Origin of the sequence: Streptococcus sp. 2022WUSS037, from assembly GCF_044427225.1 — a bacterium.
In the GTDB taxonomy this organism is placed as follows: domain Bacteria; phylum Bacillota; class Bacilli; order Lactobacillales; family Streptococcaceae; genus Streptococcus.
Genome location: NZ_JAOTGJ010000002.1, coordinates 57,672 through 170,653, shown reverse-complemented (window position 1 = coordinate 170,653; position 112,982 = coordinate 57,672). Strand labels below are relative to the sequence as shown.

General features: G+C 38.9%; 116 protein-coding genes, 5 pseudogenes and 1 other annotated feature (1 of these 122 only partly in view). Of the genes and pseudogenes, 35 read left to right on the top strand and 86 right to left on the bottom strand.

The window, feature by feature from the left end:
- The 13 genes and pseudogenes from ODU55_RS02255 to ODU55_RS02195 form a co-directional block, all read left to right on the top strand.
- Nucleotides 1–182: pseudogene (locus ODU55_RS02255) on the top strand (DDE transposase); the annotation flags it as partial.
- Nucleotides 183–435: 253 nt separating this feature from the next.
- Nucleotides 436–1,011 (top strand): thymidine kinase, encoded by a 576-nt coding sequence (locus ODU55_RS02250; RefSeq protein WP_099832767.1) that lies wholly within the window; start codon nucleotides 436–438, stop codon nucleotides 1,009–1,011.
- Nucleotides 1,012–1,401: 390 nt separating this feature from the next.
- Complete coding sequence (prfA, locus tag ODU55_RS02245) at nucleotides 1,402–2,481, top strand: peptide chain release factor 1 (RefSeq protein WP_002943195.1); 1,080 nt, start codon at nucleotides 1,402–1,404, stop codon at nucleotides 2,479–2,481.
- A complete protein-coding gene (prmC, locus tag ODU55_RS02240) occupies nucleotides 2,481–3,314 on the top strand; it encodes a peptide chain release factor N(5)-glutamine methyltransferase (protein ID WP_398581709.1) in 834 nt (277 codons plus the stop codon). The genes prfA and prmC overlap by 1 nt, the downstream gene beginning before the upstream one ends.
- Nucleotides 3,307–3,900, top strand: a complete 594-nt coding sequence (locus tag ODU55_RS02235) for an L-threonylcarbamoyladenylate synthase (protein ID WP_398581715.1) — start codon at nucleotides 3,307–3,309, stop codon at nucleotides 3,898–3,900. Before prmC ends, ODU55_RS02235 begins: the two co-directional genes overlap by 8 nt.
- A gap of 22 nt (nucleotides 3,901–3,922) precedes the next feature.
- Nucleotides 3,923–4,405 (top strand): hypothetical protein, encoded by a 483-nt coding sequence (locus ODU55_RS02230; protein WP_398581708.1) that lies wholly within the window; start codon nucleotides 3,923–3,925, stop codon nucleotides 4,403–4,405.
- Nucleotides 4,406–4,491: 86 nt separating this feature from the next.
- Nucleotides 4,492–4,923 carry a GNAT family N-acetyltransferase gene (locus ODU55_RS02225; protein ID WP_398581707.1) on the top strand — a complete coding sequence of 144 codons (432 nt, stop codon included), beginning with the start codon at nucleotides 4,492–4,494 and terminating at the stop codon, nucleotides 4,921–4,923.
- 13 nt (nucleotides 4,924–4,936) lie between these two features.
- On the top strand, nucleotides 4,937–6,196 hold the full coding sequence (gene glyA / locus ODU55_RS02220; RefSeq protein ID WP_398581706.1) for a serine hydroxymethyltransferase: 1,260 nt from the start codon (nucleotides 4,937–4,939) through the stop codon (nucleotides 6,194–6,196).
- Nucleotides 6,196–7,170: a nucleoid-associated protein gene (locus ODU55_RS02215; RefSeq protein ID WP_398581705.1), complete on the top strand. Its 975-nt coding sequence runs from the start codon at nucleotides 6,196–6,198 to the stop codon at nucleotides 7,168–7,170. Before glyA ends, ODU55_RS02215 begins: the two co-directional genes overlap by 1 nt.
- Nucleotides 7,171–7,770: a lysozyme family protein gene (locus ODU55_RS02210; RefSeq protein WP_002934990.1), complete on the top strand. Its 600-nt coding sequence runs from the start codon at nucleotides 7,171–7,173 to the stop codon at nucleotides 7,768–7,770.
- A gap of 101 nt (nucleotides 7,771–7,871) precedes the next feature.
- A complete protein-coding gene (locus tag ODU55_RS02205) occupies nucleotides 7,872–8,630 on the top strand; it encodes an SDR family NAD(P)-dependent oxidoreductase (protein WP_398581704.1) in 759 nt (252 codons plus the stop codon).
- Nucleotides 8,631–8,646: 16 nt separating this feature from the next.
- A complete protein-coding gene (locus ODU55_RS02200) occupies nucleotides 8,647–9,396 on the top strand; it encodes a DUF6287 domain-containing protein (RefSeq protein ID WP_398581703.1) in 750 nt (249 codons plus the stop codon).
- Nucleotides 9,397–9,417: 21 nt separating this feature from the next.
- Complete coding sequence (locus tag ODU55_RS02195; RefSeq protein WP_398581702.1) at nucleotides 9,418–9,771, top strand: HIRAN domain-containing protein; 354 nt, start codon at nucleotides 9,418–9,420, stop codon at nucleotides 9,769–9,771.
- 20 nt (nucleotides 9,772–9,791) lie between these two features.
- On the opposite strand, the gene ODU55_RS02190 is transcribed toward ODU55_RS02195, so the two are convergent.
- On the bottom strand, nucleotides 9,792–10,649 hold the full coding sequence (locus tag ODU55_RS02190) for a hypothetical protein (protein WP_277839945.1): 858 nt from the start codon (nucleotides 10,647–10,649) through the stop codon (nucleotides 9,792–9,794).
- A gap of 116 nt (nucleotides 10,650–10,765) precedes the next feature.
- On the bottom strand, nucleotides 10,766–11,554 hold the full coding sequence (locus ODU55_RS02185; protein WP_398581701.1) for a hypothetical protein: 789 nt from the start codon (nucleotides 11,552–11,554) through the stop codon (nucleotides 10,766–10,768).
- A gap of 195 nt (nucleotides 11,555–11,749) precedes the next feature.
- Here ODU55_RS02185 and ODU55_RS02180 point away from each other — a divergent pair, with 195 nt between their 5' ends.
- Together ODU55_RS02180 and mcrC are read left to right on the top strand one after the other, a co-directional pair.
- The gene (locus tag ODU55_RS02180) at nucleotides 11,750–13,435 is read left to right on the top strand and encodes an AAA family ATPase (RefSeq protein ID WP_398581700.1); all 1,686 of its coding nucleotides are present in this window, start codon (nucleotides 11,750–11,752) and stop codon (nucleotides 13,433–13,435) included.
- Nucleotides 13,432–14,481, top strand: a complete 1,050-nt coding sequence (gene mcrC, locus ODU55_RS02175; protein WP_044769200.1) for a 5-methylcytosine-specific restriction endonuclease system specificity protein McrC — start codon at nucleotides 13,432–13,434, stop codon at nucleotides 14,479–14,481. The genes ODU55_RS02180 and mcrC overlap by 4 nt, the downstream gene beginning before the upstream one ends.
- Nucleotides 14,482–14,681: 200 nt before the next feature.
- Here the strand turns inward: mcrC and guaA are convergent, their stop codons facing one another.
- Entirely contained in the window at nucleotides 14,682–16,232 is a 1,551-nt protein-coding gene (gene guaA / locus ODU55_RS02170; RefSeq protein WP_014637936.1) for a glutamine-hydrolyzing GMP synthase, read from the bottom strand.
- Between the two features lie 275 nt (nucleotides 16,233–16,507).
- Here guaA and ODU55_RS02165 point away from each other — a divergent pair, with 275 nt between their 5' ends.
- The 4 genes from ODU55_RS02165 to ODU55_RS02150 all read left to right on the top strand — a co-directional run bounded on the left by ODU55_RS02165 (nucleotide 16,508) and on the right by ODU55_RS02150 (nucleotide 20,086).
- Nucleotides 16,508–17,206: a GntR family transcriptional regulator gene (locus tag ODU55_RS02165; protein ID WP_398581699.1), complete on the top strand. Its 699-nt coding sequence runs from the start codon at nucleotides 16,508–16,510 to the stop codon at nucleotides 17,204–17,206.
- 101 nt (nucleotides 17,207–17,307) lie between these two features.
- Entirely contained in the window at nucleotides 17,308–17,640 is a 333-nt protein-coding gene (locus ODU55_RS02160) for a putative DNA-binding protein (RefSeq protein ID WP_002935001.1), read from the top strand.
- Nucleotides 17,641–17,652: 12 nt separating this feature from the next.
- Nucleotides 17,653–19,227: a signal recognition particle protein gene (gene ffh, locus ODU55_RS02155; protein ID WP_398581698.1), complete on the top strand. Its 1,575-nt coding sequence runs from the start codon at nucleotides 17,653–17,655 to the stop codon at nucleotides 19,225–19,227.
- Nucleotides 19,228–19,420: 193 nt separating this feature from the next.
- Nucleotides 19,421–20,086 carry a SatD family protein gene (locus ODU55_RS02150; RefSeq protein WP_398581697.1) on the top strand — a complete coding sequence of 222 codons (666 nt, stop codon included), beginning with the start codon at nucleotides 19,421–19,423 and terminating at the stop codon, nucleotides 20,084–20,086.
- 31 nt (nucleotides 20,087–20,117) lie between these two features.
- Here ODU55_RS02150 and ODU55_RS02145 read toward each other — a convergent pair whose 3' ends face one another.
- The gene (locus tag ODU55_RS02145; RefSeq protein ID WP_398581696.1) at nucleotides 20,118–20,552 is read right to left on the bottom strand and encodes a GNAT family N-acetyltransferase; all 435 of its coding nucleotides are present in this window, start codon (nucleotides 20,550–20,552) and stop codon (nucleotides 20,118–20,120) included.
- Nucleotides 20,553–20,705: 153 nt separating this feature from the next.
- Here ODU55_RS02145 and xerS point away from each other — a divergent pair, with 153 nt between their 5' ends.
- On the top strand, nucleotides 20,706–21,776 hold the full coding sequence (gene xerS / locus ODU55_RS02140; RefSeq protein WP_398581695.1) for a tyrosine recombinase XerS: 1,071 nt from the start codon (nucleotides 20,706–20,708) through the stop codon (nucleotides 21,774–21,776).
- 389 nt (nucleotides 21,777–22,165) lie between these two features.
- On the opposite strand, the gene ODU55_RS02135 is transcribed toward xerS, so the two are convergent.
- The 29 genes from ODU55_RS02135 to ODU55_RS01995 form a co-directional block, all read right to left on the bottom strand.
- Nucleotides 22,166–23,674, bottom strand: a complete 1,509-nt coding sequence (locus ODU55_RS02135) for a phosphomannomutase/phosphoglucomutase (protein ID WP_398581694.1) — start codon at nucleotides 23,672–23,674, stop codon at nucleotides 22,166–22,168.
- A gap of 74 nt (nucleotides 23,675–23,748) precedes the next feature.
- Entirely contained in the window at nucleotides 23,749–24,690 is a 942-nt protein-coding gene (locus tag ODU55_RS02130; protein ID WP_398581693.1) for a sensor histidine kinase, read from the bottom strand.
- Entirely contained in the window at nucleotides 24,687–25,355 is a 669-nt protein-coding gene (locus ODU55_RS02125) for a response regulator transcription factor (protein ID WP_024385222.1), read from the bottom strand. Before ODU55_RS02125 ends, ODU55_RS02130 begins: the two co-directional genes overlap by 4 nt.
- A gap of 38 nt (nucleotides 25,356–25,393) precedes the next feature.
- Entirely contained in the window at nucleotides 25,394–25,660 is a 267-nt protein-coding gene (locus ODU55_RS02120; RefSeq protein WP_398581692.1) for a type II toxin-antitoxin system RelE/ParE family toxin, read from the bottom strand.
- Nucleotides 25,650–25,889: a type II toxin-antitoxin system RelB family antitoxin gene (relB, locus tag ODU55_RS02115; protein ID WP_024411326.1), complete on the bottom strand. Its 240-nt coding sequence runs from the start codon at nucleotides 25,887–25,889 to the stop codon at nucleotides 25,650–25,652. Before relB (ODU55_RS02115) ends, ODU55_RS02120 begins: the two co-directional genes overlap by 11 nt.
- Nucleotides 25,890–25,979: 90 nt before the next feature.
- On the bottom strand, nucleotides 25,980–27,950 hold the full coding sequence (locus tag ODU55_RS02110; RefSeq protein WP_398581691.1) for an FtsX-like permease family protein: 1,971 nt from the start codon (nucleotides 27,948–27,950) through the stop codon (nucleotides 25,980–25,982).
- Nucleotides 27,951–28,703: an ABC transporter ATP-binding protein gene (locus ODU55_RS02105; protein WP_024407069.1), complete on the bottom strand. Its 753-nt coding sequence runs from the start codon at nucleotides 28,701–28,703 to the stop codon at nucleotides 27,951–27,953.
- 19 nt (nucleotides 28,704–28,722) lie between these two features.
- Complete coding sequence (locus ODU55_RS02100; protein ID WP_398581690.1) at nucleotides 28,723–29,106, bottom strand: NisI/SpaI family lantibiotic immunity lipoprotein; 384 nt, start codon at nucleotides 29,104–29,106, stop codon at nucleotides 28,723–28,725.
- Nucleotides 29,107–29,118: 12 nt separating this feature from the next.
- Complete coding sequence (locus ODU55_RS02095) at nucleotides 29,119–29,259, bottom strand: hypothetical protein (protein ID WP_222289737.1); 141 nt, start codon at nucleotides 29,257–29,259, stop codon at nucleotides 29,119–29,121.
- 138 nt (nucleotides 29,260–29,397) lie between these two features.
- Nucleotides 29,398–30,564, bottom strand: coding sequence for an acetyl-CoA carboxylase biotin carboxylase subunit family protein (locus tag ODU55_RS02090; RefSeq protein ID WP_398581688.1), 1,167 nt, complete (start codon nucleotides 30,562–30,564; stop codon nucleotides 29,398–29,400).
- Between the two features lie 17 nt (nucleotides 30,565–30,581).
- Nucleotides 30,582–31,328: an esterase family protein gene (locus tag ODU55_RS02085; protein ID WP_029187266.1), complete on the bottom strand. Its 747-nt coding sequence runs from the start codon at nucleotides 31,326–31,328 to the stop codon at nucleotides 30,582–30,584.
- Between the two features lie 30 nt (nucleotides 31,329–31,358).
- Nucleotides 31,359–32,186 carry an alpha/beta hydrolase gene (locus ODU55_RS02080; RefSeq protein ID WP_398581687.1) on the bottom strand — a complete coding sequence of 276 codons (828 nt, stop codon included), beginning with the start codon at nucleotides 32,184–32,186 and terminating at the stop codon, nucleotides 31,359–31,361.
- A 170-nt stretch (nucleotides 32,187–32,356) separates the two neighbouring features.
- Nucleotides 32,357–32,635 (bottom strand): type II toxin-antitoxin system RelE/ParE family toxin, encoded by a 279-nt coding sequence (locus tag ODU55_RS02075; RefSeq protein WP_029187268.1) that lies wholly within the window; start codon nucleotides 32,633–32,635, stop codon nucleotides 32,357–32,359.
- Nucleotides 32,628–32,861 (bottom strand): type II toxin-antitoxin system RelB family antitoxin, encoded by a 234-nt coding sequence (gene relB / locus ODU55_RS02070; protein ID WP_029187269.1) that lies wholly within the window; start codon nucleotides 32,859–32,861, stop codon nucleotides 32,628–32,630. The genes ODU55_RS02075 and relB (ODU55_RS02070) overlap by 8 nt, the downstream gene beginning before the upstream one ends.
- A 119-nt stretch (nucleotides 32,862–32,980) precedes the next feature.
- On the bottom strand, nucleotides 32,981–34,315 hold the full coding sequence (trmFO, locus tag ODU55_RS02065; RefSeq protein ID WP_398581686.1) for a methylenetetrahydrofolate--tRNA-(uracil(54)-C(5))-methyltransferase (FADH(2)-oxidizing) TrmFO: 1,335 nt from the start codon (nucleotides 34,313–34,315) through the stop codon (nucleotides 32,981–32,983).
- Nucleotides 34,316–34,498: 183 nt separating this feature from the next.
- On the bottom strand, nucleotides 34,499–35,254 hold the full coding sequence (locus ODU55_RS02060; RefSeq protein WP_398581685.1) for an HAD family hydrolase: 756 nt from the start codon (nucleotides 35,252–35,254) through the stop codon (nucleotides 34,499–34,501).
- Between the two features lie 189 nt (nucleotides 35,255–35,443).
- Nucleotides 35,444–36,643 (bottom strand): site-specific integrase, encoded by a 1,200-nt coding sequence (locus ODU55_RS02055; protein ID WP_012775621.1) that lies wholly within the window; start codon nucleotides 36,641–36,643, stop codon nucleotides 35,444–35,446.
- Nucleotides 36,644–36,665: 22 nt separating this feature from the next.
- Entirely contained in the window at nucleotides 36,666–36,893 is a 228-nt protein-coding gene (locus ODU55_RS02050; protein ID WP_012775620.1) for a DUF3173 family protein, read from the bottom strand.
- A 278-nt stretch (nucleotides 36,894–37,171) separates the two neighbouring features.
- Complete coding sequence (locus ODU55_RS02045; protein ID WP_011922422.1) at nucleotides 37,172–37,393, bottom strand: helix-turn-helix domain-containing protein; 222 nt, start codon at nucleotides 37,391–37,393, stop codon at nucleotides 37,172–37,174.
- A gap of 329 nt (nucleotides 37,394–37,722) precedes the next feature.
- Complete coding sequence (locus ODU55_RS02040) at nucleotides 37,723–38,820, bottom strand: sensor histidine kinase KdpD (RefSeq protein ID WP_012775619.1); 1,098 nt, start codon at nucleotides 38,818–38,820, stop codon at nucleotides 37,723–37,725.
- Nucleotides 38,805–39,488, bottom strand: a complete 684-nt coding sequence (locus tag ODU55_RS02035) for a response regulator transcription factor (protein ID WP_012775618.1) — start codon at nucleotides 39,486–39,488, stop codon at nucleotides 38,805–38,807. The genes ODU55_RS02040 and ODU55_RS02035 overlap by 16 nt, the downstream gene beginning before the upstream one ends.
- Before the next feature lie 30 nt (nucleotides 39,489–39,518).
- Nucleotides 39,519–40,226, bottom strand: coding sequence for an ABC transporter permease (locus ODU55_RS02030; protein WP_012775617.1), 708 nt, complete (start codon nucleotides 40,224–40,226; stop codon nucleotides 39,519–39,521).
- Nucleotides 40,223–41,014, bottom strand: coding sequence for an ABC transporter permease (locus ODU55_RS02025; protein ID WP_043029019.1), 792 nt, complete (start codon nucleotides 41,012–41,014; stop codon nucleotides 40,223–40,225). The genes ODU55_RS02030 and ODU55_RS02025 overlap by 4 nt, the downstream gene beginning before the upstream one ends.
- On the bottom strand, nucleotides 41,004–41,720 hold the full coding sequence (locus ODU55_RS02020; protein WP_011922427.1) for an ABC transporter ATP-binding protein: 717 nt from the start codon (nucleotides 41,718–41,720) through the stop codon (nucleotides 41,004–41,006). Before ODU55_RS02020 ends, ODU55_RS02025 begins: the two co-directional genes overlap by 11 nt.
- A 12-nt stretch (nucleotides 41,721–41,732) precedes the next feature.
- Entirely contained in the window at nucleotides 41,733–43,913 is a 2,181-nt protein-coding gene (locus ODU55_RS02015) for a lasso peptide biosynthesis B2 protein (protein WP_398581713.1), read from the bottom strand.
- A gap of 16 nt (nucleotides 43,914–43,929) precedes the next feature.
- On the bottom strand, nucleotides 43,930–44,052 hold the full coding sequence (locus ODU55_RS02010) for a hypothetical protein (RefSeq protein WP_017370910.1): 123 nt from the start codon (nucleotides 44,050–44,052) through the stop codon (nucleotides 43,930–43,932).
- 321 nt (nucleotides 44,053–44,373) lie between these two features.
- Nucleotides 44,374–46,239: an SAG1250 family conjugative relaxase gene (locus tag ODU55_RS02005; protein WP_398581684.1), complete on the bottom strand. Its 1,866-nt coding sequence runs from the start codon at nucleotides 46,237–46,239 to the stop codon at nucleotides 44,374–44,376.
- Nucleotides 46,226–46,591 (bottom strand): MobC family plasmid mobilization relaxosome protein, encoded by a 366-nt coding sequence (locus tag ODU55_RS02000; RefSeq protein ID WP_011922431.1) that lies wholly within the window; start codon nucleotides 46,589–46,591, stop codon nucleotides 46,226–46,228. The genes ODU55_RS02005 and ODU55_RS02000 overlap by 14 nt, the downstream gene beginning before the upstream one ends.
- Nucleotides 46,591–46,956, bottom strand: coding sequence for an SAG1252 family conjugative relaxosome accessory protein (locus ODU55_RS01995; protein ID WP_012775113.1), 366 nt, complete (start codon nucleotides 46,954–46,956; stop codon nucleotides 46,591–46,593). The genes ODU55_RS02000 and ODU55_RS01995 overlap by 1 nt, the downstream gene beginning before the upstream one ends.
- A gap of 364 nt (nucleotides 46,957–47,320) precedes the next feature.
- Here ODU55_RS01995 and ODU55_RS01990 point away from each other — a divergent pair.
- A pseudogene (locus ODU55_RS01990) lies at nucleotides 47,321–48,193 on the top strand (ATP-binding protein); the annotation flags it as partial.
- Nucleotides 48,194–48,338: 145 nt separating this feature from the next.
- Here the strand turns inward: ODU55_RS01990 and ODU55_RS01985 are convergent.
- Together ODU55_RS01985 and ODU55_RS01980 are read right to left on the bottom strand one after the other, a co-directional pair.
- Nucleotides 48,339–49,556, bottom strand: a complete 1,218-nt coding sequence (locus tag ODU55_RS01985; RefSeq protein ID WP_001291561.1) for a tyrosine-type recombinase/integrase — start codon at nucleotides 49,554–49,556, stop codon at nucleotides 48,339–48,341.
- An 81-nt stretch (nucleotides 49,557–49,637) separates the two neighbouring features.
- Complete coding sequence (locus ODU55_RS01980) at nucleotides 49,638–49,841, bottom strand: excisionase (RefSeq protein ID WP_000814511.1); 204 nt, start codon at nucleotides 49,839–49,841, stop codon at nucleotides 49,638–49,640.
- On the opposite strand from ODU55_RS01980, the gene ODU55_RS01975 reads away from it, so the two are divergent.
- Entirely contained in the window at nucleotides 49,825–50,076 is a 252-nt protein-coding gene (locus ODU55_RS01975; protein WP_001845478.1) for a hypothetical protein, read from the top strand. The genes ODU55_RS01980 and ODU55_RS01975 overlap by 17 nt on opposite strands.
- Nucleotides 50,077–50,301: 225 nt before the next feature.
- On the opposite strand, the gene ODU55_RS01970 is transcribed toward ODU55_RS01975, so the two are convergent.
- Nucleotides 50,302–50,532 carry a helix-turn-helix domain-containing protein gene (locus ODU55_RS01970; RefSeq protein ID WP_000857133.1) on the bottom strand — a complete coding sequence of 77 codons (231 nt, stop codon included), beginning with the start codon at nucleotides 50,530–50,532 and terminating at the stop codon, nucleotides 50,302–50,304.
- On the bottom strand, nucleotides 50,529–50,951 hold the full coding sequence (locus tag ODU55_RS01965) for a sigma-70 family RNA polymerase sigma factor (protein WP_000804885.1): 423 nt from the start codon (nucleotides 50,949–50,951) through the stop codon (nucleotides 50,529–50,531). The genes ODU55_RS01970 and ODU55_RS01965 overlap by 4 nt, the downstream gene beginning before the upstream one ends.
- Nucleotides 50,952–51,455: 504 nt before the next feature.
- Here ODU55_RS01965 and ODU55_RS01960 point away from each other — a divergent pair.
- Entirely contained in the window at nucleotides 51,456–51,809 is a 354-nt protein-coding gene (locus ODU55_RS01960; protein WP_001227347.1) for a helix-turn-helix transcriptional regulator, read from the top strand.
- 59 nt (nucleotides 51,810–51,868) lie between these two features.
- Here ODU55_RS01960 and ODU55_RS01955 read toward each other — a convergent pair whose 3' ends face one another.
- The 22 genes and pseudogenes from ODU55_RS01955 to ODU55_RS01850 all read right to left on the bottom strand — a co-directional run bounded on the left by ODU55_RS01955 (nucleotide 51,869) and on the right by ODU55_RS01850 (nucleotide 71,200).
- A complete protein-coding gene (locus ODU55_RS01955) occupies nucleotides 51,869–52,036 on the bottom strand; it encodes a cysteine-rich KTR domain-containing protein (protein ID WP_000336323.1) in 168 nt (55 codons plus the stop codon).
- A gap of 118 nt (nucleotides 52,037–52,154) precedes the next feature.
- On the bottom strand, nucleotides 52,155–54,074 hold the full coding sequence (gene tet(M) / locus ODU55_RS01950; protein ID WP_002324549.1) for a tetracycline resistance ribosomal protection protein Tet(M): 1,920 nt from the start codon (nucleotides 54,072–54,074) through the stop codon (nucleotides 52,155–52,157).
- Nucleotides 54,075–54,089: 15 nt separating this feature from the next.
- A pseudogene (locus ODU55_RS01945) lies at nucleotides 54,090–54,137 on the bottom strand (hypothetical protein); the annotation flags it as partial.
- A 313-nt stretch (nucleotides 54,138–54,450) separates the two neighbouring features.
- Entirely contained in the window at nucleotides 54,451–55,383 is a 933-nt protein-coding gene (locus tag ODU55_RS01940; protein WP_001224318.1) for a conjugal transfer protein, read from the bottom strand.
- Nucleotides 55,380–56,381 (bottom strand): lysozyme family protein, encoded by a 1,002-nt coding sequence (locus tag ODU55_RS01935; RefSeq protein ID WP_000769868.1) that lies wholly within the window; start codon nucleotides 56,379–56,381, stop codon nucleotides 55,380–55,382. The genes ODU55_RS01940 and ODU55_RS01935 overlap by 4 nt, the downstream gene beginning before the upstream one ends.
- The gene (locus ODU55_RS01930; protein WP_000804748.1) at nucleotides 56,378–58,555 is read right to left on the bottom strand and encodes a CD3337/EF1877 family mobilome membrane protein; all 2,178 of its coding nucleotides are present in this window, start codon (nucleotides 58,553–58,555) and stop codon (nucleotides 56,378–56,380) included. The genes ODU55_RS01935 and ODU55_RS01930 overlap by 4 nt, the downstream gene beginning before the upstream one ends.
- Before the next feature lie 2 nt (nucleotides 58,556–58,557).
- Nucleotides 58,558–61,005, bottom strand: a complete 2,448-nt coding sequence (locus ODU55_RS01925) for an ATP-binding protein (protein WP_000331160.1) — start codon at nucleotides 61,003–61,005, stop codon at nucleotides 58,558–58,560.
- The gene (locus ODU55_RS01920) at nucleotides 60,989–61,381 is read right to left on the bottom strand and encodes a conjugal transfer protein (RefSeq protein WP_000723888.1); all 393 of its coding nucleotides are present in this window, start codon (nucleotides 61,379–61,381) and stop codon (nucleotides 60,989–60,991) included. The genes ODU55_RS01925 and ODU55_RS01920 overlap by 17 nt, the downstream gene beginning before the upstream one ends.
- 88 nt (nucleotides 61,382–61,469) lie before the next feature.
- Nucleotides 61,470–61,967 carry an antirestriction protein ArdA gene (locus ODU55_RS01915; RefSeq protein ID WP_000342539.1) on the bottom strand — a complete coding sequence of 166 codons (498 nt, stop codon included), beginning with the start codon at nucleotides 61,965–61,967 and terminating at the stop codon, nucleotides 61,470–61,472.
- 116 nt (nucleotides 61,968–62,083) lie between these two features.
- Nucleotides 62,084–62,305 (bottom strand): hypothetical protein, encoded by a 222-nt coding sequence (locus ODU55_RS01910; RefSeq protein WP_001009056.1) that lies wholly within the window; start codon nucleotides 62,303–62,305, stop codon nucleotides 62,084–62,086.
- Nucleotides 62,306–62,347: 42 nt separating this feature from the next.
- Nucleotides 62,348–63,553: a MobT family relaxase gene (mobT, locus tag ODU55_RS01905; protein ID WP_070030749.1), complete on the bottom strand. Its 1,206-nt coding sequence runs from the start codon at nucleotides 63,551–63,553 to the stop codon at nucleotides 62,348–62,350.
- 22 nt (nucleotides 63,554–63,575) lie between these two features.
- Entirely contained in the window at nucleotides 63,576–63,728 is a 153-nt protein-coding gene (locus ODU55_RS01900; RefSeq protein WP_000879507.1) for a hypothetical protein, read from the bottom strand.
- 2 nt (nucleotides 63,729–63,730) lie between these two features.
- Nucleotides 63,731–64,939: pseudogene (locus tag ODU55_RS01895) on the bottom strand (FtsK/SpoIIIE domain-containing protein); the annotation flags it as partial.
- A gap of 12 nt (nucleotides 64,940–64,951) precedes the next feature.
- The gene (pezT, locus tag ODU55_RS01890; protein ID WP_398581683.1) at nucleotides 64,952–65,728 is read right to left on the bottom strand and encodes a type II toxin-antitoxin system toxin PezT; all 777 of its coding nucleotides are present in this window, start codon (nucleotides 65,726–65,728) and stop codon (nucleotides 64,952–64,954) included.
- Nucleotides 65,728–66,204 (bottom strand): type II toxin-antitoxin system antitoxin PezA, encoded by a 477-nt coding sequence (pezA, locus tag ODU55_RS01885; protein WP_012775115.1) that lies wholly within the window; start codon nucleotides 66,202–66,204, stop codon nucleotides 65,728–65,730. Before pezA ends, pezT begins: the two co-directional genes overlap by 1 nt.
- Nucleotides 66,205–66,273: 69 nt before the next feature.
- The gene (locus ODU55_RS01880) at nucleotides 66,274–66,564 is read right to left on the bottom strand and encodes a hypothetical protein (RefSeq protein ID WP_398581682.1); all 291 of its coding nucleotides are present in this window, start codon (nucleotides 66,562–66,564) and stop codon (nucleotides 66,274–66,276) included.
- Between the two features lie 49 nt (nucleotides 66,565–66,613).
- Complete coding sequence (locus tag ODU55_RS01875; protein WP_398581681.1) at nucleotides 66,614–67,003, bottom strand: DUF5945 family protein; 390 nt, start codon at nucleotides 67,001–67,003, stop codon at nucleotides 66,614–66,616.
- The gene (locus tag ODU55_RS01870; RefSeq protein ID WP_002943342.1) at nucleotides 67,000–67,227 is read right to left on the bottom strand and encodes a DUF5965 family protein; all 228 of its coding nucleotides are present in this window, start codon (nucleotides 67,225–67,227) and stop codon (nucleotides 67,000–67,002) included. Before ODU55_RS01870 ends, ODU55_RS01875 begins: the two co-directional genes overlap by 4 nt.
- 53 nt (nucleotides 67,228–67,280) lie before the next feature.
- Nucleotides 67,281–68,357, bottom strand: coding sequence for a DNA primase (locus ODU55_RS01865; protein WP_398581680.1), 1,077 nt, complete (start codon nucleotides 68,355–68,357; stop codon nucleotides 67,281–67,283).
- A gap of 38 nt (nucleotides 68,358–68,395) precedes the next feature.
- The gene (locus ODU55_RS01860; protein WP_011922443.1) at nucleotides 68,396–69,034 is read right to left on the bottom strand and encodes a hypothetical protein; all 639 of its coding nucleotides are present in this window, start codon (nucleotides 69,032–69,034) and stop codon (nucleotides 68,396–68,398) included.
- 1,400 nt (nucleotides 69,035–70,434) lie between these two features.
- Nucleotides 70,435–71,034, bottom strand: coding sequence for a response regulator transcription factor (locus tag ODU55_RS01855; protein ID WP_011922444.1), 600 nt, complete (start codon nucleotides 71,032–71,034; stop codon nucleotides 70,435–70,437).
- Nucleotides 71,012–71,200: a hypothetical protein gene (locus ODU55_RS01850; RefSeq protein WP_044761352.1), complete on the bottom strand. Its 189-nt coding sequence runs from the start codon at nucleotides 71,198–71,200 to the stop codon at nucleotides 71,012–71,014. Before ODU55_RS01850 ends, ODU55_RS01855 begins: the two co-directional genes overlap by 23 nt.
- 71 nt (nucleotides 71,201–71,271) lie before the next feature.
- Between ODU55_RS01850 and ODU55_RS01845 the strand changes: the two are divergent.
- The 7 genes and pseudogenes from ODU55_RS01845 to ODU55_RS01815 all read left to right on the top strand — a co-directional run.
- Nucleotides 71,272–71,622, top strand: a pseudogene (locus ODU55_RS01845) (recombinase family protein); the annotation flags it as partial.
- 142 nt (nucleotides 71,623–71,764) lie between these two features.
- Nucleotides 71,765–71,989, top strand: coding sequence for a helix-turn-helix transcriptional regulator (locus tag ODU55_RS01840; RefSeq protein WP_000205227.1), 225 nt, complete (start codon nucleotides 71,765–71,767; stop codon nucleotides 71,987–71,989).
- 14 nt (nucleotides 71,990–72,003) lie between these two features.
- Complete coding sequence (locus ODU55_RS01835) at nucleotides 72,004–72,873, top strand: nucleotidyltransferase domain-containing protein (RefSeq protein ID WP_000233000.1); 870 nt, start codon at nucleotides 72,004–72,006, stop codon at nucleotides 72,871–72,873.
- Nucleotides 72,854–73,588, top strand: a complete 735-nt coding sequence (locus ODU55_RS01830; protein WP_000662263.1) for a bifunctional 2-polyprenyl-6-hydroxyphenol methylase/3-demethylubiquinol 3-O-methyltransferase UbiG — start codon at nucleotides 72,854–72,856, stop codon at nucleotides 73,586–73,588. Before ODU55_RS01835 ends, ODU55_RS01830 begins: the two co-directional genes overlap by 20 nt.
- A gap of 32 nt (nucleotides 73,589–73,620) precedes the next feature.
- Entirely contained in the window at nucleotides 73,621–74,484 is an 864-nt protein-coding gene (locus tag ODU55_RS01825) for an aminoglycoside nucleotidyltransferase ANT(6)-Ia (protein WP_002294505.1), read from the top strand.
- Between the two features lie 43 nt (nucleotides 74,485–74,527).
- Nucleotides 74,528–75,055 carry a phosphoribosyltransferase family protein gene (locus ODU55_RS01820; RefSeq protein WP_002294507.1) on the top strand — a complete coding sequence of 176 codons (528 nt, stop codon included), beginning with the start codon at nucleotides 74,528–74,530 and terminating at the stop codon, nucleotides 75,053–75,055.
- A 227-nt stretch (nucleotides 75,056–75,282) separates the two neighbouring features.
- On the top strand, nucleotides 75,283–76,602 hold the full coding sequence (locus ODU55_RS01815; RefSeq protein ID WP_002338419.1) for an IS1380-like element ISSsu5 family transposase: 1,320 nt from the start codon (nucleotides 75,283–75,285) through the stop codon (nucleotides 76,600–76,602).
- 188 nt (nucleotides 76,603–76,790) lie between these two features.
- Here ODU55_RS01815 and ODU55_RS01810 read toward each other — a convergent pair whose 3' ends face one another.
- The 8 genes from ODU55_RS01810 to ODU55_RS01775 form a co-directional block, all read right to left on the bottom strand.
- Nucleotides 76,791–78,188, bottom strand: coding sequence for a DUF4135 domain-containing protein (locus tag ODU55_RS01810; RefSeq protein ID WP_011922451.1), 1,398 nt, complete (start codon nucleotides 78,186–78,188; stop codon nucleotides 76,791–76,793).
- An 83-nt stretch (nucleotides 78,189–78,271) separates the two neighbouring features.
- Entirely contained in the window at nucleotides 78,272–78,445 is a 174-nt protein-coding gene (locus tag ODU55_RS01805) for a type A2 lanthipeptide (RefSeq protein WP_012775117.1), read from the bottom strand.
- Nucleotides 78,446–78,785: 340 nt separating this feature from the next.
- Complete coding sequence (locus ODU55_RS01800; RefSeq protein WP_012775118.1) at nucleotides 78,786–79,082, bottom strand: DUF5966 family protein; 297 nt, start codon at nucleotides 79,080–79,082, stop codon at nucleotides 78,786–78,788.
- Nucleotides 79,083–79,095: 13 nt separating this feature from the next.
- The gene (locus ODU55_RS01795) at nucleotides 79,096–79,395 is read right to left on the bottom strand and encodes a DUF5962 family protein (protein ID WP_011922452.1); all 300 of its coding nucleotides are present in this window, start codon (nucleotides 79,393–79,395) and stop codon (nucleotides 79,096–79,098) included.
- 70 nt (nucleotides 79,396–79,465) lie between these two features.
- Entirely contained in the window at nucleotides 79,466–86,290 is a 6,825-nt protein-coding gene (locus ODU55_RS01790) for an SNF2-related protein (protein ID WP_398581679.1), read from the bottom strand.
- Between the two features lie 49 nt (nucleotides 86,291–86,339).
- Nucleotides 86,340–86,891 carry a hypothetical protein gene (locus tag ODU55_RS01785; RefSeq protein WP_012775120.1) on the bottom strand — a complete coding sequence of 184 codons (552 nt, stop codon included), beginning with the start codon at nucleotides 86,889–86,891 and terminating at the stop codon, nucleotides 86,340–86,342.
- Nucleotides 86,875–87,066: a calcium-binding protein gene (locus ODU55_RS01780; protein ID WP_011922455.1), complete on the bottom strand. Its 192-nt coding sequence runs from the start codon at nucleotides 87,064–87,066 to the stop codon at nucleotides 86,875–86,877. Before ODU55_RS01780 ends, ODU55_RS01785 begins: the two co-directional genes overlap by 17 nt.
- Complete coding sequence (locus tag ODU55_RS01775; RefSeq protein WP_398581678.1) at nucleotides 87,067–91,962, bottom strand: SspB-related isopeptide-forming adhesin; 4,896 nt, start codon at nucleotides 91,960–91,962, stop codon at nucleotides 87,067–87,069.
- A gap of 171 nt (nucleotides 91,963–92,133) precedes the next feature.
- On the opposite strand from ODU55_RS01775, the gene ODU55_RS01770 reads away from it, so the two are divergent.
- Nucleotides 92,134–92,724, top strand: coding sequence for a type IV toxin-antitoxin system AbiEi family antitoxin domain-containing protein (locus ODU55_RS01770; protein WP_011922457.1), 591 nt, complete (start codon nucleotides 92,134–92,136; stop codon nucleotides 92,722–92,724).
- Complete coding sequence (locus tag ODU55_RS01765; protein WP_011922458.1) at nucleotides 92,721–93,566, top strand: nucleotidyl transferase AbiEii/AbiGii toxin family protein; 846 nt, start codon at nucleotides 92,721–92,723, stop codon at nucleotides 93,564–93,566. Before ODU55_RS01770 ends, ODU55_RS01765 begins: the two co-directional genes overlap by 4 nt.
- 62 nt (nucleotides 93,567–93,628) lie before the next feature.
- On the opposite strand, the gene ODU55_RS01760 is transcribed toward ODU55_RS01765, so the two are convergent.
- From ODU55_RS01760 to ODU55_RS01670, 19 genes are all read right to left on the bottom strand, one after another.
- Nucleotides 93,629–96,436, bottom strand: a complete 2,808-nt coding sequence (locus tag ODU55_RS01760; RefSeq protein WP_398581677.1) for a phage tail tip lysozyme — start codon at nucleotides 96,434–96,436, stop codon at nucleotides 93,629–93,631.
- A 1-nt stretch (nucleotide 96,437) separates the two neighbouring features.
- Nucleotides 96,438–98,789, bottom strand: a complete 2,352-nt coding sequence (locus tag ODU55_RS01755) for a VirB4-like conjugal transfer ATPase, CD1110 family (RefSeq protein ID WP_011922460.1) — start codon at nucleotides 98,787–98,789, stop codon at nucleotides 96,438–96,440.
- Complete coding sequence (locus tag ODU55_RS01750) at nucleotides 98,746–99,099, bottom strand: PrgI family protein (RefSeq protein ID WP_012775123.1); 354 nt, start codon at nucleotides 99,097–99,099, stop codon at nucleotides 98,746–98,748. Before ODU55_RS01750 ends, ODU55_RS01755 begins: the two co-directional genes overlap by 44 nt.
- Nucleotides 99,100–99,160: 61 nt before the next feature.
- The gene (locus tag ODU55_RS01745) at nucleotides 99,161–100,009 is read right to left on the bottom strand and encodes a conjugal transfer protein TrbL (protein WP_044691326.1); all 849 of its coding nucleotides are present in this window, start codon (nucleotides 100,007–100,009) and stop codon (nucleotides 99,161–99,163) included.
- Between the two features lie 21 nt (nucleotides 100,010–100,030).
- Entirely contained in the window at nucleotides 100,031–100,273 is a 243-nt protein-coding gene (locus tag ODU55_RS01740) for a hypothetical protein (RefSeq protein WP_001072171.1), read from the bottom strand.
- A gap of 17 nt (nucleotides 100,274–100,290) precedes the next feature.
- Nucleotides 100,291–102,108, bottom strand: coding sequence for a VirD4-like conjugal transfer protein, CD1115 family (locus ODU55_RS01735; RefSeq protein ID WP_398581676.1), 1,818 nt, complete (start codon nucleotides 102,106–102,108; stop codon nucleotides 100,291–100,293).
- Nucleotides 102,108–102,596: a hypothetical protein gene (locus ODU55_RS01730; protein WP_398581675.1), complete on the bottom strand. Its 489-nt coding sequence runs from the start codon at nucleotides 102,594–102,596 to the stop codon at nucleotides 102,108–102,110. The genes ODU55_RS01735 and ODU55_RS01730 overlap by 1 nt, the downstream gene beginning before the upstream one ends.
- Before the next feature lie 76 nt (nucleotides 102,597–102,672).
- On the bottom strand, nucleotides 102,673–103,257 hold the full coding sequence (locus ODU55_RS01725) for a CPBP family intramembrane glutamic endopeptidase (RefSeq protein WP_398581674.1): 585 nt from the start codon (nucleotides 103,255–103,257) through the stop codon (nucleotides 102,673–102,675).
- A 2-nt stretch (nucleotides 103,258–103,259) separates the two neighbouring features.
- Nucleotides 103,260–103,493, bottom strand: coding sequence for a hypothetical protein (locus ODU55_RS01720; protein ID WP_001005705.1), 234 nt, complete (start codon nucleotides 103,491–103,493; stop codon nucleotides 103,260–103,262).
- 8 nt (nucleotides 103,494–103,501) lie between these two features.
- The gene (locus ODU55_RS01715) at nucleotides 103,502–103,885 is read right to left on the bottom strand and encodes an arsenate reductase (protein WP_024380710.1); all 384 of its coding nucleotides are present in this window, start codon (nucleotides 103,883–103,885) and stop codon (nucleotides 103,502–103,504) included.
- A gap of 10 nt (nucleotides 103,886–103,895) precedes the next feature.
- Entirely contained in the window at nucleotides 103,896–104,324 is a 429-nt protein-coding gene (locus ODU55_RS01710; RefSeq protein ID WP_398581673.1) for a hypothetical protein, read from the bottom strand.
- Entirely contained in the window at nucleotides 104,308–105,663 is a 1,356-nt protein-coding gene (dcm, locus tag ODU55_RS01705) for a DNA (cytosine-5-)-methyltransferase (protein WP_398581672.1), read from the bottom strand. Before dcm ends, ODU55_RS01710 begins: the two co-directional genes overlap by 17 nt.
- Before the next feature lie 148 nt (nucleotides 105,664–105,811).
- Nucleotides 105,812–106,630, bottom strand: a complete 819-nt coding sequence (locus tag ODU55_RS01700) for a replication initiator protein A (RefSeq protein ID WP_398581671.1) — start codon at nucleotides 106,628–106,630, stop codon at nucleotides 105,812–105,814.
- On the bottom strand, nucleotides 106,627–106,800 hold the full coding sequence (locus ODU55_RS01695; protein WP_398581670.1) for a hypothetical protein: 174 nt from the start codon (nucleotides 106,798–106,800) through the stop codon (nucleotides 106,627–106,629). The genes ODU55_RS01700 and ODU55_RS01695 overlap by 4 nt, the downstream gene beginning before the upstream one ends.
- Before the next feature lie 199 nt (nucleotides 106,801–106,999).
- Nucleotides 107,000–107,365 carry a 50S ribosomal protein L7/L12 gene (gene rplL / locus ODU55_RS01690; protein ID WP_002936483.1) on the bottom strand — a complete coding sequence of 122 codons (366 nt, stop codon included), beginning with the start codon at nucleotides 107,363–107,365 and terminating at the stop codon, nucleotides 107,000–107,002.
- Nucleotides 107,366–107,430: 65 nt separating this feature from the next.
- Complete coding sequence (gene rplJ / locus ODU55_RS01685; protein ID WP_002936486.1) at nucleotides 107,431–107,925, bottom strand: 50S ribosomal protein L10; 495 nt, start codon at nucleotides 107,923–107,925, stop codon at nucleotides 107,431–107,433.
- Between the two features lie 26 nt (nucleotides 107,926–107,951).
- Nucleotides 107,952–108,086: a sequence feature (ribosomal protein L10 leader region), on the bottom strand.
- Between the two features lie 123 nt (nucleotides 108,087–108,209).
- Nucleotides 108,210–110,303 carry a type I DNA topoisomerase gene (gene topA / locus ODU55_RS01680; protein ID WP_398581669.1) on the bottom strand — a complete coding sequence of 698 codons (2,094 nt, stop codon included), beginning with the start codon at nucleotides 110,301–110,303 and terminating at the stop codon, nucleotides 108,210–108,212.
- Nucleotides 110,304–110,395: 92 nt separating this feature from the next.
- Complete coding sequence (gene dprA / locus ODU55_RS01675) at nucleotides 110,396–111,238, bottom strand: DNA-processing protein DprA (RefSeq protein ID WP_398581668.1); 843 nt, start codon at nucleotides 111,236–111,238, stop codon at nucleotides 110,396–110,398.
- Nucleotides 111,239–111,298: 60 nt separating this feature from the next.
- On the bottom strand, nucleotides 111,299–111,856 hold the full coding sequence (locus ODU55_RS01670; protein WP_398581667.1) for a sugar O-acetyltransferase: 558 nt from the start codon (nucleotides 111,854–111,856) through the stop codon (nucleotides 111,299–111,301).
- 129 nt (nucleotides 111,857–111,985) lie between these two features.
- Between ODU55_RS01670 and ODU55_RS01665 the strand changes: the two genes are divergently transcribed.
- The 3 genes from ODU55_RS01665 to ODU55_RS01655 all read left to right on the top strand — a co-directional run.
- Nucleotides 111,986–112,297 carry a rhodanese-like domain-containing protein gene (locus tag ODU55_RS01665; RefSeq protein WP_398581666.1) on the top strand — a complete coding sequence of 104 codons (312 nt, stop codon included), beginning with the start codon at nucleotides 111,986–111,988 and terminating at the stop codon, nucleotides 112,295–112,297.
- 96 nt (nucleotides 112,298–112,393) lie between these two features.
- Complete coding sequence (locus ODU55_RS01660) at nucleotides 112,394–112,840, top strand: DUF1836 domain-containing protein (protein ID WP_398581665.1); 447 nt, start codon at nucleotides 112,394–112,396, stop codon at nucleotides 112,838–112,840.
- Nucleotides 112,830–112,982, top strand: partial view of a hemolysin III family protein gene (locus tag ODU55_RS01655; protein WP_398581664.1) — the 5' end (the start) only. Its footprint extends 498 nt past the window's final position; only the first 153 of its 651 coding nucleotides appear in the window; the start codon lies at nucleotides 112,830–112,832; its stop codon lies beyond the right edge, outside the window. The genes ODU55_RS01660 and ODU55_RS01655 overlap by 11 nt, the downstream gene beginning before the upstream one ends.

Here is a 112,982-nt window from a genome sequence, read left to right as displayed (position 1 = left end):
GAACCGCTGTGGAGCGAGTGAATGGACGCTTAGACAGAGACTTTAGGTTTGAGACCCATACTATTCGAGGGTTAAAGAAGATGAGTTTAGCTGTTGCCATGAGCTTTTTAGTCATGATCGGCTTTGCCTTAAGGAAAGCTAAGTCTGGGACAAGGACTCAGCTTGCGAGCTGGGTAGTTTAACTGGTTCAAAAAAATCACCACACAAACAAGGGGTTATTGCGCCCTTTTTTTTGCATTTTATTGGAAAAAAGGGCACTAGCGAATATTGTAGACCAATTGTGAGATAAGGAAAGTCGTTAGAATCTTCTTTTGGACGGTAACAAATTGGATAAAATACGAACTACGGGAATGATTCGGCTTGTTTTTCTATTTCCTAAATGGTCAAATTATGATAAAATGGAAAGAGTGAAATTTTAAGATTGGAAAGAGAAAAGTGGCTCAATTATATTATAAATATGGGACGATGAATTCTGGCAAAACCATTGAAATTCTTAAAGTAGCCCATAACTATGAAGAGCAAGGCAAGCCCGTTGTCATCATGACCTCTGCCTTGGATACTCGTGATGCCTTTGGCGTTGTTTCAAGCCGTATTGGTATGCGACGTGAAGCGGTAGCGATTGACGATGATATGGATATCTTTGGTTTTATCGAAAAAATGGAACCGCGTCCTTACTGTGTTCTCATTGATGAAGCACAATTTCTTCGACGTCATCATGTCTACGCACTTGCTCGCGTAGTCGATGAATTAGATGTACCCGTTATGGCTTTCGGTCTTAAAAATGATTTCCGAAATGAACTATTTGAAGGTTCCCAACATTTGCTCTTATTGGCTGATAAATTAGATGAAATCAAAACAATCTGCCAATATTGTTCTAAAAAAGCCACCATGGTTTTGCGAACACAAGACGGTAAACCTACCTATGAAGGAGAACAAATCCAAATTGGTGGCAATGAAACCTATATTCCTGTCTGTCGCAAACATTATTTTTCACCGGAGATTGAATTGTAACCCAAGGTTCTAGATCGATGGCTGAAGGTATGATTTTTGAAAAAAAACGAAAATAGGCTACGAACTGTGCCTGTTTCATGACCTACATATTACAGAAAGGAACTGAACACGCCCTACAAGCTGTGTCAAAAAGATAATCTCTCCAAGTGTTTGTAACACTTGGTCAAAATTCCTATTTTGACTGTGCTTGCTTAACGGGCTTTGTATCTTAATAGAACTGAACACGCCCTACAAGCTAACTAGAAGTGTGTTCTTTCCAAATTTTTAGAAAGGAACTGAATTCGGGCTACGAACTGTGCAAAAAAGATAGTTTTTCCTAGGATGCTTTCGTCCTTCGTCAAAACTCCTATTTTTGCTTTGTTCGTTTAACGCCCTTAATATCTTAAAATTATGAACATCTACGATCAATTACAGGCGGTGGAAGATCGCTACGAGGAACTTGGTGAATTGTTGTCTGACCCTGATGTAGTCAGCGATACCAAGCGTTTTATGGAGTTGTCTAAGGAAGAAGCGGCAACTCGTGACACAGTAACAGCCTACCGCGAATATAAGACTGTACTTCAAAACATTATCGATGCAGAAGAGATGATTAAAGAATCTTCTGGTGATGCTGACTTGGAGGAAATGGCTAAGGAAGAACTCAAACAAGCTAAGGCTGATAAAGAAGCTTACGAAGAAAAGCTGAAAATCCTTCTCTTGCCAAAAGATCCTAACGATGACAAAAACATCATCTTGGAAATCCGTGGCGCCGCAGGTGGTGATGAAGCTGCCCTCTTCGCTGGTGACCTCTTGACCATGTATCAAAAATATGCAGAAGGTCAAGGCTGGCGTTTTGAAGTCATGGAGGCTTCTTATAATGGTGTCGGCGGTATCAAGGAAGTGGTTGCCATGGTCTCTGGTCAATCCGTTTATTCAAAACTCAAGTATGAATCAGGAGCTCACCGTGTCCAACGTGTCCCTGTGACAGAAAGCCAGGGACGTGTCCACACCTCAACAGCAACCGTTCTTATCATGCCAGAAGTTGAAGAAGTGGAATATGACATCGATCCAAAAGATCTTCGTGTCGATATTTACCACGCATCTGGTGCCGGTGGTCAGAACGTCAACAAGGTTGCGACTGCCGTGCGTATCGTTCACTTACCAACCAATATCAAGGTAGAAATGCAGGAAGAACGGACCCAGCAGAAAAACCGTGAAAAGGCCATGAAGATTATCCGTGCCCGTGTAGCTGACCACTTTGCCCAGATTGCCCAAGATGAGCAGGATGCAGAGCGTAAATCTACCATCGGTACTGGTGACCGTTCAGAGCGTATCCGTACTTACAACTTCCCACAAAACCGTGTGACAGACCACCGTATCGGCTTGACCTTGCAAAAGCTCGATACCATCTTGTCAGGTAAGATGGACGAAGTCGTTGATGCCCTTGTTCTCTACGATCAAACGCAAAAACTAGAAGAGCTTAACAAATAATGAATTACGCTCAATTATTTGCAGCATACGAAGAACAATTAGTCGCAATCGGTGAAGAGGCAGAATCCCTGTCCTTCACCTTTCGTGGCTTAAAGGGACTGAACTTTGCGGAATTTCTCCTCCTGCTCCGTCAGGAAGTTACACCGACTGACAAAGAAGAGATTGATGCGATTTTTCAGCAACTTTCCCAGCACCGACCTGCCCAGTACATTATCGGCAAGGCTGATTTTCATGGCTTGGAGTTCACGGTAGATGAGCGAGTCTTGATTCCAAGACCTGAAACGGAAGAATTAGTCGATTTGATTTTGCAGGAAAATAGCAGAGCAGGTTTGCGTATCTTAGACATCGGTACAGGAAGCGGTGCCATAGCTATTTCCCTTGCAAAAACTAGACCTGATTGGGAAGTGGTTGCGGTGGACATTTCAAAGGATGCCCTAGCAGTGGCTCAGGAAAATGCAAGAACTAATCAAGTCTCTGTACACTTTCTAGAATCGGATGTCTTGCAAGCAGTGACAGGGCATTTTGACATCATCGTTTCCAATCCGCCTTACATCTCACCAGATGACACAGATGAAGTTGGACTCAATGTATTGACTTCTGAGCCACATCTGGCCTTATTTGCGGAAGAAGATGGCATGGCTATTTATAGACAAATTGCGGAGCAAGCAGGCGCATTTTTGAAGGAAAATGGAAAACTCTACTTTGAAATTGGCTACAAGCAAGGGCAAGACCTAACTGACTTACTCGCTCTGCATTTCCCCAAAAAGCGAATTCGAGTCCTCAAAGACCAATTTGGACAGGATAGAAAGGTCGTCGCGGATGACAATGGATAAACTCCGAACAATCCTTGAAAATGGTGGAGCCGTGGTTTTGCCGACTGAGACAGTCTACGGGCTTTTTGCCCAAGCCTTGAATGAAGATGCAGTCAATCGCGTCTATCAGTTGAAACAGCGACCTAGGGACAAGGCAATGAACTTAAATGTCTCAAATCTGAACGATATTTATTTTTTCAGTCAAAATCCACCCCATTATCTGGAAAAACTGTATAATAGGTTTATGCCAGGACCGCTAACGATTATCCTGAAAGCGAACGATAACGTTCCTTTTTGGGTTAATTCTGGTCTGGATACTGTTGGATTTCGTCTTCCCAATCACGAACAAACCTTACGTTTGATTTCGGAGACTGGACCACTTATTGGACCATCCGCCAATATTTCAGGAAATGAAAGTGGCAAGAAGTTTTCGGACATCCAGGCACAATTTTCAGTTGATTTGCCTGGCATTGAGGATGACCAAGCTCTGACAGGTATTGATTCAACGATTTTGGACCTTTCTGGACAGAAAGCGCGAATTTTACGCCAAGGTGCTATCAGCTGCGAAGAAATCCAAGCTGCTGTCCCTGAAATAGAATTTGAGTAAAATTTTTTGGAGGATTGACTTTATGGAATATAATAAACAAGAAAAGGCACTACTTAAAAGATTTAATAAAGTTAACTTTAGAGAGTTTTCTAAAGAAGATATTCTTGAATTAAATTCAAAACTTGCTGAAGTTGATCCAGAAGTTGCTAAAGCAATAGTAGCACAATTTCCAGAGTTTATTAATGGAGCCAAGACCACTATTAAAGAATTTCAAATTGTTGTTGACAAGGCTATGGAGAGCAACGAAGTAACGCAAAAAACTATTTTCGAAGCCTGTAAACAAAAATTGAATATTTTGGAAAGAATGTTAGAAGATGAACATCTAACTTTTGAAGAAAAGAAATATTACTTGTCCGAAATGCAAGATATTATTGAAAAACTTGACTCACTAGATTCTAAAAATAAAGAGTGGTTAGGAAAATTGCTAAATACAGCTGGTTACTTTATAGTTGGAAGTCTGGCCATTGGTTTAACAATTTTAGGCATCAATAATACAAAGAAATAGACAGGATTACCGTACATAATTATTGACAAAGTTGACTACAAAAAATTTAGGAAGTAATTCATGCTACGGAATTCGAGGATTACGACATGATTCGAAATATTGAGTATGCAGATTTGTCAGCAATTAGAGAAATAAATGCACAAGTCTTGGGCTACGATGTGCCTCTTGAGCAAACAGAAATACAATTTGAACGTTGTTCAGAGACTAATGGACATACTATATTGGTTTTTGAGGACGATGAAACTGGTCAAGTATCAGGCTATATTCATGCTCAAATCTATGAAAGTCTGTATTCAAATCGTGGTCTTAATATTCTAGGATTGGCTGTTCTTTCAGAATACCAAGGTATGGGAATTGGTTCAAAGTTGTTGCAAGCAGTTGAAAAACTAGCTATAGACAAAGGACTATCTTTCATTCGCCTCAATTCAGCTGAACACCGTAAACTAGCCCATCGTTTTTACGAGCATTTGGGATATGAATCTGACAAATTACAATATCGCTTTATCAAGCACTTATAAAGGAGTACCGCACATGATTTTTGACAAAGTTGACTACAAAGATTTCGATAAAGAAGTTTGGGATGCTATTCAAGCTGAAGAAAAACGCCAACAAAATAATATCGAATTGATTGCGTCTGAAAACGTTGTTTCTAAAGCTGTTATGGCAGCTCAAGGTTCTATTTTGACCAATAAATACGCAGAAGGTTACCCAGGTCGTCGTTACTATGGCGGTACGGAATGCGTTGACGTAGTTGAAAGTTTAGCTATTGAACGTGCTAAAGAAATATTCGGTGCAAAATTTGCTAACGTTCAGCCACACTCAGGAAGCCAAGCCAACTGTGCTGCATACATGGCCTTGATTGAACCAGGCGATACAGTGATGGGGATGGATTTGTCAGCAGGTGGTCACTTGACTCACGGCGCTGCGGTTAGCTTCTCTGGACAAACCTATAACTTCGTTGCTTATAACGTAGATGAAGAGACTGGTTTGCTGGATTACGATGCAATTCTAGAGCAAGCAAAAGAAGTACAGCCAAAATTGATTGTCGCAGGTGCTTCAGCCTATGCCCGTACCATTGATTTCGCTAAATTCCGTGAAATTGCAGATGCAGTTGGTGCAAAATTGATGGTGGATATGGCCCATATTGCAGGTCTTGTAGCTGCTGGCCTCCATCCAAACCCAGTTCCTCACGCTCATATCACAACAACAACAACCCACAAAACTCTTCGTGGACCTCGTGGCGGTTTGATTTTGACCAATGATGAAGCCCTTATCAAGAAAATCAACTCAGCTATCTTCCCTGGTATCCAAGGTGGTCCACTTGAGCATGTTATTGCTGCAAAAGCCGTATCTTTCAAAGAAGTTTTGGACCCAGCTTTCAAAGACTATGCTCAGAAAGTGATTGAGAACAGCAAGGCTATGGCAGAAGTCTTCCTTGCCAACCCTAATTTCAAGGTTATCACAGGTGGCACAGACAACCATCTCTTCTTGGTCGATGTGACAAAAGTTGTTGAGAACGGTAAGGTTGCACAACATCTCTTGGATGAAGTGAATATCACTCTCAACAAAAACTCAATTCCTTACGAAAAACTCTCACCATTCAAAACAAGCGGTATCCGTGTTGGCTCTGCAGCCATTACAGCTCGCGGTTTTGGAGTCGAAGAGGCTCGCAAGGTTGCTGAGTTGACAATCAAAGCCCTTGAAAATGCAGAAAATGAAGCCGTTCTAGAGGAAGTTCGTCAAGAAGTACGTGCTTTGACAGACCGCTACCCACTTTATGAAGGTTTATAATGGATATATTTGTAAAAAAAGCTATTATACATCAATTTAGTCCTGACGACACTGAGCTGGTCCTTGCTGACCAGCTTTTGACTGTCAGTCCAAAGATAGAAGAATACTTGCGCAAGAAAATCGAGCGTGTTTTTTCTGATGAAGCAAAAACTGGACAGTTTGAGCCAGACAATCCTTTTCTTGATTACTTACAAGAAGATTTACTGACCAATTCTGTCAAAATTGCTGGTATCTGGAAAGAAGAGTTTTCCATTTCTGAAAATATCAAGACCAATGATTTAATCTTTATCGAGTTTGAACGAAATGGTGTGGAGCATTTCGCCTTTCTAAGAATTGCCTTACGTGAAAATTTGGCTCACGTTGGTTCAGAAAGCGGGAGTCCTTTAAAAATCACCCAGAATAATTTACCTGGAGCAGGTTCAGCACCTGATGAGGCCTTGATTGTCAATCTTCAAACGCGGAAGTATCATTTGATTGAGAAAAGAATCAAACATAATGGAGCCTTCCTCAATTATTTCTCAGATAATCTTCTGCAAGTTACACCAGCTATTTCTGCAAAAAAATCAATCAAAGCAGTAGAACAGACAGCTCAAAAAATTGCTGATAATTTCCATCAAGGTGATTTTCAATTTCAATCGAAAGTCAAGTCAGCTATTTTCAACAATTTGGAAGAAGATAACGAGCTTTCACCTGAAAAATTGGCTGATCAGTTATTCGATAACAACCTGACTGCTCGTTTAAATTTCGTCGATCAACTGAAAGAGGTCATACCTGATAAGATTTCCTTCGATGAAATTGATAGTAGCCGTCAACTTAAGAAATTTGAAAATCAGAAGCTATCTTTATCAAACGGAATTGAGTTGATTGTACCAAATGCAATCTATGAGGATGCAGAATCAGTTGAATTTATTCAAAATGACAACGGAACCTATTCTATTCTTATCAAAAATATTGAAGACATAAAGAGCAAGTAAATGAAAAAACTGATACGTACGCTGATACTTCTTTTGCTGATTTTTCTCGGTTACAAATTCTATCAAACCTACAGTGCAGTCAAGCAAGTGATGACCTATCAAACTATGGTACAAGAAGTATTGGCAGAAAACGACACACCAGCTAATGAAGAACTAGTCCTGGCAATGATTTACACAGAAACCAAGGGACAAGAAGCAGATGTCATGCAATCAAGTGAGTCCGCTACTGGCTATGCTAACACCATCACGGATAGTAGAGAGAGTATCCGGCAAGGAATTATCTACCTGACAGAAAACCTACGGTTGGCTGAGGAAAAAGGAGTAGAGGTTTGGACAGCAGTTCAGGCATATAATTTCGGTCCAGCCTATATTGACTATATTGCTGAGCATGGTGGAGAACATACACTCTCTTTAGCGAAAGAATACTCCAGAACAGTAGTAGCACCAAGCTTAGGGAATACTACAGAAGAAACGTATACCTATTTTCATCCTTTGGCTTTGCTAAATGGTGGGAAGTTATATGTAAATGGTGGAAATATCTACTATGCTAGACAGGTTCGTTTTAATATGCACCTGATGCGCCTCATTAATTTATTTTAATACCTATCAAACTCATCGGAAATCTGATGAGTTTTTTAACTACAGCATTTTTACAAACTAGGTAAAATTGTAGTATAATAAAGAGAATAGGAGACAGAGTGATGAAACGAAATGTATTGATTACAGGTGCAAGTAGTGGCATTGGCAAAGCAATCGCTTATGTATTTGCTGCTAATGGTGATAATATCATCATTACAGGACGAAGATTGGACAAACTAGAAGAAATTAAGCAAGATATTGAAAAGCAATACCATGTTCAGGTATCAGTTCATTCATTTGATGTTACAAATATGGAACAAACGATTGTAAATTGTCAAAAAATCTTAGAAGAAGTTGGACAAATTCATATTTTGGTAAACAATGCTGGCCTGGCATTGGGATTGGACAAATTCCAAGACTATGATTTGACTGATATGATGACAATGATTGATACCAATATTAAAGGATTACTAACTGTGACACGTCAGTTATTGCCACAAATGGTTGAAAATAATGAGGGGCATATTATCAATATTGGATCAACAGCCGGTATTTACGCCTATGCAGGAGCTGCTGTCTATGCTGCAACCAAATCAGCTGTCAAGGTGCTTTCAGACGGGATCCGTATTGACACGATTGATAAAAATATCAAGGTGACTACGTTACAACCCGGTATCGTCGAGACTGATTTTAGCCAAGTCCGTTTTCATGGAGATAAAGATAGAGCAGCGACAGTCTATCAAGGAATTGATGCTCTTCAAGCAAATGATATTGCCAACTGTACTCTGTTTGTTGCAAATCAACCTGCACACGTGCAGATTTCTGATATGACCATTATGGCAACCAAGCAGGCAACTGGCTTTACTATTCATAGAGATTAGAGGGGAGATAGCTAGAATGAAAAGAAAATATTTAGCACTCGCTGTTGGCTTGCTCACTATCATGTCACTTTCTGCCTGTCAAACTGAAAAGAAGGGCAGTTCCGCAAGTACCTCAACTGCTGATACCCAGGTTTCTAATGCCAATACAAGCACTTCATCAACAATCCAACGTGAGATTTCTCTTAGTTCTATGGATATAGATGCTCTAATGCAAGGCAATTACGACAGTATACTAGGCACCTGGCAAAATAGCCAAGGAAATTCACTAGTCTTCAATAGCAAAGGATTAGTAGCAGATAGCCAATCCTTACTTGGCCGCGGAAAAATAACTGATGGAATTTTTGAAACAGGCTATGTAGACGCAACGATTGGCGATGTAACACTATTAATGATTCCCAAAGGAACACAAGCAAATACAACTGAGACAGACACTACTGACTCTACGCGCGATAGAATGATTGTAATAAGCCAAGAAATAGCAGCAGACGTAGTAGATGTTTATTATCGCTTGACCAATTCAGCCACTAGCGGTATAGACCCATTAAAAAATACTGAAACAGGCGTCCAGTTGGATAGTGGACCAAAAACGATTGATTATGCCAACTCAATTTTAGGCGAAAACAATTGGCGCGTCATTGAAGGTAACTACACGCGCACCGAATCTATTCCTTATAATATTTTGGAAGGCGATGATAATGCCCGTTATACTATTTACCAAAACGGTGTCATTATCAATGCAGATTATCAAATTGTTTATCAACCATAATGATTCTCTAGGAGGTTAGACATGACATTCACATCATTTGAACCAACACGCAATGTGCAAGATTTTCATTTGGCAGCCTTTGCCTACTATGATGGACTAGATGTAATCGACCAACTCAAACCAGGAACACCTGTTCAGCTAGTCGGAGAGCCGTCAAACCCACATGACTCAGAAGCTGTAGCAATCTTTTATCAGGGCACAAAGTTAGGATATATTCCATCGGATAAAAACTCACTAATCAGTCGATTAATCTATTTTGGACACAGCAATATTCTAGAGGCACGTATTCAGATGTCTAATACAGAAAATCATCCTGATCGCCAGTTTCGAGTCGTTGTAAAACTAAAAGATAATCGTAAAAATGATAGTCGGTAATTTACCAACCTAACCATTTTCTACTTAACACGGAGCTGTGCCCTCCGTTTTTGTTCTTCAATAATACTTAAAAAGGCTGCAAACTCCCTATCCAGGCGATGTTGGTAGGCCTTATTTTTTATTGTGAGGTCTTCAAGGAACACTGGATAGGTTCCTTTTTTATACAATTCTCCTTGAAAGAAGAAGCGGTCCGATAATTTATCAACTGAAACAAGAGAAGAACGCCAGCGGCTTTTACGAGAATGAGAAGGTTTCCAAGATATTTTTAATTGCTTCTCATAAAAGTACCAGCCCATAATATAGATTTTAGTAATCTGATTTCGTTTCCTGTCTTGATAGAAACAAGGAACTGCATAAACATTTCCATGCTTTGTTTGCAAAAAAGGATGAAAATCTTTTATCTTTTCGTATTCTTTCTTTGGAATAAGGGTTAATTGATTATCCTTAATAACCTTCTTTTCATCAATAGTATATGAATAACGGTAGGGGTCATAAATGGTTGATTGTCCACGCGCTCTATAACGCTCTGCCATTTCCTTAAAAATAGGTAGACGTCCATAACCATCCATCAGACTAGATAGACTAAGTCCTCGTCGATTATTATTTTTCTTCACACCAAGAATCTGGCAGGTAGACCAATAATTGATAGGAATGGCTCCTAATCCGACCAGAAGACCGGCGCTGTCAAAATGACTGGCAAAGCGTACCTCACGAGTGTGACCAGTCTCATTTTTCAAATCAACAAATACAGGTTGCTTGTCCTGTTCAAAAACAATTATATAATTTCCAGAAGACTCCGTATTTTCTCTAATTGGAACGGTGTAGAAGTGGTGAAAATTTGGTAACTCTAGTAACTTTCCAAGTGTTGATGTTTTCATAACACAAGTATAACAAAAAATATTTTTCAAATCCACAAAAATGTTTAATTTGTTAAACAAAAATAAAAAAAGCTGGGAAAGACATCCATGACGACTTTCCCACTCCCACCGTTTATTCAAGGATAGGTGATAATTGTCTTATCTACCGAATCTTCCAAAGCCTGGCGCGATTCTTCTGATAAACGCAAATCTGCAAGGGTTTGTTCTGAAAAATAGTAGGGATTTAAACTATCTACAAATGCAGAGATTGAAATGATAGCTTTCTCCAATATCAGAGATTTTTCAGTGTAAGCAAAGGGAATAGCAGACCAATCATCACTCTCAAACATTTCTAAAATATCTTTTTGAACTTGAATTTCAGCCTCATTTTTAGCTGAAACTAGGATTGTTTTTAGTGTAGTACGAAAACTCTCCTTGTCTTGCACCAAGTCTTCCAAGGTCAGCAAGCTTTCATCTGCCTTCTCATAAAAAATATCTAATTCCGTCTCTGACGAAGTAGTCACATGGAGCCAGTCAGCCTTGATACTGGTTTTCATGACTGCATAAGCAGAAGTATTTTCAAAGGGACTGCTGCGCGTTTGAGGGTAGAGAACAATCCACTCTTTCTGGAATAGATTGTCAGGTTTAGCTATTTTCAATTCCTCCTCAGAAGCTGTACCAATCCGCTGGCTGATAGCAGTAGTGGCATCTTGTTGATAGAATCCAATGATACGCGGATTTTGCGGACCACCAATGGCATCAATTTTTGTTCCTAGATCATTAATAATACGTATGTTCAAGGAATGAAACTGCTCATTTAATAGTCGATTTTGCTCTTTTCCGAGCCAGTAGATTCCGATACAAGATAGTCCAGTGGCAATAAGCAAGACAAGTAACAGCACTTTCGAGTATTTCAGCACAGCCATCACACCTTTCTAAAACGTTTTCAGTCACATATTATCATATAAAAATATCAAAAGCAACTATTTTGAGGTACCGCATTAAACGGTTACACAAGTATATAAATTCTAAGTTTACGACAGGAATGTTTAATGATAAAATATAGGTAAATTCGAACTCATAATTTAATAGGTGTAGATACAACACCGTTGGAGGATACTATGGATGAACAAAACCAATTCAATTGGGTAAACTTTTATAAGGAATTTGCTTGGAAATTAGTAGACTATAAAGATAATAGAGCAGAGCTGGTTGAGAAAGTAAAAGCTATCTATACCAAAACAAAGATACATATGCCCACGTTAGAAAAGGACAATCAACTGATGGATATTGATCCTTTTACGATATTTGGAATCTTCAATAAGAGAATAACAGAAGAGAATCGCATCAAAATTCTGACAGCTATAGCAGAATTATTCCACCTCCAAGCGGAAATCCCATCCTCTTTTGAAAGCATACCGGTACTGATGAATCAGAATGCGACTTTCTATTACTTTATCGGAGATCGTGATGAGAAAGATATTGATGACTTATGGGAACTTTTCATTGCTGCTTTGACCTATAGCAAGGAGCCTACGGCTGAGAAGAAAGAAAAATTTTCACACTATTTTGATTTGGCTATAAACAAGAAAGGAAATGGCAACAGCAAGATTACGATGGCCTTGTATTGGATTGCTCCTGACTTTTTCTTGAACTTAGATAGTCAAAATGAAACGTATGTGTATGAGTCTGGGGAGATTCCTGCTGACATTGTCCAAAAATTGCCAAAGATGAAGTCAAAAATTTCTGCTGATGAGTATTTTGATATTTCAGATTCTATACTTCAATATTTAAAGAGTGCAGAGAGCAAACTGAAAAATTTTAAAGAATTATCATCCATGGCTTGGAAATACAATCAAGAAGAGAAGGAAAGAAGTGCTGGAACAATTTCTCCACTGGCTGAGGAAGCTGATACTGGAAACGAGATAGGTGGAGAAGAGGTAGTAGAAGATAGCTATACGAAAAATCACTTTCTATCAGAAGTCTATATGACAGAAGAAGAGTATGATCAATTAACCTCCATACTCCAAATGAAAAAGAATATCATCTTACAAGGAGCACCAGGAGTTGGAAAGACGTTTGTTGCAGAACGCCTAGCATTTTCATTAATGGGTAAACCAGATTTAGAAAGGGTCATGACAATTCAGTTTCACCAAAGCTATTCCTACGAGGACTTCATCATGGGCTTTAGACCTTCGACAAGTGGCTTTGAGCTGAGAAGAGGGGCATTCTATACTTTCTGCAAAAAAGCAGAATCTGACAAGGGTCATGATTATTTCTTTATTATTGATGAAATAAACAGGGGAAATTTGAGCAAAATTTTTGGTGAACTGTTTATGCTGATAGAAAATGACAAACGAGGCAAGTCTTTACAGCTCCTCTACTCGGATGAGCAATTCTCAATTCCAGAAAATCTATATATCATCGGCATGATGAATACCGCAGATAGGAGTTTAGCCCTACTTGATTATGCACTGAGACGACGCTTTGCCTTCTTTGACATTAAGCCAGTTTTTTCAACTGCGGGATTCAAAGATTATCAAACAAATCTGAAAAACGAAAAATTCGATAGACTCATTTCCTGTGTAGAAAAGCTAAATCAGGCCATTTCAACAGAGGAAGTACTAGGAGATAGCTTCTGTATTGGGCATAGTTACTTCTGCGGTTTATCGGCAGAAGTACTGGACCAAGGTTTGCTAGAAGCCATTGTTGAATATGAACTGATTCCCCTCTTGAAAGAATATTGGTTTGATGAACCGACAAAAATTCATGATTGGAGTAGTAAGTTAAGGAGTGCCATCCAGTGATACCTGTCCAAAATATCTACTATATGCTATCCTACGCATTCAAAATCCTTCATAAGCAGGAATATAAACGGATTGCTACTGAAGAATTTAAAAATGCTGCAGATCTACTGGCGGAAATAATGATAATCAGCCTCTCGATACAGGTGAAAAGAGGACTTGGTCGAGAGTATCGTTCTCAAACCGAGTCACTCTCAGCACTTAAAGGTAAAATAAATATCTCTGAATCTTTAACACCTCCGAATTGGCGTAGAAAGCAACTTGTTTGCCAATACGATGATTTTTCTCTTGACAGTAGAATGAATCGCATTATCAAAGCAAGCATTGAGATACTGCTAAAAGCTGATATAAGCAGGGACAGGAAAAAGAAATTGAGAAAACTCTTAGTTTTCTTTGGAGAAGTCTCAAAAATTAATCTGCACTCAATCAATTGGAATTTACAATATAATCGAAACAATCAGTCGTATCAATTACTAATGTCAATCTGCTATTTGGTGGTGAATGGATTAATTCATACAGAGAGGGAGGGGAATAAGAAATTGATGAATTTTCTTGATGAGCGAAGGGAATCCTTGCTATATGAGAAGTTCATTCTTGGATATTATAAAAAGCATTATCCCCAAATACAGGTTACCGCCTCTCAGATACCTTGGGCACTAGATGATGGTTTTGGAGAAATGCTCCCCATCATGCAGAGTGATATTTACCTCAAATATAAAGATACTATATTGATTATTGATGCTAAATATTATTCTAGTAACACACAGATTCGCTTTGATAAGCGCACACTCCATTCAAATAATCTATACCAAATTTTTACCTATGTGAAAAATCAGGCTTATCGCCTGTCAGATACAAACGATACAGTAGCAGGAATGCTTCTATACGCTAAAACCGATATAGATATTCAACCTAATCAGGTCTACCAAATGCATGGAAACCAGATTAGTGTCAAAAATTTGGACTTAAACCTGCAGTTTGCAAGCATTGCTGAACAACTGGATGACATCATTACATCGCATTTTCTATCCCCTCCAAAACGGTACTAGTTAGAGTTTTAAGCTAGAAAACAAAAAAACAATCAAAGTAGTAGCACTAAACTACCCTTTGATTGTTTTTTTATAAGACTCTTTCCTATTTTGGAGCGTCAGGTAAAACAGTCTTGATAGACTGGCTGATAGAGCCTCTCCCAAGGCTTGCGACACTTTCTTGTTTTCAGGTGTCGGGTAAATTAGTCCACTGGACTAATTTACTCCCACTCAACTGTTGCTGGTGGTTTACTTGTTATATCATAGACGATGCGGTTGACGTGGTCTACTTCGTTTACGATGCGGACAGAGATTTTTTGAAGAACATCCCATGGTAGTTTGGCAAAGTCAGCTGTCATTCCATCGACAGAAGTGATAGCACGGATGGCGATAGTGTAGTCGTAGGTACGACCATCTCCCATGACACCTACGGAGCGAACGCCAGTATTAACCGTGAAATATTGCCACACATCGCGGTCAAGACCCGCTTTTGCAATTTCCTCACGCAAGATAGCGTCAGATTCGCGAACGGTTTGAAGTTTTTCCTCAGTGATTTCACCCATGACACGAATGGCAAGGCCTGGTCCTGGGAATGGTTGGCGCCACACGACCTCATCTGGCATACCAAGAGCAGTACCGAGGGCACGAACTTCATCCTTAAAGAGAGTATTGAGCGGTTCAATCAACTTGAACTGCATATCTTCTGGCAGACCACCAACGTTGTGGTGAGATTTGATTGTCTCAGCAGTATCCGTTCCTGACTCGATAATATCGGTATAAAGTGTTCCTTGCGCTAGGAATTCAACATCAGTCAACTTACTCGCTTCATCGTCAAATACGTAAACAAATTCATTACCGATGATTTTACGTTTCTTCTCAGGGTCAGATACGCCAGCTAAAAGGTCTAGGAAACGTTTGGCAGCATCAACGCGAATAATATTGAGACCAAACTTACCACCCAACATCTCCATAACTTGATCACCTTCATTCTTGCGAAGAAGACCGTGGTCAACGAAGATACAAGTCAATTGATCACCGATAGCACGTTGAAGCAGGACACCAACAACTGACGAATCCACACCGCCTGACAAACCGAGCAAGACTTTCTTGTCACCAACTGTTTGACGGATTTTTTCGATTTCTGTTTCGATGAAATTTTCCATTGTCCAGTCGCCTTTGGCTCCACAGATACCAAACGCAAAGTTTTTCAGAATGTCATTACCATAAACAGAATGACGAACTTCTGGGTGGAATTGGATACCGTAGATACGGCGTTCAGTATTTTCAATAGCAGCAAAAGGACAGTCAGCAGACAGACCAACCAAGTGGAAATCAGCAGGAATTTCAGTTACAGCATCACCGTGGCTCATGAGTACAAGCTGCTCTTCTGGTGTTCCAGCAAAAAGCGCTGATTCAGTCTTCAGTTGAAGATTTGATTGACCATATTCACGATTTCCAGCCTCACCAGCAGGAACAACTTTACCACCCAATTTATGGGTAATCAACTGCATACCATAGCAAATCCCTAAGATAGGAATACCCAATTCAAAGATTTCTGGATCAATATCAAAGGCATTTTCTGCGTACACAGAGTTTGGACCACCTGAAAGAACGATACCGATCGGATTGATGGCACGAACTTCTTCAGCAGTAATTTTGTGATTTTTCAATTCTGAAAAGACACCAAATTCACGAATACGACGTGAAATGAGCTGATTGTATTGGCTACCATAATCCAATACAATAATTTTTTGGACATCTTGTTTTGTCATGTTTTTCCCTTTCGTTTTGAAAAAAATTCAAATACTAGTAGTTAGTTTAACATAAAAGCGAACATTTTCCAAATTTTATTTGTTAAATATCTGTTTTGCAAACTATGAATGATAATAAAAATGTTAGTGTTCGTATTTTTATTGTTTTTACTAACTTTATTTTAGGTAATCTGACTTCATTGTTTGCCTAGGAGAATTTTACCAATAGAGTGTGGCCTGAATTAGCCAAACGCCTTTATTTTTGGTAAACTAGAAAGAAGAGAAAGGCTAGATAAATGAAAGCAGCATATATCACAATTCACGATAAAATTAAGGAACAAATCGATAACGGAATCTGGAAAATTGGTCAACGTTTACCAAGTGAACGCGATTTAGCAGATGGATTTGGTGTTTCTCGTATGACACTCCGTCAAGGAATCACACTTTTAGTGGAGGAAGGGGTGCTACAACGCAAGATTGGTTCCGGTACTTATGTCGCCAGTACACGGGTTCAAGAAAAGATGCGAGGCACGACTTCCTTTACTGAATTAGTACAACTCCAAGGAAAGACGCCAAGCAGCAAATTATTATCCTATACACGAACCAAACCTAATGAGAAAGAAGTTGAACAATTAGGTTTATCCCGTGGCGAGTATGTTATTCGAATGGAGCGGGTCCGCTATGCAGATAATGTTCCTGTCGTGTATGAGGTTGCCAGCATTCCTGAACGCTTGATAAAAAATGTCCCCAAAGAAGATGTTACCAACCATTTCTTTAAAACACTTATAGACAATGGTTATCGAATTGGAACGAGCAAACAAACCATTTTTGCTCGTTTAGCCAATGACAAAGTTGCTCAATATTTACAAATTTCTAAAAACCAGGCTATTCTCGCACTAAAACAGGTATCTTATCTCGAAGATGGTCAAGCATTTGAATTTGTAAATAGTCAGTACGTTGGAGAACGTTTCGAATTCTATTTAGAAAATAGTTAGCATAAAAATAATTATGTAAAACGTTTTAAAATCCGTAATCTTTCTAGTGATGACGGATTTTCTTATTTATAAAATATGGAATTTTTGATATAATAAAGTTTATGGAAATTGAAAAAACCAACCGAATGAATGCCTTATTTGAATTCTACGCAGCCTTGCTAACAGACAAGCAAATGAACTACATCGAGCTCTATTATGCCGATGATTACAGTTTGGCTGAGATTGCTGAAGAATTTCAAGTCAGCCGTCAGGCGGTCTATGATAACATTAAACGAACAGAAAAATTACTGGAAGACTACGAGATGAAGCTACATATGTATTCCGACTATGTGGTGCGTAGCCAGATTTTCGATGAAATACTGAATAAGTATCCAGAAGATGCTTATTTGAAGGAAAAAATCGCTATTCTGACCAGTATTGATAATAGAGAATAAGAGGAGAAGTATATGGCTTTTGAAAGCTTAACAGAACGTTTGCAGAATGTGTTTAAAAATCTGCGCCGTAAGGGAAAAATTTCTGAGATTGATATTCAGGAAGCAACCAAGGAAATTCGCCTAGCCTTGCTAGAGGCTGACGTTGCTCTTCCAGTTGTAAAAGATTTCATCAAGAAAGTACGTGAACGTGCCATTGGTCATGAAGTTATTGACACTCTGAACCCTGCTCAACAAATCATCAAAATCGTTGATGAAGAATTGACGGCTGTATTAGGGTCTGAAACTTCAGAAATTATCAAATCACCAAAAATTCCAACTATCATTATGATGGCGGGTCTACAGGGTGCTGGTAAAACGACCTTCACAGGTAAGTTGGCTAACAAACTCAAGCAGGAAGAGAATGCCCGTCCACTCTTGATTGCTGCCGATATTTATCGTCCAGCTGCCATTGACCAGTTGAAAACCCTTGGTCAACAGATTGACGTCCCTGTTTTTGAATTGGGAAACCAGGTTCCAGCACTTGAAATCGTTCGTCAAGGTTTGGAGCAAGCAAAAGCCAATCACAATGACTATGTCCTGATTGATACGGCCGGTCGTTTGCAAATTGACCAAGCCCTTATGGCCGAATTGAGAGAAATCAAAGAGTTTGCTCATCCAAATGAAATCCTCTTGGTCGTCGATGCCATGATTGGTCAAGAAGCTGCCAACGTTGCGCGTGAGTTCAATGATCAACTGGCTATTACTGGTGTGATTTTGACCAAGATTGACGGCGATACACGTGGTGGTGCAGCCTTGTCTGTCCGTCACATTACTGGTCAGCCAATCAAATTCACCGGTACTGGTGAAAAAATCACCGACATCGAAACTTTCCACCCAGACCGTATGTCCTCACGTATTCTGGGCATGGGTGACATGCTGACCTTGATTGAAAAAGCCAGCAAAGAATATGATGAGAAGAAATCATTGGAACTCGCTGAAAAAATGCGTGAGAATACCTTTGATTTCAACGATTTCATCGTTCAATTGGACCAAGTTCAGAATATGGGACCAATGGAAGACCTGCTGAAGATGATTCCAGGTATGGCTGGTAACCCAGCCCTTGCCAACTTGAAAATTGACGAGCGTGAAATTGCACGAAAACGAGCTATCGTATCTTCTATGACACCAGCCGAACGTGAAAATCCTGAATTGTTAACACCTAGCCGTCGTCGTCGTATTGCTAACGGTTCTGGAAATAGCTTTGTCGAAGTCAATAAATTTATCAAGGATTTCAATCAGGCAAAAACCATGATGCAGGGTGTCATGTCAGGCGACATGAACAAAATGATGAAACAAATGGGAATCAACCCAAATAATCTTCCTAAAAATATGCCAAATATGAACGGTTTGGATATGTCTGCACTTGAAGATATGATGGGCGGTGCAGGAATGCCTGATATGAGCCAACTAATGGGAGGAGCTGGCATGCCAGATATGTCCCAAATGTTTGGAGGCGGCTTGAAAGGTAGAATCGGCGAGTTTGCTATGAAACAAGCCATGAAGCGCCAAGCCAATAAAATCAAGAAAGCCAAAAAGAAGAGAAAATAATCTCTTCTTTTTACTTTTCAGTCAAAATAGCTAATGCTACAGCAATAAGAATAGGAGTAGCAGAGTAGATAAAGTGATTTTCGAACATCGAAACTTTCTCTTATAACGGAAAGAGTTAAAAATATCCTTTTTGATAGACAAATCAAATAATGTCCGTTATAATGCACATATAGTAACAAATAAAGGGAAAACAATGAATTATATCGCAATAATTGGAAAAATAATCAATTTTCAACACGTTACCAACCTTAGCAATAGGCAAGAACAATTGAACCTGCACTTAAATAAAATCAACCGTTCTTTTTCAGATGAGTTGGCATCTCCATTTACAATCATTAGGGGAGATGAATTTCAGGCCTTATGCAAGCCTAACCCTTATATATTTTTGATGATTGACCAAATTCAGTTGGCTTTTCGTGACCAGATTGAAATCCGTTTTGGAATTGGTTTAGGGGAAATTCTAACACCTATCGATCCCAAACAAGGTACTGTAGTAGATGGACCAGCTTATTGGGAAGCACAGAAGGCGATTGAGTTTATTCTTGATAAGGATGATTATGGTAGTAGCAAGCTCTCATTTTCTTCGGAGTACAAGCAAATCAATCGTGTGATCAACCCCTTGCTAACTTCTAGCGATTTCATCAAAGCTGCCTGGAATCGTTCGCAAACGGATCTGTTTGAAACCTTAATCTCCCAAAAAATCTATCAAGAAGATTTCACACAAAAGCCAATTGCTGAGAAAATGAAACTCAGTCAAAGCGCCTTTACCAAACGTTTGAAATCCAGTGGGATAAAACTCTATTTCCGCAATCGAAAAACAGCTATGGATTTAATCCTACAGCTCAGTCAAAGAAGTTAATTTACATAATTTATTTTGTGTAAACTTTTCCTTAGAATTCTAATCGTAATATAATTTCATCTTCATCGTATTCGCCAGTTTCAACAAAGCCAAGCGATTGATACAAGGTTTTGGCTGGGTTGTTTTGGGATAAAATGCAAAGCTGAACAGCTGAAAATTTTCTTTCTGAGCGGAATGTTTCCAGTAACTGTGTCATGGCCTGACGCCCCAAACCTTGTCGCTGATAGGTGGCATCAATAAAGAATTCAGATATGAGATAAGCTTGACCATCAGGATAATCATGATATAACACCAAGCCAACCGGACAATCTTGCTGGTAAATCAAATAAGCTTGGCTATCAAACATCCGATAAGCAAAGGCACGTGCCAAAGTCGTCACCTTATCCGCAACAAACTCAGCCTGGTCAGGAGAAACTGATAAAGGAATTCGCCAATTCTCTGGGTTGATAGGAATAAAATCAAGCATAAGAACCATCCTTTCGTATTTATTTGTATAAAAATTTTTTTGGTTATCTACTATTACCCACATACATACATCTTTCCGAAAAACTATAATTTTCTTGAAACTTATATAAGGTTATGCTATACTACTCATATAGCTAAAAATCAGGAGAAAATGATGAGACGCGAGTTATTATTGGAAAAAATTGATCAACTGAAGGAAATTATGCCTTGGTATGTTCTGGAATATTATCAGTCAAAATTGGCTGTGCCTTACAGTTTTACGACCTTGTACGAATACTTGAAAGAATACCGTCGTTTTTTTGAGTGGTTACAGGATTCAGATTTGGTCGCTGTTGAACGGATTGCTGACATTCCGCTGGATGTTCTGGAGCATCTGACCAAGAAAGATATGGAGGCATTTATTCTATATCTGCGAGAGCGTCCCTTGCTGAACGCCAATACCACGCAGAATGGTGTGTCGCAGACCACCATTAACCGTACCCTCTCGGCCCTATCTAGTCTCTTCAAGTATTTAACCGAAGAAGTGGAAAATGAGCAGGGCGAGCCCTACTTCTACCGCAATGTCATGAAGAAGGTGTCCACCAAGAAGAAGAAGGAAACTTTGGCAGCGCGGGCAGAGAACATCAAGCAAAAGCTCTTTTTGGGCAATGAAACGATGGAGTTCTTGGACTATGTCGATAAAGAATACCAGGTAAAGTTATCCAAACGTGCCCTCTCCTCCTTCCAGAAAAATAAGGAGCGGGATTTGGCGATTCTGGCACTTCTCTTGGCTTCTGGCGTCCGTCTGTCAGAAGCGGTTAATTTGGACCTTCGAGATGTAAACCTCAATATGATGATGATCGAAGTAACCCGTAAGGGTGGTAAACGGGACTCGGTCAATGTAGCTGGGTTTGCTAAGCCCTATCTGGAAGCCTATATGAGCATTCGTCAGCAACGCTACAAGGCTGAAAAAACGGATACAGCCTTCTTCTTATCCGAATACCGCGGTCTGCCCAATCGTATCGACGCTTCTTCTATTGAAAAAATGGTGGCTAAGTACTCTGCGGACTTCAAGATACGTGTGACACCCCACAAACTCCGTCACACGCTGGCAACACGGCTCTACGACGCCACCAAGTCACAAGTTCTGGTCAGTCATCAGCTGGGCCACGCCAATACTCAGGTCACTGACCTCTACACCCATATCGTCAACGATGAGCAGAAAAATGCACTGGATCAGTTGTGATGTTGCGTAAATTTAATTATGTAAATAAAATATTAAAAGAGCTGGAATCAAATCCAACTCCACTACTAAAAGTTTGTGTCAACATCTCAGCGCAGTGGTTGATTGGCTTTAACAGTCTAGGAGACTGTTAAAGGTGGGAGATAAGATTTGCTTCGCAAATCTCAGCACTTCGTGTTTCACACTCCAAATCCGACCTATACGACTGAAGCGAACAGAGTTCGCCTTATTTCCAACCTCCAACAGTCACTACTCTGACTGTTGGAGCTGTGCGGGGGTGGGAGTAGAATAGTCCGGTGGACTATTTTAGCCCTAACCTACTGTTTGGAAGTGAGGGGAACTTTTTTTATTTGTCGAGTTCTTCCCCACTCCCACTCCTTTTTCTACTAAATCTAAATCAATTCTTTCAATTTGTCCTGATTGACAGCTGGGTACTGGTCCAAAAAGGTTGAGAGTGTACGCAGAACAGCAGGTATATGTCCAGCCTGGTCATTCTCCACCTGCAAGACCAAGAGTGGCTCGTGGAGGCTCATACGGAGCAAGAGCCAGCCGTCACCATAAGGTTCGGTCAGGTCAAACCGCACTCCTTCTTCGTTTTCTGGGTTAAAAGCAAAGCCTTCGAGGCTGGTTTGACGGAGGTCAGCAATGACCTGTTCACCCAGTGCGCGATAATCTTCTGCTTCTAGTTTGAACCGCACTTCTTGGGTTTCAAGAGGTTGTTTGAGCTGGGCAATCAAGTCGTCCAAGGATTTACCTTCCGCTTGTAGTTTTGGTAAGAGCATGAGAATCTTAGCCGCCACATAGGTTCCGTCATCAAGAAAGTAATTTTCCTTAAAGGCAGCGTGTCCAGAGGTTTCGATAGCCAACTGGCAATCAACTCCCTCTTGGTTGGCTAAAATAGCACGGTTGATGACATTACGGTAGCCTGAAATATAGCGAATTTGTTTGCCGCCCAGGCTTTCAATAAAGACTTTCAGGTGTTCAGTCGTTGGAGAATTGGTCACAATGCTGGTTCCTGGGTGTTCCGCCAAGGTAATCTGGCTGAGGACGGCAATCAGGTTGTTACGATTGAGAATTTCTCCTGACTTGGTGACCAGGGCGGCACGGTCAACGTCGGTATCAAAGATAATACCAAGATCTGCCCCTTGCTTCAAGACAGCCTGACGAATGCTTTCCATGGCTTCCTTGTTATCTGGGTTTGGAACATGGTTTGGGAAGGTTCCGTCTGGGTCTAGGAATTGTGAACCTGTGGTATCTGCTCCCAATTCTGCCAAAACTTTCTCAGCAAAAAATCCGCCTGCACCGTTTCCAGCATCGACGATAATGTTGAGATTGGCAAGTGGTTTTTCTTGTCCGTCACAGGCTGAGCGAATTTTGCCTACGAGGTCTTGAGAATAAGGTGTCATCAGGTCTGCGGTGGTCACACTTCCAAGGGAAGAAGCTGGCAAGTATTCACTATGCGAGAGGATGAAGTCAATATCCTCGTGCTCTGCTCCGCCATTTTCAGAAAAAATCTTAATGCCGTTGAAGTAATAAGGCAGGTGGCTGGCAGTGATCATGACACCAGCGTGGCACTTGAACTGCGGGTACTGGGTGCTCATGAAGAGGGCTGGCGTGGTGGCCATGCCAAAGTCAATCAGCTGAACCCCCAGACGAACGGCTTCTTCTGTAAAGGCTGAAACCAAATCTGGACCGCTGAGACGGCTATCTCGACCGATACCGATGGTCAATTGGCCTTTTTGATAGGTCTGCGCTAGTTCTGGCTTCTGAGTTAGCCAATGAATAAGTCCGCGAACTACTTCCTTGGTGGCTTGTGGAGTGAGATTGACAGCATATTCGTCTGTAGCGATAGCAATACCGCGAATATCCGATCCGTTTTGTAGTACGTGATGATGTGACATAGTGCCCTCCTAATTCAATCTATGTCAAGTATATCATAATCTAAAGCGGTTTCAAAGTGAAAAAAGCACAGTTTTTACTGTACTTTAGTGATGCTTACAGTGGTCCCAACATCCAGTTGACTTTCCACGGAAATAGCTAGTTCCAACTGATTCAAGACCCGCTTGGTCAGATACAATCCAAATCCTGTCGCTTTTTGGTGTTCACGGCCATTAAAACCTGTAAAACCTTCGTCAAACAGGCGTGGAATATCTTCTGTCAGAATCCCAATTCCCGTATCGGAAATGGAAATTCCCTCATTCAGTTCAATGGCTACCTTACCACCTGTCTTATTGTACTTGAGGGCGTTGTCGATGATCTGTGATAGGGCAAAACTGAGCCACTTTCTGTCGGTTTTCAGTAGCCAATTTCCATTGATAGTCACTGAAATGTCTTTTTGCAAGAACTGATTGCGGTATTTTTTGACCAAATCAACAACCACTTCCCTCACTTCTACCTGCTCAAATCGAAAATCACTGGCATGGTTGGTCAGTTTGAGGTAATTGAGGAGATTTGCCATATAATTGTCCAAGCGTAAGAGCTGGTGATTGACATCCTGCTGCTTGAGATTATCAGTCTGACTCATTAAAGACAGGGCAGCCAGAGGCACTTTCATCTGGTGGGACCACATTTTGACTATGGCTTGCAGGTCCTCTTCCCGCGACTTATAGTCCAAGAGCTGCTCCCGCGTCACCTCTTTCTCAGCTTCAATCAAGTTGAGATAGGCAAGGTCCACAGGCTTATTCAGCAGGGGCAGAGCTTCTTCATGGACATAGTCTTCCAAGGCTCTCATGCGGTTGCGAAACTTCCAGAAAAGCCCTACAGTCAGAAGGATTAAGAGGGTTAGGGACAATAGCAGAGCGTTTTGCAGGAATTCGGTGGGCAGTTTGTAAAGTAAAAAGAGCAAGATAAAACTACCAGCCAAGACCAGATAGGCAAAATAAAAACTACGGTATTCTCGGATAAATTTTGCTATCATTTGACCAGATACCCCACGCCACGAACAGTATGAATACGGTCAAAACCAACCTCACTCACCTTCTTACGCAGACGGGTCATGTTGACATTGAGGGTGTTCTGATCGATAAATTCTTCATTTTCCCAGAGTTTTTCCAAGAGTTCTTCTTTGCTGACAATCTGTCCTTGTCGTTCTAGTAAGGTGGATAAAATCTTGGTTTCTGTAGGAGACAATTGAACCTGTTCCGATTCGCTTGAAAAACGCCCGTCCAGACTAAGCTGGAATTGGTCGATAGACAAGTCAGTTGATTTGCTGAATTGATTGACCCGACGCAGGAAGGCACCGATTTTGGCATCTAAAATTCCCAGTGAAAAAGGCTTGGACACAAAATCATCGCCACCCATATTCATAGCCATGACTGCATTCATCTCGTCATCGCTAGAAGAGATAAAGATAATGGGCATGGTCATGGTTTTACGGATCTCTGTCGTCCAATAAAAGCCGTTGTAATAGGGTAGGCTAATATCCATCAGCACCAAGTCTGGTTTGATTTCAGCAACTTCCTGACTGACAGCTCGGAAATTCTGCACACTTTCTACCTGATAAGATTTGCCCAAATGTTGCTTCAAGAGTTGGACAATCATCTCATCATCTTCAACAATATAAATCTTCTCTTTTTTCATCATTTTCATTCTGTAAAAGCCAGGACACAGGTCTTGGCTTTCTATTTATATATTTCTTTCCGATGCCCGACTTCAAGGGCAGTTACAATCAATTTGTCATCTTCGATGCTGACGATAACCCTGTAATTTCCGATACGATACCGCCATTGGCCAGAACGATTGGCCGTCAAGGCTTTACCGTACTGTCTGGGATTGTCGCAACCGTCAATATGCTTGTAGAGATACCGTAAAATCAAACTCGAAGCCGTTTTATCCATCTTTCGAATTTGCTTTTGAGCCTTAGCAGACAAAATAACCTTATAACTCAATGCCCAACTCCTCAGCCATTTGTTCTAATGTTATCGGCTCAATGCCGTTTGCCAAGTCTTCTTGGTATTCTGCCCAAGCAAGGTCTGCCACGCGGGCATCATACTCATCTTCAAGGGCTTCAAGGGTTTTAGTCCGAATGAGTTCCGACAAACTCACACCTTCAAACTTTGCCATAGCCTGCATAAATAGCTTGTCCTGCTCAGAAACTTTCAATGTAATAGCTGCCATTTTCTCACCTCTTCTAGTATTTCTTTGGTATTACCATTGTAACACCATTTACCTGAAAAAGCAAGAAATCTCGCATAAGCGAGACTTCTGCTATCGTTCAATAATACGATAATAGGTTCGGCTGGTCCACTTGTAAATGACAAAGTAGATCAAGGCAACTGCAAGTAATGTAATACCACTAACCGTGTAAATCATGCTAGAAGAAACCACACCGAACATCATCAACATTTGTTTAAGCATAACAAGTGCAACGACAAAGTGCAGGGTCGCCATAGCCAGAGGCATAAAGAAGACCAAAAGCGTTTGAGAGTTGATGGTTTTCTTAACAGCCTGCTGGCTCATACCCACTTCCTGTAAAATCTTGTAGGATTTCTTGTCCTCATGACCTTCTGAATACTGTTTGTAGTAGATAATCAAGGCCGCACCCAGCAAGAAACTAATGCCCAACAAGAAACCTGTGAAGAGAAATCCGCCTGTGAAACCCATGAGCATATTGTTGAAATCTGTGCGTTGCATGACGTATCCAATAAATTCTCCATTAGCATCGCTGATATTATAGGCATCGCCTGCTTGCTCACCAAGAGTGGCCACTTCCTCATTGGTCATGTCGGTAAAGACACGGTAGTCCAGACTAACCTGATAGCCTTGCGGATTATTTGACTCATAGTAACTGCGAATGGTTTCCAAGACACTATCATCACTGACCACCATGACGGCAGCATTGAGCGTATTGGTGATGTCTGGGAAAATAGCTGTATCAAGATTGGCTACGTTCTCAAAGCTACTATCACCCAAAGTGACTTTCTCTAGCAAAGGCTTTTCACTCGGACGCATAAAGGCAACTTGATTGGCAGCCAGTTCTGGCAAGTCATTGCCCAACTTTCTGAAATCTTCTTGGGTGATGAAGTAGGTAAAGGCCATCTTACTAAAGTCTGGATTGGCAATGGTTTCTGGACTGATGACAATCTCCTTGCCACCATCATAGACCAAACCAGCTTGATAGGTCAGATAAGATAAGCTGTCATTGGCTTTTTCTGGAAAATGGCTGAGCACCGATTGCTGATAGGCACTTTCACCCTGACTTCTATTCGCAACGTGATAGGTAATGGATGTTTCCTTTGGATAAAGTCCACTGGTCATATTGGCCATGCCTGTATAGAGGGAAGTCGTTGTCGCAATGGTCACAAAGGCCATAACCGCAAGCAATGTGATATTGGCCAAACCTGTTGCGTGTTGCTTCATCCGAAAAATCATCTGCGATGTAGTAATGAAATGCTCTGGCGTGTAGAAATAGCCTTTGTTTTTCCGCCGAGCCTTCAAATACCAAGTCATAAAGCTGATGTAGAACAAGTAGGTCCCCGCAATGACAAAGAGCACAGCGATAAAGAAACGATAGATGACGGCAACTCCTGCAGATTGAGAAGAAAGTGACAGGTAGTAGCCAACACCTAGGCTAAGGACAGCAAGTGCTGCCAAGAGAAGATTCCCACGTGGCTCCTTCTCCCCCTTCTCACTAGCTCGGAACAAAATCAGCGGACTGGTCTTGCCAATAGTCCGAATGGCCAGCAATTCCAAGATAAAGAATATCCCTGCAAAGAGAAAGGCAGTCAGGACAAATGCCAGAGGAGAAATGCTAAAGTGAAGGTCGCCGTAACTGGTCAAATTCACAAAAATCAAATAGAGAACATTTGAAAATACACCCGCTAATGCAGAGCCTAGCACAATGACCAAGAGGAAGATGAAAAACAACTCAATGCTGGCAACCAAGGCTACCTTCTTCTTGTTCATCCCCAGCATATTGTAGAGACCGAACTCTCTAGTCCGTTGTTGCATAAGGAAATTAAAGCTATATATTTCCATAATCAGCGAGAAAATGGTTAGAACGATAACCCCCAGCCCGATAGACACGGCACCTGTTCCCATAGTTTTCATGACTGGACTGAGCATGAGCAAGAACATAGAACAAATCAAGGTAAAGAGGACCAGACTGGCTAAAACAAAAGGAGCAAACACACCCATGGATTTTCGGATATTTTGCCCAGCAAGTTTGAGGTAAAACATCTACTCACCCCCTAAAAGTGCAGACATATTGAGCGAAATCTCCTTGGCAAAGTCCTGATTGCTCTTACCTGCCTTGTACAATTGGTGGAAAATCCGACCATCCTTGATAAAGAGGACGCGTTTGGCATGGCTGGCTGCGTTGGCTGAGTGGGTTACCATGAGAATGGTTTGTCCATCTAAGTTGATGTCTTCAAACAAATTCAGCAAGTCTTCCGAATTGCGGTAATCTAGGGCAGCTGTCGGTTCGTCCGCTAGGACAATCTGTGGCTGGGTAATCAAACTACGGGCAATGGCCACGCGCTGCTTTTGTCCACCAGATAGTTCAAAAGGACGTTTTTTCAGCAAATCTTGAATCCGCAGTTTTGGCGCCAAAACTTTCAAACGTTTTTCCATTTCCTCATGGCTGGTACGGGCCAATACCAGAGGTAAAAAGATATTGTCTTGGATGGACAGGGTGTCCAAGAGATTAAAATCTTGGAAGACAAAGCCTAGGTTACGCAAACGAAAATCCGCCAGCTTGCTTTCCTTGATTTTCGTAATATCCTGATTGTTTAAGATAACAGAACCCCTCGTCGGCTTATCAAGGGTTGCTAGAATGTTGAGCAAAGTCGTCTTACCTGAACCACTTTCACCCATAATGGCGATAAACTCGCCCTCCTCTACCTTAAAATCCACATCTTGCAAAGCACGAGTTTCCTCTTTTGAAAAGCGCGTGCGGTAAACTTTTTCTAAATGATTGATTTCTAATAGCATAATAATGATACCTAATTTCTTATTCATTGTCTAAATCAACTTGGTCAAGAACTTCTTGATAGTTGATACGGTCTGATTCAGCAATATTATCTTCTAAATCCACCTTATAATAACCATCCTGGACACCGATGGCCCATTCCTTGCTGGAGGTTATATAGAGATTATTCAAGGACACTGTTTTTTTCACTGAACCCTCTTCTTTGACAACAGGCCATTCCATAAACTTGACTTCTGTTCCTCGAATATTATCTTCGGCAACTGCTACTTTGCTAACGGCATAGTCTTTTCCCTTGTAATGGAAAGTTTGATAACCCTCATCAAAGCTAAGACCTGCTGAAGAGGAAGAACAAGCGGTTAGCATTATACTGCCCAAAGCCAGCATGCCAAATACTTTCTTTTTCATAGTTTCCTCCCTCTAGTATGCCATAAATCGCATACTTTGCAAATTATGGGATAATTCCTCTAAAAATTCTGCTTGTTCCATGAGTTCAGCCTTTTCTTTTTCTGAGAATACCTTTTCTTCGATTCTCTTTGCTTGTAAAAATTTGAATGACATATGATTTCCTTCTTTCTATTTCTTATGAGTCTATTATAGAAAATATTCCTCCTGCACTCTCTTACAGTTCTGACTAAGAAACTTACAAGATTGTAAGGAAAGAAAAAAGACACCATTTCTGGCATCTTTCAATCTAGTCTATTTTGTCTCCCCAATAAAGGCAATCATATCGTCTAATTCTTCCTTGCTCTCAGTCACAAGGAGATAAGCATCATTCCCTTGCAGTTCAGCAAAGGCATCTGGCATGCGTTTGACGGTCTTAATCTTGCCGGCAAATCGTTGATGAATGTCATCTGCTGAGTGAACATATTCGGTCGTATCTCGGCGAGTTGCTACCAAGCAGTATTGAGGTTCAAATCTACGCTCTTCAACTGTTCCACCTGTCACTACATTGGCATAATCACGGAAAAGATCAATCGAATGCGCATAGTTGTAAGCTTCTACAGTGAAGCCACCTGCCATACGATTGTTGTATTCAATCGCGATGTAGTCTTTGCCGTTCTTGAAAAATTCAATATGGAAGAAACGCTCTTTCATACCAAAAGCTTTGATAATCGCTCGACCATATTTTACTAGTTTTGGATCCAGTTCTTTCTCGATGAAGTAAGCATTGTCCTTTCTAGACAACATCAGTTCCAGAGGAGTATGAACATAGGTCAAACCTGTTTCGAAAACAACATTTCCCTTGCTGTCCACCAATCCATCATAGGTTGTAATAATGCTTGAATTGACAAATTTCTCAAAGAAATAAGCAGTTTGACCATCCCAGGCTTCTTTAAAGGTTTCTAGGTCAGCTTTCTTTGTGAGTTTAAAGGTACCTGATGCTCCAACACCGTTGTCAGGCTTGGCAATCATTGGGAAACCAATTGTTTTCACGGCCTTTTCAATATCTTTCTCTGTTTTGACAACCATACCTGGAACCACAGGAACCCCTGCTTTAGAGAAATATTTCTTCATTTCAGACTTGAATTTTGTCTTTTTAAGATGACTTGGCTTTGCTCCAAAAATATTAAATTGTTCACGGAGAGCCGCATCATTTTCAAGCCAATGCTCATTGTGGGATTCTACACGGTCAATAGGGCCGTGCTTGTAAATTAAGAAAGCAGCTGCACGCTTGACCTCGTCAATATTTTCCAAATCATTGACACGGAAATATTCTGTAAGAGCATTACGAAGTTCTTCAGGCAATTGATCGTACGGTTCTTGTCCGATACCTAGAACCGTAACGCCTTCTTTTTTAGCCAATTCAATGGTGAATGGTTGAAAATTTTCTGGATAAAAAGGTGAAATAACGAGATAATTCATAGGTAGTCCTTTCTAGCTTAAAGTCCGATAGAATGAAGGAAGAATGGCATTTGCTTTCTCCACCACACCCAGTCGTGGGCCACATCTGTTCCCCATGTATCAAACCATGCTGGGATATTTTTTTCTTCAAATGCACGTTTAAGGTTGAAGAATGAATCCAATCCATCCTGTTCCCAATCGCCCAAACCTGTGCAGACGATAATGTCAGCTTGACGATATTTGTCAATAAACCAGCCGTCGTTTTGGTTCCAGATGTAGTCAGATGGTGAGTTTTGATAAACAGCATCGTCATTGCCATAGTCTTGATTGTTGTTGAAGAAACGAGCATCATAGACACCTGAAAGGGCGATGACTTTTGTGAAAACATCCGGATGTTGGAGGAAGAAGTTTAAGGCATGGTAGGCCCCCATTGAGCAACCAGTCGTCATCATGCCATCGAACCAACCAGTTTTATGTTTGATAAATGGAATCGCTTCTTCAATCACATAGCGCTCATAAGCGCGGTGAGCCTCAGCCTTATCATGAATGGATTTCCAGTCTGCCAACCAGCTTTCACTATCGTAACTCGTTAAGGTGAAAAATTGAACATGACCTGCCTCGATAGAGCCACGACAAGCTTCAATCATCCCAAAATCCGCATACTCATTGTAAGAACCGCCTGATGAGGCAAAGACAACAACAGGAATCCCAGCGTGACCATAACGATTTAGATTCATTTCTCGGCCAAGATTTCCAGACCAATGACTTAAAAATTCAACGTGCATAGTAAAGCCTCCTATTTAAATATTTTTGTTTTATGACCAATGTTCGCTTAGGAATCGTAAGCAAGCTGGCAAATAAATCGCCCAAGCCTCTTCATTATGAACCGCACCTGAAACGACTTCCAAGGCGATATTGTCCAAATTCACCCCACCAGCAATCAATTGGCGATAGTAAGTCAGTGAAGACTTGATATAGGCCTGTTTGATATTACCTGCCATGAGCGTTTTATCTGTATCATCCGCCTCTTCAGTTCCAACATAGATGTAGACCCGTTGGTCCTTGTCTAAGTTTTGACGTTCAATATAACGGTCAAACGCTTCTTGATGGAGCCAGTTGGCTGATGAGAAAACTCCAAGACAACCGATTTGGTCTTGGTAGGCCAATCCCATAAATTGTGTGATGTTGCCTCCTAAAGATGAACCAATCATAGCTGTGTGGGCCTTGTCAGACTTGGTGCGATAGGTCTGGTCTATAAAAGGCTTCACCACATCCATGACAAATTCGGCATACAAGGTTCCCTTACCTCCGAACTGAATGCCTGGGATTCCCATTTCACTAAACTTCCAAGCAGCATATTCATGCATCCGTTCAGCACCATCATTGTCAATCGCTACGATAATCATCTTGGCAATATCAGGATTTCGCTTAACAGTTGGAATGACCTTCCATGAATGCCCAGAAAAAGCTTCTTTACTGTATAAAACGTTTTGACCATCATGGAAGTAGACAACTGGATAGGTCGTTTCCGTATTTTCTTCGTACCCTTTTGGCAATAAGACACGGACACGACGCTTTCGACCAGTGAATGGAACATCTAATTCATGGGTTTTCATATCCAAATAAAAATAGGACTTGTTCATATACATCTCTTTCTAAACAGTGTTTTTAGTATTATACCATATATTTTCTGAAATATTCAGAAAATTTAGTTATTTTATTACATTATTCTGATTTTCCGAACAATATCCTTACCATTTGAGACTATCTCGTCTTTAGTAAAACACAAAAGACACCCGAAGGTGTCTCAAAATTATTTCAACTTCTTATAAATTTCCGAGCGATGTCCTACATGAAGATTGAGGAGTACCAGTTCTCCATCATCAACCACAGCAATAATGCGATAGTTTCCAATACGAAAGCGGACATAGCCAGCTAAATCGCCCGTCAGATACTTTCCAGGAGAACGTGGAAAATCCACATCCACCAGATGCTTATCAATCCACCTAGCAATCTGCCGACTAGTTCCCTTATCGAGCTTGTCCATATCTTCGAAGAAACTAGGGGCATAGTCCACACGATACTTAGCCATAGCGCTTCATCATTTCTTCGTGACTATAAGTTTTCTTATCGCTGTCAGCCCACTCTTTGTAGGTTTTTTCTGCCTTTACCAGATCGTACATATCTTCTAATTTTTCTAAAACTGCTTCCCGAATGAAGTCCGTCTTGGTCATGTGCTGACCAGCAGACACTTCCTCGATTAACTGGACCAAATCTTCGTCAAAGCGCACCGCAATCGGTTTTGATAAGGTTGGCATTTCTATCACCTCTCCATGTTTACTATGTAAACATTATAGTCTGAAATAGGAAAAATGTCAATCAACTTTCCAGACAACACAAAAGACACCCGAAGGTGTCTGATGATAGTCTAAATATCTTAGTAAGCCAAAAACTCTTCCAAGTCCTTGAGGGAACGCTCTGCTATTGCTTCATAACGCTCCTTCTTATCGCGGATCCGCGGTCCGTCCAGCTCCTTGATGATACCAAAGTTGACATTCATAGGCTGGAAGTGCTTGCTTTCGGTGTGGGTGATGTAGAATGGCAGGGCTCCGATGGCTGTGGTCTGCGGGAAGATGACTGGGTCTTCGCCACGGAAGCGGCGAACAGCGTTGATACCAGCCACTAAGCCAGAGGCAGCAGACTCGACATAGCCTTCAACTCCTGTCATTTGACCTGCAAAGAAAAGATTTGGATTTTTCTTGGTCGCAAAGGTCTGTTCCAATAAGTTTGGCGAATCCATGTAGGAATTGCGGTGCATGACTCCGTAGCGGACAAATTCAGCATTTTCAAGTCCTGGAATCATCTGGAAGACACGCTTCTGCTCACCCCACTTTAGATGGGTTTGGAAGCCGACAATGTTGTAAAGGCTACCTGCTGCATTGTCCTGACGGAGTTGCACAACTGCGTACGGAGTCTTGTACTCGCCATCACGAGGTCCCTTGTAGTCTTCTGGGTATTCCAGACCAACTGGCTTCATTGGGCCATAGAGCATGGTTTTGATGCCACGTTTGGCCATAACTTCAATGGGCATACATCCTTCAAAGTATTTTTCTTTTTCAAAGGAGTTGAGCGGTGCTTCCTCGGCTGAAATCAAGGCCTCATAGAAAGCGGTGAACTGCTCCTTGTTCATCGGAGCATTGAGATAGGCAGCCTCTCCCTTATCATAACGGGACTTAAGATAAACCAAGTCCATGTTAATGGTCGAGCTGTCCACGATCGGTGCTGCCGCATCGTAGAAGTAAAAACCGTCGCCACCATTAAGCGCGTGAATCTTCTCCGCCAAGGCGTCAGACGTCAAAGGTCCCGTCGCGATAACTGTAATCGCATCTTCAGGAATCTCTGTAATCTCGCCACGAATGACCTCAATCAGCGGGTGGTTGTAAATCTCATCTGTAACCGCTTGGGAGAAATTCTCACGGTCCATGGCCATGGCGCCACCAGCAGGCACTCGGTGAGCCTCACCAGCACGCATGATAATAGAATCCAAACGACGCATTTCTTCCTTGAGCAGACCGACAGCGTTGGTCAAACTATCGCCACGGAAAGAGTTGGAACAGACCAACTCAGCAAACTTGTCGGTCTTGTGCTGAGGAGTCGGTTTGACACCCCGCATCTCGTAAAGTTTGACAGGAATGCCACGCTTGGCAATCTGATAAGCAGCTTCTGAGCCAGCCAAGCCAGCTCCGATAACATTAATGTGGGTTTGAGACATGAAACTAATACCTCTAGCCAGAAGACTGGCTACTGTTTGGGAATGACCCAAAACAGAACCTTTCTAAATTTTTTAACCCATCTAGTATATCAAAAAATGGCTGGAAAAGACAAAAACTACTCTCATTAGGATGAAAGTAGTTATTTAAATTGCATAAAATAATTTATGTAAATATATTCTTGTTTATTCAGTGACTAATTCCGCTATATCGTCAATAACATCGAATTCCCAACCCATATCTCGAAACTCTTGAATATCGGCTTGTGAATATGGGAAAGTATTTAGCAAAACTGCTTTCATGCCAAATTCTTGGGCGATAGCAATATCAGTTGTTAAATCATTACCGATGATGACTGTTTCATTTACATCCAAGTTATTTTCCTCCATTACTAGTTTTAGAAATGCAGGATCTGGCTTTTTCACCCGGTAGTCTGAGGAAAGATAAACTTGATCCATCAATTCAAAACAGCCAGAAGATTCTATTTCTACTTGCGTAATAATACGTTGAGCATTTGATAAAATAAACAAATTCGCACCATTTTCTTTTAAACGATGTAAACTGTCGATTGTATGTTCAAATGTTTCAAATTTTTGTCGCGATAGAACTCGGAAGACAGTCGCAACTAATTGACCAAAAGTTGCTGTATCTTTAGGTACATTCTCAGTTTGTACTTTTTGAGGTGCTTCGGTCAATAATCGAACAAAAATCTGTTCTAGATCAATTTCGATAAAATCATGTTCGGCAATCTTCAGTAGTTCTTCTTCTGCTTCCTCAACAAATCTTAGATAGGTTGTTTTTAGCTGTCTTGGACCATAGTAGCAACCAAAGGAATTATAAATTTGAGTTAATTGGTCCCATAGTTCGAGTTTGTTCTCATCTGTTTCAATGTCAACCAGGGTACCATAAAAATCAAAAATATAATTTTTGTAACTTTTCATATCTTTCTCCTAATCTTTAGACAACATTTTTATCTATTATACCCCGCAGCGAAAACGTTTGCAATACCAATAAATAAAAAACTTACCACTTTTAAAGTGATAAGCTCTTTATTTTGCTTGGAAACTCTATTATTTAAGAGTAACAATTGCACAACCTGTTAAATGTGCAGTATCAAGGGGTTTGAGTTCTTAATTTGAAGTTTGGCAGGAATTTTGGCATAAAATTGAATCCAACCCTGCACTTTTAATATTTTGTGTGATTTCTTCAGAAACTGTTTTATCTAAAGCATTAAACCAATGACTATATGTGTTCAAAGTTGTTGATTTATCAGCATGCCCCATTCGTCTTGCTACATATAAAATATCTTTTTTCAAAACATTTATTAGATAAGAAGCATGACTATGTCTAAGACCTTTCCCTGTTATAACAGGCACTCCTACTTGCTGCGCTTTACGTTTGATGATACGACAAATAGTTGATTTACAAAAAGGATCTCCAAATCTTGAAATGATAAAATCTGTATCTTGATTTGCAAACTGATTTTTTCGCCAAACTTGAAGCACTTCAATAGTTATATCATCCAATTCAATAAGTCGTTCACCTGCTGGAGTCTTTGTTTGGTCTTTACGATACCAATTTCCATTTTCATCTTTCTCCAAGGTTGTATGTACCTTTAGAAATTTTTTATCAAAATCAATATCCTCCCAACATAAAGATAAACCTTCACTCACTCGTACACCTGTCATATAATATAACCAGATGGCAGTAAATCGTTGTAATTCTTCATAATCATGTAAGTCAAATGATTTGATAAATGTCTGAAACTCCGCATAGGTCCAAAATGGAGTTTTTGGATGCTTACCTCTAGGATTATCTAATGCTTTACAAGGCATATCTGAAATATAGCCAAGTCTTTCTGCATAACCCATACAAGCTTTAAACCTTGACCATAAATTTTTCGCATAGTTTTCAGAATAATTTTCTATGATATGCAATCTAAAAGCCTCGCAATCTCTAGGAGTTATTGCTTTTAATGGCTTTGAACCAAAATATTGAATAAAAAGTTTATGATGAGGAAGAGCCGTCTTATATGTCACAGACTGAACTTTTTGCTTATATGCTTTTAAATAAATTGTGTTCATATAGTTTTCAAAAGTCATATTGTAATTTTCTAAACTGACTTTGTTGGCAAATTCATATTTTATACGAACTAATTCGTCATATGCTTCTTTCATCGTTTCAAAAGTTTTACCATATTGATTTTTTCTAGCTTTCTTTTGTACCCTTTTGCCAGTTACTGGGTCGATTCCAAGATCAATCTGATAAAATATCTTTCCCTTATTATCACAATAAACACCTTTGTATTTTTTACTACTTTTTGTTGCCATTTGGATTCTCACTTTCTAAATGTTATTTAGATAGTGGAATCCCTATTAATTGTTCCACAATTTCTGCTGGTGCGATACCTAGTCTTCGATTGTCAAAGGGCGATTTACTTAATTGTACCGCATTATTGTCAACTTTGCGAGCTTCTTCAAACTTTTTTACAGCAATTCTTTTAGCTTCACGAATAATGTCTCTAGAGGTATGTTCAGGAAATCCTAAGTTCATTAAATCTTTATATGTAGCAGTTCTCATACACTTTCCTCCTTCAAATCACTAAGTTTTTTTACACGCTAGATGGGATTTGAATGGTTAGTTCAATCATAGGAATTTCACCCGCTGTCCTTTTACGATGGCAGCCTGAACGTTCAAAAGTATCATTATCATTATTTGTGTCATGGCAGATAGGTTACCATCCTATTTTTGAATAAATGATTTTCGCTCATTTCCTGGCGCATTATATTCTATTGCTCAACAAATAAATAAAGTCCCACCCAGAATTATTCAATTGTCAATGAACAAATCAGGAGGGACTATTTTTTATTTTTTAGGCGGTAGGGTGTGTCTGTAAGTCCAAGTAAATAATCCGTACTCACTTGATATAATTCTGAGATTTTTATCAAGAAATCAACAGGAATCTGACGTTTGCCAGACTCAATCTTAGAATAAGCTGACTGACTACATGATAAATATCGTGCAAGATACTCTTGCGAATAATCACAATCCTCTCTCAGATCCCTAATGCGCCTATACATTCGTTCACTCCTAAGAAAATTATAGTCAAGTTCTGAACGAATCTTAGTTTTTATTCCAAATTGGCATAAGTTTTTGATATAGACATTACTATTTCATATTTACTAATTAAGCCATATCTCCATAATCCAAATCACAATAAGAGAAAAATCATTTTGAACAATAATTTCATACACTCGTCAAAAATAATATTATTTTAATAGCACCCTATCTAATATATTCAAATGTGAATAAATCAGGTATGAGTGCTAATTGTTGAGATTTTGAAATAATTTTTATCAATATACTTACTTTCTGAACTTCATAGTATTCAAAATTACGATATCCAAGACTAGGTACAGTCACTATTTTTTATCGGAATGATTAATTTAACCATAGCCCCATTTTTCTTATTTTGGAGTTGTATATCACCAGAATGAATGCTCATTACTTGTTTTACAAATGCCAAACCTATTCCAAAATGTTCAAACTGTGAATTTCTACTAGTATCTTCTCGATAAAATAATTTTCCAAAATTTTCTAAAACATCGTCCGAAAATTTGGAACCATTATTCCAAATACTTAAGGAAATACTACTATCTTCTAACTCCAAGATAACTCTGATTTTCTTTTTAACATCATCTGCATAAGCTATTGCATTATTGACAATATTTGATACTGAACGGATAATTAAATCTAAATCTAATTCAATATTACAGTCTCGCCCTATCTTAGTTTCATATTTGTAATCTATGCTATCTCCAATAAGGTATGCACACTCTTGTTCCAGTATTTTTGATAAATTACTGATACTATACTGATGAAAGGAAATCTGATTAGAGTAAAAAGTTTTAGAGTAATTAATCAACTGATTAAAATAGTTATCTAATTGGTTGCTTGCTCTTTCAATGTCCCTAAGACACTGGACATCAATACCAGATAAAGGTGCAAATTGCAACAATTCCGAGTTTCCTTTGATTACAGTCAAAGGCGTTTTTAAGTCATGTGCCATCGCTGAAACCTTAAAGAGAATATCCTCCTTTTGGTCTTTCTCTACCTGAATCATATTTTTTATTCTTTGCTGCATTAGTTCAATATGTTTGTTAGTTTCTATGAATTCGAGAATCGTTAATTTAGATGATGTGTTTACTGAGGTCAGCCACATACTACCATGATAGACAATCTCCATTTCTTGCTTTACTCGTTTCAACAAGGCTTTAATATTAACAGAAACTATAATAATCAAAGATATACAAATATAAACCCATGAAAAAACATTAAAGAATATTCCTAACAAATCACTAGCGATTGACTGAGTTTCTGAATGAATATCAATAGAAATAGTCGATATGGGGAAAATATATGCTACAATCACACTCAAACAAAATTGTTTAATAATCGTCCACTGCGTTTTTTTGACCAAAGTCTTAAAATCTAGTTTTCGTTCCAACTATATCCGCCTCCCCACTGTGTCTTGATTGGATTAATTGAAAAGGGTTTTAATTTTGACCGAATTTGATAAATATACTCAGCAATAGAACGAAATTGTGCCTCTGACTCCGACGGGTATATTCTTTCATAGAGTTCCTCTACGGAATATACTCTCTTCGGGTTGCTTGCTAAAGTATACAAAATTGTAAATTCTCGCTTTGTCAATGATATGATCTCTTCTTCAATCAAGATTTCTTGCTTGCTGGCATTAATTATCATTTTCTTTGTGCATATCTCTTTATTATTTTTACGATTTCTCTCCTCCCTTTGGATATGCATTCTAACGCGAGCAACTAATTCTGTAATACTAAATGGTTTTTTTATATAATCGTCCGCACCAGCCTTTACCCCTCTAGCCAAATCGCTATCCAATTGCTTGGCTGTTACAAAAATTATCGGTACATCAATTTGTTCTCGAATGGATTTACAAATTTCTAAACCATCAATAGACATCATAATATCTAGTAAAATTAAATCAAAGCCAACAAATGAACAAATATCTATGTTACCTACTTCTTTCCTTGTCGTAACTTCAAACTCTGAGCGTTCTAAAGAATTCTTTATCAAACGAAGAATACTTTCATCGTCATCAATCGCTAATATTTGATATATTTTTTTTTCTTTCATAATTAAATAATATCACAAAATACAAAATTTTTATCGTACTATTCTCTTCCTAAACAGCAAAATAGAGAAAGACAACAGCAAAATCCCCCATAAAAATTGAATTGCAATACCTATTGTAGAAGGTAGATAAGGTTGATTTTCAGTCGTAAAAAATGAATTCATGGTAGAGATAATCGGGAAGTAGAGAAAGGCATCGCTGAATTGCAGAAGCATTTGGCCTAACCCCAACAAGAAAGACAAGGATATCCCCATTGGAACAACTATACTCCTTGTTATAAGAACTAAACTAAAACATATTAATATTAAACCAATTGATACCAGCATTATTCTTACTGCAATGGTATAAATAAATCCGGGAATTAATAGACTATAAAAAATATATACCACAAAAATAGTACAGACGGTAACTAGACTCCAAACTAATACAGATATTGATAATATAACTATTAATTTTATAAAAAAGAATTTCCATCGTATTGGGTTAGCTAATAAACTGCTTCTTAAAGTTGAATCGTTAAATTCTTGCCCTATAAATAGTATTGTAATAATAATAATCCCAGCTTGTCCAAGATAGAAGCTTTCTAAGATTTGTGTTAAAGCATAATTCTCGGTTATATAACTTGGAGTTTCATGTAAAAAAATAACAAATAAAGGTACTAAAATTATAGTTGCTAGTACAGTCAATAATAGCCATTTATTATAAATGAACTTTAAATACTCACTTCTAAAAGAATTCATCTAACATTACCTACATCTTCCTTCAAAAATTTGTAATATGCAAAGCTACTAATTACTAGCACCCAAATACTCAGAAATAAAACACTGCGTCCTGGTGTTGTGATTTTCAAAGGAGACGTTGCAATTAAATCTTGCCCTAAAGATACTGGTAAATACTTGGCTAGCTGAATTCTGTCAGCAAGAAAACTACCTAAATTATAGACTTGTGGTAGTAAAAATAATAATGCTCCAAGTGAAGATTTAAAATAAAAAGCAATTGAATAGGATAATACCGTTAGTAGCGACCACGACAGTGATCCCAATAATATAAAATACCACACATTCTTATTCAGTAACAAAGGGTTCAACCCCTCTCTTCCTAAACCAAACTGTGCACTTACAATAGATAAATAGATTGAGACAAATGACACAACAAAAATAAATACACATGTAACAATAAATTTTATTACAAAGAATACAACCTTATTTGAACATAATAGCAAGCTGGTACGTAAAGAACTATTTTTATATTCCATATTTCCAAGAATTGCTCCTAAAATTATCATAGCAAACAAGCCCAATAGTATTGCATCAAAACCAATATACTCAATTGGAGGTATTGGTTCTGCTAAACTACTATTAGTTTCGGGTGTTGCATTCAATCCAACTGTTAAAATTTGTTTGGAACTGATATAAGACAATAACGGCTGAAGAATAAAAACAATTGGTAAAACTATTTGGGTTGATCTGCTATAAAAAATTTTATATAGCTCTGACAAAATATTATAGCTTTTTATACTACTCATCATAGTCACCCCCTGTTAAATGAAAGAAAACATCTTCTAGATTATCAAATCCGTTCATTATATTATTAAGTGTACCCGAAGCTATGATGCTTCCTTTATTAATAAAAACAACCTTATCAGTTACCGCCTCTACTTCTGAAAGTATATGTGATGATAACAATACTGTCTTACCAGCACTTGCTTGTTCTCTAATAAAATTTCTAAACCATCTAATTCCACTAGGATCTAGACCATTTGTAGGTTCATCTAAAATCAGGTACTGAGGTTTTCCCAACAGCGCTGTTGCAATACCTAACCTCTGCCCCTCTCCTAATGAAAGGTTTCCTATTTTTGAATATCTTTTATGTTCAATATCAGTAATGGATAATACCTCTGATATTCTGGATAAATCTATTCCATTACTAGCAGCAGCAATTTTCAAATGTTGAAAAACTGTTCGATCATTGGGAGCCCCCACACCATCGAAAGAAGCTCCTACAGTTAAAAGAGGACGTTCAAAATCACAATATTTCTTACCTCCTATTAAAGCAGTGCCTGAAGATGGCCTATCCAGACCCAAAAGTATTCGTAACGTCGAACTTTTTCCAGCACCATTCGGTCCCAAAAAGGCAGTGACTTCCCCCTCTTCAGCTGTAAAGGATACATTCTTTAATATATCTCCATCTTTATAAGTTTTTGTTACATCTCTTATTTCAATCTTATTTGTCATAATACGATACTCCTATACTAAAAATTGTTCTTTAGCCAACTCTTTATATAATGGAACAGATTCCAATAGCTCCACATGAGTCCCACTTCCTACAAGTCTTCCGTGTTCCAAAACAAAGATTTCATCTGAATCTAAAATTGTAGATAATCTATGAGCAACCATTATTATGGTTCTCTCACCTCTCATATTTTTGATTGCTTCCTTCATCTTCTTCTCACTAAGACTATCTAGATTCGAAGTTAACTCATCCAGCAAGAGTATCTTTGCATCAGAAAGTATTGCTCTTGCCATTGCCAATCTCTGTCTTTCTCCTCCTGATAAATTGAAACCTCCTTCACCAATTTGACTCTCAACCCCAGATGCACCTCTTTGAATCAAATGCTCTAAACCAACTTTTTTTAAAGCGTCACAACATTCATCATATGTTACATTAGTATTACCCATTTTTAGATTTTCTAAAATTGTACCAGCTACTAATGGTGAGTTTTGCTCAACATAAGAAATATTAGAACGTAAAGTCTCGCGACTCATTGTTCGGAAATCTTGTCCAAATACCTTTATACTACCACTAGTAATATCATAGAATCTTTCGATGAGATAAAGAAGTGTGCTTTTCCCCGCACCAGACGGACCGACAATACTGACGTAATCTCCACTATTTATTTCGAAAGTAATGTCCTTTAATATATAATTATCATCCGATTGAATATCCTGAAATTTGTAAGAATCATATGAAAAAGTTACATTCGCAAATTCAATTGCTTTGCTTCTATCCGACTTAGTTTCTAGATTTAAAATGATATCATTATCTTCTTCTTTTGGAAGATCAATAATTTCAGTAATTCTACCTAAAGCTCCTAAAGCTTCTGAAATAGTTGTGACCGATGAAAATATTTGTCCTACTGGTGAAATAGCGATATACATTAATAGCATAAAAGAAGTTAGACTTGCAATAGACATTTGCCCAGTAGAAACACGGTATCCTCCGACTCCCAAAATAATTATCCCACACAACTGCAAGCTAAAATTTGATATCGGTGTCATTATTGATTGCACTCTTGCAACTCCAATTCCCAAGTTTTTTACTTCTTGTGCCTCAGATAACATTTTAGATAATTCTGAATTCGTTTCATTTGTCGATCGAATTGTTCTAATTCCTACGATTAGCCTATTTAAGTATGCTGTCATTTTCCCCAAACCCTGATGAGCTTTATAACTTGCTGTTTGAATCAAACTACTCATCAATAAAATAAATAGGAATGATAAAGATATGGAAATAATTGTAATTATTGCAAGATATGTATCCTTTAGAAATAATGTAAATATCGCACCTAAACTCAAGAACAATCCACTCGTCAGAGCAACGGTTGATTGAATGATTCCCGCTCTTAGCTTACTTGTATCACTGCTAAATCGACTAATTAGGTCTCCTGCTGACAGATCATTATATTTATAAATAGGAAGTTTAAGAAATTGAATAATTAAATTTTTTCTTGATTGAAATACTGCACTTTCTCCCATTAATTGTAAGAAATAATATTGCAAACTGGAAATAATAGTTGTACCCACGGTAATAGCAATAAGCGTATACATAGTGGAATTATTGAATAAATTTACTCCCTTTTGAGAGATTACTTTAGACAAAAGTTCTGGCTGTAATAACGTTAAAATGGACGTAAGTATTCCCAAACATAAAACGATTAAAAAATATTTTCCTTTATTTTCTATCAAGGCAAGTAAATCACGGAATTTTACATTAGTCATAGTATCATTTACTTTTTCTATATCTTCAGTTATCATATGTTTACGCTCTTCATTTTTATCATCTAGAGTTTTCACAACTCTTTCATACGATGATACTTCTTCTAGCTCTTTAATCGGATTTCCATTGACTTCCACCAATGCATGAGATCTAAAGGGGTTCATAGCAAATCCAGTACACCAACTTGCACGTTTCTTTAAAAGAAGTAAGAACATTATTACTCCTAATGATCTTTTTACGCATCCATCTTGATTCCTACACTTACGGCTTACAGTACATATTGCATCACGAGCTAATACAACTTCATTTACTGTGGCGGATAATTTTGAGTCACTTAATTTATTAATCAAAAATTCAATTCTTGTAGGCGAGAGCTTTGTAAGCGGATAAGAGATTAGTAAAGCTATTTGCGCTAGTAATCTGTAATGAATATATCTGGGTAATGGATTATATTCTAATTAAAAATAAAGCCCTGCCACCAAATATATCTCTGAAGCTACCTGCAACTAATCCTGCTGTACCATTTTTAAAAGTAGAAATTTTTTCTATAACTGGCTTCGTATAATTCATATACTTTCCTTTCTAAGTCAATATTGAATAGTCCAGACTGTTTGACCATTTAAATAGTAGCAAAGATTATTCAGATTTTTTTCAGAAAAATCAAATTTATAAACAATTACTGATTTAAGCGAGCTTAAATCAAGGATAATTTCAAAATAAAAATGATAAAGTTATGGCACTATTCTTGTTCGGTTTAACCATCGACATCGACAAGCTCCAACTGGTAAGGAAAATCTCCAAAGTTTCGAAATTCATAGCCCTGACAATCTAGATACTCTCATATCAAACCTGATAAATGATTAACACTCAGTATTTCAACTGAGTGTTTTTTTAGTATAGTTCCTTATCATAATCCTTTCTTGTTCTAGGAGCTGTTCTATTCAACACCGCCACAAAGGTTTCCAGTTTTCTGACGGATTCTTCATAGTTGTCAAGTAACTTACTGAGTTGGTCTTGAGTGTTAGAAATCTCTCGTTCGATTTGCTCCAAAGTTACACTTTCTGTCAGATTGAGTTTGGAAAATTCATAACGTGCCAATCGCCTACGTTCTATATCGTGACTTTTGAGATTGACTAAGACTTCTGCTATCTTATTTAAGGTGGCGGTTTTTTCGTTGAGTTCTGACATGCTAACATCGTACGTCGCAATTTCCGCCACCAACTCATCTTTAATGTCCGTATAAGCTCGATTTGTAACATTGAGTTCAATCAAGAGATTGACTTCAGTGATTTTCTCCTGTAACTCTTTTAGATTTGGTCGCCTACGATAAGGCAAGCTTTTGTTGTCTTGTGTCAGCTGACGAATCAAGTCACGCCCTTTCATATAGCGGTTCTTATCCGAACTTTCCTTATTGTAGATAAAATAAGACGTGATTTCTCGAAGGAAAATCTTAAACCTCTTTTCCTCCTCTTTCTCAATCTCATCCAGCTGATAATTGGGAATAAATATCAAGCCCTCTTTTTTCACACCAAAGGCTACCTTGATGAAAATGCCACCCTCAACTTCTTTGTCAACCTGATGCGGGGCAAGCTCCACCTCAAACTCATGAACAGCCTTACGATTTTCGGAGAACGTTTCATAGTCTGAGACGATACTTTCTACTGTTGATAACTTCTCCGCTTGCTCTGCGAGAAATATTTCAAAATCTTCCTTGATATTATCACTCAGCTCAATGTCAGTATCTGACCGTTCTGAAAAATAATCTTGGAAGAAAGAGACATCATAAAGCTTTTTCTTGCTCACTTGTTGATGTCCTAGAGAAATTTTCTGGTCATTTTCCGTAAGGGTAAAGGTCACATTTTTCTGTTTGAGTTGAATAAATAGTCCAAGTTCCTCTGCCATTTCCAATAATTCTTGTAAAGTTTTCACTCTAGGCAATAAAAAATGTAATCGTTGCTCAATGGCACCCTTGGCAAATGCTTGTCGGAAATAGCTCTCATCATAAGGTTCCCTGCGATTAAGCTGTCGCCCGCGAATGGGTTTGACCTGATCTCTATCCGTCATCAAAAAGGTAGTATGCTTGCTTGAGAAGTCAATAGTCAAATGCAGCTGCTCTGCTTTTTTCAAAAAGTCCTCAAAATCCTTGGACTGTTCCATCAAAAAATACAGGCGTTGCTTGAGTTCAAACTTATGATTGGTCTTGCGATAAACGTCGTACTGCTGATGTGAATAGCGATTCGTGATAATTTTTGCACCAGCCTCTTTGGAAATGCGGTCTGAAATCATACGAAGATTTCGTTCCAAGGCATAGTTCCACTTGAGCTTTTTATCAGATTGAAGGTCAACAGAATTGATTAAGATGTGATTATGAATGTGTGACTGGTCAATATGGGTTGCAACGATAAAACGAAAATTTCCGCCAGTAAGTTCTTTGACAGTCTCATAACCAATCCGATTGATCTCTTCAAGTGTTAACTTATCGTCAGGCGAAAAGGATTGAATGAGGTGGTGGGCATGAATTTTCTGTTGGCGTTTTTCTTGTCTGTCATTTCTAGAATCGTACAAGCCGTCATTATTCAAAAAATTGGCCTGATACATCTTGACCATTTCCTCATAACTGGGAAAATCCAGGTAATTACTCATGCCAAAATCTGAAACCAATTTGAGCTGGGCTGTCTTTTCTGGGTTGAGAATGTAGCGAATTAGGTTCTTTCGATACTTTCGACTATGTGTGGCATAATGCTTAGTGATGACCATAGAAATCCCTTAGCTGTTCAGCCTTGATTTGAAAATCTTTCTCCACTTCCGATACCAGCTCTGCCATCCCTTGACCTAAGCCTTGAAGCTGCTCCATAGAAATCAGATGAGTCTGGTTAATGACACGGGCAATCTGGTTGACGTTGTTGCCTATCCGCCGCAGCTCAAAGACCAAATCCTGATAAGTGGTCGTGTCAATTGTGATAAAATTTCTGTTCGGATCAAGTAAGACTTTTCTGGCATACTCTGAAAAAGTTTTACATCTGCTTTGCGAAATACAGTCATTAAGCTGAGCCAGTTCCCTATCTGTCAAAAACACTTTTTTGAGGTTAGTGCGGTAGCGATAATCCATTAGCGACCTCCTATATACTTCTCACGAAAGTCTGGACTGAGCGGGATAGACTTCTCGACTTCTGCCATCAGTTCCAGCACACAGGTCAAAATAATGCGTAGATGTTCAGAGGTGACTTGTTGGTATTCCTCCGCAAGGACAGTCACTTGATGAATGTCTCGGCTGATTTCTTCCAATTTTTGAGACTGCCATAGAGAAGACCAGGTCTCCAAAATGTCTTTTTGGCGGTCTTTTTGTAACAAGTTTTGGCGGAGAAAATCTGAAAAAGTCTCCGAACCTTGCTCTTTCATCATCTCTTTTAGCAATATTTCTTCCTGCTTAGTCACTCGAAACTGCTTACGAATTAGCTTTAAGTCTTGACTCATCTTAACACTTCCCTTCCATTCTGCTTGTCTAACAATGTCAGGCTGCCTCACACTGTCAGTACGCCCTAGAAAAGCCTCAAGGTGTCCCTTTTCGGCTTTTGCGAGCTCAGATATTGTGTCCACAATATCCCAAAAATCATATCGCCAGCTGACTAAAACTCTCCAGTTTTGACAGCTAACGATAAGATAATTTGGTGGCCCCGCCCCCAAACCCCCAGTAGAAAATCAAGTCTTTATTTTCTTAAGAATGATATTAGGATAACAAGGAAGATTTGGAAAAGGTATCACAACTAATACAGTTATAATTGACTTTCTTAAATTCTATGATACAATTCCTGTAAACTGAATATTTGGAGAAATAGTCATGCTGAATATAGAACAATTAGATTTACTACTTAATACTCCTGAAGATGAGCTTCATGATTTCAAACAAAAATGGCATCATTCAAAGTCTGAATTAGTTCGTGACATCTTGAATTTTGTTAATACATCACATCACGAAGATTGTTATATCATCTTTGGAATTGATAATATCACTTTAGATATAATCGGTTTAAACAATGATGATAATAGAAGAAATGAAGAAGATCTAACAGATTTACTACATAAACTCTTTATATCAACAAATAATCAAATTAAAATTAGCATACAAACTGAAACTATAGACAACAAAGAAATTGACATCTTAATTATTCATGATACTGATAAAGTTCCTGTATTTTTAACAAAAGATTATAAGCCTAAGAAAGATACTGCATTACCAAAAGGATTAATATATGCTAGAAATGGCTCTATAAATACTCCTAAAGACTCCTCTGCTCCTTTTGAGTTAATAAATAAGTTGTTTCAAAAGTTTAATCATACCGACTTAAATATCAAAGAGCAGTATTTTCATGTTTTAAAAGACTATAAAAATTGGTTCTTCATTGAAAATGAAGACGGAAGATTTTTTATTTATAATCCTAATCCCGATTTTTATATTAAACTTACCGACGATGATGCAAATCGTTTCAAAACTATGCCTTATAGTTTAAATCAATACCAAACCAATGTTGATTGGCAATTAGTACAACTTCGTTATCGACACCTTACAATTATCGACTTTAGGGCTTTATATTTAGATCAGGGAAATTGTCTAGTGCCCTCCCCTGATTTAGAAAGTTTTGAATGTGGTTATTCTGACACTATTTATTACCACTGTTTATACAAAACAAAGTATAAATTTCTAATTATCTTTTTATATTTTCTTAAATGCTCGTAAAGCCTTATTCTATGTGCTTTCGAGTATTTTTACTGTAGGAAGATACTTCACGTTTCTTTGCATATTTCCTCATGTCTTAGCTGTCAGAAGTGGTAAATAAGTAGTAAATTCATTTGTACTACTAAGCAACAAGACGCTCCTGTTGCTTCTCTTTATTCAAGCGTTTCATTTCTGCCATTGCAGAATCGAATGTTGCATGTGCGTAATAGTTCAGCGTCATGGCTATATTAGCATGTCCCATAATGTACTGTAATGCCTTTGGATTCATTCCTGCATTTGCATAGTTGGTACAGAATGTATGTCGCAAACTATGTGGAGTGATGTGTGGCAATTTATCCTCGTTATACTTATTGTATTTCTTAACAAGACCTTTCATCATGCCGTTGTAATCACTTGCCACTTTTGGATAGTTCTTTCTATTAAGAAAGAGGAAATCACTATATCCATCAATCTCAACACGCTTATCATTCTTTCGATTCGCTAACACTCGCTTAAATGCTTGATAGGCTTCTTCAACCATAGGAACTTGACGTTCGCCACTTTTGGTCTTTGGTGTTTCAATGTAGTACCCAATTTCAGTATCTCTCAATAGCTGATGGTCTATATTGACAAGACGATTCTCAAAATCTAAATCTGGAAGTGTCAAACCACCAAACTCTGAAATACGAAGACCTGTTTTTAAGAGTATCAGAATTTCATCATAATTTTTGCTGTAGGTTTTATCAGCTTTTGCAAAGGCTAACAGTTTTTCTTCCTGTTCTTCTGTTAGTACGGTCTTAGGGACAGTATCATCATCAAGAACTGCTTTCAGTTGAAAGTCAAATGGATTCTTCCGAACACAATCATCTTGTATAGCAATATAGAATGAAGCCTTTAAAGAACGTTTGTAGTTATTGATGGTTTGATAAGCATAACCATTTTCACTCATTCTAATAGCCCATTCTTTAGCGTCTGATGGCTTAATACTGTCAATACTTCTTACACCTAACTTGTCTTTCTTCAAAATATCCATAAGATATTTGCGTCCAGTTTCAGTGTTTTTTCTAACCTTTGGTCTTTGAGCGTTCTGTTTTGCGTAAAGCTGGCAGAGTGTCATTTTCTTTCCTACAACATCAATACCATCATGAATGTCTTTCTGTAACTCTGCGATTTTCTCTCTAAGTGAGATACAATCACGCTTTCCTGCTGGTACTCGGTCTGTAGCCACAAGTTTCCACGAGTAAACAAATTGCGGTTCTCCAAATGAATCTATATATTTGTATAAGTATCTTCCGTCTTTTCGTTGGCTCTCTCCAGTCTTTAAGATTCGACCTTTATTGTCACGTCTTTTTTCTGACATGGCATTTGCTCCTTTCCTTTATGGAAAGAGCCTTGATACGACTTAATACTATTTTATCATATACAAGACCCTTTGGCGACGCTAGATTGCGTCCAATGTATCTATAATTTTTTCAAATTGTTTTCGTTTAATCTGAATACGATTGCCATTCATAATCAGCCAATTTGCATTTTTATTTTCCTCTGCCAAGCGTCGTAGCTTGTTTTCGCCAATACGAAAATATTTTGACGCTTCTTCAATGGTTAGGGTATAACGTTCCCAAATAGGAATGTCAGTCTGCTTCATAAAATCCTCCTTTCCAAATCACTTATTTGGATTTCATAAAAGTTGTTTTACCAGCAATCGAACAGCTTTAGCAAAGCTCACGGGAGTTCCACCCCTGCATGGTTCTCATGTAGCCATACTCATTGCCTGCGACGGTTTTATCACGCTCGGACTATTGACTGTATGGGAGTATCATTATCACGATAAGAATGTCGTTGCAGGCAATCCTGCTAAAGATTGCTTCTCGGATCACTAACATGAATCGCTCGCTATCTTTATAAGATAGGTCATGGCGGTTAGTTCCGTTGGCTCTTTTCTTATCGAAACGTATTCGATTACTTTTATTCAGTTTTCAAAGAACAATGGCTCGTTAGCCTATCAAAACACATTGAAAGCTCAATATGCTTTGGTGGAATAACAAACCTCCCTGTTCGGGAAGCGTGGAATGGTTTAGCACGCTTCCACGAAAGGAGAGAGGATATTACTTAATTTCAAATGACAAAATCTTTGTAATCAGTCTGGTTTCCATTCTTCCACGTAAGACTTCATCAACGACCATACTTTGATTGCCATATTCATCTTTCATAAGTCGTAGGGAACGCTTCGTTATGTACCCTCTGTAATGATGTAGAATCTGGTTAATCGCTTCGGTATCGCCATCTGTTGCCTTTACAATGAGAGGAAAGGGAATCATAGGATATTGTGTTTTCATTCTTCAAATTCCTCCATAAACTTTTTAATTAAGGCTAGTCCACTGGTTCTATGCCGATAGACAGTAGAACGGTTCAATTTCAACAGGTCTGCAATTTCTGAATCGCTCATGTCCATAAAGTAAAACAGCAGTAGAATTTCACGTTTCTTGTCTGGCAACTCACGTAATGCTTCACTCAACAAATCATTTTCAACGCCTACTGATAACCCATTGAGTGTAAAAATCTGAAAGTCAGTTGAATAGTTATCTGTTGTCGCAAACTGGCTAACAAGATAATCGCCAACATCCGAAAAGGACACCTCACGCTTTGCAATCCTTGAAAGATAAAGCATATAATTCTTTCGCTCGTCTTCCATAGCACGTTTACAGATATAGTCAAACTGATTTTCTATTGTGGTCTGAAAAGAAGATGGTTTCATGTTTCTCACCCCCTTTCTGTCTAGGAAAGGAAGTGAGCCTTGCTCGTTTATCTCCTTTCACTCTTAGTCCCAATGTGAAAGGGGGATTTGTTGCATTACTGATAAATAAACTTTGTAAAAAAGTTCTGAATAGCCAAAAAAGCATATAAACAGATTTATTTCTCTGTTTACATGCTTCTGTTATTCTATCTATATGATTTATAAAACCACATTGGTGGACGTACTTATCTATTGCAGATAGACGACTTTTTTTGACAAGAACCCAATGTAAGGAAATTTATTGTATATGATGTACTTCATGGCGACGTTGACCTCCAACAAACCGCCATTTGGAAGTAATATACAATATTTTAACAGCGTAAATAGCACTACCATATAACGGTTTTTTTTATTGGCGTTTAGTAGTGCTTTTTATTAAATATAAACCTATAAACCATATAACACGTTTTTCTATACCTGTTTTTAATTCAGTAGGAACAATAAAATGTATAGAGGTGGTCTACTATGCGTAAAAAAGAAGATAAATATGATTTTAGAGCCTTTGGTTTAGCCATTAAAGAAGCTCGATTGAAACGAGGTTTAACTCGTGAACAAGTGGGAGCATTGATTGAAATTGACCCACGGTACTTAACTAATATTGAAAATAAAGGGCAACACCCCAGCATACAAGTTCTTTATGACCTTGTATCGTTACTTCATGTTTCCGTTGATGAATTTTTCTTACCTGCTAATAACTTGGTAAAAAGCACCCGACGATTACAGATAGAGAAATACATGGATAGCTTTACAGACAAAGAACTATCCTTAATGGAATCTTTAGCCAGCGGTATCAACGAAGCAAGAAACATCGAAGACTAATTAAAAGAATCCATACATAACGGAAAGAGCCGATAAAATGAGATTGTATTAATCTCATTTTATCGGCTCTGCGTCTTTGCGTCTGGCTCTGTAATCACAGTTACTTTGAACTGCTTTATTTCAATTAAATTTTCTTGTCTGCATTTCGGACAATAGAGGGGGAATTTTTTTAATTCAGTATCTTCCCTTATCTTTAATCGTGTTTTATTTCCACATACAGGACACAATATCCACTTGTAGTTTATAATAACTATCTCCTCCTTTACACTTTAATTCAAATCTTTATTAAAAAATATTTCATCTTATTTAACAAGAAACCATATTTATATAACAACATAAAATACACTAAGTTATTTTATTGAACATATATCGTACTTTATCTATCCGACTATTTGGACGACGGGGCTGACAAACAGATTCACCAGTAGTAACATAGTACCCTTTTAACTCTGTTAAACAAACGCTACGTCCATTTGTAAAGAAAGTTAAATCATTACGATATTCTTGAATACACCGAGCAGGAATTTCTCCACTAAGAATGACCTCATTATTTTTCAGTTGAGTGTCTACGATGTTCGCACAATATTTAGGAGCATCGTTATATGCTCGTGAAAGATATTCTTGTGGTGCATAAATTTTAAAACTAAGATATGGCTCTAACAATTCTGTTCCAGCTTTTTTTAAAACTTGTTCCAATACAATAGGAGCAAGCATCCGAAAATCTGCTGGGGTACTAACAGGGCTATAGTATAAGCCATACTTAAAACAGATTTTACAGTCCGTCACATTCCAACCATACAATCCTTGTTCACAGCCATATCGTATCCCTTCCATAACTGCATTTTGAAACGATTGATTTAAGTATCCAAGAGAAACCGAGCTCTCATACTGTACTCCGCTCCCTAATGGAAGCGGTGCTACAGAAAGACCAATGGAAGCCCAGAAGGGATTCGGTGGCACTTCGATGTGAATGGTATACTCTGCTTTTTTTAACGGTCTTTCCATATAAATGACTGTAGGCTTTTTTATTTTTACCTCCACATGATACTTTTCTTGCAATAGAGCACAAGTCACTTCCATTTGTACTTTCCCTAAGAAAGAAAGTATGATTTCATGTGTCGTAGAATCCACATAATATTGTAGAAGCGGGTCACTGTCGGAGATTTCTAAAAGTGCATCAAGTAACATTTCCCTTTGTTGAGGTTTGCTCGGTTCAACAGTTGTTTGCAGCAGAGGGAGCGGATTTTCAATTCTCTCTCTCTGTGGCAATAGCTTTGTATCTCCAAGAACACTATTTAGCTTCAAAAACTCATTTTGCAAAATAACAATTTCCCCGGAATAAGCCTTATCAATTTTACATAATTCACCATTTATTGAAGTATACATTTCTGTAATTTTTATTTTTTCCTTTTCCGATATTCTAACCGAATCCCGCAAATGCAGGATTCCGCCATAAAGGCGTACATATGCAAGACGTTGTCTTTCTTCCGAATATTCAATTTTGAAGACATTTCCGCAAAGTTCAGACTTCTTTCTGTATGTTGATGAATAAAATTTATTCGTTATCACTTCTATAAGCTGCTCAATCCCTATGTTGCTTTTTGCGCTTCCATGATAAACAGGGTACAAGGAGCAATTCTGAAATCTTCTGATTTCCTCTTGTTCGAGTTCTAATGCTTCTAATGATTTACCGGACATATATTTCTCTAAAAGGTCATCATTTCCTTCTATTACCACATCCCATTGCTCAGGTTCCGTACAGCTCATCACACACATATTAGGGTGCAGCTCTACTTTCTGTTTGATTATAATTTCCATAGAAAGTTTCTCTTTAATATCCTGATAAACCGTTGATAAATCAATTCCATTTTGGTCAATCTTATTGATAAAAAAGATTGTGGGAATCCCCATTTTCCTAAGTGCATGAAATAATATACGAGTTTGTGCTTGTACGCCATCTTTTGCAGAAATCAGTAGAATTGCCCCATCTAAAACTGATAATGAACGATATACTTCTGCTAAGAAATCCATATGTCCTGGCGTGTCTATGATGTTCACCTTCGTATTTTCCCACTGAAAAGAGGTTATTCCTGTCTGAATTGTAATTCCTCTCTGACGTTCTAAAAGCGTATTATCCGTCCTCGTTGTACCTTTGTCCACGCTTCCTAATTCTGTAATCGCTCCACTGTTATATAATAAGCTTTCTGTTAAGGTAGTTTTTCCTGCATCAACATGAGCTAAAACTCCAATATTAATAATTTTCATGTGATTTTCCTCCATTCAAAAACCCAAAAGGGCATAAAAATCCCAGTGATAAATACTTTTATCACTGGGATTTTTATGCATAACCATAGGCATACAAAGCATACAGATATTCTCCGGATACTTTAGAATCACATGATAAAGGTATTCTTAAACTGGGTACAAAAAACTAAGCCCTCCTAAAAAAGGACATCCAATTATTTGTTCCCACTATCAAATTGACAGTTTATTTAAGAATACCTTGCCGCATATTTATTAACTCCTTTTAAATAGATACTTAAATAATAGCACGTAAGAGCATATTTGTCAAGGAATCTCCAATTTTTTATCAAAGAGAGTACGTGATTACAAAATAGCTGTAATAATGTACCAATATTTGTTATTCTATAATCTTCCAATTACTCCCGTTCTTTTCAAGTACCAAATCAAATTGAGATACCTGCGTTGCTTTGGTCTGCTGGTCGATATACTCCACTGTCAGCGATACCGTGACTTGATTATCCTTACGATTGTGAATAGGATTTACCAGTTCTTGAAAGATGTACTCTTTTCCGATTGGTTTTAATATCCCGTCATTCACATAGTAGGAAAGTTCACTGGCTGTCGCTGTAGGATAGAGCTTGAAGAACGTCGTTAAAAACTCATTGATTTCATTGGTTGTAATGGAATCAACCGTCCCCTCACTTTCAATGGCTTTTGGTTTATAACTTGATTTCTTAGGTATGTTGGTAATGGTCGGATTCTTAACCAGTACCATATTTCCAGAACCATCTACATAGACACTCACTATATAAGCAGAGTGGACGGTCTTTGTATTTTCTCCCTCTGTAATGAGCTGGTCTACACTGTAGGTTACATTAAACTCATTGTCGCCAGTTGGCTCTACCGTCCATATCTGAAATCCTCTTACAGAAGACGATACAGGAATATCTTTGCGTACTGTATCAACATTGAGAGCTTGAAGTTCATCTGTCAGATAGCCTTTTAGACTTTCCATTCGATTATCAATGGACTTATCGGATTGCTCCCATGAATAGTAGACTTTCGCAAAGTTCTCTACAAAATTTTCTACATGATGAGTATCAACGTATTCCTTTTCTATGATAGTTGTTTCGTGAATAGTATGAGTATCTATAGCTGTAAAGTGCTTGAATATCGCAAAGCTGAAACTAAGCCCTAAAAGTACCCACAAGGCAATCACAACCTTTTTATGAGGATTGACCTTATAGACACGAGGTTTCTTTTCCTTTGGTATCTGTTTTTCTTTATTCTGATTTTTTCTAAATTTCATCATTAAATCTTCCTTTCTCATTGTTTGATTCGTCCTGCTCCCACTAAATGCTGTTGCCAGTAGGGGCTTGTTAAGTCGGCATAACCGATTGGGTCGCCTGCATGAAACATACGGTTATTGCCAAGGTATATCCCAACATGAGTAATATAAGAGCCAGCGTTATAGGTAGAATGAAAGAAAACCAAATCGCCAGCTTGTGCTTCCGATAGTGGGATATGCTGGGTCACATCATATTGCTGTTGTGCGGTTCGTGGTAAGTTAATTCCAGCTTTTCCATACGTCCATTGTGTCAGTCCGCTACAATCAAAAGAAGTAGTCGGGGAAGCTCCACCGTAAACGTATCGCCAGCCCTCATATTTCAGTGCTTCGTCCATGATGGCTTGTACCGTATCATCATCAAACTCTGTTGTGACAAGATACTGCGTTACCAGTTGCACATAAAACATATTGCCATAGTTGTATCGCCAGCCCCCATTGATAGGTATGGCTATGGGATTGGGGTAAGACACTTTTTCGCCACCTGAATACTCTTTTGAGAAACTTTGAGCCAGTTCAAAGGTATATTTATTTCCACGATTAGCCACATACCCTAAGAAACCACCACCATAATTGTAGGACTGGATAACCGATTCTAAATCTACACTGAGCCTTTCGCTACTGGCTAATAATTCACTGAAATACTTCACACCTTGCTTAATGGATTCTTCTGTACTCAATGAATTAGGTGGAAGACCGAGGGATTCCGAGGACTGCATAACATCTTCCGCAGTACCGCCCGATTCCACCTGTATAATCGCAAGAAGTATGTTGACATATTCTTCAACGCCATATTCTTTGGCATATTTTTCTACCATAGGCTTATGAGCCAGCACTTCTGCGGAAACATTCACACCTCCATAATGAATATTGGAAATTCCGCTGTCCTGTTCATCTGAAAATAAAATGGCAACAAACAGAAGCAGTGAGAAGACCATCAAGAATAATCCAGAACCACCAATCACTAAAGTTTTCAACTTCATGGTTTCTTACCGACTTTCTTAATGGTGGCGGTTTTGATTGGTGGTCTACTTCTTGTATTTTGTAGTGGTACTCTTTGAACAGTAGACGGACGTTCTTTTGTGATTGGACGTTGTGAAGTTCTATCTGCTGTAGTGGTTGAAGTTGCTGGCTTTTGAACGGTTTTTTCTTGAACGGTATTGCCTTGGCGTTCCACTTTTGGACTTGAAAAATCGGACTTAACTGCTGGACGCTCTTGTTTGGCTTGTTGAGATTCCTTATATGAAGTCTGAATATTAGACTGTTTTGAGGTCTGTTCATCATGATATTGTTCTTGTCTTGTAGTCGGTCTTTCATGAACAGAAGAAGCAGGCTGTTTTTTCTGTTTGACCTGTTCCATTTCAGAGCGACGCTTCGCAATGGTTTTTCGCCTTTGTTCCTGCTGTTCCTTGCGTCCACTGGCTCTGTCCGCTTTGGTTTGAGAAATACTACTGGTTAAATCACGGACATTCTCTTTTACTTTGGATTTTCCTTGATATACTGCATATCTTGCATTGGTCGGCAAATCTTTAACCTGTTCTTTCAAACCACTAGCAGTGTCTACCATTCTGTCTTTGGTATCAGCTACTGTACCGATGGTTTGACCGATACGTTTTCCAAGTGTTGATTTTTCCTTTCCGTCTGGTCGGGAGTGATCTGCTTGTGTCCTTGCAGAACTCCCCGAACCCGACTGTCCTTTTTTACCTGTAACAATGGCAGACCCAGCCCCTAGAGTAGTCATGGAACGTCCAAGTTTCCGCTGTAGACGGTGCATGTGAGCGTGCATAAGCATACGAGGTTTTCTCATCACACGACTTCCCACACTTTGAGAATCGTTACTCTGTAGAGAAAACATACTCATTAAATCGCCCAGCTTGAAGTAGATTCCTGCAAAGGTCACAATCTGTAGAAAAGCAATCAAAAAGAACGGATAACCAGCCGATAAGGTATAGAGCATGGTTGAAATACTAAATGCTGTCGTAATAATCAATGTGATTCCAGCTCGTGTCAAAATGGTATTAAAGAGCTTTGTTATGGCTCGTTTTGACATACCATCAAATGATGGAATCATGCTTAAAATAAAGCTCACAGGCAGAAACATAGCATAGATGATAAAAAGTACCTGCGAGAAAATCATGATTCCTGTTAATAGGAATACAAATATGGAAATCCCAATATTGAAGACAAATAGGAAGAAGACTGTACCTAAACGGTTAATGGTCTTTGTAATGGTTAGATTGGTATTGCTTCTGTCTTCAATTTCTTCCGCAACAATTTTTTCTCTGTCTTCGCCATTGTTGGAATCTGGGCTGGTGGAGAGCAGGCTTTCCACACGGTCAATACCGATACTTTCAATGTCTGAACTGTTGTATTGAAGCAGTAGCCACGGTTGCTGAACCTGTATGGAAAACAGGCTATCTCTGATTAAGTCCACGCTGTCCTTGCCTTGACTATCGGAATGGGGCATGACAATCTTCGTGCCAAGTGATAAACTGGCATTACTGATGTCTGATGAAAAGTCATTGATTTTTTTAATGTAGTCGGGAGCGTAGGCAATAAAGGAAGCCGATAGGATAAACACCAGCACAAAATTCATAATGGCATGAATTGCCTTTGTGGTTTCTCTCTTTATCAGTCCCGTATAGGCAACATAAACCCCAAGAACCAAAATCAAGAGTAAGAGGAATCCAACATAGAAACCCTCTGTTGAAAATCCGTTTGCACTCACACCAGCTAAGGTCTGCATATTCTTACCAATGGAATCTGCTGTAGCGGAAATGAAGTCTAAGGAATAGGCTTCCTGTACTAAGTAACCTGTCGCATTGGAAACATACAAACTGATTGTCCAAATAAAATTGGTAATGGCATATAGTCCATACATGACCTGTTTTCCAATCCCGTCCGACCAGTTCCACGGAAGCCAGCCCCAGCTATTATCCACATAAAAATCCAGTTGATAGTTTTCAAGTGGGTATCGGCTGTATTCATTTGCCACATTGACCGTATCATCTACCAAGCCCGCAGCTTGAACCACCGTTCCCAGCATGGCTAAAAGAAAAATGGCAATCACAAGTGTGAAAGCCACTGTCATTGCCACTTTACCTAGACGTTTCAGCGTCCAGTTTGATTTTATTCTGTTTACTATTGATGGTTTCACATTTACACCTCTTTTCGCACAGGTGGTCTGGTATCAAAGGCATGGAGCAGTTCTTCAAATACAGGGTGGAACTGTATCACACCGACACGACCATATAAATCACTGATAAGGCATTGCCCGTTTTCCAAATCACGCAATCGCTTCTGATTGTTTTCGTCCTCTGGGTCTACACCAAAAAAGGCTAAGGTCTTTTTAATCTCGTTAAGGTCAGTGGAACGAAATGCAAATTTTAAGCCGAGGTTATTTTTCAGTTTTTCATCTAAGAGGTCGTCTGTATTTTGGGTCACGAAATATACCCCAGCGTTCATAGCACGACCAGCCCGAACCAGCTTCATAGATAGTGTTTTTCCTTGTGCTACCTGTAAAAAGCTCCATGCTTCGTCTAAATCTACAATCTTGAAAATGCTTCGGTCTGTATGGATAAAGTCTAAAGCAAAGGTACTAATGACAATCAGCATAGCAACGGATAAAAGCTCCATAGTGGTATATTCCTCAAAGGAAGTTTCCTTGTCGGGAAGTACCAAGTCCGCAACCTGTATAATATTCAGTTGTTTTTCTAAGCTGATAGACTGCTCCACATAACCATTACTGAATAATAAATGTGCAAAGTCATAGTCTGTAAAACTTTCGATATGGTCGGCTATACTGGTACTTAGTGGCGTATTCTCAACCCGTAATTCCTCAATCACTTTCATCAACCCTCGTACTTCACTATTGGTTACTGCACGAATGGCTTTTCTAAGGATTGGGAAGCGTTCCCCATCACGAGAGGAAATCCCCGTAAGGAATGTCAGAATATCAATAGCCAGTGATTCAGAATCTTTGGGATTTTTCATAATCACATAAGGGTCAAGTAAGCCTTTGTTTTTCTCATCAGAAGTCAGAGTGACGATATTGATTTCATGGGAAATCTCTGGCAAGGTTTCTTTCCATCTGCCACGTTCTGCTTTTGGGTCTACAATCACTGCTTGTGCCCCATAAAGCACCGCATAATAGACGATAAGGTTATTCGCAAAGGATTTACCACCACCCAGCGAACCAACAAAAGCCGACGCTAACGCATTGGTTACTGAACCCTTAACCCCTTGACTGGCAAGAGCAGGTTTCAGATAGACATTGCGTCCAGTATCTAAGCTGTAGCCAACATAAATCCCCTCATTTTCCCCCAGCATTTGAGTAGCACCAAAACCTAAACCAGCGAGGAAATCAGAGGTCACGTATTGAATATAATCATTCATATAACGCTTGCTGGCAGGTAAAAATTCTTCATGTAAGCCGAGCATATCCCCAAATGGTCGTACCAGTTTTACGCTTAAATCGTCATAAAAATCTTTCACTTCATTACAACGACGTTTGAGTTCGTCAAGATCATTTGCTGATACCCTTACCACATAAGACAGCTTGTACATAGATTCCTTGCTTTGGTCTAAATTGGTTTCCAGCTCATTCACACTTTCCAGAGCTTCCGCCACATTGGAGCTGGTTTCATTATCACTTTGCCAAGCGTGGTTATCCAAGTCTTTCAGTTCTTTCTTTTTATTGCGGACAGTAGATAGGGCTTTACGATTCGCTACAATTTCCACATTCATTGACGTATCAATCGGGAATGTAAATTGCTGTTGCTGGTAGTAGAAGATTTCAGAGGACGGGAAGTCCAGTTCTCCGACAATGCTGTTAATGGTAAAGTAAGCTACATAGACGGTTTCATCTTCCTGCTGGATTTTCAAATATCGCTGTTTTTCTTCCACCAAACAGCGAGTAGGCTTAATCAAGTCATAGTATTTAATCAGCGTTTCATTATCCAGCTTTTTCTTTGATAGATGGTACTCATACTCTTCATAGGCAGTGCCTGTCTGTCCGTAAAGGTGTTCAATCAGATAGCCGAAGTCGTCCTTATCTAACCTGCGGATTTTGAAACGACGAGAGATTTTATTTTCTAAGAGCTTTTCCATCTTCTGAAAACGCAGGATTTCATCATTACTCATACTAACAAAATCGCCCATCAGCTTATGGTTCACATCATAGACAAAATCAGACAAAGCATTTTTTGCTTCAACGGTAAGACTTTTCATAGAAAACTCCTGATCGTTGAGAAGCAACTTAAAGCCGATAAAGAAACGGTAGTTCACTTGATTTTCGCCAATCATGGATATTAAAGCGTCTGTCTGTTGGTCGATTTTGTCATAGGCAACCGCTTTGAGCTTGCCAGTGACTTCATTTTTGGAACGCTCTTGTGCAGAACGTATGCTGGATTCTGTACTGATTTGTAAAGCATGAATTTTGCCATCACGATTTTGTGCGATAAGCTGTCTGAAAGAATCATGCACTTGTATTTTCTGTTCTGGACTTAGAAATGAGTAATTGTAAGGAACAAGCTCATAGTAAGCATAACATTCCCCGTCTTTATTCCAGACGAGATTGTTTTCAATGTATTTAATTGGATATGCCATAAAATTCACTCCTAACTGCTGTAATGGCTTCTTGTGGCTGGTTTCTGCCAAGCGTTACTTTTTTTCCTGCATAGGTCAGCTTTGGTCGCAGTGCATAAGCAATGACAGACTTCAAAAATCCATAAGGCTTTTTACCATCAAAAGTTTTTGTAGACATAAACCATGTGAAAGCCACAGGAATCCCAAAGTATTTGAGAAATGCTCCCTCTATCATGGAAAGAGGGGGCAAGTTGCCAAGTATCATCACTGCAAAGAGTGACACGACAAACCATGTCATTTGCGTAAAGGTTATGGGAAACGGAAGTCTAAAATCATTGATAGAATACAGTACCTTTTCCACAGACCAGATACTGGTATAGCTTCGTATTTTCTTCATGTAATCAATCCTTTCATAAAAAATAGGGGTAGCTGATTGAGCCACCCCGTAAAATAGAAAATCTGCCAGTAGTAATGTACCGACAGATTTAATAGACGATTTCAAAAATCCCATGATTGGTTGAGATAAACGTTCCTGAAAGGTCTAAATCCCGACCATAGGCTTGATAATCAATATAGTTTTGAAGACTAGCTGGTACTTCGCCTAAAGCACCCGTTTCTTCAATGTAGTAGCGTGCCACGTCATACATATCATCACAATCGGAATGAATGATAATATCCTCTTGATGTTCGCTTAGTTCTTCAATGCTTGAAAAATGAGTGAGCAGAGCAGATAGCTCCGATTGTAATTCTTCGGGTAATTCCGATACCATTTCCCATAGTCGATTGAGTTCGCCAATGGAAGTGTATTCGTCAACCGTAAAGGGTAACTCGTAGTCATGAATGGCGTATTCCTCATATTCATCATTCAAGCCGATTTTCTCTTTGACTTCCTCAAAGTCAATGGGAAAGGTAAACCACGCACCGACCAATTCGCCCTCATTGTATTTGCCTAAATTCGCAATATAGACTTGCATATCGTCCATATATTCACGTCCTTTCTTTGTAGAGATTCAAAAATCCCTACCGCACTTCGTTTGGTGTACCATTCCTTTGCGGAACATAAGAAAACCACTTATATTCCACAAAAGAACGGTTTTATTTAAGCACCAATAATGCGATTGAATAGCTCTAGTAAAATGTCTTTTACTCCAGCAGCGTTGAAGACTAAGCCAACCGCAATAATCGCAATAATTAAAAAGCCAATCAGTTTGCTAAACTCACGCTTGAAGCCAAGATACAAGCCAATCACAACGATTGCTAAAAGCACCAGTGATTGAGCGTTTGATAGAAACCAGTTATAAAGGTTTTGTCCAAAATTCATAAAAATGTTCTCCTCTCTATATTCAATGAATTTGTATTTGAGTTATTTTTTTGTTGTTATCACGTCCTGTTCTTTTACTGACTGTTGCTTCAAAATCTGCTTGTGTCGGTCTGTCAGTTTCGCATGGTCGAGAATGTCTTTTACAACCTGCGTCTGGTTGATTTCATCAAGTTTAATCGCAACCTTTAAGGTCGGGGCAACTTGATGAGATAGCCAGTTCAGCGTCCTTTGGAAGGAGTAAGGCTCTGGTTTTGTGGTTAGTTTTAATCGTTCACGATTGTTCCCAATAAACCAAGCCCATTCTTCATTCAGTTTCCAATCAGAACGAGGTTTGGAATCGTCTTTATCTACAAAACGGATATACCGATTGATAATTTTAAAGGCGGTATGCTCTGGATTGTCATAGACGAGTAAATCACGGACTGCATAATAGGCACGCTCATTTTTCAATCGAATCTCAAAACGGTTTTTTACTTCTGCGTCTTCAATGGGAATATCATTTTTCTTGTACTGCTCGTAGTCCTTTTCATAGATACAGAAATAAACTTCACTTTGTAATGAACCGATATAGAGGGTGTTTCCCATACATTCCTTTTCCTCTTTGCGTACCAGTTCGCCACTGCGATAGCTTTTAAAACTGCGGAAGACGGAGATACATTCTTCCTGTTGGCACTTTTCAGTGAGTACAGGGATATTTAAAATCCCTGTCTTATCGTTAATGGCAAGGTCAAGGCGTTTCATCACACCGCCAGCCACCAAAACGTCCATAAAGAACTCATACCAGTTTCTTTGTTGTGCCAGAAGATAGCTTTCAAATTGTCTGCACCCACGACCTTTCAATTCCACCAGAACTCCTTTGTCCAGTTCATGGGAGCAAAGGACGAATATGTCGCCTAAAGCATAATGCTCTGAATAAGAATAGAAACCATAGTCCTCATGAAGAAAATAGGACAGTTTCAGTTGTAAGATGTTTTCGACCACCTGCTGTACGTCTGTTGTCGGAAAGCGAATTCTTACATAATCAAACAGCATTTCAAGGGGAGCGTCGGGATTGAAGCGTTCCAGAGCTTCCCAAAGGGACTGCTGTAAATCCTCTGATGGCTTGACTTTTCCTGTTTCAATATCGCTTAGATACTGCCTTGTAATACCAGTCGCAACAGCTAAACGGTTTTGAGATAGTCCATAAGCCAAGCGTTTTTCTTTTAAATGCTGTAACCAAGTTTGTTCATTCAGTAAAAATCCCTCCAATCAAAAAGGCGTATGTCAACTTTTAAAGCCCATTTGACATACGCTGAAATTTTGTAAATCCCTTGTAACCAAAGGATTTTCTAATGTTTTTTTGACTGTTTCCTGTCGATTTGTACCCCCCTGTTAGATACGGGGGGTTAAGTGCTGGCGTGGCTATTGCCACACCAGCCAGCAAGATCAGTCCACACCTGCGACTTCCGCTTCGCACGTCGCCTGCGTGGACTGTCTGCTGTTGGATAACTTTTTAATTTCCTCCAAGAAATCATATCCTTTTGGTACAAGGGGAGTATAAAACTCTGATATGACACTTGTTCCTACATCAACATAGCCACGACCTTTGATTCGCTTTAAGAAGAAATCCTTTTGTACGTCACTGCCAAACATCATGCCATAGCCCATTTCAGACATACGACCTAAAGCCACTCTGAAATTAAACTGATCACGGATTCCGTCGCCTAAATATTTTGCGTCTGGACGTTGACAAGCCAGTATTAGAAAGAAGCCAGCTTGACGACCTAACATGACAATCTGTTTCAGCTTATTCATAACTGCGGTGTTTTCTTTTGTTCCCAGCATTTCCATGAAAGCGACGTATTCATCAAAGATTAAGAAGTGTGCCGAGAGACCTAAGTAAGCATAATTTTTGCCAGTCTTATAGTTCTTCATCTGCTTCATTTCCTCACTACGTTTCATCATTTCTTCATAGAATGTTTCAATGCAAGAAAGCAAGTCTTCTTTTCTATAGTAGACATTTGCCATCACAGAACCTAAGTCCGCAAGATCAGCATTTTTCGGGTCAAGAATATACAGTTTTGAATCTGTATGAAGCAAGGCTTCAATCAGTGTCAGTATAAAGTAAGTTTTACCGCCACCTGTACCACCAGCAATCAACATATGAGGGAGCTTATCATATTCCCACCATACGTTTTTCATTAAGCGAAGTTTACCATCTTTAGCTTCTACTTCATCAATAGAAATACGACTGGCTATGGTGTCATAGAGCAAAGTATATTCCACATAGGAATCCTTTAACTCTTTATCCGTCAGCTCACAGTACAAGCCACTCTCTAATTTCTTTTCCAAGTGTAAGAGTTGGTCTTGATATTTTCCCAGCGTGATTTCCACCCGTATCTGTATCAAGCCATTTTTAAGTCGATAATACATTTTAGGGAAGTAGGTTATCTTTTCCTTTGTACGACCAGCACTATCTTTAAAGAAACCCTCTGTTTTGACCTGTTCAGATTCATACCACTTGTTTTCAAGTATCATCTTTGCCAGTTTTTGACGGTGGTAAAGTTGTTTAACCGTATCATAGCGAATCCGTTTGAATACAAACGCTACCAGCAAGCAGATAAGAATTGCGACACTGAAACTGATAATTAAATACTTTTGTTAATTTCATTTCTTCTCTCCATTAGCTGAGACTAATTCCCCCAACCGTTCCTGTCCGGCCTTCAACATCTCTTCCTCGACTTTACTCCATTGCCCAAAGAGGCATTCTTGTAGCACTTCTACCGCGGATCCCTCATCAATTTCAGAATCATAGATACAAGTTCTATCTCTTTGATAAATTTGAATTTGGTCAAAGAGTTGCTCTCTTTCTAACTCGCTTAGGTTATCAACCAAGTTCTCAACAATCCCATCATGGTGTTCTTTTGGTGTTGCTCTAGCCTGATTAGGATCGATAGCATAAAGTTCTTCGTAACGAATCAAGGTGTTGAGATAGGACAATTCTGGTTTGGTACCAATCACAGCTAAGGAAACTTGGTATCCTTTCGAAGCTAATAATTGAGCAGTCTGACGAGGAACTTGAGTGGTACGCAAAGTCCCTTCAATTAACAAATGATAACCTTGTGTACTAAGTTCATCAACCAGATGTTCTACCATTTTTCCTGCAAATCCCTTGGTATAGTCCACGCTGTCCTTGCCATACTTTTCTTGCAGTGCTAAGTAATTGGGATGTTGAGAACGGTAGCTGTCACCATCGATGATAATGATATTGCCTTGAAATTCCTTTTGCTTAATCCGATGAATCGTTGTCTTACCGGCTCCGCTTTGTCCTCCAAGTAAGATAGCTTTCGGTTGTTCTGGAATTGTTTTGCCTCGGATTAAAGCCCGAATGGTTCGCTGTAAGGCCTTCTGAAATGCAGCCTCACTAAATTCTTCCAACCTCATTAAGCCACCACCCGATGATGCACCATGTCCAACATCCGCTCGATACCGTCTAAATAGCCATTGTAACGCTCAATTTCATCGAAAGTATCGACAAGGTAAATTTTCGTATTGATCAATTCAGCCAAATCATCACTCATGAGAATCCAAGGGTTGGATTCATCATCAAAAGCAATATCCTGACTATCTTGATATCGATAAAGCTGTGATAAAATGGCTGCTCCACGTTCTTTTATCACTTCTACTTTTAAAGTCAGATGGTAATCTTCGACAGGAGTTAACATCTTGTCCTCTCCTACAATATCGACATAAGAAACGTTAAATTTCTGACAAATACGGTCGATGAGTTCAGTTGAAACAGTGCTGGTTCCATTTTCGTAGCGACTCAGACTATTGCGTGAAATCCCGACCATTTTCGCAAATTCTGGCTGTGTTAAATCGTGTGTTCGGCGTAGTGATTTTATATTGTCTCCGATCATAGATAAAGACCTCCTCATATTTGCTTTCATTATACCATAAAAAACGGCTAACGCACCAAATATGGTGCGTTAGCCGTTTTTAGGTTTCTTCGATTGCTTAAACTGCTCTATTCGCTTCTCCAACTGCTCAGTATTCAGTTTATTTTTCGCTTCTTGAATTGACTTATCAAGACTTTCTTCCTCATCGGTTATAATGTCCCTAGATATTTCCACTCTCTCACTAGACTTGAAACTAGAATCAAAGACCACATCTAGGAGTTGCTCTACTTTGGTTAGCTTACTATCTGACATCTCTGATAGTCGATGAATCAGTCGTTTGAATTGATCCTGGTTTTGTTTTTTCTTTTGAAAAAATTTCATTATATTCTCCTTCAATTGTAAAAAGGTAGCCCGCATAGGACTACCTGACTTATAAATCATCAATGGCTACTGAAATAGCCTGCAACTTTTTATTTTGGATTTTCTTTTCATCAATCAATTGATGAAGTTCTTCAATTTGCTTCTGACAGGCGGAAATATCCTTGTTGTTTTGTGCAATGGTGTCTGTCAAGTGCTGTTTGTAGTCACTTGTGATATTTACTTTCTTCGGCTGACTTTGTTTAACTTTTGATTCAGGCGTTTGGTCATCTTTAGATTTTGACTCCTTTTGTTGCTGTTCAAAAGCAGCCACATAATCTACTTCTTCAATTGGTTTTTCATCCTGTTTATGGAAAAGTGCTGCGATTTTAGCTCTCTCTTCATTGGACGATGTCGGTTTCACATCATCTAGTGGCTGATCAAAATTCCATGTTTTACTCATTCTGTATCCTCATTTCTGTAATCTGGGTATAGTGTAGTTTCTTTACCAAAGGCTTGCTCTAGTGCTTCATGAAAAGACAACTGACTTGATTGTTGCCGTTTGATAAAGGTACTATACATAGCTGTTTGTAGTTGGTCTCGATAGTTTTCCAATTTCTCCGTCTCACGTGAGACCTTTTCTTCTTGCCTAGCTACTTTTTCAGCCAGACGTTCAATCACACTCATAGGGGGTCCTCCTTGTCACTCTCTAGATTATGATAGTGGGCTTGATTTTGTTATCACAATTCCAAAACGTGCTCTCGTTTAGGTGAAGGATGATTCTTATTAACTTGTGCTTGGGCTGTTTGGATAATATCACTTAAGGATATTTCCTTCTGTTGTTTCACAATATCATTCCAATCTGACTTTGTTTCAAGTCCTTGCAATGGTGGTAAATCTCGAGAAATCGGAAGTCCTTTATCTGACAGTTTCTGACAAAATTCTCTTCCTGCTTCATCGTTATCAACAGCCAAAGTTAACACGTTTGAATGAGTTTGAAAAAAGGTTGTCGTCTCTTGTATTGCCCGAAGATAATAGCTAAGTCTGCTTGGATTTACTGTATCTAGAAATGCCAATTTCCCCTGTTCCTCTGCTGCTAGACGCAAGGTCTGATAAGCAATCACAGAAAGTTTTAAACCTTCCATTGAAATCAGGCGAACATCGGATAATTGCTTTTGGTAAAGCTGATAATAACTCATCATATCGATAACTGATTCACAAAAAATGAGTCGCTTGGGATTACCAATATCGAAACTAATACCGACATAGCCATGAGAGCCTTTCATGATTTTCTTCAAATAACCACGTTTGTGTCTTTCTTCATTTTTGACGAGACCTTGAAGGCTTGCGGCCTGTAAGACACCATTATGGTCATAGCTTTTAAACACTAAAACTGACTCCGCTTGATAAGTAGCTTGAGCAAGCAATCCTTGTCTACCAAAGGTATTGATAGTCTGATCACTTAGGCCACGGATGTCTTTTAAGTAAATACGTGCTTGCTGAATCGGTTCTTCATGCAAATAATATTGAAACGGTTGATAAGTTTCTTCTATCACCGTAGCCTGTTCAAAATCTCCAGTTTCAAGATAGGATACAGCCTCTTTGAAAGTAACACCTGCCACTAATTGAACAAAGTCAATCACATCCCCTTGTATATCTCTTGAAAACCATTTGAAAGTATTGGTATCGGCAAAAATCCGAAAGGAATCATGGTCTGGGTGTTCATAAATGTGTCCTGATAAACGTCTGAAGGAATAACCCAAACTTTCAGCCACATCTAAAATGGTCTTTTGTTTTACTATTTTAATTCGTGTCATCTTGTCTCCCTATCAAAAAAGCAGAAGACTGTCTCCTGCTAGTTGTTCTCACTTGTTGTAGTTCCTTGGATCGTTGGTATGCTGGAATTAGCACCATTTGTGGCTTCTTTCATGTCCTCCAGTTTCCCATTCCAAATGGTCAACTGATTAACCAGGAGCTTGTCGGAAACTTTGGAGTAGGATAACATAACCGTCTTGATTTCTGTCTGAGTGGTTCGCTGTTGTTGCTCACTCAAATCAGAAACATAGGTCACTTGATAGGTAACTTCCGCAAGTGCAACATTGCTTTCTGTATTGACATAGATACTCGCTGATTCAAATCGGTAGTCAAGCATATAATCTTTATAAACTTGATTAATTGCTTTATTCTGATTTGCTTCCTCTTCTGAAAATGCCGAGTCCGTCATGTAGGGCTTGATACGAGCGTTATTTTCACCCAGCTGAACCTTGGTGAAATATTGAGTGAGAAATTCTTTGACAAGCTCATCTGATAGGACTGTCGCTCTTTCCTCCTGCTTTTTCTTTGACACAAGTTTATTGGCTTCTGCTCGTATTTGGTTCGCTGTTTGCTTTGAAATGGTTTGTGAGCCAATCGTGTAGCCAATCATGACCATAAAACTGACTGCGATTAAACCTCCTACTCCAATCAGAAATCGAGCTTTCACTTTATTTAACATGGCTTACTCCTTTATTAGTGATAGCCTCATCATATCAAGATTAAGTTGGAAATTTTATCACAAGAAAAATATGATTAACTACAAATTATACTCTGTAAAAATCAAAAATAGCAAACCAGAACCTATTCAATAGATAAAGATGTTGAATTATAGTTCGTTGCGTTTTGAAGTAGCCAGCTCTATTCCAAATTCTACTGAACTAGTTTTCAGAAATTGGTGCTCAAATATCTTTTCAAGAAAATATAGTTATAATGACTCTTTAAGAACATTAAAAATTTTCACTCCGATTACTTTAAAACTGAGCCAAATAACTTTATTTTCCGGATTAACTACTTTGTAGAATAATTTAAACTAAATATTTTTAAGATATACTACAATAAAAGACATATCCTATAATTTCTGTAGTAGGAACAATCTATACAGAGGCTATAGTTTTTTGAGTATATAAAAAAGTTCCATAAGACCTCCCTAATCATCATTAGGAAGTGCTTATGGAACAATTTTAGAATACCACAGTACTCTTCGAATTAGAAAATAAGAACATCAAATCGAGACCATTTTTTCAAGTCAACACGCATATCACTATTCAGCGTGAGCTTGATTACCCAGCTCCAAACTACCTTAGTCAGATGTTATTACCAACATAAATCTACAGTATCTATTCTGAATATCAAAGGGATGCCAACTATGTTAAAAACCAAAGATGTCTTCTTCAGTGTAAATCCTGTAAACAGATGACAGTCACTGAAGTGTCTCTCATCAAAAAACACTAAATCTCACAACCCATCTGCATAAAGATCACTCAATACTGCACCGAAAAACTCACCGACACTTCCACTACCTAAAGACTTCCTTTCTCAACCTCTGTCGTACAACGGCAGTTAGAACTGCTATCTGACGGAATTTCCCTATTCTAACACTAATTTAAAGCAATCGATAAGCTCATCAAGGATATCAAACGTCAGTCACTCAGTTTTCGACAAGTTACAAACTTCAGAAACAAATTTCTAAACTAACTTAACATCAAAAAGATAGAATCAATCTGTTCCTCTCTCCTATAGATTATAAGTTTCCTACTACAGCTGCAATGGGGCTTTTTAACAACCAAATTATGACCATCTGAATAATTTATAACTTATCAAATGTAGAAGATAGTATATCTTTGTATTTATTCTACATTATTGCTTTCTAAATTTGAAACTACATACTAGAAAGACTATGAATAACAAAACATCGACAACATACAGAGACCTACTCTCAAGATATATTCGGATGGCATTGAATAGAAAAAACATTGATAGAGTTAATAACGCATACGGTATTACTTTTTTCATGAATTTGAACCTCCTTTACACCAGTATATCTAAGTTACAATACAAAATCATGAGTAAAAAGGGTAATTACTTAATATATCCTAACTTCTGAGCTTTTATAACAGCTTTTAACGTTGAATCAACTTCGAGTTTTTCCAATATATTTTGAATATGATTCGTTAGCGTTCTATCAGAAATGTAAAGGGATTTAGCAATGTCTTTTCGTTTTTCCCCATTTCCTAAATGTATAAGTATTTCTTTTTCGCGTTCTGTCAATTCATCTATAAAATAATTCTGATTTGGAAAATAATTTTTCCCATAGGAAATATCTTTAAGAATCTGAATTAATCTTTTGGAACTTATATTTTTAGGAACAAATGCCTTTACTCCTAACTTCTGAGCTTGATATTCATATACAGGTAAATCAAATCCCGTCAATAATGCTATCTTGGAATCAGGATATTCCTCTAAAATATCTTGAGCTATTCCAAAGCCATCCGTACTAAATTTATTGTCTAAGTTAATGTCTAATAGTATCACTTGGTACTCAATTACTTTTGAAAAAATGCTTTTAAATTCATCTTCATCATTCATTATATCAATGTGAATATCTGGTTGATACTGATGTATAGTTAAGGCTAAACTCTCTGCAAACAGGCTATGATCATCTATTAATAAAATTTTCAATTGCCTTCTCTCCTTCCATCATCAATTTGATATCGACTCTTAATCCGTTAGAGTCCGCTTGCTCAAAAGTAATAGTCCCCCCTACTGACTTTACTTGTTCTTCCAAGACTAATAATCCGTGTCCATGTTTAAATGGTTTTAACTTTTGATAATAGCCATTATCCATAACTGATAAAGAGAGTTCCCGCCCATCTCTAGCCAATTTTACAGTAACCGTTTGAGCATTGGAATACTTATATTCATGCTGTGATTGGCGAAACTACAGAATACCAAATTTCAGAGATTAACAACTCACTAGAGGAAAAACAAAAAGAACTAATCAAGCTGGCGAACAAGGGTCAAGACTATGACCACTTAGCAGATGAGATTGATGAGCTGAGAGACAAGCGACAGATCCTTTTAGTAGAAGATGCCTCCCTCAGTGGCGAGAACGAGCGAATCAATGAGCTGATTGAATTTATCCGCAAGAACAAATTCCGCACCTTAGAATATGATGATAAGCTTGTAAGGAAGATAATCCAGAGCGTTACAGTCTATGAAGGCCACTTCGTCATAGCCTTCAAATCTGGCATCGAAATGGAAATATGAAAACCAGAAGTAAATAGCCCATGACTCTACAGTAGAGTTGTGGGTTTTCTTTTGCTTGCTGATTATAATAATATTTTAATAACTATTGTGTTTATCAACCAAATGGTTTATAATATTCTTAGCGTAAACTTGGAGGTGCTGTATGACTACGGCAGAAATGATTAAAGAACTGTGTGAGCAAATGAATATAAGTGTTTCCGAACTTGCTAGACGTATTGGCCAGACTCCACAGAATTTCAATAAAAAATTACAACGAGAAACAGTAACCTTGGATGAGTTGAAGGCCATTGCTGATGTGCTAGGTGTCAAGTTTGTGCAGGCATTTATTTTACCAGATGGAGAAGAAATAAAAATATCTAACGAATAAAGGAGGATGTTTATATGGTAGGTAATGTTATTCAAATAGTAACAGAGAAATTATCATCTTTGCCTTTTATAGAAGGCATCGTATTAGGGGGCTCACGTGCAAGAGGCACCCATACAGAAAATTCTGATATAGATATCGGAATCTATTACAATTCAGACTCATTTGACCTGACAGCGATTAATCAAATTGCTACAGAATTGGATGATAAAAATAGAAACAACCTTGTTGTGCCTCCCGGAGCGTGGGGTGATTGGATTAATGGCGGCGGATGGTTATTTATAAATGGGTATCATGTTGACTTGATTTTACGTGATATAAAACGGGTAGAACAAATAATCAAAGATACGGAGCAAGGAATTGTTACTGCCAATTATCAGACCGGGCATCCCCATGGTTATATAAGTGCAATGTATCGTGGAGAATTAGCGATTAGTAAAATACTATATGCTAAGAACGAAAGCTTATGCGAATTAAAAAAGCAGGCAGAAATTTACCCTACTGCTCTAAAGAAAAGCTTGATGAACTTTTTTATATTTGAAGCTGAATTCTCTTTAATGTTTGTAAAAGCAAATGCGGGGGTAGAGGATAAATATTATATTGCAGGCCATGTTTTTCGTATTATTTCATGCTTAAATCAAGTACTATTTGCATGTAATAATGCTTATTGCATTAACGAAAAGAAAGCTATAAAACTGCTTGAAACTTTTGAATATAAACCTGAAAAATATGCCGAAAGAGTTAATCATATTTTTGAAGTACTCGGTCTTTCTCTTTTTGAATGCTACGATATGACCGAGAAACTTTATAAAGAAGTGAATGAAATTGTATCGGAGATAAATAACTTTTTAAACGAGGAGAGTTCAGATGAAAGAAAACAAATATGATGATAATATATTTTTTCAAAAATACAGTCAAATGAGTCGCTCGCAGAAAGGACTGGCTGGTGCGGGAGAATGGGAGACTTTGAAAAAGATGCTACCTGATTTTAAGGGTAAGCGTGTGCTTGATTTAGGATGCGGCTATGGATGGCACTGTATATATGCGATGGAAAACGGTGCTTCCTCTGTAGTAGGTGTTGATATTTCTCATAAAATGCTCGAAGTAGCAAAAGGAAAAACCCATTTTCCACAGATTGAATATGAATGCTGTGCCATAGAAGATGTGGATTTCCCAGAGGAGAGCTTTGATGTAATACTAAGTTCGCTTGCGTTTCATTATGTAGCAGACTATGAGAATTTAATAAAAAAGATATATAGGATGCTGAAGGCTGGTGGCAATTTAGTTTTTACAGTTGAACATCCTGTTTTTACTGCTCATGGAACACAAGACTGGTATTATAACGAAAAAGGAGAAATACTGCATTTCCCGGTGGACAATTATTATTATGAGGGCAAACGGACAGCTATGTTTTTGGAAGAAAAGGTTACAAAATATCATAGAACACTGACCACATATCTAAATACACTGCTTTCAAATAGTTTTATAATAAATCAGATTGTGGAGCCACAGCCGCCAGAGAACATGATGGATATTCCGGGGATGGCGGATGAAATGCGACGCCCAATGATGCTGATTGTATCGGCAAAAAAGAAGATGTAATAATATAGAAAAAATAAACGAGGAGTATGTAAATGAGATCAGAAAAAGAAATGATGGATTTAGTACTTTCTTTAGCAGAACAGGATGAACGTATTCGAATTGTGACCCTTGAGGGGTCACGCGCAAATATTAATATACCTAAAGATGAATTTCAGGATTATGATATTACATATTTTGTAAGTGATATAGAACCGTTTATATCTAATGATGACTGGCTTAATCAATTTGGGAATATAATAATGATGCAAAAGCCGGAGGATATGGAATTATTCCCACCTGAAGAAAAGGGATTTTCCTATCTTATGCTATTTGATGATTACAATAAAATTGATCTTACCTTATTGCCCTTGGAAGAGTTAGATAATTACCTAAAGGGCGATAAATTAATAAAGGTTCTAATTGATAAAGATTGTAGAATTAAAAGGGACATAGTTCCGACTGATATAGATTATCATGTAAGAAAGCCAAGCGCAAGGGAGTATGATGATTGCTGCAATGAATTTTGGAATGTAACACCTTATGTTATTAAAGGATTGTGCCGCAAAGAGATACTGTTTGCAATCGATCATCTGAACCAGATTCTACGGTTTGAACTACTTAGGATGATGTCGTGGAAGGTTGGGATAAAGACAGAATTTTCATTAAGTGTTGGGAAAAATTATAAGTATATTAACAAATACATTGATGAAGATCTATGGAATAGATTATTATCTACATATCGCATGGATTCCTATGAAAATATTTGGAAGTCATTATTTATATGCCACCAATTGTTCAGGGAAGTGTCCAAAGAGGTAGCAGAACTACTGGGGTTTGATTATCCAGAGTATGGTAAGAACATAACAAGATATACCGAGGACATGTATAAAAAATATGTTGAAAATGACTATTTTTAAAGATTAGCAAAGATTATTAACCATAAGCAAGGGGTGTAAATGTATGGAAAGTACTGATGTTATAAATGAAATTAGAGGTATATTACCTCGTAACTCAATTGGAAAATATGATTTACTAACTATTTTTACACATAAAACCGTTTTTGATAAAATTGTAAAAGTACTATCATTGGATTTTCAAAATAAAGTAGATTATGTGGCTGCCCCAGAAGCAATTGGATGGATACTAGGCACTGCCATAGCCAAAGAACTTGGAGTGGGGTTTATTGGAGTAAGAAAAGGTGATAAGCTGCCATACGCAAAAGAAGAGATTATTTCGACACATTTTACCGACTATTCAGGTCAAGATAAAAGCTTTGAAATATCTAAGAGTTCTATTGTGAGGAACAAAAGAGTTTTGATTGTAGATGATTGGATAGAGACAGGTTCTCAAATGAAGGCTTTAATAGCTTTGTTAGAGAAATTGGATTGCAGCATTATTGGGTTGGCTACTATTGGGATTGATATAAATGAGGTTACTCAAAAATGGATAGACAGCAGTTTTGTAGCTTATATTGGCTCAAACATATAATAAACCGAAAGAAAATCTTGAATCAAAATTTTGGATGGCGTTAATTTACAATACAACGAAAGATGTTTACCCTGAATAATTCATACTTTTTAATTGAAACCGTCTGAAACTGCCTAACGGCAGTCTGATAATTACTTTTTTAGTTTCACCCCTTAAGTGATGAAAAAAGAACCCCATTCTGCTATGGTAAAGGTGACGAAACCAACCATAAGAAAGGAGTTCTTCTCATGACTAGCTTACACAAAAATCAAGTTAAATTCAATTCAAATATCACTATTTCACATACCGGTGGTCGTCTATCAAGTGATTCGGGGTTAGTCCTGGTTAAAGAATTAATGAATACCTTCGGCTTTTCGCACTTAGCTAAACAATGGCTCCATATTACAGATCATCGGGCTTATTTTACCCATGATAACTTAGCGATATTGGAACAGCTTATTATGCAATTAATTGCTGGTTACTCGGCAGACTCATCAGCTAATCTATTAAGACGGGATCCTGTCTTTCAAGCTGTACTCGGTAAAAAACAGTTGGCATCACAATCCTCAATCTCACGGTTTCTGGATCGTTTCACCGAGGAGAACATCGATCAACTCCAAGCATTAAATCAGTCATTGATTGATAAAGCACGTTTAATTCGCAATGACACCGAGTTAATCATTGATGTCGATTCCACACATTCGGATACCTTTGGACGCCAAGAACAAACAGATTATAATGCCCATTATCAAACCTACGGCTATCACCCATTAGTTGCCTTTGATGGACTGACCGGAGATTTCTTAAAAGCTGAACTGCGTTCAGGCAATCAGTACACATCTAAAGGGGTAAAAGCCTTTATCAACCCGCTTTTACACCACTACAAGAGCACGTTACCTCATACCGAGATATTGGTTCGGGGTGACAGCGGCTTCGCCACACCAGAGGTGTATGAGTCTTGTGAAGCAACTGAAAGCCAGTACGTTATCCGATTAAAGAGCAATCGGAGGTTAAGTCAGTTAGCTGAACATTCTGTTCTTTACGGGGACAATCAAGAATGGGAAGAGCGAGAAGTGCAGTATTTTTCACTACCTTATCAAGCACAATCCTGGTCGAAACCTCGTCGTGTCTGTATACGCTCCGTCCGTGAAGGAGGAGAATTGCTATTTCATCATGCGTTTATTGTGACTAATCTATCCGACAATGTCTCGCCTGAAGTCATATTTTCTCTTTACGGCAAGCGAGGAACAATGGAAAATTTCATCAAAGAAGCGAAAGGTGGCTTTTACTTCGATAAAACAGATAGCCCGCGTTTCTTAGAAAATCATGTCAGAATGATGATCAGTGTCCTTGCATACAACCTCGTTAATTTTTTAAAAAGCATTGGTTTTGATAAAGTGAACCAGGGCATGACGATTCATTCCATCCGGCTGATATTGCTTAAAGTAGCCGGTAAACTTGTTCAGACTGGGAGACAGGTCTATCTCAAACTGTCAAGTTATCATGTGTATCAAACTGAATTTTATAAGGTTTTTGAACGCCTGCGGCGATCCAAACAATGGATTTAGACTAGTTATCACACAAATTTTTTAACCGATTCTTTTTCAAGGGATTCGTCTGCCCTTAAATAGACAAATAATTTTTATTATGATCTTCTTCCGTAGGCATCCTGTTCGAAAACACATTATTTTGGAAGAAAGTATCTGCCTAATTTAAAAATTGGCAATTTGTTCAAAAAAACAGGTTAAATTTAGAGCTATGAATTATTCAGGGTATCATTTCTTGAAACATTTCCAAAATTACCAAATGTAAACAATGGGACCTCACCATTAACTAATTGCTCAACTTCAAGCATAATGTACTTTTTTTCATGACTACTGATTACTGGTATTTCTTTTAAGAAGCTTGTTAAAACATTTCTTGTTTTTAGCTCATCCATCAATAAATCTGGCACAGTAATTCGATCAATAAGTGCTGAATATACAGATGTATTTCTTAAGACCAATCTACATAGTAAGGCATTTTTATACCTTAAGACTACTGTTTTTATAATCTTATAACAACTTCTCAATCTTGAATAACCAAATATGAATCCAGATTCAATATCACCTAAAAATTTATTTGCAGAAATATGAGATTCATGGAGTAAAGGTAAGAATTCTTTGATATCATTAAATTGGTGTTCTGTCAATTCCAATCGTAATTCCGAACTAAACGGGTTAATTTCTTCAAAAACTTTTTTTACAACTATATTTACTTGACCTATACTACTACAGTCAAATATTCCATCAAAATTTCGTCTATATTTCATTGGGAGTAAGCCAGTTGAAAAGATGCTTTGTGAAATTCTTCCCTCTATTTGTGACACAGGATTTATTAAAGTTTCAAAATCAATCACATAGGGATGTTCTTTACAAGCAATAATATTTTCATTGTGCATATCATTTCCATTCAACACATACGTAAATGCCAAAAGCACTCCCATATTTCTATAAAATGAATGGATTTGACTTTTATCATGGCAGGACAAATTGTCAATCTTCTCTTGGATCATAAAATTGCTACCAATGAATGTATCAGGAAATTTGAAATACTTAGAATCGAATACTCTACAATTTAATTCATTCAAAATTGGATACAAAGTGTATCCTGAAGTCTTATAAAAAAATGATTTATTTTGAAGTTGAAAGCTGATATTCCTATTACTACCGTGATTGTCTCCCACCATTGATAATATTTTTACACTTATATTTTCTTGCCTTAGATCAAAATTTTCTATAATTTCATTATAATTCTTGGTTAAATTTTTCAAAAAACATTCAATGCTAATTTCATAATTTTCTTTCAAAAGATTCAATCTTCTTTTTAAAACTGGATATTTATCAAGAAAGTACAAACCGTTATTAAGAATATTTTTACAAAATTCATTGTATTCACTATATTTTGAATTGGTTCCTTTCCCTATCCTAAATAAATTTATTTCTTGGACCAATACAGGAAGTAGTATTTTTCTAAACTCTTCCTTAAAACTATTAATAATGCTATCAGAAAAGGAGCACACTTCACTAAATTTTGAAGTGGAGAAAGAAAATTCCTCTATTACCTTTGAAATTACTATATCAAAACTTTTTTCCTCTGTAATATTAATTGTCATAGATATTACCTCTAGTAAAATAAAAGGAAATGCCCTATCAATTATGGCGATAGGACATACATAGTTACAAACTAATTTTTATTTTAACAATTTTTGCACCCAGAGATGAATCCAATATTTACACAAACATTTGATAAAAAGCCTGGACAGTCTTTAGTTAGAGTCTTAACAAACCCACTTCCAGCACCACCAATTAATAATGTAATTTCTTGATCAGTTGCAGTTTGAACATAGATTTCTGGTTTAATATTATTCATTATAAATTCCTCCTTGAATAATTAATTATTTGTAACTATGCTTCCCTATAAGATTATTATAAATCGATTAGTGATGTAAAACATGAGTAAAAAAGGCAAAACTCTATGGTACAAATCCTAAAAATAACGAAACGAGAAAATAAACCTGCAAACTAAATAATTGGTTCTCTTTATTCCTCTTATTAAATTTTGCTTTTTGCTTCTCAAGTTCATCTATTCTGAACTGTACTATAGCTTGAAATATCAGTTCACATTGGCTTTCTTCTATGTGTATTGAAAAAAGCAAAATAATATCTTAAACCAATCACTAGGAATACCAATTTACATATTTCTGATAATCCTAAGATTTAGGTTGCTCTATTTTTAAGATTTTTATAGTAATTATAAACAAGAGAAAGTTATTAAAGATAATATAAAAACCAGTAAAACTCCAAATACCATTAGTTGCTAAATCTTCTGTATAAAGGTAGCTCTCAGTAAAGAAGAGGTAAATTCCATAGATTTCAATAAAGATTATTCCACTGATGAGTCCGATAAGGAATAAAGTACTTGAAACTTTCACAATCTGATAAAAGACAAGTAACAACAGTCCTATTGCTGCGATAATCAAAAGGCTTTGTAGAATTTGTTCCAACATCTTACACCTCTTTCTAGGATAACTGCTTACGGTAATAGCTAGCCTGTTCCTTGTCTAAATCATCAAGTTGGGCAACCAAGTCAAAGTATTCCGCCTTCGTCACCTCATCTAAGCTTGGAAAATCATTCTCACGACTCGTGATGATGAGTTCCAGCTGTCCAGTGATTTCACGCTTTGAGAAGCTATAATCAAGCGTTTCATCTTCATACTGTTCCTTTAAAGCTTGGTAGTTGGCTCTATCCTCTGGGCTTGTAAAGCCTTGTGCCAACCATTCTTCTAGTTGATAACGCATTTCTTCTAGTGTTTGGGCCATGATCTATTCTCCTTTTGTGATTTCTTGCTTTCATTTTACCGCGTTCAAAAATATTTGTCAGCCTTTTTTCTTATATCTCGAGTGCTATTTGTTGCTTCATTTGGGGTGTTGTATCTTCACTAAACTTGGCCAAAGCCGCATCTATTTCCTCAATTTCTGCTTCTTTTTCAACCAAGGGAGCCAAAACATCATACTTAGCCTTTACAAGCTGATAATCTTCTTCCTTGGGAAAGACTTTTTCAACTTCTACTTTGGCTACTTGAAGCTTATCTTTTAAATCCTTTACCAGCCCTTCTGTCTTTTCTTGGTCATCTATTATATGGTCAATGGCATTACTAATCCGTTGAATGGTTCCCACGTCTGATTTCAAATCAAGAGCGACTGTGTATTGGTTATCACCTACAATCGTTAAAGAGACGGTCTCTGGTAAGGGCTCACTAGGACCTCGTGTAGTCATTTTTAAGTCAAATCCTCTAAAGCTTGCAAGTGTTCTGACTTCCTTGGTCTCTGAGCGGTTATAGGTAATGAGTTTTCGCAGATAGTCCCCTGCTTCTGCACGATTATCCATTTTCTGATTATCAAATCTCATGACAAAATCTTGCGACTTTGTTGCCAAAGATTGGGCAATATCTTTATCATATTGACTCAACCGTTTTTCTATAATAGGGAGGTGCTTCTCGCAATAGGAAATTGTGTGGCGGTATTCATCTTTTGAGCGATTAAAAGCTCGTTTTTGATTTTCTAACACCGTCAGTTCATTTTCCAATTCCATTTTCAGTTTGAGATAGGGGTTACCTGTCGCTAGAGCTTTGAAGTCAGAAGCGGTCATGGTTTGTTCATCAATGTCTTCTGCCGACCGCACAGGGTCTTTTGAGGTCATAATCTGAGTGATATATTTGAGCTTATTCTCCTGTGTCTGCCAGAGGTAATTATCAAAACTCCCTTTGGTAATGTAGTGATAAATATCCACCTCTTGGTGCATATTCCCTTGTCGAATCAGTCGTCCATTTCGCTGTACAATATCAGAAGGCCTCCAGGGAACATCTAAGTGGTGGACAGCTTTCATGCGTGATTGCACGTTTAGACCCGTTCCACCTTTTTCCGTAGATGCCATGAGAATCCGCACTTCCCCACTATTGACCTTTCGTGATAGGGAATTTTTCTTCTCATCGGTATTGGCATCATGCACAAAAGCAATCTGTTCTTTGGGAATCCCTCGATCAACCAGCAAAGCTTTCAGTTCATTATAAACATCAAAACCTTCTTCCTTACTTTTAGGTGTTCCAATATCAGAGAAAATCATCTGAGTAGCCTTTTCTCCTGCTCCTTCAAGGTAGATTCGCTCGACATTATCAACCACTTGAAGGATTTTCTGATTATCTGATAAGGTATAAACAGGGTCAATCAACCGCATATCAATAGCTAGTTTTCTAGCTTCCCCGGTTATCTTTAACATATTATCTCTACTTGGGTCAACACTACCTGACTTGATAGCGTCTGAACGCTCTATCAGTTCTTCTAAATAGTATTTCTGAGCTTGCGTTAACTCGCTTTCCACCGCAATAATCTTAGCTTCAGGAACAGGTAAATCAAGCATGTCTGATGTCTGAATATCGGCAGTTTCCTTGTAGATTCGCATGAGTTCAGGCAAATTGACAAATTTCTTGAACCGTTTCTTAGGTTGGTATTTATCACCTGTCGGGGCTAGTTCCATAGAGTTTTCGATATTCCCAAAAGCCCCAACCCATGAGTCAAAATTGGATACCTGATATCGTTCCAAAACATCGGGCTGAATGTAATTCATCATGGTGAAAAGTTCACTGATGGAGTTAGAAACTGGTGTTCCTGTCGCAAAAACGACATTTCTATCGCCATGCTCTGCCTGAACCTGTCTCACCTTCATCTCCATGTCTACGTTCTTTTTTGAAGTGGTATTGGTGATTCCCGCGACATTCCCAAGTCCAGTGATTGGACGGATATTCTTGAAATGATGAGCCTCATCCACAAAAAGAAAATCAATTCCAAGGTTTTCAAATTCAATAAAGGTATCTCGCTCTAGTTTTTGGAGTTCTTCCAACTGGTGCTCTAGTCCCTTGATTGAACGCTCTGCTTCTTTGACCGTATAATCAGAATCACTTCCTAGTTTGATTTCTCTGAGTTGCTCCAGCTTGTCATTGATATAGGTAACCTGCTTCTCTCGACTCATCGGTATTTTTTCAAACTGGGAATCTCCAATGACAATGGCATCATAGTCGCCTGTGATAATACGTGATACGAACTGCTTACGTTTGGCTTTGACAAAGTCCTTCTTGGTGGTCACATAAACTTTCTTAGTTGGGAAAAATTTCATGATTTCTTGACCAAACTGAGCAGTTAAACTAGACGGCACCACATAAAGTGGTTTATGTACCATTCCTAGTTCTTTCAACTTGAAACCAGCTCCAAGCATGGTCAAGGTTTTTCCAGACCCTACCTCATGGGCGAGTAGAGCTCGTTTTTCTTCCACAATCCGTTGAATGGCATTCTTTTGGTGGGGACGTAAGGAGATATTCTGGGCAAGTCCATCAATGGTTAAATGGCTACCATCATAGGTCTTTGATACTGTACGATTATAGAGACTGTTATAGGTGTCTTCAATCATCTGTTGGACTTCTGGATATTTTGCTACAAAATCTTGAAAGAGTTCTTGTAGGTGTGTTTCCTTGGCACGCAGGACTGTTGTTTTCTCCACATCCGTCACATTCTTTTTCTTATCCCCTTCGACAATTTGTTTTGTGATGGTTGGTTGATTGGAATTCAGGAGATTTTCAAATATTTTACGACCACTATTATAACGAGAACCTGGTACACCTAAACTCCTATCCGTTGCGTTGGAATAGGTATAGGCAAACTTAGATTGGTAAGTGATAACTCCGTCAATGGGACTGACTTCAAGGACTGTTGTTACTTCTTGGTCTGACAGTTCATAGGCTTTCCCCATAAAGGTTTCTTGGGCAAATTTTCCGTAAACAGACAAAGGAATCCAGCGTGAACCGATTCGATAATCAATGTCTGCTAAAGTAATGCGTGCTGGTTTGACTGTTTCTAGAAGTCCTGCATAATGCGGCCAGTTAAAGTCCTGATTGTCTTGTTTCACGAATAGGTCCACCACTTCTAACTTAGTGACGACATCACCTGACAGAAAGTCTTGGCGAGAAACATAGGACAGTTCCCCATTCAAATACTTCTCAGGATCAGGCATAATGAGGTCACCTAACTCCTCAATCAAGGTCATCTTCGATTCAACCTGATAGATAGACATCATATAAGCGAAATCAACACCACGTCCGTCAGCCAAACTGGAATTTAAGGCATCAAGGGCAGTATGTACCTTTTTAACCTCTTTTTCAGGACGCACTAGAGCCTTTTCAAAGGCAAGGGATTTAGTATAGATAACAGACTTTCCACTTGGATCTAGACTTTCATCTTCCAAACTAGCCAGAAGCGAATACTTATCATCACTATCAAAAAGATTGCGGTTCACTGTACTGTTTAAATACCCGTAGCGTTTGACAAAGCTATCATAGGTACGATTGAGTTTGCCTAACAAGTGGTTAAAGGTCTCCTTATCATAGTCATAATAGCGTTGAATGGCAATAACTTCTTGGTAGGCATTGCGAATATCGACCATTCCCTTAATCCGTGCCACTTCTTTCTCAGACAAGGGAGTTTCATAGAAAACTGTCTTTTTATAATAACCCTTAAACTGACCACGTTTGGCTGCATCATCGGTCACATAAACATCTAGAGCAGTGCTATCAGTCACCTCTAAGCTAATAAATCTATCAATCTGTTTTTGAGAATGCTTGGTGTCCCATGCTTTGAAGTTGCCCTCTTCATCGACATAATAACTGATTTCTTCCGTCTTGGTCCCCACTCGAATGCCTTTGTTATCTCGATAGTAAACTGTAGAACCCTGGTAACCAAAACTGTACTGACCCAGATTCTCCCTCATTTCAGCTGGAATGGAAGTATCCATGACTTGTTTGGTCAATATGTCTGGATTAATGATGATTTCATTTCTATCAATCTCTCTTGGGGCTTTTACTTGATGTAGAGCAGTTTCAACACTTGCGATGAGGTTGTCACTAGTCCCCTTAACAGAAAGTGTTCCGCCGTTAAAATTTCTGACCTCGTAGGTTCCTAGCACTTGGCTATTGTATTCTCCATCAAAGTAAGGATTGAGCCAAATGCGACTATCCTTTTCATAACGAATGGAACCTGAAAAGGCTAAGTCATCTGTCACATATCCCTTGTTCAAGTGTTTCTGGAAGAACAACATATCCGTTGTAACATTCGTTCCTGCAATGGCCTTAAAGGTAGAGTCAGGCAATCGAACCCCTCCAAGAAATTCAGTTGTCTCACGAATATCTTGTAAGATGTTTTCTGTTCGCTTATCCATGGTTCCTGTGGAAGAGATAATCGCTACTTGTCCACCATCATGGACCAAATCAAGTGACTTTTTGACAAAGTAGTCATGAATCATATAAGGCTTATCGTACCTGTTATCCGCAATTCGTATATTGGCAAACGGCACATTTGAAATCACCAAATCAAAACTATTGTCGTTAAAAGCCACCGTCTCAAAGCCCTTAATTTCAATATGGCTATTCGGGTGAAGGTGCTTGGCAATGGCTCCTGTAATGGTATCTAGCTCTACGCCATATAGCTCACTCTTTTCTCTTAAGTGTTTGGGCATAGCCGCAAAGAAATTCCCTGTTCCCATGGAAGGATCTAGGATTTTGCCACCTGTAAAGCCGTCTCTTTCCAACTTATCCCACATCTGATGAATCAGGGCAGGGTCTGTGTAATAGGCTGTCAGGGAGGACTGTTTCATATCCGAATACTCTTTATCAGTGACTAGGCTTTTCAGTTCTTCTCGTTCCATAGAAAATTTTGGATTATAGTCATCAAAGAAATCATTGGCAAGTCCACCCCAGCCCACATACTTGGCAAGGAGTTCTTGTTCACTTAATGAAGCATTGCGGTGCTCTACTTCTAGATTTTTTACCAAACGAATGGCCGCAATGTTTGTCTCAACCTTATCTCTAGCAGTCTTTGGATAAAAGTCCGTCATATCTTCTGGAAAATAAAAGTCCGTTACTGGAATCTCTGGAATTGTTTCGACGACTTCCTCTTCAGGAATTTGATTATCTGATTCTTCAAGTTCAGTATCGTTATGACCTTTTTCTGAACCATCTGGTTCCAATAGTCCAATACTCTGAACTGGATCCTCTTCCAGAAATGAGAATAGGTTTAATTCTTGGTCCGCTTCTTCTAACTCTGTTTGTTTTTCTGCCTTTAGCTGATGAAGTGCCTGCCTGACTTCTTCCCAGGTCCTCATATAAAGAACTGGATTTTGTTCAATGATATCCGAAAAATCATTGACTAACTCAATCCGAATCAAACCGTTCAATCGAGCATCGCTGACCGACACGACCTCAAAGTCCTGTCCCTTATAGGAAACCAATGACCCCAGAGGATAAGTGTCCAATACTCTCTGGACTAGTGGATTTTCCGCGAATTCTTCATCAACTACTACTTTCGACTCAGCTTTCTCTAGCTTGCTTTTCCAATCTCTGAGGGTTAAATCTGGCTGATTGCGTTTATCTTTTTCAAATTGCTCCGCATCTTCTCTGCTGAGTTCTTGGTGTAAAAAGGCGTAGGCAACTTGTCGCAGCTCTTCAATGGAAAGCTGGCTACCAAAGAAAAATTCAACCTTTTCATGACTCAATCCCATTTGGAGTAGTTCTGTCGCAAGGGCTAGTTGAGTTACCGAGGCTTTGGGATAGCCACCTAGTAAAGCAAGGTCCGCATTTTTCAAACGAAAACGACCTGCCGCATCCAATAAAATACCGACTTGGTCTGATTCAAACTGAGATAGCTCAATCCCTAGCTGAGTCAATTTTTCTTGATTTTCTATCCAAATGGCTTGTCCAATTTTTTCTAATTCCTTTTCTTCGACTGTGGTCAGCGTTCGTTTCAGCTCATAGGGAGTGCCATCAGCTTCTAGATAGGTAAGTAACTCCTCGCCCTCAAAGACTGGTGTCATTTCCGTCTCAGTATCAAAATCACCTCGTCTAAAACTTGGGACTTTGGAACGTTCATTTCGAATTTGGTCAAAATATGTTAGAATCTCAAATTTACGTCGTAAAGATAACGCTTCATAAGCTGGCAGATGACTTGTTTTTCCTGTTTGAACATCTAGTTGAGACAAATCTACATCCAAACTAGCAATGATGAGAGAGCCATCTTCTCTAAATGATATTGCTTGATGAACACTAGCTTTGTGCTCATCACCAGTTTCTTCATTTTCTAGAACTGTTTCATCTACTTTTATTTCAAGCTCAGGCTCGTAAGTTAAGAGAAACTGTTCAATATCTCGACTAATCCGATCCGCTAAATTATTTGCCACACGATAAACATTGACCAAATTAGCTCCCCTACTCTTTTGTAATAGAGAATCTGGTGAAATAGTTTGGTAGTGTCCATTTGAGTCTAATAGTTGAAAACGAGTGGCCAGATTGAACAAGGCCACTTCAATCACCAAGTCTTTTTCAGACGGCGATAGTTTGTCGAGTTTTTGGAGACCAGTTTGGCCGAAAACTTGTGTATAGGTCAATAGATCATGAGCAGTATCATAAGGACTAGCCTGGACAAAAGCTGAAACATCTGTCTCAAAGTGAAGTACCTGAACAGATCTTTTGATTCCCTGCCTATTGGTCATAAACTGATAAACGAGACTATCCCACTCCTCATCAAAATGCTCTGCTTGGTAATATAAAAACGCTTCAAGCAAGGCTCTATCACGAGGAATGGTTGCTCTCATCATTTGTAGTAAGACTTCTTGATTCATTATTCCCTCCCATTTTAAAAAGGCTGAGAGTGTTTCTCAGCCCTTTGTGTTAATCTAGGACCAAGGCTCGTTGGTCTCTTTCTTGTGGAATACCATCCATTACAGTTGCCACATAGTGTTGTAAGAAATGACTTTTCTGGTCTAGTAAATCTTTTTGCAAGGCAAGGCGAACCAAATCTCCAAAATAATCCTGACTAGAAATAGCCAAGTCCTGTTGAATCATGGCCTGTAAGGTTTCAAGGCTAAGTAGTGAATAATCGTCACTATCCAAAACCTCATACTGTTCCAAGGTGTCTGAAAGACTATTTGAGGACATTAAATCCATAATAAAATTAGAGCCTTCACCTGTTCGGTACAACTTTTCCAGAATGTCAGTCATATCTACCTGTACTTCATCCTGATAACTATCAACTTTAACTCGTAGCTCATCACTAATCAAGGATAGGTCATCCTCATCCATATAATCTTGATAAACCTGATTGAGGATTGTTCTATCAGAAATACTTAATTCCAAAGAGAGAAAGGCCTTGATAAACTCTTGGTAATCGACCTTCTCCATTTCAGACAAAGCCTCTTTCATGGTGTCAAAGTTCCAAGCCATCACACAACTCCTTTTGTGGGACTAGTGGTGAATTTCCAGATTGTAGCTCCTCTAAATCAGCTTGACCATCACCATCTGTGTCAACAGACTGCGGATTGGTTCCCAAAGCTAGTTCCTGAGCATCTGTCAAACCATCTTGGTCTGAATCCTTTTCATAAATAGTTTTTGGATTCATCTACTTCTCCTCCTTTTTCTTCAGTCCATAAGCCGTACCAAGTAGAATACCAGCTCCAATCAAGCCCAAAAGGGATTCCTGTTCCCCTGTATTTGGCAAAATGCTTGCTGGAACAGGCGGTTCAATAGTCTCAATTGGTGGTTGAGGTGGTGTGGGTTGATTTGGACTTGGTTCTTCAGGTTGAGGTGTATGTGTTACAACTGTATTTGAACTGATGACATAGCCATTCACTGTATGAAGATAGGTATTCTCCACCTGACCAGCCGCAATCCGTTTCATATGCAGGTAAACATCTGCCTGAAAGGCTGAATCATCAGAGACAGTCTCTAAGAAGGATTTATCAAATGAAATTGACACGAGGCCATTTTCTGTATCCACCTGTTGCAAGGTATATTTCGTGACTTCCGTTCCTTCTTTTAAGACAGAACCGTCTTTTAGGGTGACATCCGTCATCAGATAGCTGCGATAAACACCATTGTACTCATCATGCTTTTCATCATAGTTATCTTCAAAACCATATTCAAATAAATCTGTCGTACGATTGCTTGGAATCAAAGCTCCAACCAAACGATAGTTAAAGGTTTGATGCAAGGCCACTTCTTTCCCATCAAGGCTGTCATCTTTATGAGACAAGTCAATCACCACATCTTTTTGTGGGTCTAGTTTGGGAACATTATTAACCACTGTTTCCGTGACATAGGCCAAGCCAAAATCAATCTGATAGGCTGTATTTTCATACTGACCACCTGTTTTGGTCAACTCATTTTTTACCGTCATCGGAAGCGTGACAACTAAGGTTTGACCAGTCTTCACATAGGTCTCATAAAAGGTTTTGGGATCATCGCTACTAAGGACCTGAATGGCTCCTTTAGGTGTAAACTGACGTTTAGCCATGGCATCTTGGACGACTTTCGGAGCTTCTGACAAACTAGCGTAGGTGCTGACAGAGATACCAGATACACGATTGCCATCCTTATCCAAAACTTGAATGCCATCAGGATTTAGGGTAAGGGCTTCTTCTGGGTAATCGTCTACCATGTAAAATCCCTTGGCAAGAACATCATCCGTCACGACCATGTCCTTGTATTGACTGTAATCCAAGACAATTTTGTAATAATTGACCGTATTCGGAAGGACAGTCTTTCCATCAATTGAAATGCCTTCTTGATTGGTATTAGACTTGTGTGGAGTTACTTTAGGGACAAAATTGGTCACCGTATTAGTTTCATATGCTTGTCCAAAATCCACCTGATAGGCCACGTTTTCATAAGACTTCCCTGAATTAATCATGGTTTCCAAAACAGTCATCGGAGTGACGATGGTAATATTCTCCCCCTTAGTCACATACGATTCATAAAAGGCTTGTGGGTCTTCTGGCATGAAAACTTGGAAAGCTCCTTTAGGCTGAATTTTTTGTTTAGAAAGGGCTGCTTGTAAGGAGTTAGGAGCTTCTGATAATTGAGCATAAGACTTCACCGTGATTCCTGAAACTGTTTTGCCATCAGATGTGATAACCTGAATAGCTGTTTCATCTGGCAATAAAGCTTCTTCTGGATAATCATCCACAAAGTAAAATCCTTGTGCAATCTGAGAGTTGTCAGCTTTAATCCCTCGGTATTGGTCCAAATCCCATGAGAGAGTATAGTAATTTTGAGTTCCCACTAGCATGGGCTTCCCATTGATGTCCACCTTGTCTTTGTTTAGGTTTTGTTTCTTAGGTTCTGGAGTAACAAGGGTGTTGGACACTTCCTTGGTTTCATAGCCATTGCCGAAATCCACTTGGTAAGCCTTGTTTGTATAGGTCTTTGTCTGACCATAGAGACTATCTTTAACCGTCATTTTGGTCAGTAAAGCTAAAGATGTACCTGTTTTGACATATTGGTCATAAAAGGCTTGGTTGTCATCTGGCATAAAGACTTGAAAAGCACCTGTCGGTGTAATCTTAGCACGAGCTAATTTATCTTGAAGGTCTTTAGGGGCTTCATTTAACGAAGCATAGGTTTTAACCGTTATTCCTGATACCTTCTGACCATCAAGGGTTGTAACAGCCGTGCCATTTTCCACCACATCAAGCACTTCCTCTGGGTAATCGTCCACAAAGAAGAAGCCTCGTGCAATTGTCTCTTTAGCAGAACGATCTCCCTTATACTGGTCCAAATCCCAAGTCAATCGGTAGTGGTTGTTTGTACCAAGAGCTACGACCGTATCGTTAATGAGAACACCATTCGTATTTTCATTGTTCTTATCAGGTGTAATAAGTGTAGTTGTCTCCCCATCACCTGGTGTACGTACCGTCACAATATTTGAAGTGACTGTATAATCATTGGTTGTGCCCTTGTTCAAAAGGAGTTTATAACTATTGGAATAGGTCGCCCCATCATTTTGAACAGAACCATAGAGTTTTGGGGCGGTCAATTGATAAACCTTGGTTAAATCTTTATTTACCTCCTGCAACAAGTTTTCCTTTGCAGTTAAGGTCACAAAATTCTTAGTCTCATCAAAGCCAAGGACATAGTTTCCATTCTCTTTTTGTGTTGTTTCCTTATCAAAGAGGTAACCAGCAGGCAAGTAGTCCTCAAAAATGAGACTAGTCGTTTGGGCACGATTGGGCGATAAGGCATCAACTGTTAAGGGATAAATCACCGTTGAATCTTTTGCGACAGTTTTCTCATGAAGATTAGCTTGGTCACTATTGACTACTTCTTTCATAATCTCTGGAGTTGTCGTCAAACGATAAGCGTGATAATGAACTGTCGGTACTTGTGGTGGAGTCGGAAGTTCTTTTGGAATAGGTTTGACAGGTAAGGTTACTTTGGTCAAGGACAGACTAGGCTGCACCACTTCTTCCAAAGGCTTTGGCGTAAAGGTTACAGGCTTTTCTGGTGTAAATGTTATAGGAGTAAAGACATCTGGTGTTACCGTAATAGGTTCTGGAACGGGTTCAAGATCCACCGTTACATGAGGTTTGGGACTATAAGGTGTCACTGTACGTGCAACTGGTAGGGTATTTAAGGCGAACCAGTATGACAAGCCAACATTCTGTGGCATATCGCCTTGCCCAAAGGTGACTGTGTAGGTATTTCCTGATGTAACTGTTGAGACAATAGCTCCTTTATAAGCATAACGACTTGATGTGGTATCCCATTCCTCAGGTAAATTCAAATCACTTGCACGGTTGGAACCCAAAGAACGCGCTAGACCTTCATTAGTCACTTGAACGGTAGAACCATTAATCGGAACAAATTTCCCAGATGAATCTTTAACATATTCTAAACCAATGTCATTATGATTGAGGGAAGAATGTGTGAAGACTCCTGGCTTTTCTTTGGAGAAGGTGACTTGTGAACCGTCTTCCAAGTAATACTTGGCAACTACACGAAACTCCATCCTGTCTGTTCGCCAGTCACCGTTTCCGTCATTTCGATAGGCAATAAAGCCCTCGGTTGGATCATTTGGCACAACCAATTTCACGGCATTGGTTCCAGCTGGTGATACTAGGTTGGTAATATCGTAAGTCACACGGCTAATCTTTTTCCTATCAAATCGTGCATTTTGAAGATTTTGATAATTAAAACTAAGAGTCTCACCTGTTTTGAAGCTGTCATAGACAAAGAATCCTGTTGAATCCAAAATTCTTGAGTAGCCACCCAGCAAAGCATCGCCAGTTGAAATAATCTGATCAGGATTTCGGGTATTGGCTCCATGTTGTGCTTGTGGCTCACCGTTATTGAGATTGAGGGCTTGAGCAAGGGCTTCAGAAATATAACCTTCTTCACCTTTTGAAATCTCGGCCAAATCACGTTGATAGCATTCCAATTCTTTGGCATTATAGGCATCAATCGCTTCATTCTCTTTTCTGACTGCGGCTTCTTTTTCTTTATTACGTTTGGTAATAGCTTCAATCTCGGCTGCACGATCTGAAACTAATTGTTGTTTCTCCTGATTAGCTTGATCTACTGCGGCTTGACCTGCACGGTTTTCAGCATCAACAGCTGCTTGACCCGCCTTATTACGCCTTTCAATGGCTTCATTATCTGCCTTTGCCTTAGCAAGTCCAGCTTCATTTTCTTTTTGAATGACCTGATTTTTCGCAACAATTTCATCTGCCTTGGTTTTCTTTGTTAGATAATCCGCTACAGCTTGTTCGTTAGTTGATTGAATGGTTTCAACAGCCTTGCCATAGTTTGTATAGTCTAGTACAGCTGTCCCATTTCCTGATGAAACTACTTGTTCATTTACTGTCACATCAGCATCTGCATACCGAGTTTTTAGGTCATTGACTTTAGTATCAACCCAAGCATTTGTCTCTTTACCAGTTTGGTTGACCCCTTCGTAGGCCTGTGACAGCTCCTTATTTTCTTGTTCAATGCGGGCTTTATTCGATTCGTATGTCGCTTTGTCAACTTTGTAGGTTTCAGTAACTTCATTGATAGCCTCAACTTGGTTTTGGGCATCTACTTCTGCTTTTGAAATTTGTTGGCTGGTTTCTGTCGCAGAAGTTGTATTTCCCAAATCCATTGGGCTATCTTCATCTGTAGAAACACCTTCAGCCTTGGCCTCTTCAACTGCTTGTGTTACCGTATCATGTGGTACGGTGACAGCAATCGCTCCATTAGATTGTCCAGTTAACGCCAAACTTTCAGTTTGTTCAGATACAGGGTTTGGCTGTTCTTCTGGTAAATTCGTGGCTGGATTCTCCGTTCGTTGAATGGTGGTGTCAACTGATGATGAGACTTCATCAGCATGTACAACTGTTCCACCCCAAGCAACAACAGCAGTCACCATGGTTCCAAGGGCAACCGAGCAAAGGGTTCGGTATTTTTTACTCTTACGAAAGACGTGTTTCTCGCCTTTTTCCTGATTGACAAGAAAGTGATGATTACATGTTTTGGTCATAAAGTGTCCTTCTTTTCTTTTTTCTGTAGCAACAAACTGTCGCTCTTTCCTCATCATAAAAAAGAAGGCTTGATTTTGTTATCACAATCAATTCAGGGAAAAGAAAATGTTGCTTTTACACTACAAATGTTATAAAATTGTAGTGTAAAAGCAACATAGAAAGGAGTAAGCATGTCAAAAAAAGAGATTCTACTTGAATTTATAGAAAACCACAATGGCATTATCACCTATAAAGATTGTAAAGCTCTAAATATTCCAACAATATATTTGACAAGACTAGAAAAAGAAGGAATTCTATACCGCGTCGAAAAAGGAATTTTCCTAACCCAGAATGGAGACTACGACGAATACTACTTCTTTCAGTACCGATATCCGAAAGCTGTTTTCTCATATATCTCAGCGCTTTATCTGCAACAATTTACAGATGAAATTCCTCAATATTTTGACGTAACCATTCCTAGAGGTTACCGTTTTAATACTCCTCCAGCTAATCTGAACATTCATTCCGTTTCTAAGGAAAATAGCGAACTAGGAATTACTCTTGTAAAAACCCCTATGGGAAACGAGGTAAGAGTGTATGATTTCGAACGTATTATCTGTGATTTTGTGATTCATCGAGAAAAAATAGATACTGAGCTTTTTGTCAAAACACTTCAACTTTACGGAAACTATCCTAAAAAAAATCTTACAAAACTCTATGAATATGCGACAAAAATGAGCACCTTGGCCAAGGTCAAACAAACTCTGGAGGTCCTAGTATGAATAAAGCTAAGCTAACAGCACTCTGTCATAAAATATCTAAGAATACTGGATTAACCTTTAATTCCGTGATGACCTATTACTTTCTAGAAGTGATTTTGAAAAAATTAAGTCAGAGTACCTACTCAAATCACTATATCTTCAAAGGAGGATTCCTACTGTCAAATGTTATTGGAGTTGAATCTCGTAGCACGGTTGATATTGATTTTTTGTTCCATCAAATAACACTCTCAGAAGATACTGTGAAGCAGCAACTCAAAGAAATTTTAGCAGATTCAGAAGAAGGTATATCTTTTGTGATTCAATCCATCACAGCTATTAAAGAAAGTGATGACTATGGTGGCTATCGAGCAACAATTTTGTGCCAACTTGAGAATATTAAACAAGTTATCCATTTGGATATTGCGACAGGCGATGTTGTAACTCCTCAGCCGATTACATACGACTATAAAGCTATTTTTGATGAAGAAAATTTTCCAATCATTGCTTATACAATTGAAACAATCCTAGCTGAGAAACTTCAAACCATCTATTCACGTAACTTCTTGAACAGCAGAAGCAAAGATTTTTACGATGTTTATATTCTTTCAAAACTGAAGAAAGAAGACATTGACTTCATTCAATTGAAAAATGCCTGTCAGAGAACATTTTCATATCGCGAAACAGTGCTCGATTTTGAAAAGATTATTGAACTACTCGAGAGGTTCAAATCTGACCCTATTCAGAATCAACAATGGCAAAATTATTCGAAAAAATATAGCTATACAAAGGGAATTTCCCTTGCAGATGTTCTTGAGGAGATGATTCGTCTCATAGCAGTTCTCATTTCTATAAATTTTGATTAAAAGTGACCAAAAAATAAAAAAGGATATGCTAACATTTATACATTTTGTTAGCATATCCTTTTTTATTTCGTCGTATATGCAAAACTCAAGCTACTATCCACCCCAGATAATTTTCGGAAGGTGTAGTTGGGATTGCCATTGTAATTGGTTTCGGAGATAAGGAATGAGCCATCTGGGTAGACTTTTTCGACAAAAGCCACATCCACATGTCCGTATTCTGCTGGTGTGCCATGTCCTCCTCCCGCAAATGAGAGTATAGCTCCTGCTTGTGGACTTGTCCCTGTCTCCCCACCGAGACTTGCGGCTGTTCGTACCCAATCTTGGCCATTGCCCATGGTACTGATAATTGGAATCTTCTCACCATTCTTACCTTTGAGTTTTAGACCCAGTTGGTTGATACGGGCTGCGACGCCCCAAGTACATTGGCCGTAGGCATACCCCATACCGTCACCACCTCCTGGAATAGAGTTTTCAAAAAAATCTCCTCGTACAGCTTCAAGTGCTTTTGGATCGCTTTGTGCAGTCCCACCGTTGGGTTGACTAAAGCCTTTTTCAATTTGGTAATACCACTCACTTGCTCGTGTCTGACGCTCAAGTAGCTTATCCCCTGAATTTCCTTCCCAGTAAATGAGAAAGAGTTGGGCAAGACTAGCTGGACTTCCTGAATTTTTGAAGAAGTCCTTTAACCAGTTGGTGTAATAAGGACTATCCCCATGCAACATGAAATCCAGTTGTAACCCTAAGTCATACCACTTTAGATTTTTTCCTTTGGCATATTCGAGCAACAAGGTATGTCTGCGTGAACCATCTGCAGTATCTGTCCATTGTCCTAAGCCTAAACCACGTTTGAGAATATTGGGGTAGCGTCCATTGTATATAATTGGACCATTGAGTGAGAGCCAGCCCTCATCATCCCACGAACTGTCTGTCGCACCAATAGGGGGAGATAGATAGTCGCCCTCTGCACGCTTGGGATTAATAGAGGATTCTACCGACCAATTTCCTAAAATGGCTGCAATAGCTTGATTGGTCGCACCTTTGCTTTTGAGATAGTCATAAATCGCCTTGGCTCTCTCGAACTCGTCGCCACCAAATTGACCGATAGTTGGAACAATGGTGGTCTGAACCTGGATTACTTTTGGAAAGTAGAAAGCTGGATTGACATAGACCAACTTATCTGTGTCATCATCAACCTTTTGATAGGTGACTTTTAGACCCGTTCCATCCTTGGTCTGACCAATAATGTCTCCTGCCAAGACTTTTTGATGTTCACTCACTCGGCCTGAATGAATGCCAAACAAGGTTAGTTTAGTTTTATTCACTCCCTTACCAGATGTCAAAACAACGTTCTCTCCATCAAGAGATACCTTGCCATCCATCGGAGCCACAATAACTTGGCCTTCTTTTGCTTCTAAGATAATATGGTGATGAAGCGTTGGTTTCTCATCCATGACCTCATAACCATATCGGTATAACATACTTAAACTATCTTCATCAGACTGTCCCTGAAAGGGATTGTCCAATTCTTGAAGGGCAAAATAATTGCCTTCTTCGGTCAATTCCTTTAGCTCTTCTTGGTCCTCATCAGACAGCTTGTAAGCAGGTTCTTTATACAAGTCAGACATGGATTTAATAGAGTCACCACCGTTTAAGTCCGTCCAGACTTGACTGAGAAATGCTTTATAAGTCGCACCACCTGTTTCCATGAAATCGTCAAGCTTGTAGTCTTGGTATTGATGATTCATGTAAACCATGACCTCATCAATTTTGGTGTAGTAGGCAATCCCTTTTTCATTGGTTCTCGTATGCTCCGCATCTTCCCACGTCATGTAGGTATAGGCCTTGGACAACTCCATCTCATCTTGTTGAATGACACTACTACCTGAAACACTCATGAAAAAGCTCATCATCAAAAGGAGTATCAAGAGAATGCCTGAGACAATCCAAGTCAAAGGATTTCCCGCAATGACAGAAAAGAAAGTCATACTTCCCTTAATGGCTTGGACGATTCCTTTGAAACCTGCGACACTTTGTTTTCTGACATGCTTTAAAAAGGTTTGGTAACGTCTTCTTGGTTTAAGAGGTTTCTGGCGTGTGAATCTTTTTCCCTTTTTGAAGTTTTGGAATCGTTCCTTTCCATGAGAAAATTTTGTTTTGGTAAACCGCACACCAGTCTGTCCACTTTTTACTGCCACCTTACCTGCTTGAAAGGTAAACATTCCATAGCGTCTGGCTTTCAAACTAGTATCCTTCATGGTTCTTAGACCATCTAAATCATCCTCCTGTGCTACCAGGTCAAGCGATTCGGATGCAGCTAAGCCTAATCCAACTTTGAATTTGGTAGAGTTTTTCTTAGTCTTTTGGACTTTCTTGAGTTGTTTAACCTCACGCTTGGCAGAACTTACGTCTTTTTCTGCAATTAGTCGATCAAATGATTTTTCTTGGTGAAACTGAAAGCGAGACTCCAGGGAAGGATTTTCTTTTTGGAAAGTAAACTTGCGATTAACTACCTGTTGTTTCTCACTTAGTTTCACTTCTGACAGATGTTTTCTTGCTGTCCGCAAACGTTCTTGAGCTTGCGGAAGTCGATAGTTCTTGATTTCCTTTACCTTCAACAGTCTAGGAGAAACATAGGTAATTTCCTTTATGAACTTCTCTTCTGCTTCCTTTTGGCTACTGAGTAGATTTCCTTTTAACTCTGTTTTCTTTTCCTGAAACAGAGAATTTTTGGCTGATTTTCGAAATCTTCCTTTTTTAGGAACAGTCTGTTTTGAGGTCCTAACTTCTTTACGATAATGCATACGAGCTGATTTTAAGTTGCTTCGAAAGTTTTGCCTAGCCTGTTTGACTAGCTTTTTATCCTCTTTCATCTCATGTCCTCATTTTTTCAGGGTCCGTACTCATGATGTCAAAGAGCTTGGTGTGTTGTGGAATCTTATTTTTGAATGGGACAACGGTGGAACCGGCCTTGATAAGTCCAGCCCCTTTTTCAGGATTGACCAAGTATTTCTCCAATTCCTTGGAAAGTCCAAGCATATGCACCAACTCTTCGCGATCGCTCTTGGCCTGTTTTAAAAGAATCATAAACTCGCTATTGGCAATAATGCGTCTACCATTGGCATCCAAAAGAAGTGTTTCTACATTCTGGGTAATGCCTGTCGGTATCGCCCCATACTTACGGACACGACTCCAGAGTTTAAAGAAAAAATCAGAGGCATACTTGTCCAATAAAAGTAGCTGCATTTCATCAAAGTAAATCCAGGTTTTCTTCCCTAGTTTTTGGTTTTTTACCACACGATTCCAAATCTGGTCAAAGATAACCATGAGGGCAATCTGTTTTAATTCATCGCCTAACTTTTTGACATTGTAAATCAGGAAATGACTGTCTGTTTTAATATTGGTCCGATGTGAAAATATGTCCAGCGACCCTTCCACATAGAGTTCCATATCGAGTGCCAAGTCCTTAGCTTCCTGTTCAGGTTGTTGAGCTAAGACAAAGACCCATTCGACCAAGGATGGTGTGTCAAAATGCTTATAAGTGAGTCGTGTCACACGGTCAATCAAGGACTTTTCACGACCATCCATTTTGCGGTCTAAGAGCTTTCCTATCCAAGACAAGAGAAATTCGGATTTGACCTTAACTGGATCCTCATCCATATTCTCATCAGATAGATCTAAGACATTTAAGAAGGTGGTAGAATCTGGGGCAATATCAATACTCTCCCCACCAAAGGCTTGACCGATAATACTGTACTCGTTTTCTGGGTCAACAATAATAATTTCAGTATCACTATCTGCTTCCTTGAGCTTTGTAGAGATGATTTCATGTTTTGTCGCCATCCCTTTGCCCGCTCCAGAAGTCCCTAAAATCAAACCTGACGGAGTATTTAACTTGCCACGGTCAATACTGATGATATTACTTGAGATTTGATTGATACCATAAAATTTCCCACCCTTGTCCTGAATATCTACGGAAGTCCAAGGGGCATTCACGGCAATGTTTGAAGTCAATAGAGACCGAGAAACACCTTCGAGATAGTTCTTCCCAAATGGCAAGAGACTATTAAAAGCAGCTTCTTGCATATAGGTCAAATTATCAATAATCATATCATTAGACCCTGCCACTTGCTTGATAATATCAAGAGATTGTTTGAGTTGGTCTTCAGTATCCGCAAGCACGCCAATTAGAAATACGGTGTCAAACAGTTTATCTCCTGTCTGGGTCATGGTTTGAAGAAGAGCTTCTGCTTCATTGATGTTGTTCTCAAGAACATGGCCGACCTTCTCCAAATAGATTCCAGTCCGAGCCATCTTTTGTTGTTCCCCAATCTTTTGCGATTCCATCAAGGTCTTCTTGGTTCGTAGCTTGGTCATGGTTTCAGACTTGGTAGAGCCTTTAGCATGTAGGCTAATCATCACTTCCAAATCTGACTGCATGAGGTCACGAATAAATTTATCCCCTAGCTCCATACCGTAATCACGAACATAGACAATCTGTAATAATCGATCGTCCAATTCAATATGATTCTTGTGTTTAAAGGAAAGGTAGGTTGGGGCAATAAAGTGTTTGGTAGTTTGACCTGAGAGGGTCAAATCCTTGTAAGAGAACGGTAAATGATTTTCACCTCGCAACATATCCGCAAGGACATTCACTCGCTCCTCTCCACCAAGTAAACCAAGAGCCACATCAATCTCTGAAAAGCCACTCTTGAAATATTCCCCAATCTGTGACAGAGAACGAAAAGCTACTTTTGGTGTTTGGTCGCTCTTGCCAAATGAAAGAAACTTGACGGCTGAAAAGTTGTTCTCACCCGCCTCTAAGTTGGCATCCATCATGCGATTCAATTCATCACGATAAGCATCAAACCCATCTTCCTGCAAGGGATAGAGAATACTCTTACGGAATTTTTCCAAATTAACTTTTTGATTGAAAATGGTCAGTTGGAAATTGGTCTGATCATCCAGTGAATTGATTAAATCGGAATATTTCTCCACGATAGCTCCCTTATCATCTAAGCCAACTGTTTGATAATTGACATCTCCTAAGAGATAGGTTTGTGAGAAATAACTTGGACTGATCTGCATAAGGCCATTCTGAAAAAGCCCTTGATAGGCTAACGTATTTACGGTAGAAGGTCTGATCTCCTGCTTCTGTGTTTTCGTCTTTTGCTTTTTGTCATTAGAAGAGGTCTTTGGTTTCATTGAGTGTTTTAATTTTTTCACGTTGGTCTCCTTTTCTTCCAGTAAATGTGCGGTCTGGCACCGTTAGTTCATAATGAAAACGGTACTTGAGGTAGATTTCAAATGGTAAATCATTAGGGCGATAGACCCCAAATAACATGAGTGGAATGGTAAAGCTAAAAACAAAACCATAGACAAACCAATCCCCAAATTGCCAGTAAAATAGGTTCAAGCCCAATACCAAAATGGTTATGGCGACGGCTGGAAATACAAAAATAACCTGTCTAGTTGTAAATCCCAGCCATGCCCTGTGTTGAACCTTTGAGATGTCCTTAAAGACACGTGTGTTCATAAATGTTCTCCAATCTAAATAAGCTATAAAAAGAGGAGGCGGGCAATTTACTCCCATCCTCCTACATCCCCAAAATACTTCGGGCGGTTCGTTGACTGCCAACTAAGGCAATGATTAACAATATGGCCTGTACCAAGCCACCAAACATAATGGCGAGTGATTCCATCACTCCAGCTCCATTTGATACGGCAATCTTTCCAGCCGATTCAAACAAGGGAACAAGAGATACAATTAGAAAAATCAAAATACCCTGAACGGCATAGACCATAATGTTTTTAAGGTAACCAATCCCAACACTTCTCCAGTCATCACTAAGGAAGGTCGGAATGGTAACAGGGGCAAAAGGAATCATCAGATAGAGTTGGATAAAGCGAATGGTAATCAAGATATTGACAACCATGATGCTGGCCATTCGTACCAACCAAATGAGAATCGCAAAAAAGCCAATAATCATTTTTCCTACAATCCCAGATCCCTTAATGCCTGAGATGGTATCGTAATTAGTACCACCATTCGTGACAAGACTTGCCACTTGTTCAATAACATAAGAGGCAATGGCAATAATGGCTTCCACAATAACCGTCGTATTGGTAATCACGACCGCGACCATGATGTAGCTGACAATCATAGGTGCTATGGCTTCAAAGGTCATTGCACCGCCTGAGTTTGCGATTTTCTTGGCCATTTTTGAAAATTCGAGTACAAGAACTACCGCAAGAATAGCTACTCCCAAGGGCTGCATAATCCCCTTGGTAATGGCTGTCATGTAAGACCACACCGTCGGATTAAAGTCCGCTAGTGACTTAACCAAGTTGGCGGTTGATTCTAAATCCACTTGAAACCCTTCAAAAAGGCTATCACTAGATACTTTTTCAGAGGCTAGAAATACAAAAGGTGACGTAAAATTCATCATGTCATGTGCTGTCCTCCCCTAAATGGTAATCTGAGTCACAAAAGCACCCGCGGCTCCCACCATGACTCCACCAACAATTTCTAGAATGGCATTTCGGACACCTGGCCCACCATCTTTAATGTTGGTTGAAAGGTTGATAATGCCCATGACAACAAGAAAGGCTCCTACTGCAATTAAGCCTTTTTGTAATAGAGACATGGCTTGGGAGAACATGGAGCTGGCGTCCACTCCGTAAACAAAGCCTGATAGTTTTTGATTCATATTATTCCTCATTTCTATTAATGTAGTGTCGTTTCTGTGCTTAAATCCCTTATTTTATGGCCTGACAAATCTACCTCTTTCTCAGCGGTTAGGGGATTGAAATGATAGTGCCACCAGCGTACATCGGTTTCCTTATCCGCAAGCCATTTCCAATTCTTATGTTTGAGCGGAAAATATTTCTTGGTTCGAAAAACAGGAACTCCTGCAATGCGTACGAGGCATTCATCTCGTTTCATATTCCCGACTTCATCAGCCGTCATCAAGTCACGGGCAATTTTCTGGTGAGAGGTAGAACTTGAGCCAGTCTGCCCAAAAGAACGACTGGTACTTCTGACATCAATGGTTTGTTTGCCTAATAGACCACTCATAAATTTGAAAGTTTCCTCGTCATTTCCACCCAAATAGAGGAGGCTGTCACAATTCCCCAGTATAGTTTTCCAAGCCTCTTTTTCCTTATAAAGTCCTTGGAGTTGAGCAATATTTTGCAAGATTGGAACCAGACTCATATTCCTAGAGCGAACTGTTGAGGTTTGTTCGGCAAAGTCTGGGATTTCTCCGACATTCGCAAACTCATCCAGATAGCTTCTAACATGAATAGGCAGTTGCCCTTTAAAGTCAACATCAGCCTGTCTGGTCAAAGTGGAGAAAACCGTAGAGAAAAATAAAGCAGATAGGAAACGAAAAGTCGTATCATTGTCTGGAATAACAAGATAGACCATGGTCTTTTGAGTGCCCCACGTTTTCAAATCCATAGTGTCTCTTTGCGTCAAATCAATCACCGATTGGATATTAAAGAGGGCAAACTTAGCGGTCGTCACAGCAATGACCGAATCCAAGGTCTTGTCCTTGTAGTTTTGAAAATCTGCCCAGTTTCTCATGGTAAAGTTCTCGTGACCGTATTTTTTAGCGTAATCTTCAAACAGGACTTCAAGAACACTTTTGTCCTGATTGTCCCCCTTTGATAAGAGTTTGATGAGTTTCCCAATCTCAGAAAAGGCCGGATAACGGCCACGCTTACGTCTTGCTTCCTGCTCTTGCTTGGAACTTCCTGGAGGATTGTAAAAATCCACCAAATAAGAGGCAATAGCTCTCACCAATGTCATGGAAGCCTCATCCCAAAACGGATCACTGCGAGAGCCATTTCCTTTGGTATTATTAAAATAGACCGTTAACATGCGGTTCAAATCATTCTCTGTTTCTACATAACGAAAGGGATTAAAACCGTCTGAATTGGTCATATTAACCAAGTCTAAAACCTTAACCTGATAACCGTTTTCTAAAAAGAGTTTACCTGTCTTCTCAGCCAAATGGTCTTTAGGATCAACGACAATATTGGAACAATTAAGTTGGATAAGGTTGGGTTTCACAAAGCGAAAGGTCTTACCTGCACCAGAACCCCCAATGACAATCAAGTTTTTATTTCGGTCAAACTGTGGCTTCTTCTTTTCCAACAAGGTTAGACGAACATCACGAGCCAAAATCGTGTCATTGAAAGGATTCTTACTGTAAAAGTTCCGCTTTTCCTTACTGGTTCCAAATCGTGCAGAACCGTATTCTTCCCCTTCTCGATAGACCTTCTGGCCTGTCGATACATAAAGATAGACTAGCGTCATCGTTAGAACCCCAAGGATAAAGGCAAGAAGAGATTTTTGAGTAAAGGAAAATAGCCATAAAGGATTGAAAACCTGATTTAACCCCTCTCCTAAGAGGTAGGCAATACGTTCCATAGGTGGGGCATTGGTTAAACTATCATAGAGTAGGGTTAGACGATGGCAGAAATAGCCAAAGGCGAGACCCAAGAGACCAAAGACAAATGCTTTTCGTCTTGAATACATTACAAGGTCACCTCCTTGGTTTTGACTGCCGAAGGTTCTGTCACTCTTATTCTTTCTTTGGCCAGTTCTATCTCTTGGTCCAAGGTTTTATCAAAAGTTAAACCTTCTAGTTTCTCTGGATTAGACATCAGTTTCTTCAACAATTCATCCAAGTAATGATCGAGCAAGGTCTTATCCTTGGCATAAAAGTAGAGATAGTCTTTTTGCCAACTAATAGCGATTGGCAGTTTTTCTGACTCCATCAACTCCTTGAATTTCTCCACATCAATTGGCTTATCTAAAATGTCTTTACTAACATTAATCCCTTCAATGGCGTAAGGGCTTTGAAGGAGTTCTTCCAGTTTTTGAACTCCAATCTTATAAGCTGAATCTTGGGCTAAGGCTTGCCTAGCTGACCATTCTAAGAGCTTTAAGAGGGTTCTGACTGTCAATAAACTACTTCTTTCCACGTATTGCATCGCTTGACGTTCTTGTTGTTCAGATGACATGGTGACCTCCTCTTCTTTGAATCCCCTATCAAACATAAGGTGCTTCCATAATACGGAAGCACTCTTGATTTTGGTATCACAAGAAGGTCAAGACATAAACCAAACTATTCCAAAGTAAATGTAAGGTGATTGCCATTTTACAATCGTTTTTCAATCGAACAACAGCCAAGATTCCCCCAAGACAGCTATACATGAGCCAACTCCCTAATTGAATGGGACCATGGGCTAAAGCAAAGAGAAAACTGGTCACTCCTATTTGTACAAAAGGGAATGTCAATTTTTCCCACAGCAGTTGCCTATAAACTACCTCTTCAAGAATACTTGCATTGACCAGAAACAATAAAAAGATAACATGTGGAGCTTGTTTTCCTACTTGTACCAATACCGCTTGATTCCTAGTCTGAACTGGAAATAGAAAACTGATGAAGACTGCAAAAGCAAGCATACACGCAAAGCCGAGAAGCAACCATCTTAGGCGATTTTGTAAGGTTATATTTTTTGCTTGAACAGTTTTGTTATGAGTAATCTCTAGACAAGCTACACCTAAAAGAAGCATTTGTAGCAGGATTAAGACCTTAATCGTCATATAGTCATGCAGGTATAAACTCACCAGAAGTCCGTTAAGCTGTATGGCTAGATAAAACAACACTATCCTTATCATTGTCACCTCTTGAATAAATCTTCATAATCAATATCTAATACCAAAACAATTCGCTCAACCCATCTTGTCTGTGGCATCAGACGATTGGATTTGTAATGCCGTAATTTTTGATAGAGGCGATTAAACTCACTTGGATAAACATATTGACCTTTGAATACTTTGCGAGCTAGTTCTGCCCAAGTGAGGTCTTTTTCTGCCAGAATGATTTCTAAATTGTCCCAAAATCGTTCATTCATCTTCACACCTACCCTGTCACTTGTTTCATCAGGCTGGCCTGAAACAGCTCTTCTTTTACCTGTCTGGGAAGAAAGGTTCGCACTTCATCTAACCCAATAGCTGGATAGACATGATTCTGGCAGACAATGAGAGGCAGACGAAGGTTTTGGTCTGGTTTTTGGAGAATAAGCTGAATCATCTCATTCAAACTTATCGAATATTGACGCTTAAACCGAAGAAATCGTGGCGACAGCAACTCAAAACAATCCGTGGTTTTGGCAAAGAGTGACAGTAAGATTTCACGGTTTACATCACATGCTTTTGTACAACGATAAGTTACACCATAGGTCGTCAAAATAGTTAGTAAATCTTGATTTGTATTGGCATTATTTCCTAGATATACTTCAAGCATAGGCTCCTCCTTATAGGGTTAAGCTATTTTCAACTGTTGGTTCAGGAGTTGAGAAATAGCGACTCATATCAATAAGCATCCGTCCTTCACTAAAGCACTTGACCGTCACCAAAGTCGTTAAAATGCCATCCTTTCCCCTAGCAGTATAATTTTCACCAAAGGCACGAAAGGCCAAGTGTTTGTCTTTCGTCAATAGTGTATCTACATCATTTTTAATATCCCTAGTTTCCAAAAAATCCGAAATCCGATGAAGATTGGATTCGTAGAATAGGGAATCATTCATCTCTTTGTGGTAATCATCTTCAAAAGTCACCTCAAAGTCACAATCAAAATTGGGGAGCGACAGTATCTTTTCCAATAACTGATTGGTTTCAACTTGGTGAATACGTTCCTCTAATTCAGTACACTCTAGGATACTTTTCTTATTTAGTAGGTTCATGTTTTTCTTCCTCTTCTATTCTTCTAAATTCTCTGGCAATGGCTTCAATAACCGTCACCGTTACACTATTGCCTGCCTGTTTGTATAGTTGGCTCTTACTGGAAACACTCTCTGCTCTTTCATAAGCCCAATCAGGAAAGCCTTGAAGTCTGAAACACTCTCTTGGTGTCAGTCGTCTAATTCTTAGGCGATAGAGTTTTCCGTCTAAGACAATGCCTGTGACTTCATACCACTTATCCTGTCGATATTCCAGAGCAGCGACCACCACTCCCATATTATCTGAAGTCGTCAGGGTATTGGATATTCCCTTTCCCACTCGTCCCCTACGTTTGGTTGAGTCTGGATAAGCCAGATTGACAGAGTCTCCAAGAGTTGCCTTTGCGTACCCTCTTTTTGTGGCTTCCTTGATTTTCAGAAATGGCAGCTCCTCCCTCAGCAAAATCTTTGGAACCTTATCTCCACCCTGCATGGTGGTCAAGGTCGGTGACAAGCCAGAAATGTCAAATACTCTTCCAGTCTGGTCAAAGCTAGTCGGCAGATTTCCTGCGACGACAACACCATGTCTGTCTTGACTGGTCAATGTAAACATAGAGTCTTGATTGTCCTTAAATCGACGACCATGTTGCCGTTTTTCAAGTCTATCTGGTGTTAAGACTGGAATGGCGATTTTAGCCCCCTCACCTTTACCTCTTGTTAGTGTAGGAGCAAGTCCACTCGTCAGATAGACTTCACCATTCAAACCACGTTTAGAGGGATTGATATTGCCTAGCCTTTCAAGATTAGCTGGGCTGTTTTCTCTTCTGAGAGGAAATATGAATCTGGAACGGTATCTTCTAGAATGTCCGATAATAAAGACCCGTTCTCTGTTTTGCGGGACTTGGAAGTCCTTACTGTTAAGCACCTGCCATTCGACATCATACCCCAATTCATCCAGCGTGGAGAGGATTGTGGCGAACGTCCGTCCCTTGTCGTGATTGAGTAGGCCTTTGACGTTTTCCAAAAATAGAAAACGTGGTTGGATTTGTTTGGCCGCTCGAGCAATTTCAAAAAAGAGAGTCCCTCGAGTATCTTCAAATCCCAATCGTCTGCCTGCGAGTGAAAATGCTTGGCAAGGAAATCCCCCGCAGATAACCTCCACTTGCCCTCTAAATTGTCTAAAGTCATGGTCTGTGACCTCTTTAATGTCATGGTATTCTATTTCTCCTTCTGTGTTAAACATGGCTTTGTAGGATGTTCTAGCGAATTTATCAATTTCACAAAAGCCCAAACACTCATGGCCCTGTGATTCCATTCCTATTCTAAAACCACCTATCCCAGCAAATAAATCTAAAAATTTCATTCTTCCTCTCTTTCCAAATAAAAAAGAGCCTTACACTTGTAAAACTCTTGCTTATATATGATCATCCATTTCAGGTGCACGGATGATTTCAACAATCAAAATGATGATAGAAATCAGATAGATTCCACCTAGTATCCACCAAATCACCTTATTCACCTCCCTTTACTTCTTGTCGTCTCAGTTGCTTGGTCCACTCTGACAGCACACCATTAAACACGTATTCAGCTATTACTTCCGCTGACCGAGCAAATCGCATATGTTCCAAAGCATACTGATAACGGTCACTAAAATAGAGCATGGCATAGTCACTAGCCGACTGAGATAGACCGGTCTGTCTTAACTGGTCATGAACCAAACCCCAAATATAATCTCGATCGTACTTGGTAACGCCATCGACTTTTGAAGTAAAGTTTTCTTCTTGTTTCTCATCTACCAGCTGCCTCTCCTCCTCGTCCTCAATAAGGAAATCACTCCCTTTAGTTTCACTATATTTAGTCTCACTTCCTTCAGTCTCACTAGGGGCTGAATATAAGACCGGCCCCGTCTTTCTTTGAGACCCCCCTAGTGTTTTTTTAACACTAGCCCCGTCTGAATTTGAGACAGGGGTAGGTTCATGTTCCAACTCCCCCAAGTAAATCTTATTGGCCATTCGTCCTCTTTCACTAGAGGACTGTTGGACTTCATCGATTAAGCCATATTCGCGTAAGGTTTTCTTGATAGAGAGTAGTTTTGACTTTGAACAGCCTAAAAGTGCCATCAGATTTGAATTGGAATAAATCAAATATATAGCCCCATCCTCATCAATCCAACCTTTACTAAAAGACAACTCCAACCGATCCTTTAAAACCGCATAGGCTACCTTAACTTCCAGCTTCATATCCTTATACCGTTCACTCTCAAACAAGACTTTTGGGAGTTTATAATAACGCTCTGATGTCTGATATTGATTAGCGGTAATACGTTTCATGATTGTCCCTCCAAGACTAATATTCCAACATTTCCAAATTCATCAAATCGGATTAAACCTACTTGTTCCATTTCATCAATTAGCTGAGTTGCTTTCTCAATATCAACTTCCAAAATAGTCACGAGATGACACATCACCATTTGACGTGATGATTGTTCATACTTTTTCATTATTACCTCCAAAACGCAAAAAAAGGGGCAGACAATTTAATGTCTACCCCCGAAAATTTATTAAAACAAAAATCCTGCCAAAGAATTTTTGGCAGGATTTTTGGCAGGAAACCAAATCAATTTATCAGTTTCTATCAATCGCTTATCGCTCTCAAAGACTGGTAAATAGGGATTCCGCAATCTAATTATGATGTGACTCTTATTTAAGAGTAACGCTAGCTCCAGCTTCTTCCAATTTAGCTTTGATTTCTTCAGCTTCTGCAGTTGCAACGCCTTCTTTAACCATAGCTGGTGCACCGTCAACAAGCTCTTTAGCTTCTTTAAGACCAAGACCAGTGATTTCACGTACAACTTTGATAACGCCAACTTTTTTGTCGCCAGCAGATGTCAATTCAACGTCGAATGAATCTTTAGCTTCTTCAGCAGCACCACCAGCTGCAGCAACAGCTACAGGAGCAGCGGCAGTTACACCAAATTCTTCTTCGATAGCTTTAACAAGGTCGTTAAGCTCAAGGATAGTAGCTTCTTTAATTTCAGCAATAATGTTTTCAATGTTCAATGCCATTGTGATATTCCTCCAATTTAGGTTTTTATATAGTTTGTAGCACTAAGCAGCTACGCTCTGACGCATTAAGCTGCGTCTTCTTTTTCTGCAACAGCTTTGACAGCGTATGCAACGTTGCGAACTGGCGCTTGAAGTACAGAAAGCAACATAGAAAGCATGCCTTCGCGGTTTGGCAATGTAGCAAGTGCTTCGATTTCTTCTTTAGAAGAAACTTTACCTTCTACAGCTCCACCTTTGATTTCAAGAGCATCAGCAGTTTTCGCGAAATCGTAAATTGTTTTAGCTGGAGCAACTGCATCGTTTGAGAATGCAACTGCAGATGGACCTACAAACAATTCTGCAAGACCTTCAAGACCAGCTTGCTCAGCAGCACGACGCAAGATTGAGTTTTTGATAACTTTGTACTCAACTTCTGCACCACGCAAGTTACGACGAAGAACTGTATCTTGTTCTACTGTCAAACCACGAGCATCTACAACAACGATAGATGTTGCAGCTTTCATTTGCTCAGCAACGGCATTTACTAATTCCGCTTTTTTAGCGATAATAGCTTCACTCATTTTTTTACCTCCGTTTTTATTTTGGGCTAGGCACAAAAAAATCGCACCTAAACCTAGACACGAAAGTACAAATACGTTTATCTCAATAATCGTTTTGTGCCTCGGTAGGATGTTTATGAGTCTAGCTCCCCTACTGTCTTAGGTCAGTTTTTTCAAACCTCAATTATCATAACACAGTATTTTCTAGAATGCAAGACTTTTCTCTTACTTTTTGAAAATTTTTTACCAATTTTTTCTCAAGGATGAAAAACAACTGCCATTCCCTTGAGAATAGCAGTTTAATCTTATTTAATTTTGTCTTCTTCGTAGTCGCCATTTGGGCAGACAACTTGTTTGCCATCACCACGAACTTTCTTCTCAACGAGATAGTGGTCACATTTTGGACAGGAACGTCCGACGGGCTTGTCCCAAGATGTAAATTCACACTCTGGGTAGCGATCGCAACCATAGAATAGACGATTGCGTTTGCTCTTGCGTTCAATCACCTGACCTTTTTGGCAAACCGGACAAGTCACACCGATTTCCTTGGTGATTTGTTTGGTATTGCGGCAGTCTGGGAAGTTGCTACAAGCGTAGAATTTTCCAAAACGACCTAACTTGATGACCATTTCATGACCACAAACATCACAATCAAAACCAGCTGGCTCATCCTTAATTTGGATTTTCTCCATCTGGTCTTCAGCCTTAGATAGCTCAACCTTGAACGGTTGGTAGAAACCATCGATGACCTTCTGCCACTGCTCTTTCCCGATTTCTACATCATCCAATTTTTGCTCCATATCGGCTGTAAATTTGACATTGACAATATCTGGGAAGAATTCGACAATGAGTTTATTGACAATCTCACCCAACTCTGTCGGTTCAAATCGCTTAGCAGCAAGCTTAACATAGTACCGTTTTTGAATGGTTTCAATGGTTGGTGCATAGGTTGACGGACGACCAACACCGTTTTCTTCTAAGGTCTTGATTAAAGTTGCTTCTGAATAGCGAGCAGGCGGTTGAGTAAAATGCTGTTCAGGATTTGTTGTTGTTCTAACAACTGTATCTCCTTGCTCCATGTCCGGCAACATCTTATTCTTATCAGAATCATTATAGACTGCCATGTAACCATCGAATTTTACTTGACTACCGTTGGCAGAGAAAATGACACCATTTTGCCCTAGGCGAACACTCATGGTATCAAAGACTGCCGCTGCCATCTGGCTAGCTACAAATCGGTTCCAAATCAAGGTATAAAGACGAAGTTGGTCCTTATCCAAATACTTGGCAATAGACTCTGGTGTCAAGTGAACATTTGACGGACGAATAGCTTCGTGGGCATCCTGGGCTCCTGTCGCATTCTTGACCTTACTACCATGTTTTGAATAGGTTTCGCCAAAACGCTCTGTGATAAATTCTGCTGCCTGAGCCTGTGCAACAGGGCTGATACGGGTTGAATCCGTACGCATATAGGTAATCAAACCTTGGGTACCGCCTGTTCCAAGACTAACTCCTTCATAGAGTTGTTGGGCAACCATCATGGTTTTACGGGTACGGAAGTTGATTTTATTAGCGGCATCCATCTGCATGGTCGAGGTTGTATATGGAAGTGGTGCATTACGCTTCCGTTCCTTACGTTCCACCTGTTCTACTAAGAAATCATCTCCGTTTAGACGTGCCAAAATCTCCTTGACTTGCTCATTGTTTTCAACCTTGACTTTTTTACCATCTAGACCATAGAAACTAGCTTGAAATTTCTTACTTCCTTTTTTGAAAGTCGCATCGATTGTCCAGTATTCTTCTGGTTTGAAATTGTTGATTTCATTTTCACGGTCAATAATCAGCTTGAGGGCAACAGATTGTACTCGCCCTGCCGACAAGCCCTTTTTGACTTTTTTCCAGAGAATTGGCGAAATGGAATACCCTACAATACGGTCCAAGACACGGCGAGCTTGTTGGGCATCAACCAAGTCATGATTGATGGCACGTGGCTCCTTAAAGGCATTTTTCACAGCATCTTTTGTAATTTCATTGAAAACAACACGGTTTTTGTCATTTTCATCTAGTCCCAAAATATGTGCCAAATGCCATGAAATTGCTTCACCTTCGCGGTCCGGGTCACTCGCCAGAAAGACTTGTTTGGCATTTTTAGCCTCTTTCTTCAAAGAATTGATAAGTGGTCCTTTACCTCGAATGTTGATGTATTCTGGTGCGTAGTTGTTGTCAAAGTCGATGGACATGCTTGATTTTTTCAAATCACGAATGTGGCCAACTGAGGCAACAACCTTATAATTTTTACCAAGATACTTCTCAATCGTTTTGGCCTTGGCAGGCGATTCCACAATGACAAGATTCTTCTTGGTTGCTGTTTTTTTCTTAGTAACTGATTTCGTAGCCATTCTTATACCTTACAATTATTTTTAACCTCACAAAGAATATACTATTTTTTAATCAGTGTCAAGATTTTTATTTTCCTATAGGAAAACTTATTTTATAATTGATAGTCCGAAAGGATATCCAAGCCCGATGTAATGCACTTTGCCCCCTCTTGAATCAAATGATGACAGCCATCTGATTTTCCATCTAAAATAGAACCCGGAATGGCATAAACTTCTCTTCCTTCTTCCAAGGCACGTTCGCAAGTAATCAAGCTACCAGACCGCAATTTTGCCTCGCAAACCACTAACCCTTCTACCAAACCAGCAATGATCCGATTCCGTTCTGGGAAATGGTATTTGAGTGGCTGGGCACCCGGTTCATACTCTGTCAGTACCAGATGGTGTTTGCCAATGTAGGTCTGCAAGTCCTTGTTTTCTTTGGGATAGACCTTATCCAAACCTGATCCAATTACAGCAATGGTTCGGCCTCCATTTTTCAAACTGGCGATGTGTGCTGCAGTGTCGATTCCTCTCGCTAAACCACTAACAATGACAAAGCGATTGTTGAGTTCTTTGATAATCTTCTGAACTGACTGAACTCCATTTTTACTGGCATTTCGAGTTCCAACAACTGCTAGCTTTGATTTTTCCAGCAATTCTAAATCCCCTTGATAAAACAAAAGTACAGGCGGATTGTAAATCTGCTTGAGAGCCAAAGGATAGACCTCATCCAAAATTGAAAAGGAAGGATACTTGTTAAATTCCTCGCGACAGGCTTTTGTATCTAGATTCTTATAATTTTCCATAAATAGCACTGGATTTTTACATTCAGACACTACAGCAACATTGCGTAAAGTCAATTTTTTACCGTGTTTTTCTTGATAGGCCAAAACTTTATTAATGTTAAGATTGGTCAAGCCTGCTTTTTTCCATTTAAACAATTCAAAATTATTCATTTTCTTCACCTCACTATTATTATTCGCAAGGGAAAGAAAAAATTCTCCCAAATGGAAGAATTATTTTTGAGGTATTTCTTTTATCACACGCGCAGGATTACCCGCTAAAACAACATTATCACCAAAAGATTTGGTCACAACTGCTCCTGCTCCAACAACCACATTATCGCCCAAGGTCACACCTGGTAAGATAATGGCACCGCCACCAGCCCAGAAGTTATCTCCAATGGTAATTGGAGCCCCGTACTCCAAACCAGAATTGCGTTCGTCAGGGTCCAAGGGATGCAAGGGTGTCAACAATTGCACATTGGGACCGAGCATGGCATTTTTCCCAATTCGTATCGGACAGACATCAAGCATAGTACAGTTAAAATTAGCATAGAAATCCTCTCCGACATGAATGTTACTTCCGTAATCGCAGTAGAAATTTGGCTCCATGTAAATCCGCTCACCTGTAGCTCCAAACCAATTTTTCAATTGCTCCGAACGGGCTTGACCATCTAATTCTTCGTTAAATTTTTTCATCTGTTGGCGGGCAAAGGTTCGCATCTCTCTCAATTCAGCATCTGCCGCCATATAACATTGCCCAGCTATCATCTTTTCTTTTTCTGTAGGCATATATTTACTCCTTTTTTTATTCTTACTACTAATCATAGGATTTCTCATTCTAAAAGTCAATCCTTCTTGACAAGTCCAGCTAAGATTTGGTATTGTTCTTATTAATTTAAACCAACGAAAGAGGGAATCATGCAAGAAAAACATGAACAAACTATAACTTTGACTACTGCAGAATTGCTTGGGTTGATACAAACTGAATCGGTGCAATTACTAGACGTTCGTGACCCAGAAGAATATTCAGCTGGTCATATTGATGGTGCTATTAATTGTCCCATGGATCGGATTGCCACATTTGATGGACCAGTCGACCAACACTATCTCCTCATCTGTAAGAGCGGAAAACGTAGCAAGCTGGCCAGAGAAATCATGTCATCTAAGGGATATAAGGCAAATGATATTGCAGGTGGCATGGATGCTTGGGACGGATTGATTGTGAAATGAGGGTATTTCGGAAAGGAAGTACCCTTTTTCTTTACTTTATTTTTTAAAAATTATATAATCTAGTTATGGATACTAGATAAAAGAAAGTAGATAATCATGAAACAAACTATTCCCTACTGGCATAAATTACCTGATTTAGATTTATATTTAGACCAAGTTCTGCTGTATGTTAATCAGACGACCACTTCATCAGAGCTATTGGAACAAAAAAGTTTGACGGCCTCTATGATAAACAACTACGTCAAACATAAACAGCTTGAAAAACCAATTAAGAAAAAATATCAAAAACAGCAAGTTGCCCGCTTGATTGCCTTGACTATCTTAAAAAATGTCTTTTCTATTCAAGAAATCAGTCAGACCTTAAATCTTCTTCTCCACTCGAACAACTCTGAAACCTTATACAATCATTTTGTTGACTGCATGCGAAATGAGGAGAGCGATGAAACGCCTGACATCATTCGTTATGCCTGCCAGTCTGTTAAACTATATTACAAAACCCGTCAACTCACCATGGAGTTAGAAAGGAGTCACCATGAATCCTAGTTTGAAATTAAGCCTGAAATTGTCTTTTGGCGAAGAAGTCGCAAATACTGTCACCCATGCAGTCGGTGCCTTGCTTATGTTGGTCTTACTCCCCATTACTGCTATCCATTCTTTTCAAGATTATAACGTGACCGCTGTGGTC

Bases quoted from the DNA above. Each gene is read 5' to 3' on its own strand.
- prfA (WP_002943195.1), top strand. From the start codon at position 1,402: ATGAACATCTACGATCAATTACAGGCGGTGGAAGATCGCTACGAGGAA.
- prmC (WP_398581709.1), top strand. From the start codon at position 2,481: ATGAATTACGCTCAATTATTTGCAGCATACGAAGAACAATTAGTCGCA.
- ODU55_RS02235 (WP_398581715.1), top strand. From the start codon at position 3,307: ATGGATAAACTCCGAACAATCCTTGAAAATGGTGGAGCCGTGGTTTTG.
- ODU55_RS02230 (WP_398581708.1), top strand. From the start codon at position 3,923: ATGGAATATAATAAACAAGAAAAGGCACTACTTAAAAGATTTAATAAA.
- ODU55_RS02225 (WP_398581707.1), top strand. From the start codon at position 4,492: ATGATTCGAAATATTGAGTATGCAGATTTGTCAGCAATTAGAGAAATA.
- glyA (WP_398581706.1), top strand. From the start codon at position 4,937: ATGATTTTTGACAAAGTTGACTACAAAGATTTCGATAAAGAAGTTTGG.
- ODU55_RS02215 (WP_398581705.1), top strand. From the start codon at position 6,196: ATGGATATATTTGTAAAAAAAGCTATTATACATCAATTTAGTCCTGAC.
- ODU55_RS02210 (WP_002934990.1), top strand. From the start codon at position 7,171: ATGAAAAAACTGATACGTACGCTGATACTTCTTTTGCTGATTTTTCTC.
- ODU55_RS02205 (WP_398581704.1), top strand. From the start codon at position 7,872: ATGAAACGAAATGTATTGATTACAGGTGCAAGTAGTGGCATTGGCAAA.
- ODU55_RS02200 (WP_398581703.1), top strand. From the start codon at position 8,647: ATGAAAAGAAAATATTTAGCACTCGCTGTTGGCTTGCTCACTATCATG.
- ODU55_RS02195 (WP_398581702.1), top strand. From the start codon at position 9,418: ATGACATTCACATCATTTGAACCAACACGCAATGTGCAAGATTTTCAT.
- ODU55_RS02190 (WP_277839945.1), bottom strand. From the start codon at position 10,649: ATGAAAACATCAACACTTGGAAAGTTACTAGAGTTACCAAATTTTCAC.
- ODU55_RS02185 (WP_398581701.1), bottom strand. From the start codon at position 11,554: ATGGCTGTGCTGAAATACTCGAAAGTGCTGTTACTTGTCTTGCTTATT.
- ODU55_RS02180 (WP_398581700.1), top strand. From the start codon at position 11,750: ATGGATGAACAAAACCAATTCAATTGGGTAAACTTTTATAAGGAATTT.
- guaA (WP_014637936.1), bottom strand. From the start codon at position 16,232: ATGACAAAACAAGATGTCCAAAAAATTATTGTATTGGATTATGGTAGC.
- ODU55_RS02165 (WP_398581699.1), top strand. From the start codon at position 16,508: ATGAAAGCAGCATATATCACAATTCACGATAAAATTAAGGAACAAATC.
- ODU55_RS02160 (WP_002935001.1), top strand. From the start codon at position 17,308: ATGGAAATTGAAAAAACCAACCGAATGAATGCCTTATTTGAATTCTAC.
- ffh (WP_398581698.1), top strand. From the start codon at position 17,653: ATGGCTTTTGAAAGCTTAACAGAACGTTTGCAGAATGTGTTTAAAAAT.
- ODU55_RS02150 (WP_398581697.1), top strand. From the start codon at position 19,421: ATGAATTATATCGCAATAATTGGAAAAATAATCAATTTTCAACACGTT.
- ODU55_RS02145 (WP_398581696.1), bottom strand. From the start codon at position 20,552: ATGCTTGATTTTATTCCTATCAACCCAGAGAATTGGCGAATTCCTTTA.
- xerS (WP_398581695.1), top strand. From the start codon at position 20,706: ATGAGACGCGAGTTATTATTGGAAAAAATTGATCAACTGAAGGAAATT.
- ODU55_RS02135 (WP_398581694.1), bottom strand. From the start codon at position 23,674: ATGTCACATCATCACGTACTACAAAACGGATCGGATATTCGCGGTATT.
- ODU55_RS02130 (WP_398581693.1), bottom strand. From the start codon at position 24,690: ATGATAGCAAAATTTATCCGAGAATACCGTAGTTTTTATTTTGCCTAT.
- ODU55_RS02125 (WP_024385222.1), bottom strand. From the start codon at position 25,355: ATGATGAAAAAAGAGAAGATTTATATTGTTGAAGATGATGAGATGATT.
- relB (WP_024411326.1), bottom strand. From the start codon at position 25,889: ATGGCAGCTATTACATTGAAAGTTTCTGAGCAGGACAAGCTATTTATG.
- ODU55_RS02110 (WP_398581691.1), bottom strand. From the start codon at position 27,950: ATGTTTTACCTCAAACTTGCTGGGCAAAATATCCGAAAATCCATGGGT.
- ODU55_RS02105 (WP_024407069.1), bottom strand. From the start codon at position 28,703: ATGCTATTAGAAATCAATCATTTAGAAAAAGTTTACCGCACGCGCTTT.
- ODU55_RS02100 (WP_398581690.1), bottom strand. From the start codon at position 29,106: ATGAAAAAGAAAGTATTTGGCATGCTGGCTTTGGGCAGTATAATGCTA.
- ODU55_RS02095 (WP_222289737.1), bottom strand. From the start codon at position 29,259: ATGTCATTCAAATTTTTACAAGCAAAGAGAATCGAAGAAAAGGTATTC.
- ODU55_RS02090 (WP_398581688.1), bottom strand. From the start codon at position 30,564: ATGAATTATCTCGTTATTTCACCTTTTTATCCAGAAAATTTTCAACCA.
- ODU55_RS02085 (WP_029187266.1), bottom strand. From the start codon at position 31,328: ATGCACGTTGAATTTTTAAGTCATTGGTCTGGAAATCTTGGCCGAGAA.
- ODU55_RS02080 (WP_398581687.1), bottom strand. From the start codon at position 32,186: ATGAACAAGTCCTATTTTTATTTGGATATGAAAACCCATGAATTAGAT.
- ODU55_RS02075 (WP_029187268.1), bottom strand. From the start codon at position 32,635: ATGGCTAAGTATCGTGTGGACTATGCCCCTAGTTTCTTCGAAGATATG.
- relB (WP_029187269.1), bottom strand. From the start codon at position 32,861: ATGCCAACCTTATCAAAACCGATTGCGGTGCGCTTTGACGAAGATTTG.
- trmFO (WP_398581686.1), bottom strand. From the start codon at position 34,315: ATGTCTCAAACCCACATTAATGTTATCGGAGCTGGCTTGGCTGGCTCA.
- ODU55_RS02060 (WP_398581685.1), bottom strand. From the start codon at position 35,254: ATGAAAAGTTACAAAAATTATATTTTTGATTTTTATGGTACCCTGGTT.
- ODU55_RS02055 (WP_012775621.1), bottom strand. From the start codon at position 36,643: ATGGCAACAAAAAGTAGTAAAAAATACAAAGGTGTTTATTGTGATAAT.
- ODU55_RS02050 (WP_012775620.1), bottom strand. From the start codon at position 36,893: ATGAGAACTGCTACATATAAAGATTTAATGAACTTAGGATTTCCTGAA.
- ODU55_RS02045 (WP_011922422.1), bottom strand. From the start codon at position 37,393: ATGTATAGGCGCATTAGGGATCTGAGAGAGGATTGTGATTATTCGCAA.
- ODU55_RS02035 (WP_012775618.1), bottom strand. From the start codon at position 39,488: ATGAAAGAAAAAAAAATATATCAAATATTAGCGATTGATGACGATGAA.
- ODU55_RS02030 (WP_012775617.1), bottom strand. From the start codon at position 40,226: ATGAATTCTTTTAGAAGTGAGTATTTAAAGTTCATTTATAATAAATGG.
- ODU55_RS02025 (WP_043029019.1), bottom strand. From the start codon at position 41,014: ATGATGAGTAGTATAAAAAGCTATAATATTTTGTCAGAGCTATATAAA.
- ODU55_RS02020 (WP_011922427.1), bottom strand. From the start codon at position 41,720: ATGACAAATAAGATTGAAATAAGAGATGTAACAAAAACTTATAAAGAT.
- ODU55_RS02010 (WP_017370910.1), bottom strand. From the start codon at position 44,052: ATGAATTATACGAAGCCAGTTATAGAAAAAATTTCTACTTTTAAAAAT.
- ODU55_RS02005 (WP_398581684.1), bottom strand. From the start codon at position 46,239: ATGGTCATCACTAAGCATTATGCCACACATAGTCGAAAGTATCGAAAG.
- ODU55_RS02000 (WP_011922431.1), bottom strand. From the start codon at position 46,591: ATGGATTATCGCTACCGCACTAACCTCAAAAAAGTGTTTTTGACAGAT.
- ODU55_RS01995 (WP_012775113.1), bottom strand. From the start codon at position 46,956: ATGAGTCAAGACTTAAAGCTAATTCGTAAGCAGTTTCGAGTGACTAAG.
- ODU55_RS01985 (WP_001291561.1), bottom strand. From the start codon at position 49,556: ATGTCAGAAAAAAGACGTGACAATAAAGGTCGAATCTTAAAGACTGGA.
- ODU55_RS01975 (WP_001845478.1), top strand. From the start codon at position 49,825: ATGTCAGTCTGCTTCATAAAATCCTCCTTTCCAAATCACTTATTTGGA.
- ODU55_RS01980 (WP_000814511.1), bottom strand. From the start codon at position 49,841: ATGAAGCAGACTGACATTCCTATTTGGGAACGTTATACCCTAACCATT.
- ODU55_RS01970 (WP_000857133.1), bottom strand. From the start codon at position 50,532: ATGAAAACACAATATCCTATGATTCCCTTTCCTCTCATTGTAAAGGCA.
- ODU55_RS01965 (WP_000804885.1), bottom strand. From the start codon at position 50,951: ATGAAACCATCTTCTTTTCAGACCACAATAGAAAATCAGTTTGACTAT.
- ODU55_RS01960 (WP_001227347.1), top strand. From the start codon at position 51,456: ATGCGTAAAAAAGAAGATAAATATGATTTTAGAGCCTTTGGTTTAGCC.
- ODU55_RS01940 (WP_001224318.1), bottom strand. From the start codon at position 55,383: ATGAGAAAGGAAGATTTAATGATGAAATTTAGAAAAAATCAGAATAAA.
- ODU55_RS01935 (WP_000769868.1), bottom strand. From the start codon at position 56,381: ATGAAGTTGAAAACTTTAGTGATTGGTGGTTCTGGATTATTCTTGATG.
- ODU55_RS01925 (WP_000331160.1), bottom strand. From the start codon at position 61,005: ATGGCATATCCAATTAAATACATTGAAAACAATCTCGTCTGGAATAAA.
- ODU55_RS01920 (WP_000723888.1), bottom strand. From the start codon at position 61,381: ATGAAGAAAATACGAAGCTATACCAGTATCTGGTCTGTGGAAAAGGTA.
- ODU55_RS01915 (WP_000342539.1), bottom strand. From the start codon at position 61,967: ATGGACGATATGCAAGTCTATATTGCGAATTTAGGCAAATACAATGAG.
- ODU55_RS01910 (WP_001009056.1), bottom strand. From the start codon at position 62,305: ATGAATTTTGGACAAAACCTTTATAACTGGTTTCTATCAAACGCTCAA.
- pezT (WP_398581683.1), bottom strand. From the start codon at position 65,728: ATGAGGTTGGAAGAATTTAGTGAGGCTGCATTTCAGAAGGCCTTACAG.
- pezA (WP_012775115.1), bottom strand. From the start codon at position 66,204: ATGATCGGAGACAATATAAAATCACTACGCCGAACACACGATTTAACA.
- ODU55_RS01880 (WP_398581682.1), bottom strand. From the start codon at position 66,564: ATGAAATTTTTTCAAAAGAAAAAACAAAACCAGGATCAATTCAAACGA.
- ODU55_RS01875 (WP_398581681.1), bottom strand. From the start codon at position 67,003: ATGAGTAAAACATGGAATTTTGATCAGCCACTAGATGATGTGAAACCG.
- ODU55_RS01870 (WP_002943342.1), bottom strand. From the start codon at position 67,227: ATGAGTGTGATTGAACGTCTGGCTGAAAAAGTAGCTAGGCAAGAAGAA.
- ODU55_RS01865 (WP_398581680.1), bottom strand. From the start codon at position 68,357: ATGACACGAATTAAAATAGTAAAACAAAAGACCATTTTAGATGTGGCT.
- ODU55_RS01860 (WP_011922443.1), bottom strand. From the start codon at position 69,034: ATGTTAAATAAAGTGAAAGCTCGATTTCTGATTGGAGTAGGAGGTTTA.
- ODU55_RS01850 (WP_044761352.1), bottom strand. From the start codon at position 71,200: ATGGATAATGGCTATTATCAAAAGTTAAAACCATTTAAACATGGACAC.
- ODU55_RS01840 (WP_000205227.1), top strand. From the start codon at position 71,765: ATGACTACGGCAGAAATGATTAAAGAACTGTGTGAGCAAATGAATATA.
- ODU55_RS01835 (WP_000233000.1), top strand. From the start codon at position 72,004: ATGGTAGGTAATGTTATTCAAATAGTAACAGAGAAATTATCATCTTTG.
- ODU55_RS01830 (WP_000662263.1), top strand. From the start codon at position 72,854: ATGAAAGAAAACAAATATGATGATAATATATTTTTTCAAAAATACAGT.
- ODU55_RS01825 (WP_002294505.1), top strand. From the start codon at position 73,621: ATGAGATCAGAAAAAGAAATGATGGATTTAGTACTTTCTTTAGCAGAA.
- ODU55_RS01820 (WP_002294507.1), top strand. From the start codon at position 74,528: ATGGAAAGTACTGATGTTATAAATGAAATTAGAGGTATATTACCTCGT.
- ODU55_RS01815 (WP_002338419.1), top strand. From the start codon at position 75,283: ATGACTAGCTTACACAAAAATCAAGTTAAATTCAATTCAAATATCACT.
- ODU55_RS01810 (WP_011922451.1), bottom strand. From the start codon at position 78,188: ATGACAATTAATATTACAGAGGAAAAAAGTTTTGATATAGTAATTTCA.
- ODU55_RS01805 (WP_012775117.1), bottom strand. From the start codon at position 78,445: ATGAATAATATTAAACCAGAAATCTATGTTCAAACTGCAACTGATCAA.
- ODU55_RS01800 (WP_012775118.1), bottom strand. From the start codon at position 79,082: ATGTTGGAACAAATTCTACAAAGCCTTTTGATTATCGCAGCAATAGGA.
- ODU55_RS01795 (WP_011922452.1), bottom strand. From the start codon at position 79,395: ATGGCCCAAACACTAGAAGAAATGCGTTATCAACTAGAAGAATGGTTG.
- ODU55_RS01790 (WP_398581679.1), bottom strand. From the start codon at position 86,290: ATGAATCAAGAAGTCTTACTACAAATGATGAGAGCAACCATTCCTCGT.
- ODU55_RS01785 (WP_012775120.1), bottom strand. From the start codon at position 86,891: ATGGCTTGGAACTTTGACACCATGAAAGAGGCTTTGTCTGAAATGGAG.
- ODU55_RS01780 (WP_011922455.1), bottom strand. From the start codon at position 87,066: ATGAATCCAAAAACTATTTATGAAAAGGATTCAGACCAAGATGGTTTG.
- ODU55_RS01775 (WP_398581678.1), bottom strand. From the start codon at position 91,962: ATGACCAAAACATGTAATCATCACTTTCTTGTCAATCAGGAAAAAGGC.
- ODU55_RS01770 (WP_011922457.1), top strand. From the start codon at position 92,134: ATGTCAAAAAAAGAGATTCTACTTGAATTTATAGAAAACCACAATGGC.
- ODU55_RS01765 (WP_011922458.1), top strand. From the start codon at position 92,721: ATGAATAAAGCTAAGCTAACAGCACTCTGTCATAAAATATCTAAGAAT.
- ODU55_RS01760 (WP_398581677.1), bottom strand. From the start codon at position 96,436: ATGAAAGAGGATAAAAAGCTAGTCAAACAGGCTAGGCAAAACTTTCGA.
- ODU55_RS01750 (WP_012775123.1), bottom strand. From the start codon at position 99,099: ATGAACACACGTGTCTTTAAGGACATCTCAAAGGTTCAACACAGGGCA.
- ODU55_RS01745 (WP_044691326.1), bottom strand. From the start codon at position 100,009: ATGAATTTTACGTCACCTTTTGTATTTCTAGCCTCTGAAAAAGTATCT.
- ODU55_RS01740 (WP_001072171.1), bottom strand. From the start codon at position 100,273: ATGAATCAAAAACTATCAGGCTTTGTTTACGGAGTGGACGCCAGCTCC.
- ODU55_RS01735 (WP_398581676.1), bottom strand. From the start codon at position 102,108: ATGTATTCAAGACGAAAAGCATTTGTCTTTGGTCTCTTGGGTCTCGCC.
- ODU55_RS01730 (WP_398581675.1), bottom strand. From the start codon at position 102,596: ATGTCATCTGAACAACAAGAACGTCAAGCGATGCAATACGTGGAAAGA.
- ODU55_RS01725 (WP_398581674.1), bottom strand. From the start codon at position 103,257: ATGATAAGGATAGTGTTGTTTTATCTAGCCATACAGCTTAACGGACTT.
- ODU55_RS01720 (WP_001005705.1), bottom strand. From the start codon at position 103,493: ATGAATGAACGATTTTGGGACAATTTAGAAATCATTCTGGCAGAAAAA.
- ODU55_RS01715 (WP_024380710.1), bottom strand. From the start codon at position 103,885: ATGCTTGAAGTATATCTAGGAAATAATGCCAATACAAATCAAGATTTA.
- ODU55_RS01710 (WP_398581673.1), bottom strand. From the start codon at position 104,324: ATGAACCTACTAAATAAGAAAAGTATCCTAGAGTGTACTGAATTAGAG.
- dcm (WP_398581672.1), bottom strand. From the start codon at position 105,663: ATGAAATTTTTAGATTTATTTGCTGGGATAGGTGGTTTTAGAATAGGA.
- ODU55_RS01700 (WP_398581671.1), bottom strand. From the start codon at position 106,630: ATGAAACGTATTACCGCTAATCAATATCAGACATCAGAGCGTTATTAT.
- ODU55_RS01695 (WP_398581670.1), bottom strand. From the start codon at position 106,800: ATGAAAAAGTATGAACAATCATCACGTCAAATGGTGATGTGTCATCTC.
- rplL (WP_002936483.1), bottom strand. From the start codon at position 107,365: ATGGCATTGAACATTGAAAACATTATTGCTGAAATTAAAGAAGCTACT.
- rplJ (WP_002936486.1), bottom strand. From the start codon at position 107,925: ATGAGTGAAGCTATTATCGCTAAAAAAGCGGAATTAGTAAATGCCGTT.
- topA (WP_398581669.1), bottom strand. From the start codon at position 110,303: ATGGCTACGAAATCAGTTACTAAGAAAAAAACAGCAACCAAGAAGAAT.
- dprA (WP_398581668.1), bottom strand. From the start codon at position 111,238: ATGAATAATTTTGAATTGTTTAAATGGAAAAAAGCAGGCTTGACCAAT.
- ODU55_RS01670 (WP_398581667.1), bottom strand. From the start codon at position 111,856: ATGCCTACAGAAAAAGAAAAGATGATAGCTGGGCAATGTTATATGGCG.
- ODU55_RS01665 (WP_398581666.1), top strand. From the start codon at position 111,986: ATGCAAGAAAAACATGAACAAACTATAACTTTGACTACTGCAGAATTG.
- ODU55_RS01660 (WP_398581665.1), top strand. From the start codon at position 112,394: ATGAAACAAACTATTCCCTACTGGCATAAATTACCTGATTTAGATTTA.